General features: G+C 72.2%; 83 protein-coding genes and 2 pseudogenes (1 of these 85 cut by a window edge). 53 read left to right on the forward strand and 32 right to left on the reverse strand.

Annotated elements, in window-relative coordinates; all coding sequences use genetic code 11:
• The 3 genes from K7472_RS18735 to K7472_RS18745 form a co-directional block, all read left to right on the forward strand.
• A protein-coding gene (locus tag K7472_RS18735) for a TetR/AcrR family transcriptional regulator (RefSeq protein ID WP_222979526.1) crosses the window boundary here: on the forward strand, positions 1-292 show its 3' portion. 290 nt of this gene lie to the left of the window's left edge; 292 of the gene's 582 nt are visible here — the last part of the coding sequence; its start codon lies off the left edge, out of view; the stop codon is at positions 290-292.
• Positions 293-495: 203 nt separating this feature from the next.
• Positions 496-1,128, forward strand: coding sequence for a hypothetical protein (locus K7472_RS18740; RefSeq protein ID WP_252395874.1), 633 nt, complete (start codon positions 496-498; stop codon positions 1,126-1,128).
• A gap of 188 nt (positions 1,129-1,316) precedes the next feature.
• Positions 1,317-2,366: a PucR family transcriptional regulator gene (locus K7472_RS18745; protein WP_222979528.1), complete on the forward strand. Its 1,050-nt coding sequence runs from the start codon at positions 1,317-1,319 to the stop codon at positions 2,364-2,366.
• Here the strand turns inward: K7472_RS18745 and K7472_RS18750 are convergent.
• The 6 genes from K7472_RS18750 to K7472_RS18775 all read right to left on the reverse strand — a co-directional run bounded on the left by K7472_RS18750 (position 2,294) and on the right by K7472_RS18775 (position 15,261).
• Positions 2,294-7,105, reverse strand: a complete 4,812-nt coding sequence (locus K7472_RS18750) for a DNA repair ATPase (protein ID WP_222979530.1) — start codon at positions 7,103-7,105, stop codon at positions 2,294-2,296. The two genes, K7472_RS18745 and K7472_RS18750, sit on opposite strands and share 73 nt — an antisense overlap.
• 63 nt (positions 7,106-7,168) lie before the next feature.
• Positions 7,169-9,262: an SPFH domain-containing protein gene (locus K7472_RS18755; RefSeq protein WP_222979532.1), complete on the reverse strand. Its 2,094-nt coding sequence runs from the start codon at positions 9,260-9,262 to the stop codon at positions 7,169-7,171.
• A 184-nt stretch (positions 9,263-9,446) separates the two neighbouring features.
• The gene (locus K7472_RS18760; RefSeq protein ID WP_308013975.1) at positions 9,447-10,205 is read right to left on the reverse strand and encodes a hypothetical protein; all 759 of its coding nucleotides are present in this window, start codon (positions 10,203-10,205) and stop codon (positions 9,447-9,449) included.
• Positions 10,206-10,377: 172 nt separating this feature from the next.
• A complete protein-coding gene (locus tag K7472_RS18765) occupies positions 10,378-11,928 on the reverse strand; it encodes a sensor histidine kinase (protein WP_308013976.1) in 1,551 nt (516 codons plus the stop codon).
• Positions 11,925-12,689, reverse strand: a complete 765-nt coding sequence (locus K7472_RS18770) for a response regulator transcription factor (protein WP_252395845.1) — start codon at positions 12,687-12,689, stop codon at positions 11,925-11,927. Before K7472_RS18770 ends, K7472_RS18765 begins: the two co-directional genes overlap by 4 nt.
• A gap of 124 nt (positions 12,690-12,813) precedes the next feature.
• Positions 12,814-15,261: a glycosyltransferase family 39 protein gene (locus tag K7472_RS18775; RefSeq protein ID WP_308013977.1), complete on the reverse strand. Its 2,448-nt coding sequence runs from the start codon at positions 15,259-15,261 to the stop codon at positions 12,814-12,816.
• A 454-nt stretch (positions 15,262-15,715) separates the two neighbouring features.
• On the opposite strand from K7472_RS18775, the gene K7472_RS18780 reads away from it, so the two are divergent.
• Both K7472_RS18780 and K7472_RS18785 read left to right on the forward strand, forming a co-directional pair.
• Entirely contained in the window at positions 15,716-17,221 is a 1,506-nt protein-coding gene (locus K7472_RS18780; protein ID WP_222979538.1) for an ABC transporter permease, read from the forward strand.
• 37 nt (positions 17,222-17,258) lie between these two features.
• The gene (locus K7472_RS18785; RefSeq protein ID WP_222979540.1) at positions 17,259-17,945 is read left to right on the forward strand and encodes an ABC transporter ATP-binding protein; all 687 of its coding nucleotides are present in this window, start codon (positions 17,259-17,261) and stop codon (positions 17,943-17,945) included.
• A 160-nt stretch (positions 17,946-18,105) separates the two neighbouring features.
• Here the strand turns inward: K7472_RS18785 and K7472_RS18790 are convergent, their stop codons facing one another.
• Positions 18,106-19,365, reverse strand: coding sequence for an erythromycin esterase family protein (locus K7472_RS18790; protein ID WP_222979542.1), 1,260 nt, complete (start codon positions 19,363-19,365; stop codon positions 18,106-18,108).
• A 59-nt stretch (positions 19,366-19,424) separates the two neighbouring features.
• On the opposite strand from K7472_RS18790, the gene K7472_RS18795 reads away from it, so the two are divergent.
• The 9 genes from K7472_RS18795 (at position 19,425) to K7472_RS18835 (ending at position 28,281) form a co-directional block, all read left to right on the forward strand.
• A complete protein-coding gene (locus K7472_RS18795; RefSeq protein ID WP_222979544.1) occupies positions 19,425-20,135 on the forward strand; it encodes a TioE family transcriptional regulator in 711 nt (236 codons plus the stop codon).
• Between the two features lie 212 nt (positions 20,136-20,347).
• Positions 20,348-21,190 (forward strand): glycosyltransferase family 2 protein, encoded by an 843-nt coding sequence (locus K7472_RS18800; protein WP_222979546.1) that lies wholly within the window; start codon positions 20,348-20,350, stop codon positions 21,188-21,190.
• A gap of 146 nt (positions 21,191-21,336) precedes the next feature.
• Positions 21,337-22,392 carry an SRA domain-containing endonuclease gene (locus K7472_RS18805; protein WP_222979547.1) on the forward strand — a complete coding sequence of 352 codons (1,056 nt, stop codon included), beginning with the start codon at positions 21,337-21,339 and terminating at the stop codon, positions 22,390-22,392.
• Positions 22,393-22,623: 231 nt separating this feature from the next.
• A complete protein-coding gene (locus K7472_RS18810; RefSeq protein ID WP_308013978.1) occupies positions 22,624-23,439 on the forward strand; it encodes a COG4705 family protein in 816 nt (271 codons plus the stop codon).
• Positions 23,439-24,953, forward strand: a complete 1,515-nt coding sequence (locus K7472_RS18815; RefSeq protein WP_222979549.1) for a ferredoxin reductase family protein — start codon at positions 23,439-23,441, stop codon at positions 24,951-24,953. The genes K7472_RS18810 and K7472_RS18815 overlap by 1 nt, the downstream gene beginning before the upstream one ends.
• A gap of 53 nt (positions 24,954-25,006) precedes the next feature.
• Complete coding sequence (locus K7472_RS18820; RefSeq protein WP_222979563.1) at positions 25,007-25,510, forward strand: FMN-binding protein; 504 nt, start codon at positions 25,007-25,009, stop codon at positions 25,508-25,510.
• Positions 25,507-26,391, forward strand: coding sequence for an FAD:protein FMN transferase (locus tag K7472_RS18825; protein WP_222979565.1), 885 nt, complete (start codon positions 25,507-25,509; stop codon positions 26,389-26,391). Before K7472_RS18820 ends, K7472_RS18825 begins: the two co-directional genes overlap by 4 nt.
• Before the next feature lie 4 nt (positions 26,392-26,395).
• Entirely contained in the window at positions 26,396-27,064 is a 669-nt protein-coding gene (locus K7472_RS18830) for a response regulator transcription factor (protein ID WP_222979567.1), read from the forward strand.
• A complete protein-coding gene (locus K7472_RS18835) occupies positions 27,061-28,281 on the forward strand; it encodes a sensor histidine kinase (RefSeq protein ID WP_222979569.1) in 1,221 nt (406 codons plus the stop codon). The genes K7472_RS18830 and K7472_RS18835 overlap by 4 nt, the downstream gene beginning before the upstream one ends.
• Here K7472_RS18835 and K7472_RS18840 read toward each other — a convergent pair.
• Positions 28,238-28,810, reverse strand: a pseudogene (locus K7472_RS18840) (alpha-hydroxy-acid oxidizing protein); the annotation flags it as partial. The gene K7472_RS18835 and the pseudogene K7472_RS18840 overlap by 44 nt on opposite strands.
• A gap of 30 nt (positions 28,811-28,840) precedes the next feature.
• Between K7472_RS18840 and K7472_RS18845 the strand changes: the two are divergent.
• Positions 28,841-30,469: a recombinase family protein gene (locus K7472_RS18845; protein ID WP_222979571.1), complete on the forward strand. Its 1,629-nt coding sequence runs from the start codon at positions 28,841-28,843 to the stop codon at positions 30,467-30,469.
• Between the two features lie 163 nt (positions 30,470-30,632).
• Here K7472_RS18845 and K7472_RS18850 read toward each other — a convergent pair whose 3' ends face one another.
• From K7472_RS18850 to K7472_RS18870, 5 genes are all read right to left on the reverse strand, one after another.
• The gene (locus K7472_RS18850) at positions 30,633-32,033 is read right to left on the reverse strand and encodes a replication initiator (protein ID WP_222979573.1); all 1,401 of its coding nucleotides are present in this window, start codon (positions 32,031-32,033) and stop codon (positions 30,633-30,635) included.
• A gap of 222 nt (positions 32,034-32,255) precedes the next feature.
• Positions 32,256-32,468, reverse strand: coding sequence for a hypothetical protein (locus K7472_RS18855; protein ID WP_222979575.1), 213 nt, complete (start codon positions 32,466-32,468; stop codon positions 32,256-32,258).
• Between the two features lie 2 nt (positions 32,469-32,470).
• Entirely contained in the window at positions 32,471-33,817 is a 1,347-nt protein-coding gene (locus tag K7472_RS18860; protein WP_222979577.1) for an FtsK/SpoIIIE domain-containing protein, read from the reverse strand.
• Positions 33,802-34,029, reverse strand: a complete 228-nt coding sequence (locus K7472_RS18865) for a hypothetical protein (protein ID WP_222979579.1) — start codon at positions 34,027-34,029, stop codon at positions 33,802-33,804. Before K7472_RS18865 ends, K7472_RS18860 begins: the two co-directional genes overlap by 16 nt.
• Positions 34,026-34,403, reverse strand: coding sequence for a hypothetical protein (locus K7472_RS18870; RefSeq protein ID WP_222979581.1), 378 nt, complete (start codon positions 34,401-34,403; stop codon positions 34,026-34,028). The genes K7472_RS18865 and K7472_RS18870 overlap by 4 nt, the downstream gene beginning before the upstream one ends.
• A 165-nt stretch (positions 34,404-34,568) precedes the next feature.
• Between K7472_RS18870 and K7472_RS18875 the strand changes: the two genes are divergently transcribed.
• Complete coding sequence (locus K7472_RS18875) at positions 34,569-35,336, forward strand: GntR family transcriptional regulator (protein ID WP_222979583.1); 768 nt, start codon at positions 34,569-34,571, stop codon at positions 35,334-35,336.
• A 404-nt stretch (positions 35,337-35,740) separates the two neighbouring features.
• Here the strand turns inward: K7472_RS18875 and K7472_RS18880 are convergent, their stop codons facing one another.
• From K7472_RS18880 to K7472_RS33835, 5 genes are all read right to left on the reverse strand, one after another.
• Positions 35,741-35,995: a hypothetical protein gene (locus K7472_RS18880; protein WP_222979585.1), complete on the reverse strand. Its 255-nt coding sequence runs from the start codon at positions 35,993-35,995 to the stop codon at positions 35,741-35,743.
• Between the two features lie 248 nt (positions 35,996-36,243).
• Positions 36,244-36,621, reverse strand: coding sequence for an SH3 domain-containing protein (locus K7472_RS18885; RefSeq protein ID WP_222979587.1), 378 nt, complete (start codon positions 36,619-36,621; stop codon positions 36,244-36,246).
• A gap of 124 nt (positions 36,622-36,745) precedes the next feature.
• The gene (locus K7472_RS18890) at positions 36,746-37,186 is read right to left on the reverse strand and encodes a hypothetical protein (RefSeq protein WP_222979589.1); all 441 of its coding nucleotides are present in this window, start codon (positions 37,184-37,186) and stop codon (positions 36,746-36,748) included.
• A gap of 660 nt (positions 37,187-37,846) precedes the next feature.
• The gene (locus tag K7472_RS18895) at positions 37,847-38,632 is read right to left on the reverse strand and encodes a phosphotransferase (RefSeq protein WP_252395846.1); all 786 of its coding nucleotides are present in this window, start codon (positions 38,630-38,632) and stop codon (positions 37,847-37,849) included.
• Between the two features lie 481 nt (positions 38,633-39,113).
• Positions 39,114-39,389: a DUF7848 domain-containing protein gene (locus K7472_RS33835; protein ID WP_443729198.1), complete on the reverse strand. Its 276-nt coding sequence runs from the start codon at positions 39,387-39,389 to the stop codon at positions 39,114-39,116.
• Between the two features lie 599 nt (positions 39,390-39,988).
• Between K7472_RS33835 and K7472_RS18900 the strand changes: the two genes are divergently transcribed.
• Together K7472_RS18900 and K7472_RS18905 are read left to right on the forward strand one after the other, a co-directional pair.
• Positions 39,989-40,816 (forward strand): helix-turn-helix domain-containing protein, encoded by an 828-nt coding sequence (locus K7472_RS18900; protein ID WP_222979591.1) that lies wholly within the window; start codon positions 39,989-39,991, stop codon positions 40,814-40,816.
• Positions 40,813-41,034: a DUF397 domain-containing protein gene (locus K7472_RS18905; protein ID WP_222979593.1), complete on the forward strand. Its 222-nt coding sequence runs from the start codon at positions 40,813-40,815 to the stop codon at positions 41,032-41,034. Before K7472_RS18900 ends, K7472_RS18905 begins: the two co-directional genes overlap by 4 nt.
• An 86-nt stretch (positions 41,035-41,120) precedes the next feature.
• Here the strand turns inward: K7472_RS18905 and K7472_RS18910 are convergent.
• A pseudogene (locus K7472_RS18910) lies at positions 41,121-41,762 on the reverse strand (alpha-hydroxy-acid oxidizing protein); the annotation flags it as partial.
• 219 nt (positions 41,763-41,981) lie between these two features.
• Entirely contained in the window at positions 41,982-44,054 is a 2,073-nt protein-coding gene (locus tag K7472_RS32745) for a hypothetical protein (RefSeq protein WP_308013979.1), read from the reverse strand.
• Between the two features lie 465 nt (positions 44,055-44,519).
• Here K7472_RS32745 and K7472_RS18920 point away from each other — a divergent pair, with 465 nt between their 5' ends.
• Complete coding sequence (locus K7472_RS18920) at positions 44,520-46,337, forward strand: trypsin-like serine peptidase (protein ID WP_308013980.1); 1,818 nt, start codon at positions 44,520-44,522, stop codon at positions 46,335-46,337.
• 193 nt (positions 46,338-46,530) lie between these two features.
• Entirely contained in the window at positions 46,531-47,958 is a 1,428-nt protein-coding gene (locus K7472_RS18925; protein ID WP_222979595.1) for a hypothetical protein, read from the forward strand.
• 51 nt (positions 47,959-48,009) lie between these two features.
• On the opposite strand, the gene K7472_RS18930 is transcribed toward K7472_RS18925, so the two are convergent.
• Positions 48,010-49,215: an FAD-dependent monooxygenase gene (locus K7472_RS18930; RefSeq protein WP_222979597.1), complete on the reverse strand. Its 1,206-nt coding sequence runs from the start codon at positions 49,213-49,215 to the stop codon at positions 48,010-48,012.
• 139 nt (positions 49,216-49,354) lie between these two features.
• On the opposite strand from K7472_RS18930, the gene K7472_RS18935 reads away from it, so the two are divergent.
• Positions 49,355-50,041, forward strand: a complete 687-nt coding sequence (locus K7472_RS18935; RefSeq protein WP_308013981.1) for a TetR/AcrR family transcriptional regulator — start codon at positions 49,355-49,357, stop codon at positions 50,039-50,041.
• Positions 50,042-50,048: 7 nt separating this feature from the next.
• On the opposite strand, the gene K7472_RS18940 is transcribed toward K7472_RS18935, so the two are convergent.
• The 3 genes from K7472_RS18940 to K7472_RS18950 are packed head-to-tail and all read right to left on the reverse strand — an operon-like array spanning position 50,049 to position 51,684.
• Positions 50,049-51,236 (reverse strand): methyltransferase domain-containing protein, encoded by a 1,188-nt coding sequence (locus tag K7472_RS18940; protein WP_308013982.1) that lies wholly within the window; start codon positions 51,234-51,236, stop codon positions 50,049-50,051.
• The gene (locus tag K7472_RS18945; protein ID WP_222979601.1) at positions 51,233-51,370 is read right to left on the reverse strand and encodes a hypothetical protein; all 138 of its coding nucleotides are present in this window, start codon (positions 51,368-51,370) and stop codon (positions 51,233-51,235) included. Before K7472_RS18945 ends, K7472_RS18940 begins: the two co-directional genes overlap by 4 nt.
• Positions 51,367-51,684, reverse strand: a complete 318-nt coding sequence (locus K7472_RS18950; protein WP_222979603.1) for a hypothetical protein — start codon at positions 51,682-51,684, stop codon at positions 51,367-51,369. Before K7472_RS18950 ends, K7472_RS18945 begins: the two co-directional genes overlap by 4 nt.
• 147 nt (positions 51,685-51,831) lie before the next feature.
• On the opposite strand from K7472_RS18950, the gene K7472_RS18955 reads away from it, so the two are divergent.
• The 3 genes from K7472_RS18955 (at position 51,832) to K7472_RS18965 (ending at position 54,182) form a co-directional block, all read left to right on the forward strand.
• The gene (locus K7472_RS18955) at positions 51,832-52,554 is read left to right on the forward strand and encodes a GntR family transcriptional regulator (RefSeq protein WP_222979605.1); all 723 of its coding nucleotides are present in this window, start codon (positions 51,832-51,834) and stop codon (positions 52,552-52,554) included.
• Between the two features lie 168 nt (positions 52,555-52,722).
• Complete coding sequence (locus tag K7472_RS18960) at positions 52,723-52,974, forward strand: NfeD C-terminal domain-containing protein (RefSeq protein ID WP_222979607.1); 252 nt, start codon at positions 52,723-52,725, stop codon at positions 52,972-52,974.
• A gap of 11 nt (positions 52,975-52,985) precedes the next feature.
• On the forward strand, positions 52,986-54,182 hold the full coding sequence (locus K7472_RS18965; RefSeq protein WP_222979609.1) for an SPFH domain-containing protein: 1,197 nt from the start codon (positions 52,986-52,988) through the stop codon (positions 54,180-54,182).
• A gap of 268 nt (positions 54,183-54,450) precedes the next feature.
• On the opposite strand, the gene K7472_RS18970 is transcribed toward K7472_RS18965, so the two are convergent.
• Positions 54,451-55,590 carry a methyltransferase domain-containing protein gene (locus tag K7472_RS18970; RefSeq protein WP_308013983.1) on the reverse strand — a complete coding sequence of 380 codons (1,140 nt, stop codon included), beginning with the start codon at positions 55,588-55,590 and terminating at the stop codon, positions 54,451-54,453.
• A gap of 320 nt (positions 55,591-55,910) precedes the next feature.
• Here K7472_RS18970 and K7472_RS18975 point away from each other — a divergent pair, with 320 nt between their 5' ends.
• Both K7472_RS18975 and K7472_RS18980 read left to right on the forward strand, forming a co-directional pair.
• Positions 55,911-56,276 (forward strand): hypothetical protein, encoded by a 366-nt coding sequence (locus K7472_RS18975; protein WP_222979611.1) that lies wholly within the window; start codon positions 55,911-55,913, stop codon positions 56,274-56,276.
• 27 nt (positions 56,277-56,303) lie between these two features.
• Complete coding sequence (locus K7472_RS18980) at positions 56,304-56,834, forward strand: NUDIX hydrolase (protein WP_222979613.1); 531 nt, start codon at positions 56,304-56,306, stop codon at positions 56,832-56,834.
• 127 nt (positions 56,835-56,961) lie between these two features.
• On the opposite strand, the gene K7472_RS18985 is transcribed toward K7472_RS18980, so the two are convergent.
• The gene (locus tag K7472_RS18985; protein WP_222979615.1) at positions 56,962-57,567 is read right to left on the reverse strand and encodes a hypothetical protein; all 606 of its coding nucleotides are present in this window, start codon (positions 57,565-57,567) and stop codon (positions 56,962-56,964) included.
• 306 nt (positions 57,568-57,873) lie between these two features.
• On the opposite strand from K7472_RS18985, the gene K7472_RS18990 reads away from it, so the two are divergent.
• The 8 genes from K7472_RS18990 (at position 57,874) to K7472_RS19025 (ending at position 67,409) form a co-directional block, all read left to right on the forward strand.
• Positions 57,874-59,316 (forward strand): efflux RND transporter periplasmic adaptor subunit, encoded by a 1,443-nt coding sequence (locus K7472_RS18990; RefSeq protein WP_222979617.1) that lies wholly within the window; start codon positions 57,874-57,876, stop codon positions 59,314-59,316.
• Positions 59,313-60,197, forward strand: a complete 885-nt coding sequence (locus tag K7472_RS18995) for an ABC transporter ATP-binding protein (protein WP_252395847.1) — start codon at positions 59,313-59,315, stop codon at positions 60,195-60,197. Before K7472_RS18990 ends, K7472_RS18995 begins: the two co-directional genes overlap by 4 nt.
• Positions 60,194-61,405: an ABC transporter permease gene (locus tag K7472_RS19000; RefSeq protein ID WP_222979619.1), complete on the forward strand. Its 1,212-nt coding sequence runs from the start codon at positions 60,194-60,196 to the stop codon at positions 61,403-61,405. The genes K7472_RS18995 and K7472_RS19000 overlap by 4 nt, the downstream gene beginning before the upstream one ends.
• A 96-nt stretch (positions 61,406-61,501) precedes the next feature.
• Complete coding sequence (locus K7472_RS19005) at positions 61,502-62,341, forward strand: DUF5666 domain-containing protein (protein ID WP_222979621.1); 840 nt, start codon at positions 61,502-61,504, stop codon at positions 62,339-62,341.
• A 103-nt stretch (positions 62,342-62,444) separates the two neighbouring features.
• The gene (locus tag K7472_RS19010) at positions 62,445-63,185 is read left to right on the forward strand and encodes a response regulator transcription factor (RefSeq protein WP_222979623.1); all 741 of its coding nucleotides are present in this window, start codon (positions 62,445-62,447) and stop codon (positions 63,183-63,185) included.
• Positions 63,186-63,189: 4 nt separating this feature from the next.
• Entirely contained in the window at positions 63,190-64,833 is a 1,644-nt protein-coding gene (locus K7472_RS19015; protein WP_308013984.1) for a sensor histidine kinase, read from the forward strand.
• 266 nt (positions 64,834-65,099) lie between these two features.
• Positions 65,100-66,740, forward strand: a complete 1,641-nt coding sequence (locus K7472_RS19020) for a M6 family metallopeptidase (protein WP_222979625.1) — start codon at positions 65,100-65,102, stop codon at positions 66,738-66,740.
• 60 nt (positions 66,741-66,800) lie between these two features.
• The gene (locus K7472_RS19025) at positions 66,801-67,409 is read left to right on the forward strand and encodes an HhH-GPD-type base excision DNA repair protein (protein WP_222979633.1); all 609 of its coding nucleotides are present in this window, start codon (positions 66,801-66,803) and stop codon (positions 67,407-67,409) included.
• A gap of 25 nt (positions 67,410-67,434) precedes the next feature.
• Here K7472_RS19025 and K7472_RS19030 read toward each other — a convergent pair whose 3' ends face one another.
• Positions 67,435-69,735: a terpene synthase family protein gene (locus tag K7472_RS19030; RefSeq protein WP_222979704.1), complete on the reverse strand. Its 2,301-nt coding sequence runs from the start codon at positions 69,733-69,735 to the stop codon at positions 67,435-67,437.
• A 481-nt stretch (positions 69,736-70,216) separates the two neighbouring features.
• Here K7472_RS19030 and K7472_RS19035 point away from each other — a divergent pair, with 481 nt between their 5' ends.
• From K7472_RS19035 to K7472_RS19075, 9 genes are all read left to right on the forward strand, one after another.
• Complete coding sequence (locus K7472_RS19035; protein ID WP_222979635.1) at positions 70,217-72,532, forward strand: DNA polymerase III subunit gamma and tau; 2,316 nt, start codon at positions 70,217-70,219, stop codon at positions 72,530-72,532.
• Between the two features lie 242 nt (positions 72,533-72,774).
• On the forward strand, positions 72,775-73,119 hold the full coding sequence (locus K7472_RS19040) for a YbaB/EbfC family nucleoid-associated protein (RefSeq protein WP_222979638.1): 345 nt from the start codon (positions 72,775-72,777) through the stop codon (positions 73,117-73,119).
• Between the two features lie 149 nt (positions 73,120-73,268).
• A complete protein-coding gene (gene recR, locus K7472_RS19045; protein ID WP_222979640.1) occupies positions 73,269-73,868 on the forward strand; it encodes a recombination mediator RecR in 600 nt (199 codons plus the stop codon).
• Between the two features lie 262 nt (positions 73,869-74,130).
• A complete protein-coding gene (locus K7472_RS19050; RefSeq protein WP_109454788.1) occupies positions 74,131-74,748 on the forward strand; it encodes a DUF5063 domain-containing protein in 618 nt (205 codons plus the stop codon).
• A 254-nt stretch (positions 74,749-75,002) separates the two neighbouring features.
• Positions 75,003-76,274, forward strand: a complete 1,272-nt coding sequence (locus tag K7472_RS19055) for an aspartate kinase (protein ID WP_109454586.1) — start codon at positions 75,003-75,005, stop codon at positions 76,272-76,274.
• Positions 76,271-77,341 carry an aspartate-semialdehyde dehydrogenase gene (locus K7472_RS19060; protein WP_222979643.1) on the forward strand — a complete coding sequence of 357 codons (1,071 nt, stop codon included), beginning with the start codon at positions 76,271-76,273 and terminating at the stop codon, positions 77,339-77,341. The genes K7472_RS19055 and K7472_RS19060 overlap by 4 nt, the downstream gene beginning before the upstream one ends.
• A gap of 290 nt (positions 77,342-77,631) precedes the next feature.
• Complete coding sequence (locus K7472_RS19065; protein WP_252395850.1) at positions 77,632-78,297, forward strand: SigE family RNA polymerase sigma factor; 666 nt, start codon at positions 77,632-77,634, stop codon at positions 78,295-78,297.
• Positions 78,294-79,484 carry a hypothetical protein gene (locus K7472_RS19070; protein ID WP_222979644.1) on the forward strand — a complete coding sequence of 397 codons (1,191 nt, stop codon included), beginning with the start codon at positions 78,294-78,296 and terminating at the stop codon, positions 79,482-79,484. Before K7472_RS19065 ends, K7472_RS19070 begins: the two co-directional genes overlap by 4 nt.
• Positions 79,485-79,539: 55 nt before the next feature.
• Positions 79,540-80,415: an SURF1 family protein gene (locus K7472_RS19075; protein WP_222979646.1), complete on the forward strand. Its 876-nt coding sequence runs from the start codon at positions 79,540-79,542 to the stop codon at positions 80,413-80,415.
• Positions 80,416-80,431: 16 nt separating this feature from the next.
• Here the strand turns inward: K7472_RS19075 and K7472_RS19080 are convergent, their stop codons facing one another.
• Together K7472_RS19080 and K7472_RS19085 are read right to left on the reverse strand one after the other, a co-directional pair.
• Positions 80,432-82,285, reverse strand: a complete 1,854-nt coding sequence (locus K7472_RS19080; RefSeq protein WP_372457993.1) for a S9 family peptidase — start codon at positions 82,283-82,285, stop codon at positions 80,432-80,434.
• Between the two features lie 150 nt (positions 82,286-82,435).
• Complete coding sequence (locus K7472_RS19085) at positions 82,436-82,627, reverse strand: DUF1059 domain-containing protein (protein WP_222979648.1); 192 nt, start codon at positions 82,625-82,627, stop codon at positions 82,436-82,438.
• A 170-nt stretch (positions 82,628-82,797) separates the two neighbouring features.
• Between K7472_RS19085 and K7472_RS19090 the strand changes: the two genes are divergently transcribed.
• On the forward strand, positions 82,798-83,883 hold the full coding sequence (locus tag K7472_RS19090; RefSeq protein ID WP_222979650.1) for a class I SAM-dependent methyltransferase: 1,086 nt from the start codon (positions 82,798-82,800) through the stop codon (positions 83,881-83,883).
• A 110-nt stretch (positions 83,884-83,993) separates the two neighbouring features.
• Positions 83,994-84,755, forward strand: coding sequence for a helix-turn-helix transcriptional regulator (locus K7472_RS19095; RefSeq protein WP_222979652.1), 762 nt, complete (start codon positions 83,994-83,996; stop codon positions 84,753-84,755).
• A 53-nt stretch (positions 84,756-84,808) separates the two neighbouring features.
• On the opposite strand, the gene K7472_RS19100 is transcribed toward K7472_RS19095, so the two are convergent.
• Positions 84,809-86,662: an ABC transporter substrate-binding protein gene (locus K7472_RS19100; RefSeq protein WP_222979654.1), complete on the reverse strand. Its 1,854-nt coding sequence runs from the start codon at positions 86,660-86,662 to the stop codon at positions 84,809-84,811.
• Positions 86,663-86,923: 261 nt separating this feature from the next.
• On the opposite strand from K7472_RS19100, the gene K7472_RS19105 reads away from it, so the two are divergent.
• The 6 genes from K7472_RS19105 (at position 86,924) to K7472_RS19130 (ending at position 93,085) form a co-directional block, all read left to right on the forward strand.
• A complete protein-coding gene (locus tag K7472_RS19105; protein ID WP_222979655.1) occupies positions 86,924-87,364 on the forward strand; it encodes a hypothetical protein in 441 nt (146 codons plus the stop codon).
• 119 nt (positions 87,365-87,483) lie between these two features.
• Positions 87,484-88,269: a DUF5819 family protein gene (locus K7472_RS19110; protein WP_222979657.1), complete on the forward strand. Its 786-nt coding sequence runs from the start codon at positions 87,484-87,486 to the stop codon at positions 88,267-88,269.
• Positions 88,269-89,306, forward strand: a complete 1,038-nt coding sequence (locus K7472_RS19115) for an HTTM domain-containing protein (protein ID WP_222979659.1) — start codon at positions 88,269-88,271, stop codon at positions 89,304-89,306. Before K7472_RS19110 ends, K7472_RS19115 begins: the two co-directional genes overlap by 1 nt.
• Positions 89,299-89,679 (forward strand): thiol-disulfide oxidoreductase DCC family protein, encoded by a 381-nt coding sequence (locus tag K7472_RS19120; RefSeq protein ID WP_222979661.1) that lies wholly within the window; start codon positions 89,299-89,301, stop codon positions 89,677-89,679. The genes K7472_RS19115 and K7472_RS19120 overlap by 8 nt, the downstream gene beginning before the upstream one ends.
• Entirely contained in the window at positions 89,667-90,929 is a 1,263-nt protein-coding gene (locus K7472_RS32750; RefSeq protein ID WP_252395852.1) for a M23 family metallopeptidase, read from the forward strand. Before K7472_RS19120 ends, K7472_RS32750 begins: the two co-directional genes overlap by 13 nt.
• A gap of 128 nt (positions 90,930-91,057) precedes the next feature.
• Entirely contained in the window at positions 91,058-93,085 is a 2,028-nt protein-coding gene (locus tag K7472_RS19130; RefSeq protein WP_222979663.1) for a S53 family peptidase, read from the forward strand.
• 147 nt (positions 93,086-93,232) lie between these two features.
• Here the strand turns inward: K7472_RS19130 and K7472_RS19135 are convergent, their stop codons facing one another.
• A complete protein-coding gene (locus tag K7472_RS19135; RefSeq protein ID WP_222979664.1) occupies positions 93,233-94,132 on the reverse strand; it encodes a hypothetical protein in 900 nt (299 codons plus the stop codon).
• A gap of 174 nt (positions 94,133-94,306) precedes the next feature.
• Positions 94,307-94,861: a DUF1990 domain-containing protein gene (locus K7472_RS19140; RefSeq protein WP_222979666.1), complete on the reverse strand. Its 555-nt coding sequence runs from the start codon at positions 94,859-94,861 to the stop codon at positions 94,307-94,309.
• A 179-nt stretch (positions 94,862-95,040) separates the two neighbouring features.
• On the opposite strand from K7472_RS19140, the gene K7472_RS19145 reads away from it, so the two are divergent.
• Together K7472_RS19145 and K7472_RS19150 are read left to right on the forward strand one after the other, a co-directional pair.
• A complete protein-coding gene (locus K7472_RS19145; RefSeq protein WP_222979668.1) occupies positions 95,041-95,739 on the forward strand; it encodes an SDR family oxidoreductase in 699 nt (232 codons plus the stop codon).
• A gap of 210 nt (positions 95,740-95,949) precedes the next feature.
• Positions 95,950-96,711, forward strand: coding sequence for a metallophosphoesterase family protein (locus tag K7472_RS19150; RefSeq protein ID WP_222979670.1), 762 nt, complete (start codon positions 95,950-95,952; stop codon positions 96,709-96,711).
• Positions 96,712-97,246: the final 535 nt, after the last annotated feature.

A 97,246-nucleotide genomic window follows, 5' to 3' on the forward strand; every position in this document is an offset into this window, starting at 1 on the left:
CAACCGCGACCTCGGTCCGCTGCTGCGCGCGGCGATCGACGCGAACGAGGAGCTGCGCAATCGCGAGGCCCTGAAGAGCATCGGCATGGCCGCGGCGATCGCCGACGCGCTGAGGCGTCGCGGCGTCGCGGAGCCCACGGCCCGGGTGGCCGCGGAACTCGGCGTGCTCGCGTTCAAGCTCGGATACACCCGCTGGGCCGACCCCGCCCACGACGAGGACCCGGGCGAACTGGCGACCCACACCCGGGCGGCCTTCGAGGAGCTGCGCGGGGCGGTCGCGGGGCTGCAGTGACGGCGGCGGCAGCTCCCGGCGGCCGGGAAACCGTTTGATGGTGCCGGGTCGGGCGGGCACCATCCGCGCTCATGGCAGCGATCAGAACGGCGAGGGAGACGGCGGCGACGACGGCGAGGCGGCAGGCCCTGGTCCGTGCCGCCGCGGCGAAGCAGGCCCTGGTCCGGGCCGCCGCGCGGAACAACGCCGAGTGGTGCGCGGCGATGAGCCGATCGCACGGCGTGGCGGGCGAGTTCGGTGTGCAGGCCTGGGCCGCTCCGGTCCGTACGCCGCCGTACTACCCCGACGCGGTGACGCTGGTGCCCGGTGCCGACGCGGCCGCGCTGGTGGGCCGGATCGACACCGCCGCGCCCGGTGCCTGCGTCAAGGACAGCTTCGCCGACCTCGACCTGACGGAGGCGGGCTTCCGGGTGCTCTTCGACGCCCAGTGGATCCACCGCCCGGCGGGCGCGCCGACCACCTCACCGGAGCTCGCCTGGGACGTCGTGCGCGACCGTAAGACGCTGCGGGCCTGGGAGTCGGCGTGGGGTGAGGAGGGACTCTTCCGGGCCGAACTGCTGGACGAACAGGCCACGTTCGTGATCGCCGGGACCAACTCCGAGGGCAGGGTGGCCGTCGGTGCGGTGGCGAGCCGCAGCGACCACGTGGTCGGCGTCTCCAACCTCTTCGCGTCGGAGGACGGCGCCGACCGGGCCTGGCCGGTGGTACTGGAGGCGGCGCACCGGCTGTTCCCCGCGCTGCCCGTGGTCGGCTACGAGCAGGGCGAAGACCTGGAGGCGGCCCTGCGCCAGGGCTTCGAGGCGGTCGGCCCGTTGCGGGTCTGGGTGCATGGGTAGGCGCCGAAACGCCAGGGCTTCGCACGGTCGAACGCGCCGTCGGCCGCGCCTCCCGCCCGCACTACGATCACCGGTCAGGGACCGGCCGGGAGCGGATCACGAAGCCGAGGCAGCGCAGCCGAGCAGCGCAGCCGAGGCAGCGGAACGGGAGTCCGCCGGGTCGGCGTCTACGGGGGAGGAAGCGGGAGTTGACGAGCGTCGGGGTCGAGGGGGATGACGCCTGGGGGCGGGTGCTCGTGGAGGTGGGGCGGAGCGGGCGGCGGCTTCGGCGGGAAGAGCTCGACGCTCTGCGTGCGTACGGGGACCGGGCGGCCGAGAGCGGGCGCGGGCTCGCCGAGCTGGTGGACGAGCGGCTTGCCGCCGCCGGTGCGGTCTGGGCGGGGCAGACCGTGGACGCCTCGTCGATGACGGCACTGCGGGCGGCCGTCGCCGCGATCGCGGACGGGCACAGCCGGGCCTACCGGGAGCGGCTGCGGCGTGAGGAGGCGGGACGGCGGGAGTTCGTCGCGGACCTGCTCAGCAGCCGCAGCGACGTAGGAAGGCTGGCCGAGCACGCGGAGCGGTTCGGGATCAACCTGGCCTGCTCGCACGTCGTCGCGGTGGCCGCGGGCGACGGCTACGACCTGGACGACCCGCTGGTCCGGGCGCTGGAGCGGCAACTGCTCGGCCGCTTCGGCGAACAGGAGGTGCTGCTCGCCGTCAAGCACGGGCGGCTGGTGTGCGTCGTGCCGTCCGGGCCCGGCGAGGACGCGGCGGTCAAGGCGTTCGCCGAACTGACCCAGGGGCGCCGGGTCGTCGTCGGGCGGCCGCACAGCGGACCCGGTGGCGTCGTGCACTCCTACGAGGAGGCCCGGTCGGCGCTGGAGCAGGCCGATCAGCTCGGTGTCGAGGGGCAACTGCTGCACGCCGCCGACCTGTTGGTGCTGCCCGTGCTGCTGCGGGACCGCGACGCGCTGGAGGATCTGGTGCGCAGCGTGCTGGGCCCGTTGCGGAACGCCCGGGGCGGTGCCGGGCCCCTGCTGGAGACGCTGACCGCCTACGCGGACTCCCGTTACGTCTCGGCGGAGGCGGCGCGGCGGCTGGGGCTGAGCGTGCGGGCGCTGGCCTACCGCGTCGAACGCGTCGTCCGGCTCACCGGACTCGACCCGGACGACGCGTTGCAGCGCTACACGCTGGAGACGGCCGTGTTCGGCGCGAGGCTGCTGGGGTGGCTCGACCACGCGCCGCCTCCGGCGTAGGCGGCGCACAACGTCCGCCAGCGGTCGGCCTGTTCGGGGGTGGCGCGGTCGCGCAGGTGGGCGAGCTTGAGCAGGTTGGCCTCCGCCGCGCCGCCGAGGGTGCGCGCCTCGGCGAGGTAGTGCTCGTCCAGCAGGGCCTCGACCTCGGCGTCGCTCTGCACGGGGTCGATCCGGGCGGCGAACTGCGCCATCGTGCGGTACGAGCCCTGGAGCAGGAACGGCGGTTCGGCACGGGCGGACTCGTCCTGCGCGGCGGACGCGATGTAGGCGCTGTTCACGGCGAGGACCGTGCGCTGGACGCGGCGGAGCCGGGTGAGGGCGGCCAGTACGCGGTCCAAGTCGATTACCGGACAGCTGAGTTGATCGGCATGGGCTGTCGGGTCGCCGTCGGCCAGCGCGATCAGCAGGCGCAGGTCGGCCGGGTCGGTGCCGGCGAGAGGGGCGAGCACCGGGTTGGCCGCGAGCGTGTTCTCCAGGAACGACTGCGCGAACAGGCCCTGGTGGGTGGTGAAGACCTCGCCCAGGTTCCACACGTCGGCGCGGTTGGCGAGCATGTCGGGGATCGTGAAGCGCTGCCCGTTCGCGGTGTGCGGGTTGCCCGCGAGGCAGACGGCGAAGCGGCGTCCGCGCAGGTCGAAGCTGCGGGCGACGCCGTCGCTGACGGCTTCTACGCGGCGCTGGGCGTCACACAGCGGGATGAACTTCTCCAGCAGCTCCGCGCCGACGTGCTGGATGTCGTCCACGTGCAGCAGCACGTTGCTGCCCGCCTCCAGGGCGAACACGATCTTCTCGACCTCGCGCCGGGAGGCGGCGTCGGGGGCGCGGTCCGGGTCGAGGGAGGTGGTGCCGGTGCCCAGCGCGGGGCCGTCGACGCGGACCATGAGCAGGCCGAGGCGGTCGGCGACGTATTCCAGCAACGTGGTCTTGCCGTAGCCGGGCGGGGACAGGAGCAGCAGCAGGCCGCTGCGGTCGGTGGTCGCGGTCGTGTCGAGCGTGCCGAGTTGCCTGGCCAGGTTGTCGCCGATGAGCGGCAGGTAGACCTGGTCGATGAGCTGGTTGCGCACGAATCCGGCCAGCGGGCGCGGCCGGTGGTCGTCCAGCCGCAGCCGGGCCCGTTCCGCCGCCAGGGCGTCGGCGCGCCGCCGCTGGAAGGCACGGAAGGCCGGCGCCCGTTCCTCGCGGAACTCCCGTGCCTGGTACGGCAGTTGGTCGACGCGTACGGTCAACCGGCCGTCGCGGACGCGGGGGTGGGAGCCGAGGAGGCCGGTGACGGTCTCGCCGACCGGAGCGGTGATCTCGTAGCGGGGGAGCCCGGGCGCGCACAGGTGGGCCACGGCCTCCGCGAGGCCGTCGTCGGACGGGGTGCCGTCGTCATCGTCGGGCGCCTGGGCGCTCGTGTCGGCGTCCGCGTACGCGCTCAGCCAGGCCGTGGCGAGTTGGTGGCGGGCGGACAGGTCGGTGGCGAGTGCCTGGAGGTCGGCGGCGAGGCCGGGGGCGGCGTCGGTGCGCCGGAAGCCGTCCAGCAGGGTGCGGGCGGCCACGCCGGTGGCGAACCCTTCGTGTTCGTCGGCGAGTTCGGCGACCAGGTAGTCGCCGGTGCGGGGCACGGTGGGCAGGCCGACGGAGGCGATGAACTGCTCGACAGCGTCGGACAGTTCGGCCGCGAGGGCGGTCAGCTGCGTCGTCGCCCCTCCGGGCCCGAAGTGTGCGCGGGCCGACGTGAGGGAGCGGGCGCGGCGCTGCCATGCGGCACGCTGCGGGTCCGTGGCGCCGTGGGCCCAGAACAGCTGGGCGGCGCACCGCACTTCCGCGGGGTGTTCCAGCAGCCCGGCCCCGGCACGCAGCCGCAGCAGCGCGCCGAGGACGAGGGCGGCGTCGTGGTCGTGGACACCGCGTTCGTACCCCTCGTCGTACGCGCGCTCGGCCGCGCGGCGTACCTGGTCGAGCAGCGGGCCGCCAGTGAGGTCCGGGAGCAGGCCGCCGGAGACGTCGGCGAGCGGGCCGCCGTTGACGTCGGGGAGCAGCGTGGCGGCCAGGTACTCGGCGCGGTAGAGCGCCGGTGACTCGCTCACCAGCGGCTGGGTCCAGAACGCGGTGTCGGGAGGCAGTTCGGGCAGCCGGGCGGGACGGCGGTAACCGGTGCCGGTGACGAGGAACGCGAGGCCGTCGCCGTCGGGCCGGAGGGTCAGCTCGACCGGTTCGCGGCGGACGGCGAAGCGGTGGCGCCCCAGCCGGACGCTCGCACCGCCGTCGTCCGACAGGTCCGCGCGGTCGCGCAGGTCGCGCAGCGCGGTGCGCACGGCGCCGAGCAGTCCGTCGTCCAGCTCCTGGGCGCGCACCTGGTCGTCGAGGCCGCGCAGTTCGTCCGCCGCGGCCCGTACTCGTACCGCCATCGGGTCGGCGGCGCGGGCGGCGTGGATGTCGGCGGCAGTGGTGAGCCCGGCGAGCCTGCGGCGCAGGGCCTGGAGCGCGCCGTGGGCGGAGACGGCCAGGCGGTCGGCGCGGGCGGCGGCCTCGTCCAGCAGGGTCTGGCGGCGGGCGGCGAAGGCCTGCCGGATCTCCTCGCGGCGCAGGGCCAGATCGCCCGCGAGGTCCTGGGCCTCGGCGAACCGGGCCTCCAGCGCGTCCACGCGCAGCAGCAGCCGGGCGAGGTGGTCGTCGCAGGCGGCCGGGGTGCCGGCGGCGGACAGGGCCGCGGTGGTGGCCTGGGCGAGCAGTGCGGACTCGGCCGCGTGCGCGGCGTGGTGCTCGGCTTCCAGCAGGGCGCGGCGGCGGTTGGCCAGGATCGCGCGGGCGCGGTTGACGGCCGCCAGCACCTCGCCGATGGCCAGCAGGACGGCCGTTCCCGCGCCCGGGTCGGCGGCGACCGCGCCGGTGACCAGGTCGGTGACGGTGGTCAGCGCGTCGGCCTGCTCGGTGAGGCGTTCGCCGAGCCGCTCGGCCTCGGCGGCGGTGGGGACGTCCTGCGCCTCGTCGGCTGCGGTGCGTGCGGCGGCCAGCGGGGTGGCGAACGCGTCGGGGCCCGCGAAGAACGCGAAGGCGCGGTCGGTCGCCGCCGCCAGCTCGTCGGCCAGGTCCGCCTCGACCCGCTCCAGCGCGGCCAGGTCGAGCTGGGGCAGCTCCCGCAGTGTGACGACGCGGCCCTGGGCGCGGCGCAGTTCGGCGAGCAGCCGGGTCCACGCCTCGGCGGCGGCGGGCGGCTCGCCGTGCGAGCGGCGCACCAGCGCGGCGGCCTCCTCCCGGGCCTGCTCCAGCGCCTCGGCGGCGCGGGCGGCCCGGGCGTGGACCCGGTCCCGTTCCTCCGCCATCCGCTCGGCGGTCTCGCGCAGTGCGGCGAGCGGTTCGAGCAGGCCGGTGCCGTCGAGCCAGTAGTGGCGGTCGGCGGCCTTGGCGCAGGCGTCCAGGAGCAGTTCGGGGGCGGCCGCCGCCCGCTCGTCCTGGGCGGCGGCGGTCGCGGTGCGCACCACGTCCAGGCAGTCGGCGATCCCGCGTACCAGGTCGGCGTTGCCGATCCGGGCCAGCGGCCCGTCGCCGACCGGCTGGGCGGCGGCGTGGTCGGCGGACTGGAACGGGGTGCGCCACAGCTGGAGTTCGTGCGTGCGCACCGGATCGCGGTCCGGCTTGAGCAGCACGAGCGTGCCGTCGGGCAGCAGGGCGTGCGCCGCGCCGTGCAGCGCGGCGGCGGCCTCCCGGCGCACGGTGTTCCACGGCAGCAACAGGACCTGCGCGCGGCCCGGGCGGCGCAGGACGTAGAGCAGGTCCTCGCCGTTGGGCGAGGGGATCACCGCCTCGAAGCCCGGGGCGCCCCCCTCCGTCCGGAACGCGCGGTGGGTGCCGTCGGCCAGTTCGTAGCCGCCGGGGAACAGCAGGCCCTGGTCGGCCGGGAGCAGCCGGGCGCCGTGCGCGAGCGAGTCCTGTCGACGGACCGAACCGGTACGGGTGTTGACGACCAGATGGCGGTCGGCGGTCTCGTTGTACGGGCGCACCCGCAGGAGCAGCAGCGGCCCCGTCGGCGCGTACGCGACGACGGCGTCCGCCAGGCTCTGCAACGGCTCGTCGACCGGCTCCTCGAACAGCGTCCGGTCGCCGGGGACGGAACGCACCGTGAGGGCGCCGCCGGTGGTGGCGACGGTGACCGCGCCCTCGGCCCCCTCGACCCTGATCCGGCCGTGGTCGTGGTGCTCGCGGCCGGTCGGCGTCCACGGCAGCTCGTACACCGGCGGCTGCGGCAGGTCGCGTTCACCGTGGTTGCCCAGGTACTCGGCGCCGTCTTCCGTCAACTGCCAACTCAGGACGCGCTGGTCGCCCTCGTTGTCGCCGGTGCGGAAGACCGCGAGCAGCCTGCCGGGCGTCGTGCGCACCAGGTCGGCGAGGCGGGCGTCCCGGTAGTAGCGCAGCAGCTCCGCCAGGTCGCGATGGAACCGCTCGTCGTCCAGCAAGCCCGGTACCGAATCCCGTTCGAGCACCGTGCCGTCCGGGGTGTGCAACGAGAGCAGGCCCGCGTCGAGGTCCGGCGCGGTGGTGCCCAGCAGCAGGACGCCGGGCCGCACCGCGACGATCCCGCGGGCGGTGCCCTCTCCCGCGGTGCGCGGCCGGGCCGAACCGGTCAGCTCCAGCGCCGGGGAGCCGAACGCCTCCTGCCGCGCGGTGTTCAACTCCTGCGCCCACCGTGCCAGTTCGGCGGCGCGTTCGGCGAGCCGTGCCCGCAGGATCTGGTAGGTGCCGTCCTCGACGCCCATGACTGCTTCCCGTGTCCCCTTGTCCGGCCCGGTACGTGTCGTTGTCTCTTCGATGGCCGCGCGCTACTTGTCGGTGGTCGTGCCCGCGTCGGCCATGCCGTTCATGTTCACCGTGGCGCTGGAGCCGTTGACGAGCCGTGCCGGGTCCAGGGGCGCGGTGATGTCCAGCGCCGACGTGGCATCGGGCGCCGCGGCGCCCAGCAGCTTCATCAGCAGCGCCAGGTTCCACGGCCCGCCGGCCCCGAGGGACTTCAGCACCTCCGTGGCGTCGTCGCTGAAGCGCTTCTCACCGCTGAGCCAGTCCGCGCCCAGTGCCCTGACCGTCTCCGATCCCTGTACGGCACCGTCGATCGACTTGCCGAAGGACACCGCGCTCACCAGCCGTTCCAGGAACACGCTGTCGCCGCCGACGATGTCGATGTCCGCGCTCTCCAGACCCGTGGCGAGCACCGTCGCCTGCGCCTCGGCGACCTTGCCCTGCACCTCCAGCGCGGCGAGGCGCACCTCCTTGTCGGCGGCCAGCCGCAGCCGGAACTCCTCGTGGGAACGCGAGACCTCGTCCAGCGCGGCCATCGCCGCCGCCTTCTTCTCCAGTCCGGCGGCCTCGCCGAGCAGCTTCTCGCGGATGCCCGCGGCCTCCGCGTTCGCCTTGCCCTGGGCGACGGCCGCCTCGGCCAGGCCGACCTTCTCGATCGCCTCGGCCTTCTCCTTCAGGCCGGCCGCCTCGCCCTCCAGCCGGGCCCGCACCCCGGCGGCGTCGGCCAGCGCCTGCCGTTCCGCCACCTCGGCCCGCGCGAGCCCCGCCGCGCCCGCCATGGCGCGTTCACCCTCGGCGCGGCGCACGTTGGCCGCGGCCTCCAGCTCCGCGCTCTTCTGCCCGGCCTCGGCCAGCACCAACTGCTCCTTCGCCCGCAGGTGCGCGGCCTGCTCCGCGGCCTCGGCGGCCTTGATGTCCTTGACGTGCTGCTCCTGCGCCTGGGCCTCGGCGGCGATGACCACGCTCTGCCGGGTGCGTTCCGCCTCCTGCACCACGCGGACCCGCTTGATCTCCTCCTCCTGCTCGGCGACGGTGCGCTCCACGGCGATCCGCTCGCGCACCACGTCGGCCACGCCGCGCCGCTCGACCTCGATCTCCTTGTCCATCCCGGCCCTGGCGAGCTGGACCTCCCTCTCCCGGCCCACGACCTCCAGCAGCCGGTCCTTCTCGATCCGCTCGGTCTCGACCGCGAGCACCCGTTCCCGGTTCTTCTCCGCTACCGCGATCTCGCGCTGCTGGTTCTCCCGCTGCACGCCGAGCAGTTCCTCGGTCCGCAGCAGGGCGCCGTGCGCCTTGAGCCGCTCCTCCTCCTGCACCATCGCGGTGGCCGCCTCCTCCTGCGCCCGCAGCGTCTCGATGCCCTTGCGCTGCCGGATCTCCGCCTCCTCGCGCCGCCGCTCCAGTTCGAGCACGGCCTCGCGGGCGTCGACGTCCTGGCGGGTGATCTCCATCTGCTCGTTGCGCTGGAAGTCGTTGGTGCGGATGTGCTCCAGCGCGGTCAGTTCGGTGATCTTCCGGATGCCCTGGGCGTCCAGGATGTTGGACGGGTCCAGCTGCGACATCGGGGTCTGCTCCAGATGGTCGATCGCGGCGTCCTCCAGGTGGTAGCCGTTGAGGTCGGTGCCGATGGCGGCGACGATGCGGTCGCGGAACTCCTCGCGGTGCGTGTAGAGGTCGGCGAAGTCCAGCTGCTTGCCGACGGTCCGCAGCGCCTCGGCGAACTTCGCGCTGAACAGCGTCTGCAACGTCTCCTGGTGGCTCGCCCGGTCGGTGCCGATGGCCTGGGCGACCTTGATGACGTCCTCGACGGTCTTGTTGACGCGCACGAAGAAGGTGATCTGGATGTCGGCGCGGATGTTGTCCTTGCAGATCATGCCCTCCTGGCCGGTCCGGGAGATCTCGATGGTCTTCACCGAGATGTCCATGACCTCCGCGCGGTGCAGCATCGGCATGACGAGGGCGCCGGTGAAGGTCACCGTGGCGCCCTTGGGGCGCGAGATGATCAGGGCCTCGCCCTGCACCACCTTGCGGAACAACCGGCCGAAGAGCAGCAACGTGCCCAGACCGACGAGCAGAAGGACGGCGACGAGCACACCGGCACCGATGGTGACGACAGACATGGCTGTTCCCTTGGACTGACCTTGCCGTGGATGAACGGGAGTTGGCGCACGGAGGCGCGGGGTCGTGGCGTTGACGTGAGGGGGTCGACGGGGGCAGGGAGACGCGGCGTCGCGTCAGCCGCTTCGGGTCGACCGCTCTACGGCAGGCGGGACTTGGCCGGTCTACGGCGGAGTCGGCATGCGATCAGCAGCCCGTCGCCGGGGGAGCGGGCATGACCCGGAAGAACTCGCCCTCGGCGTCGTAGTCGTAGATGAGCGCGGACATCCCGGCCCGCAGGGCGTTCTCCGGTCCGGCCGCGTCGTCGGGTGCCAGGCGCACCTGCACCAGCGCCGCGGAGCCGTCGGCGGCGCGTACCTCCGCCTGCCCGAAGTCCGGCCCGACCCGCCCGGTGCGGATCACGCACCCCAGGCCCACGAAGTCCCGCCGGGAAGGCGGCGGAAGCGGCTCGGGCGTCATCCGGCGCAGCGGTGACGCGAGCAGGCGCGCCCCCAGCCATCCGCCGGCCAGGGCCATCGGCAGGACGAGCCCGCGGGCGTCCCCGCCCAGCCAGGTCTGCCCGGCCAGCGCGGTGAACCAGGCGAACGCCACGACGAGCGAGACCGCCACGGTCACGGGTATGCCGCCGAGGCCCAGCAGGCGGGCCCGTCCGGCGTGCGGACGCCCTACGGGGCCGTGCTGTACGGGATCGTGCCGTACAGGGTCGTGGCCGGGGCGGCCGGTGCGCTCCCCGCCGTGGTGGCCGTTGTGGTGGCCGCCGTGAGCGTGCCCGGAGCCGTGCCCTGCATGTCCTCCGTCGTGGCCACCGCCGTGGCCGCCCCCGTGCCCCCCGCCCTGGCCGCCCTGGCCGCCGTGGCCCCCGTGGCTTCCGTGCGGGTGCGCTCCCCCGAGGAGCACCAGCAACCAGTAGCCCACCACCACGACCAGGGCGAAGCTGAAGATCACGGTGGGATACCCCGTGACCGCCCCCACAAAGCCACGCACCGCGCTCGCCCGCCTCCGCTGTCCCCCCGCGGCCACGCTCCGTGAGCCGCAGGCGTCAGGGTGGCACCACGCCCGACGCCGCGCAGTGTCCGAACCCGGCAGTTTTGACGGGCCGTTGACGTCCTGGAACAGCTCACATCGCGGTGTTCGGATCCCCGGGAGCGGTCGGGAGGACCAGGCGGAAGACACAGCCGCGGCCGGGGCGGGTGTCGAGTTCCAGGCGGCCCCGGTGCGCCTGGGCGATGGACGCGGCGATCGCGAGGCCCAGGCCGCTGCCCCCGCGCGCCCGGGTGCGGGAGGGGTCGGCCCGGTAGAAGCGCTCGAAGACGTGCCCGGCCTGCTCGGGGCTCAGCCCCGGGCCCTCGTCGGCGACCTCGATGACGGCGACGGGGGTGCGCGCCGCCAGCGGCGGTGTCACGCTGCTGCGGCCGGGGCGGTCCGTGCCGCCCGCGTAGGCGCTCGCCCGGGTCGCGCCCACCCGTACGTGGACGCGGGTGCCGGGCGGGGTGTGGGCGTGGGCGTTGGACAGCAGCGCGGCCACGACCTGCCGCAGCCGGTGGTCGTCGCCCGTCGCCTCGACGACCTCCAACTCCCTTGCTCCGCCGGGGTCCGAGGGCGTCGGCAGCGGGCCGAGGTCGACGGGGTGGGAGGGCTGGTGCACGGCGGCCGTGCTGACCGCGTCGGCGGCGCCCGAGAGCAGGTCCACCGGTTCGCTGCGGTAGGACGGCTCGCGGTCGAGCGTGGCCAGCAGTTGCAGGTCGTTGACGATCAGGCTCATGCGTTCCGCGTTCTGGGCGACGAGCCGGTGCGCTTCGCGTTGTTCGGCCGCGGAACGGTGCTCGTGGCGCAGGGCCAGCTCCGCGTAGCCGTGGATCGCGGTGAGCGGGGTGCGCAGTTCGTGGCCCGCGTCGGCGACGAAACGGCGCAACCGCGCCTCGGACGCCTCCCGGTCCCGCAGCGCCTGCTGGAGCCGGTCGAGCATGCCGCCCAGGACCCGGCCGAGCCGCCCGATCTCGGTGCGCGGGTCGGTGTCGGCCGGCCTGAGTCCCGGCTCGCCCGCGGTGATCCGCCGGGCGGTGCGCTCCAGGCGGGTCAGGGGGAGCAGACCGATCCTTATCACCCAGGCCCCGACCGTGATCAGGCCGAGGGTGGTGACGGCGAGCACGGCGACGTCCAGCCACAGCAGTTTGGACGTGGCGCCCTCGACCGTGTCCAGCGGCAGGGCGACGACCGCGGTCATGCCGCCGGGCCCGGGTTGCGCCAGCACCCGCCAGTGCCCGGATCCGGTGGTCGCCGCGACGGAACGCGGCGCGCCCGTGCGCAGGCCGAGGGCGGCGCGGTCCGCGGCGAGGCCGGGCCCCGGCAGGCGGGAGGAGTAGCCGAGGTTGCGGGTCAGCAACCGCCCGGAGGCGTCGTAGAAGTAGACCCGGAAGTCGGAGGGGAGCACGGCGGCGGAGTCCCGGGGCGCGGCCGGCCCGCCGTGCGGGACCTGGCCCGCCTCCGCCTGGTGGAACGCGAACGCGGGCGGCCGGAATCCGGCGAGCTGCTGGTCGACGCGGCCGACCAGCCAGGAGCGCAGGACGGCGTAACCGACGGCCTGCGAGGCGAGCACCGCGAGCGCGGCGAGCACGGTGACACCGAGCAGCAGACGGGCGCGCAGGGACTTCGGGCCGGCCCTCCTCACGGGGCCTGGGCCTCGGTACGGCCACGGGGCAGGCGCAGGCAGTAGCCGACGCCGCGGACGGTGTGGATCAGCGGGGGATCGAAGCAGTCGATCTTCTTGCGCAGGTACTTCACGTACGTCTCGATGATGCGGGCGTCGCCCGCGAAGTCGTAGCCCCAGACGTGTTCGAGGATCTGGTCCTTGCTCACCACGCGGTTGGCGTTGGCCATCAGATAGCTGAGCAGGTTGAACTCGGTGGGCGACAGCTGGATGTACTGCCCGGCGCGGTGGATCTCGTGGGCGTCCCCGTCGAGCAGCAGATCGCCGAAGCGCAGGACGTTCGGCGCGGCCTGCGGGATCTCCTCGCCCGCGGTGCCGGTGCGGCGCAGGATCGCCTCGATCCGCAGCAGCACCTCCTCGATGCTGAACGGCTTGCTGACGTAGTCGTCACCGCCCGCGCTCAGCCCGGTGATGCGGTCGGACAGGTCGGTGCGGGCGGTGAGGAAGAGAACGGGGGTGTCGTCGCCCGCGGCCCGCAGCCGCCGCGTCACCTCGAACCCGTCCACGTCGGGCAGGAGCACGTCGAGCAGCACCAGGGAGGGCGCCAGCCGTTCGATCTCCAGCAACGCGGACTGCCCTGTGTCGGCGCTGCTCACCGCGTAGCCGGCCAGCCGCAGGGCCGATTCCAGCAGAGAGCGGATGCTGGGCTCGTCCTCCACGACCAGCAGCCGGTGCCGCGACCTGGCCGTGGCCTGCCCGGCCGTCATGCCGATGCCTTCCATCCACTTCCCTCAAGGGTGCGTGCGGTTCCATTCTCCCCGATCCCCCCGGGGGCGTGCCGTGCGTCGGGGACGCGCATGCCGACGGGGGCCGTGCCGGTGGACCCGGCACGGCCCCCGCGGGCGGTCACGAACCGGCGGTGCAGAGGTACAGCGAACCGGTGCCGGAGCCGCCGAACATGGCGGCCGGGCCGGAGGACCGCGCACTGCTGGTGCTGCCGCTGTCCTTCACGCCGTAGTCCTCGGCCGGGACCTTCGAGCAGTGGGCGGTGACCCACTTGCTGATCGCCTGCGACGACCCGCCGGAGCTGCCGCCCATGCCCATGCCCATCGCCGAGCCCGAGCCCTGGGAGAGGACGTAGCGCACCTTGCCCTCCTTCACCATCTGCTCGAACGCGGTGAGGGTGGGCTGCGGCACCGAGCCGGAGAACCCGCCGATCGGCAGCACCTTCTCGCCGGTGACCAGGATGTACGACTCGGCCTGACGCCATCCGATCGTGGCGAGCGGGTACTCGGCGCCGTCGCGGTGCTCGCTGACGTAGTTCCACAGCTTGCGCTCGTCGGAGGTGAGCGACGCCGTGGCGGTCATGCCGCCCATCCCGGCCGTCGCGCCCTTCGCGTCCTTGCCACCCTTGGCACCCTTCGCCACGGACGACCCGTGCGACGTCGACCCCTTGCCGCCGAAGGACGCGGGCATGCCGCCGCCCATGCCGCCCATGGACGAGGGCCCGGCACCGGCGTCGAACGCGCTGCCGTCGTAACGGGAGTCGAACGCCGACGCGGACCACGCGACCGTGCCGCCGAACGCGGCCGTCAGGCCGAGCAGCAGCCCGGTCACGCCCACCCGGGTGCGGTTGCGCCCGCTGAGCCTGCCCAGCACCAGCGCGACGGCACCGGCCACCGCGCCGACGAGCGTCAGCCACTTCAGCCACGGCAGGAAGCTGGACGCCGAGTCGGACCACAGGTAGAAGGTCCACCCCGCCTGGACGGCCACGGCCGCCGGCAGCACCCAGGCGCTCCTGCCGCCCGCGCGGTAGGCCCGCCACATCAGGACCGCGCCGGCGCCGCACAGCGCGGCGAGCGGCGGGGCGAGCGTGGCCATGTACGCGGTGTGCGGGATGCTCGACATCTTGCTGAAGACCAGGCCGACGACGACCAGCCAGGTGCCCCAGGTCACGAATCCGCCGCGCACGACGTCCGTACGCCCGGCCCGGCGCCTGCGCAGCAGCCCGAAGGCCAGCGCGATCGCCGCGAACGGCAGGGTCCAGCTGATCTCCGGCGCGAACCGGCCCTGGAACAGCTTCGTCCACGGGGAACCGCTCTGCCCCATGAAGCCGCCCTTGCCGCCGCCGGGCATCCCGGACCCGCCGCCGCGTGCGTGGGACCCGGTGCCGGAGGCCCCGAAGCCGCCGGGCATGCCGGAGCCGCCGGACGCCCCGGAGCCACCGGGCATGCCGGAGCCGCCGGGGGCCGAGCCGTTCGGAGCGGAACCGTTGGGGGCGGAGCCATTGGGCGCCGAGCCGTTGGGGGCGGAGCCGTTGGGCGCGGAGCCGTTGGGAGGCGTGAAGCCGCCCGACCCGCCGAAGCCGCCGGCCGCCGCGCCGCCCGCCGTGCCGGAGCCCGACCCGGGCTTGCTCCCGGACCCGCCGAAGGCCCCGCCCGGCATGCCGCCGGTGGCGCCCTTGCCCGCGCCGCTCTTGCCGCCCGGTGCGCCCTGGCCTCCGCCGCCCATGCTGGGCAGGGCACCGGAGAGGTGGATGCCGAAGCGTTCCAGGCCGTTGTAGCCGAAGACCATGGCGACGGCGCTGTTGTTGGTGCTGCCGTCCACGTACGGCCGGTCCTTGGCCGGTACGACGGTCATCATCGCCACCCAGGACAGCGACACCGCCGCGCACACGACCCCGGCGACCAGCAGGTGCCAGACGCGCTTGCGCAGGTGTCCCGGCGCCGTCAGCAGGTAGGCCAGCGCGAGCGCGGGAAGGATCATCCACGCCTGCATCATCTTCGCCTGGAAGCCCAGGCCCACCCAGACGCCGCTCATGACCAGCGAGCGCAGCCTGCCGCGCTCCACGGCGACCTGGAAGCGGTCGGCGGCCAGCACCAGGCACATGGTGAGGGCGCCGTCCTCCATCGCGTGGCCGAACATCGAGGCGCACACCGGCGTCAGGGTGAACAGAGCGGCGGCGATGATGCCCGCCTTCGGCCCCACCCAGCGCCGCACCATCCGGTACATCACCAGGACGCAGATCACGCCCTCGATGCACTGCGGGAGGGTGACCGACCACTGGTGGAAGCCGAAGATCCGGGCCGAGATCGCCTGGGGGACGAACGATCCGGCGATCTTGTCGGGGGTGATGGTGGCCCCGGGGTCCATCGCGCCGAACAGCAGCGCCTTCCAGCTGACCGACATGCTCTTCACGCTGTCGCTGTAGAACATCGCGTACCCGGAGGACGTGATGTTCCAGGCGTACAGCGCCGCCGCGAACGCGGCGGTCAGGAGCAGGCAGGGCCGGGCCCAGCCGGGCTGGTCCTCGGGGGAACGCCACACCTGCCATGGCCGGCGACCACCACCCACGCGGTCCGTCCCCCGGGACTGCGGGTGTGTTTCACCGGCCACAGCATGTGATTCCGCGATATCGGTGCTCGACGTCATGGTTTCCTTCGGGCGGAGGGGACGGTTTCGGCACGCCTCGCAGGCTTCCCGGAGCGAGCCGCGCGTTTCACCCTCGCCGTCCCGGCTGGGCGGGTACGGGGAGCGGGCTGGGAATTCGCTGTGAACCGGCACCCCGAAGGGCTGAATTCGGCCGACTTTCGAGCTGCTCTTGTCGCCGGTCGGCGACGGGTGGCCGTGCGCCGCACGGCAGACGGGTGAACGCGCCGATTCACCGCACCAGATGGGCGCTGACCACGTGGAACGCGGCCCGTTGTCCGTTCGTGACCGCATTCATAAGGAAGACATGGCTCCCGTTGACCCCTCTCTCATCGAAGGCTTAGGGACCGCTCAGCCACGATTCCTACCGTCTCGGTTCATGTTCTTCACCTACCTCAGGCGCGAATTGCGCCGCCGCCGGAAGGCGGCTCTGGTCGTCTCGATGGGCCTCGCTCTCGGTATCGGGCTCGTCCTCACGGTGACCTCCGTCTCCGCGGGGATGAAGAACGCCCAGTCCCAGGTGCTGCATTCGCTCTACGGCCTCGGCACGGACGTCACCGTGACCAAGCAGGCCGCGTCCGGGCAGGACGGCGGCGGCCAGAAGTTCGGGATCAAGCGGTCCGGCTCCGGCAGCCAGAGCAGCAGTTCGGACCGGCTCACCATCAGCGCGGGCACCACCACGCTCACCTCCTCCCAGCTCGCCACCATCGCCAAGCAGAACGGCGTCTCGACGGCGGTCGGTTCGCTGTCGCTCAACGACTTCAAGTTCAACGGCAGCTTCAAGCTGCAAGGCGGCACCTCGGGTTCCTCGGGCTCGGGTGTCTCCGGTGCCGGTGCCGGTGCCGGTGGCTTCGGCGGCGGCCAGCGTCCGGGCGGGGCGGGCGGCTCGGGCGGCACGCCGCCGTCCGGTGCGGCCAACTTCAGCCTCAACACCTTCACCATCGACGGCGTCGACACCAGCCACCTCTCGGTGGGCCCGATCAGCAGCCTGGCGATCACCAGCGGCAAGAACTTCACCAGCGCCCAGAGCGACTCGGCGGTCGCGGTCGCGGACTCCTCCTACGCCAAGTCGAAGAAGCTGAGCGTGGGCAGCACCGTCACCATCTCCGGCACCAAGTTCACGATCATCGGCATCGCCACCGCCTCCAGCGGATCGTCCACCGCCAACCTCTACATCCCGCTCACCAAGGCCCAGACGCTGGCCGGCCAGAAGGACAAGGTCACCACCGTCTACATCAAGGCCACCAGCTCGCAGAAGATCGCGGCGGTCAAGTCGGAGGTGCAGAAGGCGGTTTCCGGCACCACCGTGACCACCGCCTCCGACATGGCGTCCACCGTCTCCGGTTCGCTGTCCACCGCGGCCAACCTGGCGACCAACCTCGGCAAGTGGCTGTCGATCGTGGTCCTGGCCGCCGCCTTCCTGATCTCCTCGCTGCTGACCTCCTCCGCGGTCAACCGACGGGTGCGGGAGTTCGGCACCCTCAAGGCACTGGGCTGGCGCAGCAAGCGGGTCATCGGCCAGGTCATGGGTGAGGCCGTGGTCAACGGCCTGATCGGCGGCGCCCTCGGCATCGCCCTGGGCCTGGCGGGCGCGGAGGCCATCACCGCGTTCTCCCCGAGCCTGAGCGCCTCCCTCGGCGGTTCCTCCGGCAGCGGCGGCTCGGGCGGCTTCGGCGGCCCCGGCGGCGGTGGCGGTGGCGGTTTCGGCGGCCACGTCGCGCAGGCGGCCCACCAGGTCACCGTCCACCTGACCGCCCCGGTCACCCTGGCGTCCATCGGCCTGGCCGTGGCCCTCGCGGTCGCGGGCGGCCTCGTCGCCGGCGGCTTCGGCGGCTGGCGCGCCTCCCGGCTCCGCCCGGCGGACGCGCTGCGCCGCGTCGAGTAGTCCGTACCGAGACCGTCCTGACGAGGAGTCAACCACCATGTACCGCTTGAGCGGTGTGCAGAAGCACTACACCAAGGGCAAGAAGACCGTCCGCGCCCTCGACGGCGTCGACCTGGAGATCCCCGAGGGCAGCCGTCTGGTCATCCAGGGCCCCACCGGCGGCGGCAAGTCGACCCTGCTGCAGATGCTGGGCGGTCTCGACCGCCCGACGTCCGGCACGGTCGAGCTGGCCGGCCACGACCTGGGCCGGATCAGCGAGGCCAGACTGACCGGAGTGCGGGCCGAGTTGATCGGCTTCGTCTTCCAGAGCTTCAACCTGATCCCCACCCTGAGCGCGCAGGAGAACGTGGAGACGGCCCTGGCACCCCTGGGCGTCGGCAAGGCGGAGCGCGCCCGCCGCGCGGCGGCGGCGCTGGAGTCGGTCGGCCTCGGCGAGCGCAGCGGCCACTCCCCGGCCGAACTGTCCGGCGGCCAGCAGCAGCGAGTGGCGATCGCCCGTGCGCTGGTCAAGGAACCGAAGGTCCTCCTGGCCGACGAGCCCACCGGCAACCTCGACGAGGAGACCCGCGACGACATCATGCTGCTCCTGGACGACCTGCAACGGGAACACGGCCTGACCTTCGTCATGGTCACCCACGACACGGCCCTCGCCGCGAAGGCCCCCCGCCTCGCCACGATCCGGTCCGGCAAGGTCACCGTGAGGGAGTCGCAGCGCGCGTCGTAGACGTCCGGGCGCGCGGTTGATTCCTGCGGCCGGGGGGGAGCCTCGGCCCCGCGAAGGCCCCGACCCCGCGAAGGCCCCGGCCACTCGGTGGCCGGAGCCTTCGCACCGTGCGAGTTCAGCCGCCCCGCGGTACGGCCTCACCCCTGTGCGCGGTACGGCCTCACCCCCGTGGGACGTCCTTGACGAACACGAGGCCGTCGCAGCCGGGCAGGTGGGCCGGGTCGAAGGGCGCGTAGCCGAACCAGGGGGAGACGCGCGGCGCGGGCGGTGCGGTGGCGAGGGCGGTGGCCAGCCCTCGGGCGTCGACGACGCAGCGGTCCTCCGTGCGCGCGTACAGGAGGCCCTCGACGGTGTCCGGAGGCGGTGTGTCCACGCCGCGGTGCCGGATCGTGCCGAGTGCCGTGGGTACGAACGCGTAGTCCGCACCGAGCCGGGCGGCGGCCAGCGCACCGGCGCTCCACCACTCCACCGTCCCCTGCCACATCCGCATCGTGCTCTTCTCCCGTTGGAGGTGGGCGTTGTGGGCGTGGACCAGCACCGGGCCCCGGTCGGCCAGGGCGAGGAGGTTGCCGGCCATCATCAGGTCCCGCAGCGCGCACAGCCGTGTCATGCGCGCCGGTGAGGTGTCGGCCATGGCGTGGTGGTAGCGCAGCAGACCGGTCGCGGTGCGTCCGTACAGCCGCGCGTGGTCCCAGTCGTCCGGCGGGGGCGTCGCGCGCAGACGGGGTTCATGGGCGTCGAGCAAGGCCGTCAACTCGTCTGCGAGCAACCGTAGTTCGCAGGCTTCGGCCGACCGCCCCACGGACCGCGCCGGATCCGTCATCGCGTCGGGATCGGTCCACCCTTCGTCGGCGCCGGTCAGGGCGTCGAGCGTTGCCGCGGTGCAGGGCAGCAGGTCGGCGTCGACGTGGGCCGCGAGGTAGCCGTGGAGCGCGGTGAGGGCCTGCCGTGGGCTCGCGGCGCCGGTGATCTCCAACGGGCCGTCGAAACCGGCGAAACGGAGCCGTTCGGACGCGGGCCTCCCGTCGTTGAACTCGCGCATCCAGCAGACGAGTTCACGGTTGGCCGCGTGGGCGCCCCAGCCGTGGCTGAAGCCGTGTTCCATGACGTCGTCGAGGGCGCCGCCGCCCGCGACGTCGTGGAGGCCGCCCCCGCCGGTGACGTCGTCGAGGCCGTCGCCCGTGCCCGAGGCGACGTACTCGTCCACGGCCAGGCCCTTCACGCAGTCGGTCTCGATCGCGATGGTGCGGTAGCCCTCCTTCTCGACGAGTTCCCGGAAGAGTTCGTTGCGCAGCCGGAGCAGCGCGTCCTCGCCGTGGGTCGGCTCGCCCAGCGCGAGCAGCCGCGGACGGGCCGGAAGCAGTCCCACGACGGCGGCGGCCCCGGCGGTGTGAAGGGTGTCCTTGATGTCGTTCGCCATGCCCGTCAACGGTATCGTTGAACTTTCGGTGGAAACTTCCACACGACAGCGGCGGGCTCATGGAGCGAAAGTCTCAAAGGGGTGATCGGCTCAGGCCGGTCGACCTGGCCCGCGCGCACGGCCTGTCCACGCAAGCGGTCAGGAACTACGAGGAGGCCGGCATCCTCCCGGCCGCCGATCGCACACCCCACGGCTACCGCGTCTACACCCCGCTGCACGCGGCGGCGCTGCGGGCGTTCCTGGCCCTGGTGCCGGGCCACGGCCACCGGACGGCGGCGGCGGTCATGCGTGCGGTGAACGACGGCGAGGCCGACGAGGCGTTCCGTCTGATCGACGGGGTCCACGCGCAGCTGCTGGAGGACCGCGGGACCCTGCGGGCCGTGGAGGACGCGCTCCGCGATCTGGAGCCCGTGGCGCCGGGCCCCGGCCGCACGTTCATCGGACCGCTGGCGGCCAGGCTGGGAATCCGTCCCGCGACGCTGCGCAAGTGGGAACGCGCGGGCCTGCTCACCCCGCGCCGCGACCCCGCGACCGGGTACCGCGTCTACGACGAGTCCGACGTACGGGACGTGATGCTGGCCCACCAACTCAGGCGCGGCGGCTACCCGTTGGAGCGGATCGCGCCGCTGATCGCCCAGGTGCGTTCGGCCGGAGGCCTGGAACCGCTGGAGTCCACGCTGGAGGAGTGGCGGACACGGCTGTCCGCCCGGGGGCGGGCGATGCTGTCGGGGGCGGCGGAACTGGACGCGTATCTGCGCGAGTTGGAGTGAGGGCGCGGCTGGTGGGTCAAACGCGGCAGGGGCGCTTCGTGCGTGGTGGCCGCCTCGGGGGCTACAGGCCTGGCTGGGCGTTATTGCCGTGCGAGGTGGGCCCCTCGGGCTGGATGATCCAGGTGCCTCGCGTCGTCCGGTCTCTCACGGTTCCCTGAGCCGTGGGGGTTCCCATCGGGGCGGCGCCGCCGTACCAGCCATGAAAGGCCTTCATGAACGTCATATCGGTCGTGACGCCCGTACACGCCGACGCGGTGCGCTTCCTTCCCGAGGCCTACGCCTCCCTGCTCGCCCAGGAGTTGCCCGAGGGGTGGTCGTGGGAATGGTGTGTTCAGGAGGACGGGACGGGCGTCGGCGCGGCGGCCCAACTCCCCACCGGCGACGGGCGCGTACGGATGTCGGCCTCGCGGGCCGGTGGGCCGCACGTGGCGCGCACGATGGCGTTCGCCCGCTCGACCGGTGTGTACGTGAAGACCCTGGACGCGGACGACCGCCTGACCGCGGGAGTGCTGGCCCGTGACATCGCGGTGCTCCAGGAGCACCCGTCAGTGGGCTGGACCACGAGCCGCGTGGTCGACCTCCTGGAGGACGGCAGCACGGTCTCGTTCGAGGGGAGCGACCCGCATCCGGGGCGGCTGCGTCGTGGGAACGCGTTCCGCTTCTGGAAGGAGCACCAGCGCCCCCAGGTGCACCCGGCGACGCTGTGCGCCCGGCGCTCGCTGATGGCTTTGCTGGGAGGGTGGTTGGCCCTCCCGGCTTCCGGCGACACGGGCCTGCTGATGGGCCTGGACGCGCTGGCGGACGGGTGGTTCACCGGAGAGACGGGCCTGCTGTACCGCAAGCACGACGGCCAGATCACCGCGCACCCCGCTCACACGTCCGGGACGGAGTGGGAAGCGCGGATGTCGTTGATCAGGGAACGCGCGGAGGCCCTGCGGATGTGGACGAGCACGGACACCTTCGCACGATCCGGCACCACGGCCCTCAGACACCACGACCGCGTCCCCGCCCAGGATTCCCACCCCACGAGGCGGACGGCCTTGCGGGAGCGGTGAGGCAACGGCACCAACCGGCCGTTGGGTGCGCGCCTGTACGGCGGGTTGCTGGTGACAACAGGGCACCGGCGCTACTCAGGTTGCGCATATCCGACCGAATCGGTCCGTCCGGCCGCGTTGTCAGACCCGCAGGTTACATTTGGCAGATGCCGTCTCTTGACCTCACCCCCGGACTGATTACGACGCGCGAGAAGGTCGCGGAGGTCTATGGGGGTTCCGTGTTTAGCGGAGGAATCGTTCCCGCCAAGGCATCCAAGAAGGTGTTCGTTTACTCCGACCCGGCGGTCGGAGAGAAGCACGGATACACCTTCGACGGATGGGCGGAAAGCGATGAATTCGGCCTCCTCTACCTCTATACCGGTGCCGGCGGCACGGGAGATCAGCAGCTGAAGCGCGGCAACAAGGTGCTGCTCGATACGTTGGATGAGGCATGGCAGGCGGACGGTGGCCAGGTCCACCTCTTCGTCGCCAACGGCAAGGTGCCGGGCAAGGCTGAAGTGTCCCAGCGTTACGTCGGACAGGTGGTGCTCGACGCCGCCCAGCCGTATGAGGAACGGAAGGCGCCGGGCAGCGATGACGTGATGCGCTGGGTCTTCGTCTTCCGGCTACGTCCCGCCGAGGGCGCGACGCTGGCCCTGACCGAGGCCGACGAGGTGCCGCCTGCCACGCAGACCACGGTCTTGGACCTGCCCAAGGCGACGGGAGCACCGAAGCTTCCCAAGGCGCCCGCCGCCCCGAAGACGCCCAAGGTCGCGATCTCGACCGGTGCCAAGGACAAGCCCACAGAACAGCACGTGACGGCCCAGACGGTTTCCCACCACGCTGGCGGTCAGCGGGCAGTCATGCGCCGGGAAGGCCAGCTCGTCGCGGAGTTTGAGAAATGTCTGGAAGCAGCCGGCCACGAGTTCAAGAGCTTCCAGATCACCGTCAAGGGTGAGTCGGGGGCACTCGTACCCGACCTTTATGACGCCACCGAGAACGTACTCTACGAGGCGAAGGGTGCGGCCACGCGTTCCAACGTGCGCATGGCCATAGGGCAGTTGCTGGACTACCGGCGTCATATCAAGGTACCGCCCGGCTTGCGGCTGGCCGTGCTCCTGCCTACGCCGCCCACCGCGGATGTACGTGACTTGCTTGCGGCGCAGAACATCGCGATGGTGACGCAGACGGAGAGCGGCTTCGCCGGTTTCCCGGTCTCTTGATCACGGGCTGCGAACGCGTTTCGTCGATGGTGCACCCGCAACGCCTGTAGACCATCCCTGCGCCGGCCCCGCCCGCTCCCCCTGTGGCGTGCTCCTGTCGCGTTACGTCCGTGTTAGGCCTCCGGCGACAGACTTGCCGATCGTCGGGTGGTGCGGGCGTCGTGCTGCTCGGTGGCCGGGTCGAGTGGTGGGCGTTGTGGGAAAGGGCGGTGCGGGGCGGTGGGTGTTCGGGTGGTGGAGAAGGAGGCCCTGCGGGGCGTGGTGGCTTCCGGGGCGCTCAGCAAGGTGCCCGAGGTGACCGTCGCCTTCTGGGTGACCAAGGTGCTGACCACCGGCATGGGGGAGGCCACCTCCGACTTCCTCGCCCAGCACATGGACCCCGTGCTCGCGGTCGGCATCGGGGGCGTGGCGTTCGCCGTCGCGCTCGCCGTGCAGTTCCGCGTGCGGCGCTACATCGCGGCGGTGTACTGGACGGCCGTCGTCACGGTCAGCGTCTTCGGCACCATGGCCGCCGACACCCTGCACGTCGCCCTCGGCGTCCCGTACGCCGCCTCCACCTGCGGCTTCGCCCTCGTGCTCGCCGGTGTCCTGGCCCTGTGGCACACATGCGAACGCACGCTGTCCATCCACAGCGTGCGCACCCCGCGCCGGGAGGCGTTCTACTGGGCCACCGTCGTCACCACCTTCGCGCTCGGCACCGCCACCGGTGACCTGACCGCCACCACCCTGCACCTGGGCTACCTGCCCTCCGGCCTGCTGTTCGCCGTCGTCATCGCGGTGCCCGCGCTCGCGCACCGGCGGCTCGGGCTCAACCCGGTCGTCGCCTTCTGGTCCGCCTACGTCGTCACCCGTCCGCTGGGCGCCTCGTTCGCCGACTGGATGGCGGTCTCCCCCTCCCGCGGCGGGCTGGGCTGGGGCACCGGGCCGGTCAGCCTCACCTGGGCCGTGGCGATCGCCGCGTCCGTCGCCTACCTCGGCGTCTCCCGCGCCGACGTGGCGCAGCCCGACGTGGCGCAGCCCGAGGTGGCGCAGCCCGAGGTGGCGTGATGAGCGACAACCCGCTGGTCCTGTCCGCTCGCCCCGACTCCCGGTCCGCCCGGCACCGGGCCGGGCCGCCGCGCCCCGCCCGGCAGCGCCGCGAGCCGATGCCGCTCGTGCTGACGGCCCTGATCGTCGCGGGGGCGCTTCCGGTGGCGTTCGTGTGGTGGCAGAACACCATCCCCGGCTCGCTGGACTCCCCGGCGGCCGACCTGACCGCCGCCGGGCGGATCGCGGGGCTGCTCGCCGCCTACCTCCTGCTGGTCCTCGTCGCCCTGATGGCCCGTGTGCCGTTGCTGGAGAACCGGATCGGCTCGGACACCGTGGCCCGGCTGCACCGCGCGCTCGGCGAGTACACCGTCGCCCTGGCCTTCGCGCACGCCGCGCTGATCGTCTGCGGCTACGCCTGGCAGGGCCGCACCGACCCGCTGACCGAGACCTGGGCGGTCGTGACCGGGTACACCGACGTGTGGCTCGCCGCGGTCGCGCTCGGGCTGCTGGGCCTGATCGGGGTGGTCTCCGCCCGCGCGGTGCGGCGCCGCGTCGCCTACGAGTCCTGGTACCACGTCCACCTGCTCGCGTACGCGGCGACAGCGCTGGCGTTCTCGCACGAGTTCGCGGTCGGCACGGAGTTCTCCGCCTCCCCGCGCAACCGCCTGCTGTGGTCGGCCGCGCACGTCGTGGTGGGCGCCGCCGTCGTGGTCTTCCGCCTCGCGCTGCCGCTGTACCGCTCGCTGCGGCACGGCGTGCGGGTGGCCGCGGTGGTCGCCGAGGGGCCGGGCGTGGTCTCCGTCCACCTCACCGGGCGCGACCTGGACCGGCTGGGGGCGCGCGCCGGGCAGTTCCTGCGCTGGCGCTTCCTCGCCCGCGGCCAGTGGTGGCAGTCGCACCCCTACTCGCTGTCGGCCGCGCCCACCCCGGACGCCCTGCGGATCACCGTGAAGGCGCTGGGCGACGCGAGCGGGGCGCTGGCGCGGCTGCGGCCGGGCACGCGCGTGTGGTTCGAGGGGCCGTACGGGGCCTTCACCGCCCGGCGGGCGACCTTCACCGCGCGGGGGACCTTCACCGCCCGGCAGACCTTCACCGCGCGGTGGCGGCGCGGGACGGCCAGGCCGGTGCTGCTGCTGGCGGCCGGTGCGGGCGTCACACCGCTGCGCGCGCTGTACGAGACGCTGCCCGCGCGGGCGAGGGGCGGCCCCGGTCACCATGACGGCGGCGCCCACCACGACGGCGGCGTGCTGCTGGTCCAGCGTGCCTCCCGGGACGAGGACCTCGTGCTCCACGCCGAACTGCGCCGGATCGCGCAGGCCCGCGGGTTCGGCCTGCTCGCCGTCGTCGGCCCGCGCGGCGGTCCGTCCGGCGACCCGCTGCGTGCCGACCGCCTGCGCGCGATGGTCCCCGGGCTGGCCGAGCACGACGTCTACCTGTGCGGTCCGGCCGGCTGGACCGCGTTCGTACGAGCCGAACTGCGCCGGGCCGGCGTGCCCGCGCGCCGCATCCGCACCGAGGCGTTCGCGTTCTGACGCGCGACGACATCCGACGCCGACACCCGACGACCCCGAGGAGGGACGACACCATGCGTGCGACCACCGCCGCCCTCGCGCTGACCGGCTGCTCGGTCGCGCTGCTGATCGGGGTCAGGGCCGGGACGGGCGGCCTGCCCCGCTCCGCACTGACCGGCGCCGACCGCGCCGCCGGGACGCATCCGGGCGTCGCGAAGGGGACCGAGAAGGGCACCCCTGACGGCACCACGCCCGCCCCCGCCCCCGCGACCTCGACCAGGACCACGACGACCCCGGCCGCCGCCACCGGCACCTTCACCGGTGCCGCGGAAGACACCCCCTACGGCACCGTCCAGGTCGAGGCCGTCGTGCGCGGCGGCAAGCTCACCGACGTGACCGTGCTCCAGCAGACGCACGGCGGCCGCAGCGACCAGATCGACGCCTACGCGCTGCCGGTGCTCAGGTCGGAGGCGCTGGCCGCCGGGAGCGCCGACATCGACGTGGTCTCCGGCGCGACCTACACCTCCGGCGGATACGCCCGCTCCCTCCAGGCCGCCCTGGACGCGGCCCGCCGATGAGCCCCGCGGGCCGCCCCTCACCGGGCCCGCCGCGCAGCGCCGTCACCCACGTCATGGGCACCGTCGTCTCGCTCGCGGCGCCCGCCGCGGTCGGCGCGGAGGCGTTCCGGGCCGCCGCGCGCGAGGCGTTCGGCGAACTGCGGCGGATGGACGAGGTCTTCTCCCCGTACCGGCCGGACAGCCCGGTCAGCCGGATCAGGGACGGCCGCCTGCGCACCGCCGACCTGCCCGGACACCCGGAAGGGCCGCTGCTGACCGAGGTCCTGCGGCTGTGCGAGCGGCTGCACGCGGACAGCGGCGGCGCGTTCGACGCCTGGGCGGTCGGGGATCCGCCGGGCTTCGACCCGTGCGGCGCGGTCAAGGGCTGGGCCGCCGAACGCGCCGCCGACCTGCTCGCGCGACGCCTGCCCGCGTTCGCGCTCAACGCGGGCGGCGACGTGCGGGTGCGCGGCGGCTGGGGCGGCGGGCCGTGGCGGGTGGGCGTGACCGATCCGCACCGGCCCGGCGGCGTGCTGGCGGTGCTGCCGCTGAGCGACGCCGCGGTGGCCACCTCGGGCACGGCGGAACGCGGCCGCCACGTGTGGCACCCCGGCACCGGGCGCCCGGCCGCCGGGCTCGCGCAGGTCACCGTCGTCGGTCCCGACCTCGCGCTGGCCGACGGCTACGCCACCGCGGCCATGGCGAGGGCGGCCACCGCCGCCGACGTGGACGACGCGCACGCCTGGCTGGAGGCGCTGGCCCGGCGGGACGGCTACTGGTCGCTCACCGTGGACCCGGCCGGGCGGGTGCGCCGCCTCGACGGCCTCGACGGTCGTGACAGCCCCGGTACGTCTCGCGCCGCCGCCCCGGCTGCCGCCTCGTCCGGTCCTGACGGAGGATGACAGCATGCGCATTCTGGTCGTGGAGGACGAGGAACGCCTGGCCGCCCGGATCGCCGAGGGGCTGCGCGACCGGGGCATGGCCGTCGACGTCAGTCACGACGGCGCCGACGCCCTGCACAAGCTCGACGTCAGCGAGGGCTACCAGGTCCTCGTCCTCGACCGCGACCTGCCCGGGCTGTCCGGCGACGACGTGTGCCGGGCGCTGTCCGGGCGGGCCGACGCGCCGATGATCCTCATGCTGACCGCCCTGTCCGGCACCGACGACCGGGTCGACGGGCTGACGCTGGGCGCCGACGACTACCTGGGCAAGCCGTTCTCGTTCGCCGAGCTGGTGCTGCGCGTGCAGGCGCTCGGCCGCCGCGGCCGTTCCCACAGCGCGGTGCTGACCTGGGGGGACGGCGACATCACCATGGACACCCTGCGCCGCGTCGTGCTGCGCGCCGGCCGGCCGGTGGCGCTCACCGCGAAGGAGTTCACCGTGCTGCGGCTGCTGCTGGCGGCGGACGGCGCCGTGCTCAGCCAGGAACAACTGCTGGAGCGGGCGTGGGACGAGCACGCCGACCCGTTCACCAACACCGTCCGGGTCACCGTCAACCGGCTGCGCCGCAAGCTGGGCGCCCCCGATCCCATCGAGACGGTGGTCGGCGCCGGATACCGGATCGCGCGGCCATGACGTCCCCGCGGAGAGCCCGACCGCAATCCCCGCCGCCCGCGGGCCCGTCGGCGTATCTGCGCCGTCTCGCGGGCCGCGTCCGCAAGCCCGCGCTGACCATCAGGACCCGGCTCACCCTGATCTACGCGGGCCTGTTCACCCTCGGCGGCGGCGTGCTGGTGCTGGCGATGACGACCGCGTTCTACCACCTGCTGTTCAAGCCGCTGCCCGACAGCGAGATCCCCAGCCGCCTCGACCCGGACCACGACCACTTCGTGGGCCTCAGCGACCAGATCCGAGACGCCGCCGCCTCCCATCTGCTGCGGATCGCGCTGGTGTTGCTGCTGGTGGTGGTCGCGGTGTCGGCGCTGCTGGGCTGGTGGATCGCGGGAAGGATGCTGCGGCCGATCGCCGCGATCACCGCCGCCGCCCGCCGCGCCACCGGCACCACGCTGCACGAACGCCTCAACCTGCCCGGTCCGCCCGACGAGTTGAAGGAGCTGGGCGACACCTTCGACCGGATGCTGGAGCGGCTGGACGCCGCGTTCGCCGCGCAGCGCCGCTTCGTCGCCAACGCCAGCCACGAGCTGCGCACCCCGCTCGCGCTGACCCGGGCCGCCGTCGAGGTCACCCTCGCCAAGCCCGCCGTCACCGAGGAGCAGTGGCGCACGATGGCGCAGGACGTCAGCCAGTCCACCCACCACGCCCAGCGGCTCACCGACGCGCTGCTGGTCCTGGCCCGCTCCGAGCAGCGGATGACGGAGTACGAGGTGGACGACCTCGCCGACCTCGCCGCCGAGGCGCTGGACCAGGTCGCGGCCCGGCGGGCGGAACGCGGCCTGCGCCTGACCGCCGACCTGCCTCCGGCGCCGGTGCGCGGCAACGTGGCGCTGCTGGGCATCGCGGTCGGCAACATCGTGGAGAACGCGGTCAAGTACAACCGCGACGGCGGCCTGCTGAGCGTCACCACCCGCCGCACGGAGTCCGGTCAGGCGCAGCTGGTCGTGCGCAACGACGGCCCGGTGCTGGACGAGGGCACGGCCGACGAGTTGTTCGAGCCGTTCCACCGCGGCCGCCACACCCGTTCCGGCCGCGCGGACGGCACGGGCCTGGGCCTGTCCATCGTGCGGGCGGTCACCGAGGCGCACGGCGGCCGGGTCGCACTGCGGGCGCCGTCCACCGGCGGCCTCGTGGTCACCCTGTGCCTCCCGGCACCGGACGCAGCGCGTCCCTCCTGAGCGCGTCCGGCGTGGGATAGCCGTCGACCGCCATCAGCAGGTCGGCCTCGGCCAGGAACGAGCGCAGCACGTGCACCACCCCGTCGGTCCCGCCCAGCGCCAGCCCGTACGCGTAGGGCCTGCCGATGCCGACCGCGGTCGCGCCGAGGGCGAGCGCCTTGACGACGTCCGTGCCGGAACGCACCCCGGAGTCGAAGAGCACGGGCAGTCCGTCCGCCGCCTCGACCACGCCGGGCAGCGCGTCCAGCGCCGCGAGGCCGCCGTTGGCCTGACGGCCACCGTGGTTGGAGCAGTAGACGCCGTCCACGCCGAGGTCCTTCGCCCGCCGCACGTCCTCCGGATGGCACAACCCCTTGACGATCAGCGGCAGTCGGGTGAGCGAACGCAGCCAGGGCAGGTCGTCCCAGGTGAGCGGGTTGCCGAAGACCTGCGTCCAGCGCAGCACCGCCCCTTGCGGGTCCTCCTCCGGCGGCCGGGGCAGGCTCGCGCGGAAGACCGGGTCGGTGGTGTAGTTGACGAGACAATTCCCACAGTGCTTCAACGGAGTACGTTTCTATGTATGACCTACATCGAGGGCAAGAACCTGGTAGAGCGAGCGCGTTGGGGCCGACTGGAAGGAATGAGGATTGCCGCCCTCGTTCGGCTATCAACCGAAGAGGCGGATGGGCAACTTGATGACTCCCCAGAGGCCAAGCGTTTTTTAACTGGGCGAGACATCAAGAGCACCGCAGAGCAAACCATTGACGCTAAAACCTTTGTGGAAGAGCGCGGCGGGCGCCTTATCCACGTCTACGTTGAGCCCGATACGTCAGCATGGAAGCGTCGCAGGGTTCAGCTTCCGGATGGCAACTGGGGTTACCGGGTCGTGCGCCCAGTTTACAAGGGTGCACTAGATGACTTGAGGAAGGGGGTAATTGAAGAGATAGGAGAAGAGGTTGATGGGCTAGTTGTGTACGACATCGACAGGCTCACTCGGGATAACCGTGACCTAGAAGACGCCATTGATGTCGTGGTTCACTCCTTCCGGCCGATACTCGACATTACTGGCACGCTCGATCTCCTGACGGATAATGGTCGGGTTGTGGCGCGGATTGCCGTGGCGATTGCCAACAAGCAATCGGCGGATACTTCTCGTCGGGTGGCGCGAAAGCACCAGGCATTGCAGAGAAATGGAATTCCGGGTGGGGGTCCGAGGCCGTACGGATGGCAGGAAGATCGACGGACCAAGGACCCCGAAGAGTCTGCCCGAATGCGAGAAACGGCGCTAGATCTGATAGGGCGCCGTATCGGTAAGTACGGGGCAATAGCCCGATGGAATCAGGCCGGATATTTATCTGCCAACGGCAAGAAGTGGACCGAGAACTCATTCGTTCACGTAATGACAAGTCCTCGAATCGCAGGTCTGCGTGCCCGCGCCGTATACCGAACCAATCCGGTGACAGGAAAACAGAAGCGCGTCACTGAACCCGTATACGACGAGGATGGCAACTATGTTAAGGGTCAGCAGGAGGCCATTCTTACGGTTGCGGAGTGGAAGGAGCTATGTCCGATATTGATGTCAGCGCCCACAGAGATAGACCTTGACTACAACACGCGAAGGTACCTGGGCACGGGAACTCTGCGGTGCGGAAAGTGCAATGCCAAATTGCGGACGACTAAGGCGCCGAAGTCGAGGAATAAGTCGCCCGATTATTTCATATACCAGTGTGCCGCGAGCACTACAGGGCGCGGATGTGGTGGAGTAGCAATACCGGGGCCGGAGACGGACGAGCTGGTACGGAAGCTTGTCATTGCGAAGCACCTCCAAGAAAAGGCGGCACGCGCGGCTGAGCCGCTTCCGGAAAAGTGGCCTAAAGAGCAGGAGCTTAAGCGAGTCGAGGAAGACATGCAGGAGGCAGAAGCAGCGCGTTCCAGAGGAAAAATCAGCGCCAGCCTCTTTTATCGTATGCTGGCCAAATGTGAAGCGCGACAGTCACAGCTTATGCGCGAGCGCAACGCGTGGGAGCGCAAGAACCGGCCAATCCGCCCAGGGTTTGACATGGAAAAGGAATGGGACCGGCCGGATATCACTATGGAGGAGCGTCGGGCCTACCTTGGCCGTGCCTTTGCGGCCATCATCGTGCTTCCGGTAGGAAAGGGGGCGAGAGTTCCTGTGAGGAACCGGCTTGTTCCTGTATTCGCTGATTGACATGATGGTCACCCTTCATTCGGAAGGGTGACCATTTTCCTTCTGTGTCACGAAATTTAGCCTTAGAAGTGAATTCATGGTCTTCCATTTCGCGTCAGACCATGGGGGAGACTTGCGGACCATCTTCCTGGCCCACTCCCAATCTTGCCCTTCTCTCTCTTCGTCAGGGATCATAGGAATTCTCCGATAAATTCCTAGCCGCAGTAGCACTCTCGCGATTGTTTTGGCGTGACTCTCGTATCGATCTCGCGAACCATTGCTCTCCGAGGGTCAGCCCGGAACCGACGAAACGCCATTCCGCTGCGGTCACCTGGGCCTTGTCGCCTGCCAACGACCCCTTTCGGTGTTCCGCGCGTTCGGCGCGTAATGCACCGTAGGTGGTGGAGTAGGCGCGGCTTTTAGTGAGGATGTGGCCCCGGTAGCCGAGAGTGTGTATCCAGGCGCGAAGGCGAAGCCCGGCGAATTCGGGGAGGCCGCCGAGTCGCCAGCAAGCGCGCATGAGGGCGCGTACGTGGGGGGTGACGGCGGCGGCCGCTATCTGCCCGGGGGTGGTGATGCGGTGGTCCGCGCCGCCGCTCGCCCCGGCGCTCTTGCTGGTGTACTTGGCGATGTACGCGGCGACCGCATCGTCGGTGACTGCCCCGTCCTCGATGCCGGTCCGGATGGGGTGGGCGTCCATCTGCGGGCCGAAGCGGACGGTCCGGTCCCCCACGGCGGGCGAGTAGGGCAGGGGGACGCTGGCGGCCCGTGTGGCGTCTTCCACGGCCTGCGTGAGCACGTCGGTCGTGGCCCAGGCGGGCGGAGTGTCAGCGGGCCCCTGGGGGCCGTCGAGGCGCACCACCACGTGGTGGTGCACGGCGGCGCGGCGTTGGTACTCGGCGACCTTGGCGAACGACAGCCGGGCCGCCTCGGGGAAGCGGGAGACGGGGACGCCTGCGGCGCGGGCGAGGCCGCGTCGTACCCGGTCGCACCACCGGTTCCACAGGCGTCCGGCTGCGGCGTGCCAGAGGGCGTGTCCGGCGTAGTCGTAGCAGTCGGGGCACACGGGCTGGCCGCACGCGGGGTCGGTGGGTTCGTGCTCCAGGCCGCAGCCGAGGGGCCGCCCGTGGTCGCAGGTGCCGGAGCGGTAGGGGTGGCAGCCTCCGGCACGGTGGACCCGGCCGAAGGACGGGGCGGTCAGGGTGACGAACAGTCGGGGGTGCGTGGCGACCGCCGACGTGATGCCTTTGCCTCCGGCGAGTCCGGCCCGCACCAGGTGGTAGGTGTCCCCGGAGTGGAGGCGGGCGCAGGTCGGGCACACGGCCGTCCGCCGGTTGCCGCAGCGCACGGCCAGCCGTTCGCCGGGTTCGTCGCGGGTGCTGTACGCGTGGAGCACGGCGCCGGTCGCGCGGTCGAAGGTGACGCTTCGGCCCGCGAGGTAGATGGGGTGTGTGCAGCCGCCGACCGCTTCCATCTGCGTCAGCCAGCGCCGGAAGTCGGGGCGTTCGGCGACGCGCACCATGTCGGCGATCGTGAGGGGGGAGGGCAGCCCGGAGCGCCGCGCGGGGGCGGGCGTGCCGGGCATTGCGAACCTCCGAGGGTGGCGTGCTGGTGGGGGTGGGCTGGCGAAGGGGCCAAGTGCGGGGCGTTGTGCAGGCCGCTGCGCGGCCGGCACGGTGGCCGGGCTTCGAGCCGGGGCCGGGGTGTCGGCGAGGGGACGCTTGAGCCGCGGTGCCCCACGGTCGGCGCCCAGGTGCGGGCGGGATGGCCGAGGGGCACAGCGGCTCAAGCTCACGCCGTCAGGCGGTTACGGCAGGAACGCCTTCAAGATGCTGTTGGCGAGCCAGCCGACGCCCCAGCCAGCGGGGGTGAAGGCGATCTCGTAGAAGAACAACCCCACCACGGTGACGTGCCATGCGCGGAGTTCCTTGGAGCGCACGAGCATCCAGACGACGACGCCCAGGACGAGCTCCAGGACGTACAGGTTCCCCTGAGAGATCGTGGGGAAGTTCGGATGCATCCTTACGCACCTCCTTCCTTGTCCAGGTCGAGGGCGGGCGCCAGTACTGCCGTGACGCGCGGGAGTTCCTGCCGGAGCCCGGCGGTGTCGGTGGCGGTCTGCCGGGCCGCCTCGGTGGTGACGAGGGTGGAGCGGGCGCGCATCCACACGCCCCCGTCCGTGGTGATCGCCACCCCTTGTTCCTCGGTGGTGATGGACTGCGCGGCGTCGATCGCGTCGGGCGCCAGGTCGCCGAGGGCCATTTCCGCCGTCTGGGAATCGGCCGTGCGGTGGGCGACCCGTCCAGCGAGCTGGGCCCGCAGGGCGGTTGCGCCGGGGCCGAGTTCGGCACCGAAGCGCTGGCCGGACACGACGAGGTGCACGCCGAGGGCCGCACCGAGTTGGGCGATCCGCAGTAGGGCGGTTGCGCAGGCCGTCGCCTCTTCCTTGGACGCGCGGGACCCGTCCGTCAGGAACAGTTCTGCGATCTCGTCCACCAGGACCACGATGGGCACCGGCCGGTCGGCATCAGGTAGCTCCCACACGTCCCGCACGGCCGCCGCCCGGCAGACCGCCATCCGGTCGGCCAGCTCATCCACCAGGGCGCCGAGCACCGAGCGGGTCTCGGCCCGGGTGACCGCCAGCGCCGACAGCCGGGCCGCCCACGGGGCGAGTTCGAGACCGCCCTTGAGGTCCACGCCGACCAGGGCGACCGGCTGAGGCGCCAGCGCCAGCGCCAGGGCGTTGATCCAGTTGCTTTTGCCGGACCGGGTAGTGCCGACCACCAGCCAGTGAGGCACCATCAGAAGACTGACGATCCAGGGCCTTCCCTGCTCCAGGCGACCGACCGGCGCCGTCAGCACCGGGACCTCACGCCGCTTACCTGACGGGTCGTCACCGGCCAGGGGGTCCTGTGCGGTGACCGTCATCACCACCTCTCCCCGGGCAGGGGAGGTGACGCGCACGGAGTAGACCCGCCAGGCGTGCGCGAGCGCTTCCGCCGCTTGCAGGAAGGGCCGGGGTGTCTGGCCGGGGTGGAGGGCGACGCGCACCACCAGGCCGTCACGGGTGGGCCGGGGGACACCAAGTCGAGGTGGGGACTGCCGCAGGGCCGTCCCCGAGACCGCGACCCCGCCCAACACGCGCTGGTTCCCGCGACGGGAGATCGACAGCTGAGCGATCAGCGCCGTCTGACGCCACGTCACCCTCATGCGTACGGCAGTGACCGGGTAGCCGACCAGCAGCCACCGCCACGGCACCGTGCGCACGTCCAGGCCGCGCCGGGCGAGGCGGGGCGCCCACCGCTTGCGGGTGAGATAGGCAAGCCCCGCCAGGACCAGCAGCGCGACGGGTATCAGGTGCGCCACCATTCCTCACCTCCCCGGCCCGCCTGCATCCGGGCCAGCAGAAGCCGCGCGGTCGCCGACGCGTCCTCGGCGTGCCTGCCGACCAGGGCGAGCAGGTATTCCTGCTCACGGGTGTCCTCCATGACGGACAGCAGCGCTTCCGTCCCCCGCAGTACGGCGAGGGTCGAGAGCAGGTGGCCTATCAGCCCGTCGAACTCGTCCCGGTCCCTCCTCACGCGTCACCGCCCCCGCTCTTGCTGCGAGCCGCAGGCGAGGAGGAGCCTGCCGCCGTCCCGGCCGGGGTGATGGCCGCCGCCGACCACGACTCGCCCGACCGCCCGTCAATGGCCCAGTCGTTGTGCCACAGGTCCACCAGAGCCACCGGCATACCGGCGGTGATCCCCTGTGGCTCACCGGGCACCACCACATCGATCACGTCGGAGTCAGCCCTACGACCGTTGTTGACCGTCACCGCGACCGACGTCACCCACTGCGTCACGCCGTCTCGATCCTTGCGCGGCTGGCCCGCCTGATCAGTCCGCATACGCGGCGCGACCAGGCACAACGCCACTTCGAGCCGGGATGTGTCCACTGGCTTGAGCATGTTCACCGTCCTTGAGTCGGCAACTTGTAGTGTTAACGCGTTGTCATTACAAGTTAGTTCCCCGGTGAAGTTGTCCAGTTCCCCGGTGAAGTCGCCCTCTGGGGGTTGTAGTAACAACCGGTTAGTGTGTTCACCGCTGAAGTCGATACCAGTGATAGGGGACTCGCCTTGATGCTCGAACAGCCGTCAGACGCCCGGTATATGCAGCTAGCAAGGCTGCTGTCCGACCGCATCATGTCCGGAGAGTGGCCGCCCGGCACGCGCATCCCGACTGAGGCGGAGATGCTCAAGGAGTACGGGATCAGCAAGACCACGATCCGCGCCGCGTTGAACGAGCTGAGCCACCAGGGTCTTGTGCAGGGCGTCCAGGGGAGGGGGACCTTCGTTCGGGACTGGGCGGGCGCCCGCGAAGCCGCCACCGTGAGCCGTGCCGTCCACCGCAGGGGCAAGCACCTGGTTCTGACGGACGACCTGAGGCAGGTCGGTGAACCGGTCGTGAGCCGCGTCGGCATCAGCGGTGATGCTGCCGCCTACTTGGGCCGGGACCCAGAGCGAGGCGAGGGCGGCATGGCGGTAGACCGGACCCTGACAGATCCGGCCGGTGGGGTGCTGCTGCACCGGCTGACTCTGCCCGGCGATCTCGTCGAGACCGCACCGGCCGTTCTCGATTCCCCGGCCGCGCCAGTCGAGCAGATTTACGACATGCTTTCTGCCGCAGGGCTCTCCCTGGGCTGGACCGAGTACGTCACCGCTCGTCCGAGCCTGCCGTCCGAACTGTCGGCCCTGAGCATGCCCGAGCACGGCCCGATTCTGATCACGCACCGCGTCACCCACGCCGATGACCAGCCGCTCATCCATGAGCAGTTGTCCGCTTCGGCCGCCCGCACGCACCTCGCCTTCCCGATCACCGCCACCCGCGCCCCGGCCCGGCCGAAGTGACCGCTGCGTAGATTTTCTTCACTGGCTCAAGGGCGCGCGCCTGTCGGCGCGCGCCGTCGTGCGGACGCCCGCCCGGCTGCGGCGTTCCGTCGGTCCGGGCGGGCGTCCGCACGACGGCGCGCACACCAGGAGCCGACCCCGAGCACGACGAAGCCCCCGCCGCGCAGCGGGGGCTTCTGCGTTGATCAGGTCGAGGGCCGAGGCGATCTCACCGGCCCTTAGTGCACTCCCGGGCGTGAGCCCGAGCCGTGAAGGCACTCGGGCTGACACCCGTGATCAGCCGCCGGGCCCCGCACCCGTCGCAGCGCAGGAAGTCACCGCGCGCCGTCTGCTCCACCCAGACCCGGTGTCCCTTGCGAGTCTTCCAGTCGTCCATGTCATCCCCTCTCGGTTCGTGCACGTGGTCATGCAGCGTGGTCGGAGAGCCAGCCGGCCAGCGCATCGGCATCCGAGGCAGAGAGCTGCACGGCGCCGCAGCCGTCGTGGGAAACCCAGGCGACAGCTCGCACCCGGCCACGTAACGGTGCGGGCAGCGCGCGGTTCAGCGCCCGTGCACCAGCCACCGCTTCCGCCCACCCCGTCGCGTAACCGTGCTCCGCCGCCTTCTGGTCATCCACGATCAGCTCAGGCTCAGTACCGCACTCGTCCGGTCCACCCACGTCCGTCACGCTCCCGCGCCCCCTCTTGCCTGTCCTTCCTGACACGCCATCAGGCTCGCGGTCCGGATTGGTTCGGCCACGTTCTGGAATGGCGTCATAGCACTCTCTGTAACCGGCCAATGCGCTCCGGGTCCAGGGAGGCCATGAATCGTACGCTCATTCGCCCCGGCGCGCGCGGCCCCTCCCCCCGTGTCGAGATGGGGGAAGGGGCCGTCAAATCGCCGTCTGAGCAGCCGGTTAGCCCAGTTCTACATGCCGCACACGCCCCCAGTTGGCGTGCTGGGCTTGCAGTAGAGGTAGGCGTTCGACACCCACCCAGCCGAGCCCTCGTGCAGGCCGCCCCGACTCCGTACTGTCAGGTAAACACGACTCCAAGTTCCGGACGTGACCAGCACTTCCACCGGGTCGCCCCGGTACAGCAGCCCTTCCACCGGACCACTCGGCGAGCCGTAGTGGAGCCGCACCCCGTTGCCGCTGATCTCCGTGTCGTACACGTCGGACGCATGGGCACCTGGCCGAATTCCGACACCGGTTGAGGCGTCCGCAGTTCCCGTTCCGGCCGTGACGATCGCCGCCATGGCGAATATGCCAGTGGCCAAAGCCGTTACACGCTTGTGACCGATCATGACTTTCCTCCCGCGTGGCGGCACGGCGCCGGGGACTGTCCCAGCGCCGCGCCGCCCGCTTGTGGTGTCGTCATGTCCACCGGTTACCCGGTTAACATGACAAGTTGGCCGATCTGAAAGAGCGTCACTGCGACAGCGTGTGACCGGTCACCGGCCACTGCGAGTTGGCGGACAGGTAGTCCGAGTCCACCCACCCCTCAGCCCCTGCCGCCAGGCCGCCCGCGCTGGCGCCGGGAAGGGTGACCTCCTGCCACGTCACCCCGTCCTGAGTGATCAGCGAGCCGGGAACCGCCTGCACCGTGTCACCGGTCCACAGCAGCCCCTGTATGACGCCGTTCAGGTTCGGGCCGCCACGCAGCCGCAGGCCGTCCACCTCCACGGTCGAGAGCGAACCGACGTCCCCGTATGAGGCCGCATCCGCCAGCGGCCCGGCGACCGCCGCCGACCCCAGCCCGGGGGACTCGGAGTCCGCCGACGCGACCGAGACCCCCAGGACCGACGCCGCGACCGCAGCCGCCGTCACGAGCGCCACCCGCACCGGGTGACGAGCCGTCAGATTGCACATGGGCATACCTCTCCCCTTGGCCGACCAGCCCCCTTGCGGAACCGGTCCGGATGGCCAGCATGCAACTTCCCCGGTGAAGCGGTCAACACGTTGTTATGACAAGCAGGGAAGTTGCGGGGAAGTTGAAGGCCGGTCTCCCGACGCTGGCCCCGCGGCGCCCCCGCGCTCCCCCACAGCGCGGCAGGATGCCCCGAGGGCGCAGCGGCCCCAGCTCCCGCAGTCGGCGACCGCGCGTCGGCCGAGGCGGATCAGTACAGGTCAAGCGGCTTTCTGCACCTGTCGGCAGGCCGCTGGCGCGGCCGGCCTACGGACCCAGCGGGGACCGGTCACGGCACCGTGGCTGAGGGGGCGGCCCGTGCCCCACCTGGAAACGCGGGCGTACTCGCAGCCGCCCAAGCACCGCCACAGGCCGAGCCCGGAGCGCACCAACGGCCGTACGAGCACCCGTCAGAGACCGGCACAGTGGTTACTGCCGGTGGGGGTACGCCGCGCACACGCGCGCCAGCCCGATCGCCGCACCCGCCGCCGTGGCTGACTGTCCGTGGCTGAGGCCCGTTCGGTTCAGGGAGTGCTTTCTGCGGGAGACCCGGGGAATAGCAAAGCGCCCCGCTCGTGGCCGGTTGAAGCGGTCACGGACGGGGCGCGATTGAGCCGAAGATGTCAGGCGCGGCGGGGCGGATGACGAGGGGCCGGGAACGGCACCTGATGTGGGAAGCCGAGCAATGCGCGGAACCGCTTGTTACTCGACTCCGCGCCGCGTTCGCCCAAGGCTGCCGAGGTTTGGCGACAGACCGCATCCACGAAAGCCGCTACCGCCCTCGGGTTAGCCTGCTTCCAATGCTCCAGTGGAGCCAACCATTCAACAGCGCTTTGCGGCTCGTGGCCGCACTCCATGAGTCGTACCGCTGTATAGGCCGCGTCCACCCAGGCCGGGCCGCGCGCGGGCATTGCCCAGTCGACCACGTACGTCTTTCCGTCTCGCGAGGAGACCATGATGTTGTGCGGGTTGGTGTCGGTGTGCAGGAGAGATTCCCCATCCAGCAGCGCGGCGCCATCCGCCGACAGGTGTTCCCACATCCTTTCCGACAGCCGAGGAATGCGGATATCTGAGTCGGTCAGCCAAAAACTGTTACCGCTCAGATACCTCATTCTGTTCAGCGCCGAACGCACAGAATCCAGATCCCCAGAACCGGGGCTCAGGTCCGCGTGACTCCCCTCGATGAAGTCGAAGGCCAGGCAGTACCAGTCTTCCACGTCGAACCTGTAGAGGACCACCGGCCCAATACCGGCGACGACCTGATTGACGGCCTCTTCGTTCCGCAGGCCGTCAAGACCCACTCCATCAGACTTGCGGACCCCCTTCAGGAAAAGCGTTCCATTCTTTTCGGTGGTCACCTTAAAGGCTGCCGAACAATTGAGCCCGGTAGAAATCACCTCAGCGTGCATCACCTTCCCCGTGTGCCTCTCGACGGAATCACGCAGACACGCGGGCAGCTCACCCCAGGTAACTCGCGTGATCAACACATCCTCCCCTCCAGCGGTGGGAGGGGCCTGACCACTCAAGCCCCTCCCACCAGCAGCTAGCCGCTATCCTTGCAGCGTTGCCCCGCATTTCCGGCAACGCCACTTACCACTCCACCCCACCCAGTCGTGGTCACACCCTCTCAGAACCCACGGCTCCATGGCTATCCTTCCTGGAGATTCATCCTTCGAGTGATCCGCCCGACCGCCGTAGCGGCTCAATTCCTGAGGCAGATTTTGGCACCCCTCCCTGTATCGGGATCAATTCACGGCAGCACCGGAAAGGCCATCCGATACAGGGTGGGAGTCATCTAGAGTCGGTGAAGAAACCAGCCGATCAGCACCCCGGAAAATCCGAAAGTGGCAGCCAGAAAAGTAGTTCCTGCTAATCGCTCAACCCAGGCGATCATGCGCCGCTCTCCTCTCCGTCAACGTGGCGCACCGGCCGCACGATGGGGGCGAGTTTCCGCGACGTGACATTCACGTAATCCGCCTGCGACCGAGCGAACTCTGAATGTCCTGTCTCCCGCGAGTGGCCGAAGATCCACATGGCGAGATCTTCTTCACTGAAGCAAGCGTCAGACTCTTCATGACAGGCCGTGCAAGCAGCCTCCCAGGTTCGCGGCTTTGCCGAGTCCCGGCAAACTGCCCAGAATAGATCTCGGATTACTGCGCGGGTCACTCGGTGATTCCCTTCCGGCTACGCCCATTCGCCACAGCTACGCGGGCGCTCAAGACTTCCGATTGACTTATCTGCTCCACGTTCTCAAGGTCCGTCTTCCATTCGCGCCCACCGCCAAGAGGGCGCAGGAAGACCCACCCGCGATCGAGGGCCCGAAACTCCCCCACGCGGCCCGTTGCCACGTCTCGCACGGGCTCACCGACCGCAGGCGTCCAGCCGGTCACCGCTCCGCCTCCTCCACAAGTCGCCGCGCCTGAAGCGGGTCCAGACGGACCGTCACAACCGGGCGACCGTCCTTCGCTACCTCCGGCTCCACCGACACGTTGTTGTGTCCCCGCCGCGCGAGAGCGATCTTGAGCCGCGCCGCCTCCCGAGCAGCGACGAGACGACCGTCTATGCGCGGCCGACGGGGGGACGGCACGATGGGGGCGGGGGGCGTGCTCACGGGTGCACCTCGGTTCGAGAGGGGGTTACTGACTGTGCTTCAACCGTGACGGCAAGCGCGTACGATGAACAGGGGTAGGACCATTCCAAGGCCATGCGCCACATTCCAACGCCCCTGGAATATAGGGGCGTTGCCATGAATGGAGGAGGAACCGATGAACGAGGAGCCGGTAGAGCCGTCAGCCGCCCCGCCAAGCCCCGCTGCATACTTCGGCAGGGAGGCGCGCGCCCTCCGGACTGCTCTGGGCATGTCTCAAGGCGAGTTCGCCAGCGCGCTGCACTATCAACAGTCTGCGATCAGCAAGGTGGAGAGCGGTAGTCTCTTTGCCTCTTTGAAGTTCGCAGAAGCGTTAGACCGTGTAGCCGGGACACCGGGCGTGTATGTGCGCCTTCGCGAGAGGCTAGCCACCGAGGGACATCCCGACTGGTTCGTGCCGTACCTGGAGTTGGAGCGGCACGCAACGAGCATCCTGGACTTCTCAACAACCGTGATCATGGGGATACTTCAGACCCCGGAATACGCAACGGCGGTTTTCCAGGCCGGACACCCACGAGAGGGCACAGACCTCATCAAGGGGCGGGTGGAGCTACGACTAGCACGCCGCGAGGTCATGGATCGAGAAAATCCACCACTGTTGTGGGTGATTCTCGGTGAAGCGGTACTCAGAACGAAAGTGGGCGGGCCGGGTGTCATGGAGGACCAGCTAGACCACCTGCTAATGATGGCTGAATCGCCGAACGTCACCCTTCAGGTCTTGCCGTTCAAGGACGGTGCTCCAGCGGCGGCCGAGAGCTTCACCGTTCTGACCTTTGGGAAGCGAGCCCCGATCGGGTACGCCGATACTCCGATCGCTGGCCAGACCGTAGACGCTCCGGACACAGTGGCTAGCCTGATGGCTACGTACGATCAACTGCGCGCGACGGCCGCAAGTCCAGCCAAGTCGCTGGACATGATCAGAACCGCTAAGGAGTTCAAGCCATGAGTGTCCCGTTCGACCGCTCTGCCGCGCGCTGGGAGAGGTCCAGTTACAGCAACGCCAACGGCGGTCAGTGCGTCGAGTTCGCCCGAACCTTTGCAAGCGATGGCGTGATCCCTGTCCGGGACAGCAAGGACCCGCACGGGCCTGCCTTGACCTTCTCCCCGGCCGCGTGGAGCGCGTTCACGGACGCGGTGAAGCGTGGGGAGCTTCCCGCCGTATAGCCTCTCAGCCACACTACGGCCCCGGCTTGCGACCTTCCCTGCCGGGGCCGCAGCACGTCTCTGGTGACTTGTGAGGCCCCTGACCAGGCAAGACAGTACTTGCTTCTGTTGAAGCGTTGCCCGCGTAGCTGCGGGAAGTTGGCGGTCGCCAGGTCGCGCGGACGCCAGCCGGTGATCCAGGTGTCGAGGGTGACCACGATGCCGCGGAACCCGGCGCGTTCCGCCCGGTGCACCAGGCTCTCGGCCAGCGCCCGGTCGGTGGGCGTGTAGAGCTGGAAGAAGCCGGGGGTGTCCCCGAAGCGCGCCGCCACGTCCTCCAGCGGATCGGCGGACAGCGTCGAGGCGACCATCGGCACGCCGGTGCGGGCGGCGGCGTCGGCGGTCGCCAGGTCGCCGTGCCCGTCCTGCGCGCACAGCCCGATCACACCGATCGGCGCCATGAACACCGGCGACGGCAACCGCATGCCGAACAGCTCGACGGACAGGTCGCGTTGGGCCGCCCCGACGAACATCCGCGGCATCAGGCCCCAGCGGGTGAAGGCCGCCGCGTTGGCGCGCTGGGTGTGCTCGTCGCCCGCGCCGCCCGCCACGTACGACCACACCGAGGGCGGCAACGCGGCCCGCGCCCCGGCCTCCAGGCCCTCGAAGGTGAGCGGGTGGCGCGGCACGATCCCGGCCAGCCCGTTGAGGTAGATCTCGTCCTGGTAGCCGCCGTAGGGCTGGCCCATCTCCGGCCTCCGCTCGTCCGCCAACGATCTGGTGGCCGCCATGATGACGCACGGCCGCGCCGCCGGGCTCCCGGCCCTTCCGTGTCACGGCGTCACGGCGTGAAAACGCCCGCCCCGCCCGGCGGTTGAGGCCGGGCGGGGCGGGCTGGGGTGCTTCAGGGGCCTTCGGTCAGCCCCGGTCGGCCGGACCTTCAGTCCTTCGGACCTTCGGACCTTCGGTCAGACCTTGCCGGAGGTGCCGGTGGTCCACAGCTGGCCGCCCGCGGTGGCGCTGCCGCCCTTCTTGTAGACGACGAGGTTGCCGTCGTTCTGGGCGACCGCGTACGCACCGGAGTTGCCGTAGGTGCCGCTGGACCACAGCGCGCCGCCCTTGCCGGGGGCACCGGTGGACTTGTAGACGACGAAGTTGCCGTCGCTCTGCATGTACGCGTACGCGCCCGCGTTGCCGTTGGACTTGGCCGACCACAGCGCCACGCCGTCACTGTCGCGGTACAGCACCAGGTTGCCGTCCGCCTGCATGACCAGGCGGGTGGTGGTGCTCTGCGTCCACCAGCCGGCGGTCATCTTGGTGTTGGAGGCGATGGTCTGCGAGCGGCGCCAGGTGCCGCTCGACCACAGGGCGCTGCTGCCCTTGTAGACGACGAGGTTGCCGTCCGACTGGAGCGAGGCGTACGCGCCGCCGTGGCCGTAGGTGCCGCTGGACCACAGGGCGCCGCCGGTGGCCGGGCCGCCGCCCTTCTTGTAGACGACGAAGTTGCCGTCCATCTGCATGATCGCGTACGCGCCCGCGTTGCCGTTGGTGTGGCTGGACCACACCGCCGGGCCGTTGCCGCTGGCGCCGGTCTTCAGGTACGCGACGAGGTTGCCGTCGGTCTGCATGGTCAGCGTCATCGCGGCGTTGCTCAGGCTCTGGCCCGCCAGCAGCTCCTGGCCGGACGCCAGGGTGGTGCCGTTGCCCGCCGGGGCGGTGAAGGCGGCGGTGCCGTTCGGCGTGCCGAGGCCGGTCGGGCCGTCGTAGCCGGTGCCCGCGGTGCACAGGTAGCCGGGCGAGCAGGAGCCGTTGGAGCCGGTGGTGACGTCGTTGAGGGCCGCGGTGTCCGCGTACGGGTACGACGCCGGGACGGTGCCGGCCGCGGGGGCGCCCGCCAGCGCGTAGACCGAGGCGATGATCGGCGACGAGGCGCTGGTGCCGCCGTAGACGTCCCAGCCGGAGGCCTGGTAGCTGTCGTAGACGGCGACGCCGGTGGCCGGGTCGGCGACGGCGGAGACGTCCGAGATGGTGCGGTGCGAGCAGCCGGTGTCCTTCTGCCAGGACGGCTTGGCCTCGTCGGCCGAGCAGCCGGAGCCGGTGCCCTCGGCGGCGCTGGTCGACCACACCGACTCGCTCCAGCCCCGGGAGTTGGTGGCGTGGCTGAGCGCCGTGCCGCCCACGGAGGTGACGAACGGGGAGGCGGCCGGGTACTGCGCGCCGTACGCGTCGTCACCCGCGCTGGCGGTGATGGCCACGCCCGGGTGGTCGAAGTACGCCAGGTCGGACTTGACCTCGCTGGGGTCCTCGTAGCCGCCGTAGGAGTTGGAGACGTACTTGGCGCCCATGGTCACGGCGCGGTCGACCGCGGTGCCCAGGTCGTCCATCGACGGGGAGTTCGCCTCGACCAGCAGGATGCTGCACTGCGGGCAGGTGGCGCTGACCATGTCGAGGTCGAGGGAGATCTCACCGGCCCAGCCGGCGTCCGCGACCGGGTAGTCGGTGCCGCCGTTCTGGTCGACCTTGTGGAAGCAGCCGTTGGCGGTGGTGCACGCGGGCAGACCGTACTGCGCGCGGTACGCGGCGAGGTCGGCCTCGGCGTTGGGGTCGTCCTGGGCGTCCACGATCGCCACGGTCTGCCCCGCGCCGGCGCTGCCGGACGGCAGGTTGTAGGCGCTGCGCAGATCGGCGGGGCCGTAGCCGGACGGCGTGGCGTTGGGCGCGACGCTCATCCGCTGGACGACGTCGGTGCGCGCTTCGGCGAGGCAGGCCATCTCGCCCGGCTTCGTCGGCTGCGCGCACAGGTGCTTGACGGCCACGGCGGAGTGCGTGACCGGGGTGGAGTGCGTCGCGGCCGGGGCCGAGGCGCGGGTGGCCGCGGTGTGCGCGGTCGAGGCCGCCTTGTGCGCGGCGGGGGCCGTGGTGTGCGCGGCGGTGGCCGGGTTGTGCGCGGCCGGGGCGGCGGCGAGCGACGGGGTCGCTGCGAGCAGGCCGCCGGAGACGAGCGCGGCGGTGGACAGCGCGGCGGTCGCGACCGAGGCCACCCGCCGTCCGCGTCTGCCGCCGGGTCCCCCCGTGGGACTTTCGGTCGAGCGCAAGTAAGTGCCCTTCTGTTCTGAAAAGGACGGTTCTGAAAAGGACGGTGCGACTGTCTTCGACGAGGACGGCGCGGCGTGAGGCACCCCACCCGTGCGCGCGTGGTGCTCCACGACTACGCGGAGAACGTGTCCGGCGTGTGAAGAGAGTGTTCGAGCCTGGGCACTCTACTTCCTTGTGCGACAATCCGGCGATCACATTTGCCTGTTCCGTGGCTGTGCGATGTCGGTGTGATGCCGTTGTGCCGCTGATGTCCCGCCGGTCTCCGGCGGAGGGACCGCCTCCGCTGGTTGAACACCACGAGCGAGACAGGCGTATGTGACGGCGCGGGGCTGCCCGCGCGGATCGTTTCATCGCTTGGGGGGAACACTCTTTTGTCTTCGCGGTACTCGCGACGTTCGTCGCGTCCGGCGGTGCTGGCCGCCGTCTGTGCGGCGGTACTCGGGCTCACCGGGGCGCAGGCGTCCGCCGCGCCTGCGGCCCACCACACCTCCGGAGCCTCCGCTTCCGTCCACCACGCCCCCGCCGCCGACCCCGGGGCCAAGGCGCGCGCCGCCGCCTCGTACTGGACGGCGCAGCGGATGGCGAACGCCCGCCCGCTGGACGCGCGGACCGGCGGCATGCGGCCGATGACGCCGAAGGGCGCGGGCGTCCCGCAGGGGACGTTCTTCAAGGGCACGCCCCTGGTCGGCACGTTCTTCGGCTCCGACGGCCCCACCGGCACCGACTGGACCTGCACCGGCAGCGTCATCGACACCCCGGTGCGCGACGTCATCCTCACCGCCGCCCACTGCGGCCTGGGCATCCACGCCAACTACGTCTTCGTGCCGGACTTCGTGATGGGCGCGGCGCCCGACAAGCAGCCGTACGGCATCTTCCCCGTGCAGCAGGTCTACATCGACCCGCGCTACACCCCCGACCCGGGCTCGCACACCACCAAGGGCCCCACCTCCGACCTGGACACGGCGTTCGCGACGCTGGCGCCCAACCAGAACGGGCAGCAGGTTCAGGACGCGGTCGGCGGCGGGCTGACGTTCACCGAGCCCACCACGTACGACAACCCGCAGGTGACCGTCGTCGGCTACCCCGGCTACGGGCACAACCCGAACGGGTCGGCCATCAAGTGCACGGTGCCGACGACCCAGTTGCCCGGCTTCCGGCAGATGTCGATGACCTGCGGCGGCTACTACGGCGGTGTCTCCGGCAGCCCGTGGATCACCGACTACGCGGACGGCGCGACCTCCGGCCACGTCATCGGCGACCTCGGCGGCTACAACGGTGGCGGTAACGACAGCGACGTCGACTACATCAGCTACGGCACGTACTTCGGTTCCGACGCCGCCGCGCTGCTGGCCCGCGCGGTCGCGGGAACGCAGCAGCCGCCCACGCCGCTGCCCCCGTACACCGGTCTCCCGCCGAAGCTGCCCGGCGGCGCGGCGCTGTGGAAGCACGCCAAGCTGCTGGCGTCCGGCGACTTCACCGGCGACCACCACGGCGACCTGGTCGTGGTGTGGGACGACGGCGAGGTCACCCTCTACCCCGGCGACGGCAACGGCGGCTTCCTGCCGGAGAAGCAGCTCATGGCGCCCAACGCCACGTGGAAGCAGGCGGTCACCATCACGTCCGGCGACTTCGCGGGCAACGACCAGTACGACCTGATGGTGCGCTGGGCCGACGGTCACCTCGGCCTCTTCCCCGACGTCGGCTCGTCGGGCCTCGGCCACGAGACCGTGCTGGCGAAGCCGGGGCCGGTGTGGAAGAACGCCGCGCAGATCGCCGGTGGCCGGTTCCACGCGGGCAGTTACGTCACCGACCTGCTGGTGCGCTGGGCCAGCGGCGAGGTCGACGTCTACACCGGTGTCGGCGCCAACACCCTCGGAACCAGGCACCAGTTGCTCGCCGCCAACGCCACGTGGAGGTCCGCGACGTCGGTGACGGCCGGCCGCTTCGGCGCCGCGAACGCGGACTGGGACGTGACCGTGCGCTGGGTGGACGGCGAGGTCGACGTCTACCCGGCCACCTCGCAGTCCGGCCTGGGACCCCAACACCGCCTGCTCAACCCCAACGCCCGCTGGAAGTCCGCCGCGGCGACGACGGTCGGCGCGTACACGGCCGACACCTCCGCCGACGACATCCTCACCCGCTGGCCGGACGGCTCGGCCAGCCTCTTCCAGGACACCACTCCGGCCACCTTGGGCAGCGAGCAGTCACTGGTCCTGCCGGGAACGTGAACCCGCCCCCGGCGACCTCTCGTTTCAGGCAATGAATCGGGAAAGACCCGCGTCCGGTCCCGAAACCATGCAGACAAACGTATGTGTGAATCTTTAGTGTTCCCGGCGTACTTGCTGTGAAGGCGGCGCCGGCGGCCGGACTCCCGCCCGGACGCGCCCACACGCTCATTCGCACCTGGGGGGATCAACCCGTATGAGACCGAATCCGGCACGCCGTGCCGCCGCGCTCGGCGTGGCCGTGGCCGCCTCTGCGGCCTGCGCACTGACCGGCGTCACGCCCGCCGCTGCCGCGACCGCTCCGGCCGAGCCCGTGATCACCGTCCACACTCCGCTACCGGTGGCGGTGCCCACGACCTCCTCGGTGGCGTTCCAGCAGGCGGTGCAGCCGTCCCTCGACCTCACCACCACCGCGAGCAGCCTCAACGCCCAGGCGACGCTGACCATCGACGCGCGGAAGGTGGCGAAGATCGCCACCGTCACCTTCTCCGACAACTGCACGGTGCACGACTACGTGGCCAGCTGCTCGGAGATGTTCTTCGAGAGCGGCCTGACGCCCACGATGGGGCTGGGGACCGTCACGCAGATGAGTCTGGGCCCGCGCAAGGGCGTCAAGCCGGGCGCCTCCGCCACCTACACCGTCTCCGGTACGGCGGACACCGCGAAGATCACCGGTGCCACCGGGACGGTGCAGGCAGGCGGCGCGGCGTTCGACGAGACCCAGCCGGCGAACCACACCGGCCTCAAGGTCGGCAGCACGGTCAGCGAGCCCATCCGCTTCACCAACCTCGGCGACCGGCCGGCCACCGCCACCGAGGTGGGCCTCGTCCTCTCGCCGGGGCTGGAGTTCGCCCAGCGGTACTCCAACTGCCATTACTCGGCCGCCTCAGGGCAGGTGTTCGAGGCGGCGCTGTGCACCTTCCCCGGCACCTTCCGTGTCGGTGAGACCGCTGAGCTGGCCGACCAGGTCAAGCTGAAGGTGGAGAGCACCGCGTACTACACCTACCTGGACACCGTCGTCGCTCCGCAAGGCGACCCGTCGCAGAGCTGGCTGACCGGCGGCCGGACCTGGAAGCAGGGCACGGGCAAGGCGCTGGGCCTCAAGGTGATCACCGCGGGGCACACCACCTCGGCGCCGCCCTCCACCGTCCAGCTCGCGGAGGCCGGTTCGCACGGCGACTACCGCATCACCAGCCTCCAGGCGGTCAACACTGCCGACTTCGCGGTCACCGGCGCGAGCGCGAAGGCCGCGCAGGGATCCACGGTCAAGCTGTCGTTCAGCATGGTCGACCACGGTCCGGCCACGATCTACGACCGCAGCGGCGAGGGCTTCGGGGTCAAGGTGACGCCGCCGCCGGGAACGACGATCGTGGGATCGTCCGCCGCCTGCCAGCCGTACACCGAGGGCGACCCGACGGTCACCGCGCACGGACCGTACGAGTGCGGTACGGACTACCTGGTCCCGGCCGGGCACGTCTGGAACTTCTCCCTGACCCTCCGCGTCGACCAGGTCATCACCGGTGCCAAGGGTTCGGTGGCGATGGACTGGAGCCCGCAGGCCGGATGGCGCCCGCCGTTCGACCCGAACCCGAAGGATGACAGCGCGGTGCTGGCTCTCAACTGACCTGCCAGCAGCAGCGATTGAGGCCCGGCCTTGACCGCGGGGGGCCGGGCCTCATGCTGTTCCGTCGAGCCGTGCGGAGAAGGCCGTCGCCGATGGAACCGTGCCCACGTCGTACGTGTAGAGCCAGTCGGTCGCGCGGGCGTGGAAGTGGCGCAGGGCCAGCGGCATGACGAGGTCCTGGACGCGGCGGCGCAGCGGGCCGCCGGACTTCGCGTCGCGGTTGCCGCCTGCCGCCTTGGCCATCCGCAGCAGGCGCGGACGGCGCTCCCGGTCGTACGCGGCCAGCGCCTCGCGCGGGCTGTCCGCGCCGCCACGGGCCAGGGCCCGGGCCAGCACCACCGCGTCCTCGACCGCCATCCCGGCGCCCTGGCCCGCGCCGACGGGGTGCAGCGCGTCGCCGACCAGCACGACCCGGTCGCCGTACCGCACGGGGACGTCGGCGAGGGTGTGCATGGGCGTCGGGCGGTCCACCCGTACCGCGTCCCGCAGGATCGCCGACGCGCGGTCCTCGCCGGCGTACAACTCCCGCAACACTTCCGGTAGTCGGGACCGTGCGGCAGGCGGCTCCGGGGCGGCGACCTGGGCCGACCACCACACCGTGCCGTCCGGCGCGGGCACGTCGAGGAACGCGCCGCGGCGGCCGAACGTCATGGTGAAGACGCCCGGTTCGAGCCCGCCGGGGGCCGACCGCGCGGACCGGGCGCCGGAGATCCCGGAGACGGTGTACAGCCCGCAGTAGCGCGGCCTCGGTGCCCGGCCGTCCAGCGCGCCGCGGGTCACCGACCACAGGCCGTCCGCGCCGACCAGCAGGTCCGCCTCGTCGGTCGTCCCGTCCGCGAAACGAGCCCGCACGCGGTCCGCCTCCTGGTCCAGGCCGGTCAGCCTGCGGCCCGTCCCGATCCGGGCCCCGGCGTGCGACGCCCGCTCGCGCAGCGTCTCGACCAGCCTGCCGCGCATCACGGTGACGCTCGGCGACGGGTCGGACGCCCGCCTGCCGCGCGGGACCTGGCCCAGCACCTTGCCCGAGGCGGAACACAGGCGCAGGTCGGGCACCGGGAAGCCGGCCGCCCGCACGGCGTCGCCGCAGTCGAGGGCGTCCAGCGCGCGCAGGCCGTTGGAGGCCAGGCTGAGGAACGAGCCGACCTCCCCGGCCGCGTCGGCGTACGCCTCGTGGACGGTGACCTCCGCACCGATGCGGCGCAAGGCGATGGCGCAGGTGGTTCCGGCGATCCCGCCGCCGATGACGATCGCTCGCACGACACACTCCCCCGGTCGACACTCACTGAACAATGATTCACTGAACTCTCGTTCAGTTTTGCGGAGTGATAGGAAGACGTCAAGCGGGCGGGACGTCCGGCGGCGAGTGGGGAACGACCAGCGAGAAGGGGAGCGCCCGGTGGGAGTGCGCAAGGAGCGGGCGGCCGGGACCGAGGCGGCGCTCAAGGAGGCGGCGCGTCGGCTCTTCGTGGAGCGCGGCTTCCTCAACACGAAGATCACCGACATCACCCGCGCCGCGGGCCGCTCCACCGGTTCCTTCTACGAGCACTTCACCGGCAAGGACGACCTGCTCCAGGCGCTGATGCGGGACCTGGACGCGCAGGCCGACGAGGCGATCGGCGCCAACGAGCCGCGCCCGCAAGGACATCCGCGCGAGCACGACCTCTCCGACCGCGCCCAACTGCGGGCCCACGTGGCGGTCTTCTGGCAGGTCTACCGCGACCACCTGCCGGTCGTCGTGGCCCTCACGCAGTCCGCGCTGGCCGACCCGCCCGGTTCGGGCCGCGCCTGGCGCGAACTCGTCGAGGAGACCGGCGACTTGCGGGCCCACTTGGAGTACATGCGCGAGCGCGGCCACACCCTGCCGGGTGAACCGCGGCTGGTCGCCGCCGCGATGGGCGCGATGCTGTCGATGTTCGGCTACGCGGCGATGACGGCGGCGGGGGAGGGCGGGCCGGACGCCTCGGACGACGAGATCGTGGACACGTTGACCGCGCTGCTGCACGGGGGGCTGTCGTCCGGGGCGTTCCAGGCGTCCGAGGCGAGCCGTCCCTCCGGCGCGAGCCGTTCCTCCGGCGCGAGTTGAGCGCCGCCTACACCCGCCAGCGTTCCCCCTCCGCGGCGTCCAGCCAGGCCCACTCGCCCTCGCGGGTCACCGTCAGGCCGAAGCGGTCCGGATCCGGGCGGCCTGCCGCGTCCCACCACTGCCAGGCCGCCGCCACCTCGTCCCACAGCCTGCGCGGGCCCGACTGGTGGACGGTGGCCTCCTTCGCGCCGCCCCTGAACAGCACCGCCGCCCAGGAACGGTCGCCGTCCAGGCCGTACCACCACACGCTGTGGTCCCCGTCCCGTTCGTCCGCCGCCCACGCGCACCGCGGTACCCGCAGTCCCGCCGCGAACGCGAACGCCCCGAAGCGGTCGGCGAATCCGTCGTCCGCGGTGAGCGTCGTCGTGGTGGCCGTCGCGCCGCCGGGGAAGCCGTCCGGCAGGTACGCCGCGTGCGGCGGCCGCGTCGTGCGCTGGCTGCGCGCCTTCATGAACTCCACCGCCCGCCGGAAACGCCCGCTCGCGGAGCGGCCGTCGGGCGCGACGGTGAGCACGACGACCGTGTCGCGGTTGGCGTAGGCCGTCCCCCACGGTGCGACGACCAGCCCGCCGGGCGCGGTCTGCTCGATCCACGCGTACGGGATGCGGCGCATGCCGCAGGTCGCGATGGTGCGGTCGTAGGGGGCGGCGGCGGGGTGGCCCAACAGGCCGTCGGCGGTGAGGACTTGGGGGGTCAGGTCGAGGGAGCGCAGGGCGGTGCGGGCGCGGTCCGCCACGGCGGCGTCCACTTCTACGCTCGTCACGCCACGGCCGCCCAGGCGGTACGCCATCAGGCCCGCCGTCCAGCCCGTCCCTGTGCCGATCTCCAGCACCCGCATGCCGTCGGCCGGCGCGAGGTCGTCCAGCATCCGGAAGACGACGGAGGGCATGGACGACGACGAGGTGGCGACCCTTCCCGGCGCCGGTCCTTCGTGCGCGCCGTCGTCCCACTGCGTGGTGATCGGCACGTCGCGGTCGGCGTGGGCGTACCAGGCGTCCGGGTCGGCGCGCCGGTCCACCGTGGTGCTGGCGCCGGTCGCCATGTCGTACGGCCACATCACGTCGGGCAGGAACGCGGCCCGGTCGACCGCCTCGAAGGCGGGCACCCACTCCTGGCCCAGGGCGCCCGAGGCGCGCAGGGCGCGGCCCAGCTCCTGCCGGGTGGGCCGCGCTCGCGCCGTGTCGCGCAGGGTCACTTGCGGTGCTTCCCGTCCCCCTCGGGGCTGCCGCCGTCCGGGCTCGGCGGTTCCTGCGGGGGCTGCCAGGGCTGGCCGGGGAGGCTGTCGCCGCCGTCGCCGCCGTCCGCGTGCGGCCGGATCTCGATCCTCATGGCGTTCCCTCCTGGGGCTGGGACGGGTGGTCGTGGCTGTCGTCGTGATCGTCTTGGTCGTCGTGATCGTCTTCGTTGCCGGTGCGCGTGATCTCCGCCCACGCCACCGCCGTGTCCGTCGTGCGCGCGTGTCCGTAGCGGTCGGCGCGACGCAGGGCGTCGACCAGGGCGGTGTGCAGCGGCTCCGGGATCTCGTCGGGGACGTCGACCTCGACCCGGATGGCGTCCGGGGTCGAGGTGGTGCATGCCTCGGTGCCGGTCGCGGCCGCCAGCAGTGCGGCGACCTCGCGGGCGCGGGCTTCGGGTGAACGCACGCATGTCCCCAGGTGAGACGGTCGGTGATCACGCATCGTAATGCTGCTTAAGCAGCTTGTACCTGATGCAGTAGCTTTGTCAACGGAGCAAAGGCACCCAAGAGCGCACCAACCGGTAGACGGCACACGGCAGTCGGGAGACGGCGGATGGCACGCGAGGCCCCCTACCTCGAAGTCGCCGAGGCCCTGCGCGCCCGGGTCAGGGGCGGGGAGTGGGCCACCGGCGAACGCCTGCCGTCACGCGCCCGCCTCGCCGAGGAGTACGGCGTCGGACGGAACGTGACGCAGCGCGCGGTCGACCTGCTCATCGTCGAAGGCCTGCTGGAGGGCCGGGCGGGCTCCGGCACGTACGTGCGCGAACCGCGCGAGCGCCACCGGATGGTGCGGACCCGCGGCGAGGGCGGCCCGGGCCCCGGCGCGGCCTGGGAGGTGCACAGCGACGCGCGCGTCCCGGCCCCGGCGGACATCGCGCGCAGGCTCAAGGTCGCGGAGGGCGACCCGTGCGTACGGACGCGCTACGAGTTCGTCGCCGACCACCAGCCGGTGCACCTGTCGGTGAGCTGGGAGCCGATGGGGCTCACCGGCGCCACGCCCATCGTGCTGCCGGAACTCGGCCCGATGAAGGGCAAGGGCGTGGTGGCGCGGATGCGCAGCATCGGCGTGGAGATCGCCCGGGCGGTGGAGATCCCCCGCCCCGCGCGGGCCACCGCGACGGAGGCCGCGTTGCTCGGCATCACCCCCGGTGACCTGTTGCTGCACATCGAGCGCACGTACTACGCGACGGACGGCCGCCCGGTGGAGACGGCCGACATCACGGTGCCGGACCTGCGGCTGGAGATCGCGTACGAGATCGGTCTCGGGCACGGCTGAGGCGGCGTGCCGCACGGCGTCCGGCGCTGCCGTTCCGTACCTCGCCCCGGGGACCGTTCCGTACCGCGACGCAACGGCGCTCGACTCGTGACCCCGTCGCCATGGGCGGCGGACGCGCGTAGCGCTAAGGTCGAATCCAGGACCAGGAACGATGGGGGATGGCCGTCGATGGCGTCGGACGAGGCTGTGGTCGGTTGCGCGGGGGTGCTGCTCGTCGGCACCCGCGGGGCCGCCGGGCCCGGTGAGGTGCTGGTGCGGGTCCGGGGCGGATCGGAGGCGTTCCTCGCCTGGTCCGCGGAGCCGCTGCCCAAGGGAGCGAACGTCCTGGTGGTCGAGTCCCGGGGCACCCGCCAGGTCGACGTCATCGAATGGGCCGATCCGTTGGACGCGTTGGCCGGTGACACCGGCGACGCTGGTTGAGGAGACGAAGGATGTTCGGTTACCGCGTTCCCGCCCCTGACGAGGCGATGCTGATCTCGGGGGGCAGGCGGGGCCAGGGGGGTGCTCCGTTCCGGGTGGTGACGGGGCACGGCAAGTTCGTCCTCCCCGTGTTCCGCAAGGTCCGCTTCCTCACCCTCGCGATGTGCGAGGCGGAGGTCTCCGAGAAGTGCGTGACCAAGCAGGGCATCGCGCTGACGGTGAAGGCCGTGATCGCGTTCAAGGTCGGCAACGACAACGAGAGCATCGTCAACGCCGGTCAGCGCTTCCTGTCCGACCAGGACCAGATGTCGATCCTGACCGGCCGCATCTTCGCGGGTCACCTGCGCGCGATCATCGGCTCGATGACGGTCGAGGAGATCGTCACCGAACGGCAGAAGCTCGCCACCGAGGTGCTGGAGACGTCCAAGTCGGAGATGGCCAAGATCGGCCTGATCGTGGACTCGTTGCAGATCCAGTCCATCGACGACGGCGCCACCGGCTACATCGACGCGATGTCCGCCCCGCACAAGGCGGCCATCCAGCGGCAGGCGCAGATCGCGCAGGCGCAGGCCACCCAGCAGTCGGTGGAGGCGCAGCAGGAGGCGGCCCGCAACCAGGCCGAGTACGCCCGGCAGACCGCGATCGTGCAGGCGCAGTACAACGCCGAGGTCGACCGCGCGCAGGCGCAGGCCGCCCAGGCGGGACCGCTGGCGCAGGCGCACGCCCAGCAGGAGGTGCTGGCGGCGCAGACCGAACTGGCCGAGCGCGCGGCCCAGTTGCGGCAGCAGGAGCTGGTGGCCGAGGTGGTCAAGCCCGCGCAGGCGGAGGCCGAGCGCATCCGGGTGCTGGCGATGGCCGAGGCGGAGCGGATGAAGATCCAGGCGGAGGCCGCCGCCTCGCACGACCGCGTGGCGCTCGACCGCATGCTGATCGACCAGCTGCCGCAGATCGTCAAGGAGGCGTCGGCGGGCCTGGCCGGCGCGAACGTCAACGTCCTCAACGGCGCGGACGGCCTGGGCGAGATCGCGGCGGGCCTGGTCGGCCAGGGCCTGACGATCCTGGACTCCGTCCGCCGCAACCTCAGCGGCGCGGACGGCGCCTCGTCCTCCCCGGCCCCTGGCGCGCAACTCCAGCGCTACCTGGGCACGGCCAAGACCCGCCCGGAGGACGGCGGTTCCGACGACGACGGCCCGGTGAACATCCGCTGACGCGCTGACTCGACCCCGTCCGAAGGCCCCCGCCACGTCCGCGTGCGTGATGGGGGCCTTCGGCTTGGGCGAACGTGTGACGCCCGTCAGGCGCTCGACGCGGCGCCGATCGGCCGGGCGCCTGAGACGTCGGCCCCGTGATCGCGCTCCTCGTCGCCCCGGATGCCTTGCCCCGTGAATCGCTTGTCACGCCCTTGTCGGCGACAAGGGATTGTCAACTCTGGGTTGTTGCCGGAGACAAGGGTGTGACAAGTGATCGCCGGAGCGGTCAGACGGTCCAGGCGTCGGCGGCGTCCCCGAGCCAGGCCGACTGGCCGTCGGGGGTGACGGTGAGTCCGAAGTGATGCGGCTCCGGAGAGCCCTCCCGTTCCCACCAGTCGAGGACGCCCAGCACCTCGTCCCACAGACGACGCGACCCCGACTGCCGTACCAGCGGCGCGCCCTCCTCCGGAAACTCCGCCAGGGTCCAGGACGTCGAGTCCATGTCGAAGAGCCAGACGCGGTGCCCGTTGACGACTTGGGCGCAGCGTGGCATCCGCAGCCCGCACGCGAACCGCTGCGCGAGGCCTGCCAGTTCACCAAGCGTGGCGTCGGTCCCGCGGACGGCGGGAATCGACTCGTAGTGGTCCGGGACGTGGCCGGAGAACCGTTCCCAGTCGAGACGCTGGCCGCGCAGCGTCATGAACTCGACCGCCCGCAGGAACGGACCCGACGCCGTGCCGTCCTCGCTCACCGTCAGGCGGACCAGGGCCTCCTGGTTGCTGTAGTGGGTGCCCCAGGGAGCGAGGACGACCCCGCCGGGCCGGGTCTGCTCCACCCACGCGTACGGCACGCGCCGCACGCCCGCTGTGGCGATCACGCGGTCGAACGGGGCGCGGTCGCGGTGTCCCGCCGCACCGTCGCCGCAGATCACTTCCGGCCGCCATCCGGCCCTGCCCAGCGCGGTGCGCGCGGTGGCGGCCACCTGGGCGTCGACCTCGACGGTGACGACGTTCGCGTCGCCGAGACGGGCACACAGGAGCCCGGCGTTCCAGCCCGTCCCGGTGCCGATCTCCAGTACGCGCGCGCCGTCCACGACGTCGAGGTCCCGGAGCATGCTCAGCACCACGGAGGGCATGGACGCCGAACTGGTGGCGAGTTTCCCGGCCGCAGGCCCGGTGTGCCGGCCGTCGTCCCATTGCGTGACGATCGGAGCGTCGCGGTGGGCGGCACGAGTCCAGGCCGCCAAGTCGGCGCGTCGGTCGTGGAGTTCGGTTGCCTGCGTCTCTATGTCCCAGACCCACATCCGTTCGGGCAGGAACGCCGCACGCGGCACGGCGGCGAAGGGCACGGCCCAGTCCGACGTCATGTCACCGCGATCGAGGAGGTACCGCCCCAGCTGCTCGCCGGGGCGGTCGGTGTCGGTCACTTGCGGTGCTTCCCATCGCCCTGTGGGCTGCCACCGTCCGGCGACGGAGGCTGCGGAGTCCACGGTTGCCCGGGCAACTTGTCCTTCTCCTCGTCACCTAGCGCGACCGCGCTGCCGGTGTGCGTGTGGTTGATCGCTTCGATTCGCATTCTTTCCCCTTCGGTTTCGATCTGTCGGTGAGGTGGTTACGCGGTGATTGGCGCGCGGTTCAGCCGTGCACGCTGCACCAACGGGGTCCGCCCTGGGCTGGCCGGAGTGCGGCAGGGCCAACTGGAGCCGGGCATAACCTCGCTGAGTACACCGTGACGAGAGAGGCCGACATGTCGCAGAGCGAGGGTGCACGACTGTTCCGGGAGGCCTGGGTCGAGGGGGCGCGGCGGCACTTTCCCGGTGAGCCGAAGGCCGGCTACGTGACTCCGTGGGACGACACCCCGCAGTGGGAACGGGAGGCGGCGGGGGCCGTTTACGAGCAGGTGCGTCAGCTTGTCGAGACCAGTGACGCCAAGACAGATCGGCTGTCCCGCGAGCAGAAGAGCCGCTTCGTCGCCACCTGCTGGACCGCGCAGATGTTCAAGCACTTCGACGACCCGAAGCCGGGCTATGTGGCGGACTGGCCGGATCTTCCGCTGTGGCAGCGGGAGACCGACGCGGACATCTTCGAGACCATCGAGAAGTCGGTGCGCTGACGGTCCGAGGCGAGAGGCGGCAGCGCAGTGCAGTGGACGAATCTGGGTGAGCACACCGTGTACGAGAACCCGTGGCTGCGGGTGAATCTCGCTGATGTGGAACTGCCGGACGGCCGCCATCTGGACCACTACGTCATCCGGCAGCGGCCCGTGGCCCTGGCGACCGTCGTCAACGAGGCCGACGAGGTCCTCCTGTTGTGGCGGCATCGCTTCATCACTGATACGTGGAGCTACGAGCTGGCCGCCGGAGTGGTCGAGGACGGGGAGGAGCCGGCGGAGGCCGCTGCGCGGGAGATGCTGGAGGAGACGGGCTGGCGGCCGGGGCCGTTGCGGCAGCTGATGATGGTCGAGCCGCAGCACGGGCTGACCGACGCCCGCCACCACGTCTTCTGGGCCCAGGACGCCGAGTACGTCGGCGAGCCGGAGGACGCCTTCGAGTCCGAGCGTCGGGAGTGGGTGCCGCTCAAGGACGTGCCGGACCTGGTGGTTCGCGGCGTGATCCGTTCGGCCAACGCCGTCGCGGCTCTGCTGATGCTTCACCACATCCGGAGCGGCTGACGGCGGCACGCCTCGCTGCCGCCCCTCGCGAATCGCTTGTCACCCCCTTGTCAGTGACAACGAATTGTCAACCTGAGGTTGTTGTCGGAGACAAGGGGGTGACAACCAATCCGCGAGGGGCGGACGGTTACGCCGACGGGGTCGCGGCGGCTGTGGGGTTGTTGGAGGGCCGCTGGGGGAGCAGGGGCTTGCAGGTCTTGTAGGCCGCGGCCGTCTTCGGGTCCGAGGTGTTCAGGCCTCGCATGCCGCCGCCCATCGTGCCGGGGGAGGCGGACGGGAGGTTGACGCCGTGGTCCTTCAGGCACCCCGTGAAGGCCTTGAACGCCGTCGCGTAGGCGCTGTTGCCGTTGCCGCCCGCGCCGCCCCTGAACTGCGGACGCAGACTCGCGCACGCCTGCGCGGCCTTCTGCATCGCCGGGTTCGCCGACGCCCCGCCGCCGAACCCGAAACCGCCGCCCCCGCCGCCGTGGCGGAAGCCACCGCTCGGCCGCGCGCTCGGGCGGCCCGACGGGCGGGTGATCTTGACGCCGTGCTGCGACAGGCACTGCGTGTACGCGGCCATCTGCTGCCGCCCGCCCGCTGAGGACGAGGACGAGGATGATGACGCCGACGCGTTCGACGACGCGGAGGGGGACGAGGACGACGAGCACGCGGTCAGCAGCAGCGCGCCCGAGGCGATGACGGCTACGGACGCGGCGGCCCGCAGCGCCGTCGGGGTGGTCCGGGTCGTCATGGGCGCGGTCTCCTCGCGGGTTCGAGAACGGTTCGAGAACGGTACGGATGGCGTGACGCGCCCGCTTCCGGGTACGCACGCCATCACCGACGCACGACTGAACCGCACCGGCATGGAGGACCCCTGGGAACGACCCGGGAGTTTCCTGGGAGCGGCGCCCGGCTGGTGCCCATGCGTTGAGCATGATTGCGGACGGTTCGCACCGTTCTGTCGCCGCTGAAGCGACCCGTCGGCGGCCTCCCACTGTCAGCGAACTCCCAGATCGCTCCCAGGGGTTCACTGGAGCGGGCGGTCAGGATGCGCGGCATGAAGGTGCTCCCACGGCGGCGCAGGGCCGTCCTGATGAACTCGGTGCTCGGCGTGGTGCTCCTCGCTGCCGCCGCCGGTTCCTACGCGGCGGTGAACAGCGGCAGCGGCGGTTCCGCGCACACGAGCACGCGTACCGCGACCGTTGCCAAGGGGACGGTGCTGGCCACGGTCTCCGGCTCCGGATCGCTGACGTCGCCCACCGACGCGGGGGTCGACTTCACCACGGGCGGCACGCTCACCGAGGTCGACGTCAAGCCAGGCGACAAGGTCACCAAGGGCGAGACGCTCGCCAAGGTCGACCCGACCTCCGCGAACGAGACGCTCAGCGAGGACGAGGCCAACCTCACCGCGGCCCAGGCCAATCTGACCAAGGTCGAGGAGGGGGAGAGCAGCACCACCACCTCCGGCTCCGGGTCCGGCGGCTCCGGGTCCGGCGGCTCCGGGTCCGGTTCTGGCGGGTCCGGTGGATCGAACGGCGGCGGGGCCCGCGATTCCTCGTACATCACGAGCGGCACCACGACCGCCACCGCCACCGACGCCGCGTTGACCACCACCGTCGACCCCGCGCAGCTCGCGCAGGCCGAGGCGAGCGTGACCCAGGCGCAGGACGCGGTGGACGCCGCGCAGCGCGCCGTGGACGGCACCGTGCTCACCGCCCCGGTCGGCGGCACCGTCGCCTCGGTGGGCGGCAAGGTCGGCGACACGGTGTCGGGCTCCAGCAGCGGAAGCGGCGCGAGCGGGAGCGGGAGCGGCAGCGGCAGCACCGGAAGCAGCGGCTCGTCCTCCAGCTCCTCGTCCACCCCCTCCGGCTTCGTGGTCATCACCAACCCCACCGGCATGGAGGTCACCGCGGACTTCTCCGAGACCGACGCGCTCAAGGTCGAGCCCGGCCAGGCGGCCACCGTCAGCCTCAACGCGGAGTCCGGCACCACCCTCAACGCGAAGGTGGTGTCGGTCAGTTCGCTCCCGGTCAGCAGCGGCTCCGGCTCCAGCGGCGGCGGGGGTGGCGGCAGCAGCTCCGGCAGCGCCGTCCAGTACGCGGCCACCCTGGCCATCACCAGCTCCACCGCGAACCTGCGCACCGGCCTGAGCGCGACCATCCAGGTGGTCACCGGCGAGGCGTCCGGCGCCCTGTACGTGCCGACCGCCGCGGTCAGCGGCACCGGCACCGACCGGACCGTGACCGTCGTCAAGGCGGACGGCTCCACGCAGCGGGTCAACGTCACCGTAGGCGTCGAGGGCGACACCGACGACCAGATCACCAGCGGCCTGACGCAGGGCGAGAAGGTGCAGATCGCCTCGGTCGCCTCGACCGGCGGCAACGGCTTCCCCAGCGGCTCGTTCCCCGGTGGCCTGGGCGGCGGCAGCCGTGGCGGCTTCGGCGGTGGCACCGGGCGCGCCGGCGGCGGGTTCCGGTCCGGTGGCGGGGGCCGCGGATGATCGGGTCCCTGCGGCAGCGCCGCCGGGGCGCGGATGCGGACGCGAACGCGATGCCCGACCCCGACTCCCTTGGCGGGCAAGGCCCTTGGGGCCCTCCGCCGGTCATCGAGGTGCGCGCGCTGCGCAAGGTGTACGGGCACGGCGAGGCCGCCGTCCACGCGCTCAAGGGCCCGGACGACCCGGAGGGCGGCGAGCCGCTCGGTGTCGAACTGACCGTGGAGCAGGGCGACTTCGTCGCGGTGATGGGAAGTTCCGGCTCGGGCAAGTCGACGCTGATGAACATCCTCGGCTGCCTCGACGTGCCCACCCACGGCCGCTACCTGCTGGACGGCATCGACGTAGGCGGCCTGGACGAGCACCAGTTGTCGCTGGTGCGCAACCGTAAGATCGGCTTCGTCTTCCAGTCGTTCAACCTGATCCCGCGCACCCCCGCGCTCGACCAGGTCGAACTGCCGCTGGCGTACGCCGGGGTGAAGTCCGCGGAACGCAGGCGGCGGGCCGAGGCCGCGCTGACCCTGGTGGGCCTCGGCGACCGGATGGACCACCGGCCCAACGAGCTGTCCGGCGGCCAGCAGCAGCGTGTGGCGGTCGCCCGCGCGCTGGTCACCGCGCCCGCGATGCTGCTGGCCGACGAGCCGACCGGCAACCTCGACAGCCACAGCACCGAGGAGGTGCTGGCCATCATCGACCGGCTCAACGCGTCGGGGCGCACGGTCGTGCTGATCACCCACGAGGACGAGGTGGCCCGGCACGCCAAGCGGGTGCTGCGGCTGGTCGACGGCCGTGTCGTGGACGACGTACGGCAGGCGCCGGTGGACGGACCACCGCCCGCGCTGCGTGATCCCGCCGCCTTCGCGGCGGCCCCGGGAGGCGGGCGATGAATCCGTTGCAGACGCTGCGGTTCGCCGTGGCGGGCCTGGCGGCGAACAAGGTGCGGTCCGCGCTGACCATGCTCGGCGTGCTCATCGGTGTCGCCGCGGTCATCCTGCTGCTGGCGGTGGGCAACGGCTCGTCGCAGGCGGTCAAGGACTCCATCGAGAAGCTGGGCACGAACTCGCTGACCGTCACCTCGGGGAGTGGCTTCGGGAGCGAGTCCTCCGCGACCACCGTCAAGCCGCTGACCGTGGACGACGCCAAGGCGCTGGCCGACCCGAAGCAGGCGCCGGACGTGGAGTCGGTCGCGCCCGAGGTCACCACGTCGCAGACCGCGATCTACCAGGGCACCTCGCACACCGTCAGCCAGGTCGTCGGCACGTACCCGGCGTACTTCGAGGCGTCCAACAGCAAGGTCGCCAAGGGCGATTACTTCAGCGACGACGACGTGCTCAACTCCCGCAAGGTCGCGGTGATCGGCTCGACCACGGCCACCGACGTGTTCGGCACCGTGAACCCGGTCGGCAAGCAGATGGTGCTCGGTGGCACGCCGTTCACCGTGGTCGGCGTGCTTCAGACCAAGGGCGGCACCGGGTTCCAGGACCCGGACGACGTGGTGATCGCGCCGTTGCCGACCGTGCAGAACGCGTTCACCGGCTTCGGTTCGCTCAACCAGATCCTGGTCGAGGCGAAGTCGTCCTCCGCGACGACCGCCGCGCAGAACGAGATCACCACGGTGCTGATGGGCCAGCACGACATCACCGACCCGACCGCGCTGGACTTCCAGGTCAGCAACCAGGCGTCGCTGCTGACCACGCAGGCGTCCACCAACCAGACGTTCACCGTGCTGCTGGGCGCGGTCGCCGCGATCTCGCTGCTGGTCGGCGGCATCGGCATCACCAACATCATGCTGGTCACCGTCGCCGAACGGACCCGTGAGATCGGCATCCGCAAGGCGATCGGCGCGCCCAAGGGCGTCATCCTCGGGCAGTTCCTCGCCGAGTCGACGCTGCTGTCGCTGATCGGCGGCGGACTGGGCGTGGCCGTGGGCCTGCTCGGCTCCCGCTTCAAGATCGTGGGCATCACGCCGGTGGTCATCCCGGAGTCGGTGGTCGGCGCGTTCGCCATCGCCGTCGCGATCGGGCTGTTCTTCGGCAGCTACCCGGCCAAGCGGGCGGCGAGCCTGCGGCCGATCGAGGCGCTGCGACACGAGTAGCCCAGGCCGCCCGCCCCGACGCCGCCCGCCCCCGACCACCACCACTCCCCATCCCTTCCCCACGACTCGACTCCCGTACGGACAGGAGAACCGGACATGGCCCGACGCCGCACCGATCTCGTGAAGGCGGACGCCCACCACCCGGCGCCGTCCGACACCTTGCTCGACGAACCCAGGGACGAATCCAGAGACGAACGCGGGGGCGACCCCAGGGACGAACGCGGGGACGAGCCCACCGCCGTGCTCGCCACGATGGACGACGCGGGCGTGGTCGCCGCCGCCGTCGAGCCGGTCACCGACCCGGAGGCGGTCCTCGCCGAGCCGCCGGACGCCCGCGACATCTCCGCCGAACTGGCCGCGCCGCCGCGCCGCAAACTGCCGTGGCTGACGCTGGCGCTGTCCGGCGCGGTGGTCGCCGCGCTGGCGTTCGCGGGCGGCGCGCTGGTGGAGAAGAACAACCTCAACGGTTCCGGGCACGCGGGCGGCACGTTCGCCGCCGGAGCGCGCGGAGCGGCGGGCACCGGCACCGGGTCGGGCACAGGCGCCTCCGGTGCGGCGGGCCGCTTCGGCGGGAGCGGTGCCTCCGCGGGCGCGGGCCGAAGCGGCTCCGGCTCCGGCATGACCATGGGCACGGTGAAGCTGGTAGACGGCAGCACGATCTACGTGACCGACGCCCAGGGCGACATCGTGAAGGTCACCACCGGCAAGTCCACCCAGGTCACCGAGGCGAAGCCGGGCAAGGCGTCCGACCTCCAGCCCGGCCAGACGGTCACCGTGCGCGGCACGCAGGACTCCTCCGGCGACATCGCGGCGACGACGGTCACCGAGGGTGCGAGCACCGGCTTCGGCGGAGGCGGGTTCGGCGGCGGCGGTGGCGGCGGCTTCGGCGGTGGCGGCACGGGTGCCGGGGCCTCCGGTGGCGGCGGCAACGGCTGACGCGACGTCTCAGGGATTCCAAAGATTGCGGGCGTACCGTGCGCTCGCCCGTACCGACCGCGCGCGACCCACGCCCGCAACCTCCCCAGGGGCCGCAACGACCATGGACGCATCCGCACCCGAGGCCAGCCTGCTGGTCGTGGACGACGAGCCCAACATCAGGGAACTGCTCTCCGCCTCCCTGCGCTTCGCCGGCTTCAAGGTCGCCTCGGCCGCCTCGGGGAACGAGGCGCTGGCCGCGGTCGCCAAGGAGCGGCCCGACCTGGTCGTGCTGGACGTGATGCTGCCGGACATGGACGGCTTCGCGGTGGTGCGGCGGCTGCGCGAGGAGTCCGGCGCGTACGGCAGGAGCGCGGCGGCGGCCCGCGACCGGCTTCCGGTGATCTTCCTGACCGCCAAGGACGGTGTGGAGGACAAGGTCTCCGGGCTGACCGCGGGCGGCGACGACTACGTCACCAAGCCGTTCAGCCTGGAGGAACTGATCGCCCGCATCCGGGCCATCCTGCGCCGCACCGGCGGGCCGGAGGAGGACGGCACGCTGGTCGTCGGCGACCTGGAACTGGACCCGGTGGGCCACCAGGTGCTGCGCGGCGGGCGGCCGGTGTCGCTGTCGCCGACCGAGTTCAAGCTGCTGGAGTACCTGATGGCCAACGCGGGCCGGGTGATGTCCAAGCCGCAGATCCTCGACCACGTGTGGGCCTACGACTTCGGCGGCGACCTGAGCATCGTCGAGTCGTACATCTCCTACCTGCGCCGCAAGGTCGACTCCGGCGAGGGCGGCGCGCCCAAGCTCATCCACACCGTGCGCGGCATCGGCTACGTGCTGCGCAAGCCGCAGGGCTGACGTGGTGACGGCGTCGTCCGCGCGGGCGCCCCGGCCGGCGGGGGTGCTCGGGCCGCTGGGCCGCAGAACGGGCCGGCTGCTCGCGTCGCTGCGGCCGTCCGCGCTGTCGTTGCGCTCCCGGCTGGTGCTGCTGGCACTGGCGCTGGCCGCGCTGGGCCTGACGGTCAGCGACACGGTGGTGCTGGGGTCCGTGCAGGGCAAGCTGGTGCAACGCGTCGACCAGCAACTGGAGCGCTTCGGACGGCCGTTGGCGCGTCGGCTCACCGTCGAGGGCGTGCCGGAACCGAGGGTGCACGGCGACGGCGGACGTGCCTGGCTGCCCAGCCAGTACGTGGTCGCCTTCGCCGCGTCGAACGGCACCATCGCCGACCAACTGCGCGACCCGGTCGCCGCCGGGGACCCGCGCCCGCTGTGGCCCACGATGAACGCGGCGCAGCTCAAGGCCCACATGGACACGCCGTTCGACGTGCCGAGCGACCACGGCGGCGGCAGCTGGCGGGTGCTGATCCTGCCGGTGGACACAGGCCCGGTACCGGGCGGCGGCACGGGCGGCACGGTCGGCGACACGGGCGGGCCGGGCACCGTGGGGGCCGCCGCGGCGCAGGAGCCGACCGCGCTGCCCGCCGGGGTCGTCGTGGCGTCCTCGCTGGACGACGTGACGACGACGACCTCGCGGCTGCACACCGCGTTCCTGCTGATCGGCGCGGTCGTCGTGGCGCTGCTGGGGATCGCGGGCTGGTTCGCGGTACGGGCGGGGCTCGGGCCGCTGCGCAGGATCGAGGCGACGGCCGCCGAGATCGCCGCCGGGCGCCCGCTGTCGCACCGGATGCCCGAGGCCTCCCCGCGCACTGAGGCCGGACGCCTGTCCAGCGCCCTGAACGGGATGCTGGCGCAGATCGAGTCCGCGTTCGCCGCCCGCGCCGAGTCCGAGGACCGGATGCGGCGGTTCGTCGCCGACGCCAGCCACGAACTGCGCACGCCGCTCGCCGGGATCCGCGGCTTCGCCGAGCTGTACCGCATGGGCGCGCTCAGCGAGGAGGCCGACGTCAAGCGCACGATGGCCCGTATCGAGAGCGAGGCGGTGCGGATGGGCGGGCTGGTCGAGGACCTGCTGACGCTGGCCCGGATGGACGAGCAGCGCCCCCTGCAACTGGCCCCGATGGACCTGCGCACCCTGGCCGCCGACGCGTTGCACGACACGACCGCGCTGGACGCCACCCGCCCGGTCGCCCTGACCGGCCCCGGCGGCGACGGCACCCCGCCCGGCCCGGCCCTCGTGCTGGGCGACGAGGCACGGCTGCGGCAGGTGGTCGCCAACCTGGTCGGCAACGCCGTCGCGCACACCCCGAAGGGGACGCCGGTGCGGATCGGGGTGGGCACGGTGGACGGCCGCGGGGTGATCGAGGTGGCCGACGAGGGGCCGGGGCTGACGCCGCACCAGGCGGACCGGGTCTTCGAGCGCTTCTACCGGGTCGACGCCTCCCGCAGCCGGCAGGAGGGCGGCGGCGCGGGCCTGGGCCTCGCCATCGTCACCGCGCTGGTCACCGCCCACCAGGGCCGGGTGGACCTGGAGACCGCCCCGGGCAGCGGCGCGGTCTTCCGGGTGAGCCTCCCGCTCGCCGCGACGGACCCGGCGACGACGGCGTAACGCGGGACGTGGCACCGACGGCGTGGGGCGGGACGTGGCACCGACGGCGTAGGCGGGGCCCGGCCGACCGCGTCCGGCCCGGCTGCCCGGCCCGGGCCCCGGCGGCCGAACCTGTGGGTGGGCGGCGAAGCGTTGTCCCGTCGGCAGATTGTCATGTACGTTTCATCCGCTTGTCGACGCGGGGCAGCCCACCCCACGTTCTACGCGCGAAGAATGCGCTTCGCACCCGCACCGCCACCTACCACCCCACACGGAAGGTATGACGGATGCCAGGACCCATCAGACCCACGGCCCGCCCCGCCCGACCGGCCCGGCGCTCCCGGCGCGTCGTCGGCGCGCTGGCCGCCGTGGCCGTGGCCGCCGCCTGCGCGGCCGTGCAGCAGGCCGACGCGGCGACCCCGCGTACCAGCCTCGCGGCACAGGCGGCGTCGACCGCCCACCCGGACGGCACGGCCGCCAGGCCCGCCGCGTCCAGCGGCACGCGCCGCGTGCTGTTCGACGACACCAAGGCGGAGACGGCCGGCAACGCCGACTGGATCATCAGCACCAGCCAGCCGGACCCGACGGCCCAGAACCCCGATCCCACCAAGGAGACGGACTGGACCGGCGCGATCTCCGCCTGGGGCGTCGCCCTCCAGCAGACCGGCGACTACTCGCTCGACACCCTGCCGTCCGGCGACAGCATCACCTACGGCACCTCCGGCGCGCTGGACCTGAAGAACTTCGACGCCTTCGTCCTGCCCGAGCCCAACATCCTGCTCACCTCGGCGGAGAAGACCGCGCTGATGGAGTTCGTCCAGAACGGCGGCGGGCTCTTCCTGATCTCCGACCACAACGGCAGCGACCGCAACAACGACGGCGCCGACTCGCCGAAGATCATCAACGACCTGATGACCAACAACAGCGTCGACTCCTCCGACCCGTTCGGGTTCTCCGTCGACCTGCTCGACATCAGCTCCGACAGCCCCAAGGCGATCAGCGACCCCAGCGACCCGGTGCTCAACGGGCCGTTCGGCACGGTGACCGGCTCGTCCATCAACGACGGCACCACCTTCACCCTCAAGCCGTCCGACAACTCCTCGGTCAAGGGCCTGGTCTACCGCACCGGTTACAGCGGTGACACCGGCGCGTTCTTCGTCACCTCCACCTTCGGCTCCGGCCGGGTGGCGATCTGGGGCGACAGCTCGACCATCGACGACGGCACCGGCCAGTCCGGCAAGACGCTCTACAACGGGTGGAACACCGCCAGCAACGCCGACCTGGCCCTGAACGCCACCGCCTGGCTCTCCGGCGCGACCGGCGGCGGCGGGACGACGACCGGCGGCACCTCGACCGGCGGCACGACCACGGGCGGCACGACGGGCGGTTCCACGACCGGGGGAACGACCACGGGCGGGACCACGACGGGCGGGACCACGACCGGCGGCGGGGGCACGTGCTCCTCCGGTCAGCTGCTCGCCAACCCCGGCTTCGAGTCCGGCAACACGGGCTGGACGGCCACCAGCGGCGTCATCAGCACCAGCAGCAAGGAGCCCGCGCACTCCGGTTCCTACAAGGCTTGGCTCAACGGCTACGGCGACGCCAACACCGCCACCCTCGCGCAGACGGTCACCATCCCGTCCGGCTGCTCGGCGAGCCTGTCCTTCTGGCTGCACGTCGACACCGCGGAGACCACCTCCTCGACGGCGTACGACACCCTCAAGGCCCAGGTGCTGAGCAGCTCCGGCACGGTGCTGGGCACCCTCGCCACGTACTCCAACCTGAACGCGGCGAGCGGTTACACCCAGCGCACGTTCGACCTGAGCGGCTACGCGGGCCAGACGGTCACGGTGAAGTTCACCGGCACCGAGGACGCCCAGAAGCAGACCTCGTTCGTCATCGACGACACCGCGCTGAACGTCGGCTGACCGCCACGCCGACCACCGCAGCGGCTGCGGCGGGGCCCCGGCGAGGGGATCATCGGCGGTATGAACCACACGATCCACCTCGCCCAGGACCCCGCCGCGGACGCGCTGCTCGGCCGCAGCCCGCTGGCGGCGCTCACCGGCATGCTGCTGGACCAGCAGGTGCCGATGGAGTGGGCGTTCTCCGGCCCGTACACCATCGCCCGGCGGCTCGGCGACGACGACCTGGACGCGCACCGCATCGCCGCCGAGGACCCCGAGGCGTTCGCCGCCCTGCTCTCCGCCAAGCCCGCGGTGCACCGCTACCCGGGGTCGATGGCCAAGCGCGTGCAGCAGCTGTGCCAGTACCTCGTCGAGCACTACGACGGCGACGCGGCCGCCGTCTGGCGCGACGTCCCCTCCGGCAAGGACCTGCTCGCCAGGCTCAACGCCCTGCCCGGCTTCGGCAAGCAGAAGGCGCAGATCTTCCTGGCGTTGCTGGGCAAGCAGTACGGCGTGACCCCGCCCGGCTGGCGCGAGGCGGCCGGACCCTACGGCGAACAGGGCTCGCACCGCTCCGCCGCCGACATCACCGGCCCCGAGTCGCTCGCCAAGGTGCGCGCCTTCAAGCAGGAGGCCAAGCGCGCGGCCAAGGCGGCGAAGTCGGCGAAGCAGGCCGAGCAAACCGAGTAGGCCGAGTAGGCGCGGCGGGGCGGTCTCAGCCGCGTATGGCCGAAGCCGGGACGTCCCGTGGGGCCGACTCCGGCAGGAGACGTGAGGCGGATGCCGGGACGAGGTGTACGGCGGACGTGCCCAGGCCCTTCGGGACGCCCACCGGATCGGTCGGGGCGAGCAGCCCCAGCAGGTCCTCCTCGCGGTAACGCACGCACCCCCGGTGCCAGTTGAGGATGCCGGAGAGCCAGTTCTCCAGCTCGCGCACATAGCCGTCGAGGACCCCGCGCATCTGTGTGTCCAGCCCGAAGTCCTCGTACAGCACCGGCAGTTCGTGCCGGGCGACGTGCTGGAACTGCCGCATGCGCTCCTTCATCAGGTCGTCGACGATGGCGAGCGCGGTCGGGTAGTCGCAGTCGAAGAAGTCCTGCACGACCAGGACGCCGTTGTGCACCTCGCCCTCGAACTCGATCTCCTTCTGGTACGAGAAGACGTCGTTGAGCAGGCACGCGTAGTCGGCGGCGGCGTTCTCCAGCGACCGCATCGGGCCGCTGCGATAGACCTCGGGCGGCACCCGCCTGCCGTGTGCCAGCCGGCACAGGCTCATCGTCAGGTCCGAGCCGAACGTCTTGCGGCGCATCTCGATGTAGTCCACCGGGTCGGGGACGCGGCCCAGCGTCTGGTTGTGCAACTCCCACAGCCAGCTGTCGAGCATGTCCTCGACGGCCGTGCGGAACGCCTGCCGCGCGTCCGGCTCCATCGGGCCCGCGGTGCGCGACCACAGGTCGGCCAGTCCGCGTTCCAGCGCGTTCAGCGGGACCGGCGTCGCCGGGGAGTCCAGCGGCATGAACTCCCGCAGCCGGTCGGTGCAGACCTTGGCCCCGGCGAAGTCCCGGGTGCGGCCGAAGACCACCGGGTAGTAGTCGTCGCCGTAGGTGCCCCACGCCAACCAGTGCGAGGACAGGTCGAGTTCCTCCGGTGAGGCGTCCGGGTGGATGCCCGCGGCGCACAGCGGCAGGTCGATGTCGGCGCACCGGCGCGCGTCCCACACGTGCGAGTGCGGCACCCCGGGCTGCGGTCCCAGCATCCCCATCCGCTCGCACCACTCCACCGTGCGGCGCCGCGACGTCTCCAGGTGCGGGCTCAGGGTGAGCGGGAACGGCATGTCGAAGTCCGGCAGCAGCGACGGCCCGACGCGCTGGTGCGGCACGTGGCTGAACCGCCGCACCCGCGCGGCCTCGATCCGGCGCCCGGTGGTCAGCCCCAGGTCCGCCGCGCTCGTGCCCAACCCCACCGGCAGGAACGGGAAGCCGTTCCCCGGCAGCGGTGGGCCGCCGCCCGATCCGGCGGGCGTGGCCGACGACGCCGAGAACCCGGACGCTGCGGTGCCGTCGGTGCCGTTCATGTAGCGGCTGGAGCGCATGTGCCACTCGTGGCCGCCCGACTGCCAGTCCTGGAGCCCCTTGACGTAGGCCAGCACCGCGGCGCACTCCGCCGGGTCGAGGGCGAACTCGGCGAAGAGCGGGCCGAGTTCGGTCAGGGTGGTGTTCTCGAACTGGTGCAGCCGCGAGGTGAGCAGGTCGTTGACCGCCTCGGCGGACTCCTGCGTGGAGCAGCCGAGGAACTTCTCCAGCACCAGCACGCCGTTGCTCAACTCGCCCTCGTCCTCCACCTCGCGCTGGTAGGAGAACAGGTCGTTGCGCAGGTGGACCCCGTCGGAGAAGGTGTCGCGCAGCACCAGCAGCGGACGGGAGCGGGCCACCCGGGCGGGCACCTCGGCCGTCGCGTGCTCGATGAGGCCGGCCGACCAGGGCGCGCCGCCGACCTTGCGGCGCATCTCGATGTACTCGACCGGGTTGGCGATCCGGTCGGCGTTGATGTTGGACAGTTCCCACAGGGACTCGTTGAGCAGGTTCTCGGTGCTCTCGGCGAACCGGGCCCGCCAGTCCAGCGACATGTCGGGCACGGTGCGGGTCCACAGGTCGGCGAGGCCCGCCTCCACCGGGTTGGCCGGCTCCGGCATCCCGGCCGACAGGTCCATGGGCATGAAGGCGGGCAGCCGGTCGAGGTAGCGCTTGCCGCCCTCGCGGTCCTGGGGGCGCTTGAAGACCTCGAGGAAGTGGTCGTCGAAGAAGAAGACCCACACGTACCAGTCGGTGACCAGGGCGAGTTCGGCGGCCGAGCAGTCGGGATGGGTGTACGCGCACAGCAGCGCGTAGTCGTGCGCGTCGAGGTCGCGCTCCTCCCAGACGCCGGAGCCCTCCAGCATGCCCATGCCGCGCGCCCACTCCTTGGTGTGGCGGCGGGCCTCCTCCAGGTGCGGGTTCAGGCGGGCCGGGTACGGCATGTAGAACCTGGGGAGCTGGAACGGCTGCCCCTTCGGCGCCCGCCCCTCCTCCGCTACCGCTCGCGAGGCGTCCGGTGCCGACGGCCGCGGCACCGCCACCGATGGCTCGGGGAGCCTGTCGGTTCTGCGCAGCGCCGGGTGGTCCGCCGGATGCTCACCGGCCGACCGCCACGGCGCGGGCGGTTCCGACCGCTCCAGCTGCTCGGGCTGCTGCGTGTGCGGCGTGCGCTGTGTCGTACTCATCTCGGCCCCCCGGCCATGTCCGTTGCCCTGCCATCGTGTCGCTCCGGCCCCCCGGCCGCTCGCTTCACCCGCCAGCTACCCCTGGTCACGGATGCTTACTCCGTGTCGCCAATCGTCATACAAACAACCACTCGTTGGAGTGAGGACGTGATGTCCGGACCGCAGCGCGCGGCCGGGCGGGGCGAGTGGCCGCCTCGGGCGGCGCCGGTTGTCGGTGGGCCCCGATATCGTCGTAAGCGTGTCTCTCGCTCTGTACCGCCGCTACCGTCCCGAGTCCTTCGCCGAGGTCATCGGGCAGGAGCACGTCACCGACCCGTTGTCGCAGGCGCTGCGCAACAACCGGGTCAACCACGCGTACCTGTTCAGCGGTCCGCGCGGCTGCGGCAAGACGACCAGCGCGCGGATCCTCGCCCGGTGCCTGAACTGCGAGCAGGGGCCGACGCCGACGCCGTGCGGCGAGTGCCGTTCCTGCCGCGACCTGGCGCGCAACGGGCCGGGCTCGATCGACGTCATCGAGATCGACGCCGCGTCGCACGGCGGCGTGGACGACGCGCGCGACCTGCGGGAGAAGGCCTTCTTCGGGCCCGCCTCCAGCCGGTACAAGATCTACATCATCGACGAGGCCCACATGGTCACCTCGGCGGGCTTCAACGCCCTGCTGAAGGTGGTCGAGGAGCCCCCGGAGCACCTGAAGTTCATCTTCGCGACCACCGAGCCGGAGAAGGTCATCGGCACGATCCGGTCGCGCACCCACCACTACCCGTTCCGCCTGGTCCCGCCGGGCACGCTCCGCGACTACCTGGCCGAGGTCTGCGGCCGGGAGGACATCGCGGTCGAGAACGGCGTGTACCCGCTGGTGGTCCGGGCCGGCGCGGGCTCGGTCCGTGACTCGATGTCGGTGATGGACCAGCTGCTCGCGGGCGCGGGCGAGTCCGGCGTGACGTACGCGATGGCCACCGCGCTGCTCGGCTACACCGACGCCGCGCTGCTGGACGACGTGGTGGACGCCTTCGCGGCGGGCGACGGCGCGGCGGCCTTCGAGATCGTCGACCGCGTCATCGAGGGCGGCCACGACCCGCGCCGGTTCGTCGCCGACCTGCTGGAGAGGCTGCGCGACCTGGTCATCCTGGCCGCCGTCCCGGACGCGGGCGAGAAGGGGCTGATAGACGCACCGGCCGACGTGGTCGAGCGGATGGCGGCGCAGGCCTCGGTCTTCGGCGCCGCCGAGCTGAGCCGTGCGGCGGACCTGGTCAATACCGGGCTGACCGAGATGCGCGGAGCCACCTCCCCGCGCCTCCAGCTGGAGCTGATCTGCGCCCGCGTGCTGCTGCCCGCCGCCTACGACGACGAACGCGCCGTCGCCGCCCGGCTGGACCGGCTGGAGCGGCAGGCGCTCGCGGGGGGACTCGCGGCGCCCGCGGGTTATGCGCCCCAGCCGGACGGCGGCGTGCAGGTGACCGGTGCGGTGGACGGCTCCGCGGTGGCCCGGGCGGCGGTGCGGCCCGGGCAGGGCGGTCCGGGCCAGGCGCCCGCGCCCACCACGCCTCTGGCCCCCGCCCCGGCCCCGGCCCCTGCCGCGCCCGCGGCTCCGGCTCCGGTGCCCGACCCCCCGGCCGCGCCTTCTGCTCCGGCTCCGGCGTCCCCCGCCCAGGCGGCTCCGGCGACCGGTGACGCACCGGCCGCTCCCGCCGCCCGGGTCCCCGGGGCCTGGCCGACCGCCGCGCGGCCCGGGTCCGGGGGAGCCCCGCCCGCGCCGGGGGCCTGGCCCACCGCCGCCCCGCCGCAGTCGTCCCCGGCGGCCCCTGCTCCCGCGGCGCCCGCGCAGGCCCCCGCCCCCGCACCGGCCGCGCCTTCGCAGGCGCCCGCTCCGAGCGGTTCCGGTTCCGGTTCCGGTTCCAAGGCTGTCGCGGGCGATCCGTCCCGGGTGCGCCAGATGTGGCCCGACATCCTTGAGGCGGTCAAGAACCGCCGCCGCTTCACCTGGATCCTGCTGAGCCAGAACGCGCAGGTCGTCGGCTTCGACGGGACGACGCTCCAGCTCGGGTTCGCCAACCCGGGTGCCCGCGACAGCTTCGTCAGCGGCGGCAGCGAGGACGTCCTGCGTCAGGCGGTCAACGACCTGCTGCACGTCGAGTGGAAGATCGAGGCGCTGGTCGACCCGTCCGGTGGCGGGGGAGGGGGAGCGCAGGGCGGTTTCGGCCCGCCCGGGTCCTCCGGGCCGCAGGGCGGCGGCTTCCCCGGTCCGTCCCGTCCGTCCGCCGGAGCGCCGTCCGGCGCGGCCCCGTCCGCCCCCTTCGCGCCCCCGGCGCATTCTGGCCAGGGCGGTCCAGGCGGGCAGGCCCGTGGACCGCAGCAGCCGCAGCAGCCGTCGTCCGGGCCCGAGCCGTCGCGCGGCGCCGCGCCGTCCGCGCCGGAGCCGCCCCCGGTCGTCTCGGTCGAGGACGACATCCCGGAGGACGACGACCCCGACCTCGACGACACCGCGCTCACCGGCCACGACCTGATCGTCCGCGAGCTCGGCGCCACGGTGATCGAGGAGATCGTCAACGAGTGACCCCCGGGCCGGTCAACGTGATCAGCGGCCACGTAATCAGTCGGTAAGGGAAAGTTGGCGAAGGGATGACCCCGTCGCCATGACATCGGCGTACTCCTGGTAGTGGTGGTGAAAGGGTGGGCGCACGGCGCACGTTCCGCCGCGCTGGATCCTCCGCACGGCGTAGCGCGCTCCGCCGTTGGAGCACGTAGGCTCGCCCTACCGCATACGTTGGAACGTTGTCGTACGGCAGGAGCGAACCCGTGATCCCCGGTGGTGGTCAGCCCAACATGCAGCAGCTGCTCAAGCAGGCCCAGAAGATGCAGCAGGATCTCGCCGACGCCCAGGCCGAGCTGGCCGAGGCGAAGGTCGAGGGCACCTCGGGCGGCGGGCTGGTGAAGGCCACCGTCAGCGGGGCGGGCGAGCTGGTCGGCCTGGTGATCGCCCCCGACGCGGTCGACCCGGACGACACCGAGACGCTTGCCGACCTCGTCCTCGCCGCCGTGCGGGACGGCAACGCGGCGGCGCAGGCGCTCCAGCAGGAGAAGCTGGGCCCGCTGGCCCAGGGCATGGGCGGCGGGGGCGGCATCCCCGGCCTGCCGTTCTGACCCCGGGCCCGCGAGCCGAACCGCGGGACCGAAGCTCGTCGCGCTGAACCGCAGGAGCCCGTCGAGCCGAACCGCAGGACCGCTCGGCCGCAGAACCGCTGAACCGCAGAGCCGCAGAACCGAAGAAGGCACAGAGAGAAGGCGTTTTCGTGTACGAAGGCGTGGTCCAGGACCTCATCGACGAACTGGGCAGGCTGCCCGGCGTCGGGCCCAAGAGCGCGCAGCGGATCGCCTTCCACATCCTCCAGGCCGACCCGGCCGACGTCCGGCGGCTGGCGCACGCGCTGGCCGAGGTCAAGGAGAAGGTGCGGTTCTGCGGGATCTGCGGCAACGTGGCGCAGGACGAGCAGTGCCGGGTCTGCCAGGACCCGCGCCGCGACCCCGCGGTGATCTGCGTCGTCGAGGAGCCGAAGGACGTCGTGGCGGTGGAGCGGACCCGGGAGTTCCGGGGCCGCTACCACGTGCTGGGCGGGGCGATCAGCCCGATCGAGGGCGTCGGCCCGGACGATCTGCGGATACGGGAACTGCTGGCCAGGCTGGCCGACGGTACGGTCACCGAGCTGATCCTGGCCACGGACCCCAATCTGGAGGGAGAGGCCACCGCGACCTACCTCGCGCGCATGGTGAAGCCCATGGGCCTGAAGGTGACGCGGCTGGCCAGCGGGCTGCCCGTGGGGGGCGACCTGGAGTACGCCGACGAGGTCACGCTCGGGCGTGCCTTCGAAGGGAGACGACTGCTCGATGTCTGACACAGCGGCCCGCGGCAGCACCCCGGGCGAGCCCCGGCCGACGCCCGCGACGACTGCCGCGTCGGCGAACGCCAAGATGAACGACAAGATGAACGACAGGGCCAACGGCACGGCGAGCGCCGCACCGGGCGCCGCGCCGACCGCGGGGTCCGGCCGTCCGGCCGCCTCGCACGCGGCGCCCCGCGCGCCCCACGCGGGCCCGGGCGACGCGCCCGCGCCCCCGCGCGGACGCGGCGGATCCGGAGCTCCGGACGACTTCGCGGTGCAGATCGCCGACCAGATCGAGAGCTTCATCGTGGCGGTGCGGGAGGTCGCCAAGGGCGACGAGCCCGACAGCGCGGTGCCGTTCCTGCTGCTGGAGGTCTCCCAGCTGATGCTGGCGGGCGGGCGGCTCGGCGCGCACGAGGACATCGTCCCGGACGAGCGCTACGAGCCCGACGCGGGCCCGGAGCCGGACGCCGACCAGCTGCGGGAGAACCTCGCCCGGCTGCTGGAGCCGATCGACGTCTACTCCGAGGTCTTCGACCCGTACGTGCCGCGCAGCATGCCGGTGGCGTGCCGGATCTCCGACGACCTCGCGGACGTGGTGACCGACCTGTCGCACGGCCTCGCCCACTACCGGGAGGGCCGGGTCAGCGAGGCGCTGTGGTGGTGGCAGTTCTCCTACCTGTCCAACTGGGGGCCGACCGCCAGTGCCTCGCTGCGGGCGCTCCAGTCACTGGTGGCGCACGTACGGCTGGACTCGCCGCTGGACGAGCTGGACGGCCTGGACACCGACACCGATGCGTCGGCCGGTGACGAGACGCTGGCGGAGGAGGCGGGCCGGGTGATGGCCGCCGAGATCGCCGAACCGCTGGGCCTGCGTCGCCCCCGCGTATGACGGGACGCGGGTCGCCCACGCGTGTGACCTGTCTTACGTCTCCGTGTGCCGTCGCGAGGAACGGGCATGCTCCGCAGCTGAAGCGGCCGAGCGGTGCACGCCTGCGCCGGTGTGATCATGTGGTGAGCAGGAAGTCTCACGATGTGATACGCCCGGGGCGGATCGTGCCCGCTCGTTAGACTGAGCCGAACGCATTCCCCCCTCGCGGGGGTCTGGGGGGAATGCCCCAGAAAACACAGTTGCGAGGAGCGCACGTGGGCCTTGTCGTGCAGAAGTACGGCGGCTCATCCGTTGCGGATGCCGAGGGCATCAAGCGCGTCGCCAAGCGGATCGTCGATGCCAAGAAGAGCGGCCACCAGGTGGTCGTCGTGGTGTCGGCGATGGGTGACACGACGGACGAGTTGATCGATCTCGCCCAGCAGGTATCTCCGATCCCTGCCGGACGCGAGTTCGACATGCTGCTGACCGCCGGAGAGCGGATCTCCATGGCCCTGCTGGCGATGGCGATCAAAAACCTCGGTCACGAGGCGCAGTCCTTCACCGGAAGCCAGGCCGGTGTCATCACCGACTCGGTCCACAACAAGGCCCGGATCATCGACGTCACGCCGGGCCGCATCCGCACCGCGCTGGACGAGGGCAACATCGCCATCGTCGCCGGGTTCCAGGGTGTGTCCCACGACAAGAAGGACATCACCACGCTGGGCCGGGGCGGCTCGGACACCACGGCCGTGGCGCTGGCCGCCGCGCTCGACGCCGAGGTCTGTGAGATCTACACGGACGTCGACGGCGTCTTCACCGCCGACCCGCGGGTGGTGAAGAAGGCCCGCAAGATCGACTGGATCTCCTTCGAGGACATGCTGGAGCTGGCCTCGTCCGGATCCAAGGTGCTGCTGCACCGCTGCGTGGAATACGCGCGCCGATACAACATCCCGATCCACGTGCGCTCGTCCTTCTCCGGACTGCGCGGAACCTGGGTCAGCAACGAACCGCTAGGGGGCCACCCGATGGAGCAGGCGATCATCTCGGGGGTCGCGCACGACACGTCCGAGGCGAAGGTCACGGTCGTCGGCGTACCGGACAAGCCGGGCGAGGCCGCGACGATCTTCCGCGCGATCGCGGACGCGCAGATCAACATCGACATGGTCGTGCAGAACGTGTCGGCCGCCTCGACCGGTCTGACCGACATCTCGTTCACGCTGCCGAAGACCGACGGACGCAAGGCGGTGCAGGCGCTGGAGCGCACCCGCCCCCAGGTCGGCTTCGACTCGCTGCGCTACGACGACCAGATCGCCAAGATCTCGCTGGTCGGCGCCGGCATGAAGACCAACCCCGGCGTCACCGCCACGTTCTTCGAGGCGCTGTCCAACGCGGGCGTCAACATCGAGCTGATCTCCACCTCGGAGATCCGCATCTCGGTGGTCACCCGCGCCGACGACGTCAACGAGGCGGTCCGCGCCGTCCACACGGCCTTCGGTCTCGACACCGAGAGCGACGAGGCCGTGGTCTACGGAGGGACGGGCCGATGACCGCATCCGTCAAGGGCCCGAAGCCCACCCTGGCCGTCGTCGGTGCCACCGGCGCGGTCGGGACCGTGATGCTGGGCATCCTCTCCTCGCGCGAGGACGTCTGGGGCGAGATCCGGCTGATCGCCTCGCCCCGTTCCGCCGGGCGCAGGCTCGTCGTGCGCGGCGAGGAGGTCGAGGTCGTCGCGCTGAGCGAGGAGGCGTTCGAGGGCGTCGACGTCGCGATGTTCGACGTGCCGGACGAGGTCTCCGCGCAGTGGGCGCCGATCGCGGCGGCCAAGGGCGCGGTGGCGGTGGACAACTCCGGCGCGTTCCGCATGGACGACGACGTTCCGCTGGTGGTCCCGGAGGTCAACGCGCACGCGGCGCGGATGCGTCCGCGCGGCATCATCTCCAACCCCAACTGCACGACGCTGTCGATGATCGTGGCGCTGGGCGCGCTGCACGCCGAGTTCGGCCTGTCCGAACTGGTCGTCTCCTCCTACCAGGCGGCGTCCGGCGCGGGCCAGCCCGGCATCGACACCCTGCGCGAGCAGATCGCCAAGGTGGGCGGCACCTCCCTGGGCACCCAGCCCGGTGACGTGCGGCGCGCGGTCGGCGACTTCGGCCCGTTCCCGGCGCCGCTGGCGCTCAACGTGGTGCCGTGGGCGGGGTCGGTGAAGGACGAGGGCTGGTCCAGCGAGGAGCTGAAGGTCCGCAACGAGTCCCGCAAGATCCTGGGCCTGCCCGGCCTGCGGGTCAACGCGACCTGCGTGCGCGTCCCCGTCATCACCACGCACTCGCTCACCGTCCACGCGCGGTTCGAGAACGAGGTCTCGGTGGCCCGGGCGCACGAGATCCTGGGCAGCGCGCCGGGCGTCGTGGTCTGCGACAACCCGGCCGAGGGCGAGTTCCCCACCCCCGCCGACGCGGTGGGCACCGACCCGACCTGGGTCGGCCGGGTCCGCCGGTCGCTCGACGACCCGTACGCGCTGGAGCTGTTCCTGTGCGGCGACAACCTCCGCAAGGGGGCCGCGCTGAACACCGCGCAGATCGCCGAACTGGTCGCCGCCGAACTGGCCGGTGCCTGAACACCCGGCCGAACGGCCGGTCTTGTGAAGGACTTGTGACGAAGTCTATGGTCTGTACCGCTTGAAGCGGACCGCTCGGACGTTCGACAATGACGCTCCCCGCCTCGCTGCCACGGCAGTTGGGCGGGGAGCGTGTTTTTTCGTACCGGCGGCTTCGTATCGGCGGTAACGGGGGCGTATCGGGTAGTCGGCGCAGACCGGGGCAGTGGGGATGAGTTGGTTCGCATGCGGATCTCGTACAACCCTCGTGGGCGGGCGGGAGTCCAACAGTCGTGGCAGAGGCACTCGGCATGGCAACGCCCCTCACGGCGCCGCTGGGACGGGCGGGGACCGCTCCCGCGCGTGCGCGTGCGTCCCGCCCCTCGGGCGGCCTGCCGGTGATCGCCCCCTGGCCGGTCGCCCACGCGCCGTCGGACGCCCCGGTGAGTGCCACCGCGGCCGGCGCTGACGACGCGATGACCGCGGGCACCACGGTCGACCACCTCACCGAGACCTACCGCGCCCACTACCGCTCGCTGCTCGGCCTCGCCGCGCTGCTGCTGGACGACACCGCGTCCTGCGAGGACGTCGTCCAGGAGGCGTTCATCCGGGTGCACTCCGCGCGCAGCCGGGTCCGCGAGCCCGAGAAGACCCTCGCCTACCTGCGTCAGACGGTCGTCAACCTCTCCCGCTCCGCGCTGCGCCGCCGCATCCTGGGCCTGAAGCTGCTGTCCAAGCCGATGCCGGACATGGCCAGCGCCGAGGAGGGCGCCTACGAGCAGCTCGAACGCGACCAGCTCATCCGCTCGATGCGCGGCCTGCAACGGCGGCAGCGCGAGGTGCTGGTGCTGCGGTACTTCGCCGACATGACCGAGGCGCAGGTGGCCGAGACGCTGGGCATATCCATAGGCTCCGTCAAGGCGTACGGGTCCCGTGGCATCGCGGCCCTCCGTGTCGCCATGGAGACCCCGGCATGACCCGACACCCCTTCGGCCCGGAAGGCATGGCAGAAGACGACACCCCGCGCGACAGAACCCCGCGCGACAGAACCCCGCGCGACACAGGCCGCGACGAATCCGGCCTCCGCGACGACCGCGGTCACGACGACCCCGGCCACGGCGATCCCTTCGGCGCGCCTTTCGGCGAGGACGAGCTGCGCCGCCTGATGCGGAACGCCGTGGGCGACGTCGACCCCTGCCCCGAGGCGCTGGACAGGCTGCGGCGGGGTGTGCCCGCGCGGCGGGCGAGACGGCGGCAGGCCGTGGTGGGCGCCGCCGCGAGCGTGCTGCTGGTCGGCGCCGCCGTGCCCGCGCTGCTGCACGTCACCTCCGGCGGCGGCATGGACAACACGGGCGCCGCGCACGCCCCCGGTGCCCAGGGCGACAGCAGCAGCCCCGGGGGGGACGGCGGGGGTGCCCCGGACGCCGACGGGGGCCTGCTCGGCGCTCCCGCGACCGTCACCGCCGGGCCGACCGCGTCGCCCTCCGCCGCCGCCAGCAGCGCGCCGTCGCCCGGCGCCTCCGACAGCCCGTCCGGCGTGGCGATGCCCCCCGCCACGTTCGTCACCTCGCCGGCCTGCTCGCGCACCCAGCTCGGCGACGGCACCGCGCAGGCCGCCGCCCCCGACCAGCAGGGCCGTGTCTACGGCTCGTTCCGCGTCGTCAACGTCTCGCACACCAGCTGCACGGTGAGCGACGGCGGCGCCCTCTCGGTCACCGCCCAGGGCGCGGCCGACGCCTCCAGGATCCAGGTCGTCCAGCACACCGAGGGCGATCCGGCGACCGAGCTGCCCGACCCGGCGACCGAACCGGACTCCGTGGTCGTGCCGCCGGGCCAGGCCTACCAGGTCCGCTTCGCCTTCGTGCCCGCCCCCGGCGGCGGCACCTCGGGCTGCGCCACCGACCCGCCACCGTCCTCGGGCGGCACCGGCGGATCGGGCGGGGCGTCCGGCGGCTCGGGCGACGGCACCGGGACCGGCTCCGGCGCGACCCCCGGCGACGGCACCGGGAACGCGGGCGGCGGCGCGGCGCCCACCAGCACCCCGTCCGGCGAGGGCGTCGCGGTGACCGACGTGACCACCCAGGGCGGCCCCGCCCCCGCCGTCACCCTGCCCTCGGCCTGCGCCGGGACCGTCTACCGCACCGAGGCGCTGCCCGTCCCGTAGCCGGGAGCCGGGGGGCGGGTCCGTGCGGCCCGCCGCGCCCCCTTACCGTTGAGACGTGTACCGGTTCCTGCTGACCCCCCGCTGGCTCGGGATCACCCTCGTCTCGCTCCTCGCCATCCCCTTCTGCGTCTTCATGGGGACCTGGCAGCTGAGCCGGTTCGACGCGCGCGTCGCCCAGCACCGCACCGCCGAGCACGCGCCGCGCCCCGGCACCGCCCCCGCCGTCCCGCTGAGCCGGGCCCTGCCGACCGTGAAGACCCCGGTCGACCAGGCCACCTCGGGACGGAACGTCACCGTGACCGGGCACTACGACCCCGCCCACCAGTACCTCGTGCCGGACCGCTACGTGGACAACCGCGGCGGCTTCTACGTGCTCGGGCTGCTGCGCACCGGCGACGGCGCGCTGCCGGTGGTGCGCGGCTGGCTGCCCGGCGACGCCGACCACCCCGGGCACGTTCCGGCGCCGCCGCCCGGGCAGGTCACCGTCACCGGCACCCTCCAGGCGTCGGAGGCACCGGGCGACGACGGGGTGGACTCCGACGGCGGGCTGCCCGCCGGACAGCTCGGCATGATCAGCGCCGCCTCGCTGGTCAACCTGGTGCCGTACCCGGTCTACAACGGGTGGATCACGCTGGTCGACGCCGCGGCGCCGATGAAGCCGGTGCCGCCCGCCGCGCCGCCCAACACCGGCCTGGACATGCAGGCGTTCCAGAACCTCGGCTACACCGGCGAGTGGTTCGTCTTCGCCGGTTTCGTGGTCTTCATCTGGGTCCGGCTGGCCCGCCGCGAGGCGGAGGTCGCCCGGGACCGGGCACTGGGCCTGATCCCGGACGAGGAGGACGACGACACGGAGCCGGAGCCGGACGACGAGGCGAGCACGGGCGACGAGGTGGAGGCGGACGCCGCCGCCTCACACCCCGTCACGCCGTAACGGCCGTAGCAGCCGCTCAGGACTGCGGTGCCGAGCCCACGCCGCTCAGCGGGGGCCGTTCGCCGGAGTCCGGGCCGCCGCCCAGGTGCTTCTCGGCGAACGCCAGCTCCAGCCGCAGCTGCTTGATCCGCTCCTCGACGACGAGCGAGCCGTGCCCGGCGTCGTAGCGGTAGACCTCGTGGGCCTTGCCCAGCTCCGCCAGCCGCCCCACGTAGTTGTCGATCTGCCGTATCGGGCAGCGCGGGTCGTTGGTGCCGGCCGAGACGAACACCGGCGCCCGCACGGCCTCCACGTAGGTGATCGGCGACGACGCGGTGTAGCGCTCGGGCACCTCCTGCGGCGAGCCGCCGAACATCGTGCGGTCCAGCGCCTTCAGCGGCTCCATCTCGTCCTCGTAGCTGGCCAGGTAGTCCGCCACCGGCACCGCCGCGAGCCCCACCGACCACGACTGCGGCTGGGTGCCCAGCCCCAGCAGCGTCAGGTAGCCGCCCCACGAGCCGCCGGACAGCACCAGCCGCGACGGGTCGGCCAGCCCGCTGTCCACCGCCCAGGCGCGCACCGCCGCGATGTCCTCCAGCTCGATCAGGCCCACGCGGATCTTCAGCGCGTCCGTCCACTCCCGCCCGTAGCCGGTGGAACCGCGGTAGTTGACGCGTACGACCGCGTAGCCGTGGTCGACCCAGGCCGCCGGGGCCGCCGCGAAGGCGTCGCTGTCGTGCCAGGCGGGACCGCCGTGGATGTCGAAGACGGTCGGGAACGGGCCCTCGCCCTCGGGCCGCTGCACCAGCGCGTGCACCGGGCCGCCCGGGCCGTCCACCCAGACGTCCTCGACCGGCACCGACGCCGGGGCGGTGAAGCCCGGCGCCTCCAGCACGAGGTCGCCCCGGTCGGAGCGCACCTGCGGCGGCAGCGCGGCCGACGACCACAGGAACTCCACCGTGCCGTCCGGGCGGGCGGTGGCGCCGCCGATGGTGCCGGGGTCGGTGGGGATGCGGGTGAGCGCGCCGCTCGCCAGCTCGTGGCGCCACAGCTCGCTGCGGCCCCGGTAGGTGTGCTCGACCAGCAGCGCCGAGCCGTCCGGGTACCAGTCGGCGCTGATGTCGCCGGGCAGGTCGATCGCCAGTTCCGTCAGCCCGCCGCTCGCCACGTCCCACAGCGCGGGCTCCCAGCGGCCGCGCCGCTGGTGGCCGACGAGCAGCCGGGTGTCGCCCGCGACCGGGGCGAACCCCAGGCATTCCAGGCCGAGTTCGCGGGTGCCGCCCTCGGTGTCGTCCAGCTCGGCGACCGTACGGCCGTCGAGGCCCACCACGCGCAGCGCGCTGTGCATCGCGTCGCCGTGCTCGGTGTGCTCGATCACCAGCAGCGTGCCGTCCTCGCTGAGGTCGCCGACGCCCGCGGACTGCTCGTGGCGGTAGATCTCCACCGGCTCGGCGCCCGGCCGCAGCACGTGCACCGTGGTGCCCTCGTCGTCCGTCGAGCAGCCGACGACCGCGAGCCCGTCACGGCCCAGCGCGATCCCCGCCGGGTACGCGGCGGCCACCCCGGGCGCGGCCGGGACGTCCTCGCCGCCGTGGAACGGCTGGCGCATCCACACGCCGAACTCGTCGCCGTCGGTGTCGGAGAACCACCACACCCACGCGCCGTCCGGCGTCAGCGTGCCGTCGGTCGTGCCGTTCGGCCGGTCGGTCACCTGCCGTCGCGCGCCGGTCGCGCGGTCCCAGGCGTACAGCTCGAACGTCCCCGTGGCGTTGGAGACGAACAACGAACGGTCAGGGGCGTCCTGCGCCCACTCCGGGAGCCCCACCCGCGGTGCCCGGAACCGCTTCTCCCACTCCGGCATGCCGGCCAAGACATCACTCATACCGTCCATCAAACCCGATCCGCCGCCGGCGGGGCAGGCTGCGTCGGGTCACACGTGCCGGAGCGGACGGGCCGCGCCCGCCGGACAGGCCGAAGCGGCCGGGTCACACGTACTGGGTCACACGTACTGGGTCACACGTACTGGGTCACACGTGCCGGGTCACACGTGCTGGGGTGCCTCGTCCTTCAGCATCGAGCGGATGCCCTCGCGCAGCGCGGGGGTGTCCTGCTCGCTGTGGACGGACGCGGCGTGCTCCGCGGCGGCGCGCACCACCTCGTCCTCCTCGCCGGAGATGGCCAGCGAGCAGTCGACCTCGCTGGGATAGTCGCGGCAGTCGATCGTCTTGCGCATGAGGGACCTCCCGGGTCTGTTCCGTGCCCCCGGTTCCGTACCCCCAGTCTCGTCGCGCCGAGTCGCCCCGCGCTGTACGGGAAACCCCGTATGGCCGCGCGCCCCGCGCCCTGCTGGAGTGGGAACCGTTGGAGTGGGGGCGTAACCCGACCACCGGGAGGTGGACCGCCATGGCGACGCGGACCCCGGCGCCCGAGCGGCACGTGGACGAAGACAAGGTGATGGAGTTCCTGGAGCAGGTGGTCACCGACGGGGCCGCCGCGATGTCGGGGCTGTGCACGTCGATCGGCGACCGGCTCGGGCTCTACACCGCGATGGCCGGAGCGGGCCCGCTGACCTCGGCCCAACTCGCCGACCGCGCGGGCCTGATGGAGCGCTACGTACGCGAATGGCTGGCGGCGCAGGTGGCCGGCGAGTACGTCACGTACGACGCCGGGGACGACACCTACACGCTGCCGGACGAGCACGCCGCCGTGCTCGCCGACGCGAGCGTGCCCACCTACGCGGCCGGGTTCTTCACCATGCTTCAGGCGCTGTACGACACCGAGGACGCGCTGCTGGAGGCGTTCCGCAGCGGGGACGGGGTGGGCTGGGAGGCGCACGGCCCGGCGCTGTTCGCGGGCACCGCCAAGTTCTTCCGGCCCGGCTACACCGCGGCGCTGGTGCCCGAGTGGCTGCCCGCGCTGGAGGACGGCGGGCGCAGGCTGGCCGACGGCGGCAAGGTGGCCGACGTGGGGTGCGGGTTCGGCTACTCGACGATGCTGATGGCCCGCGAGTACCCCGCGTCCTCCTTCCACGGCTTCGACTTCCACCGGCCCTCGGTCGAGCGGGCCCGGGAGATCGCGGCGCGGGAGGGGCTGGCGGACCGGGTGGGCTTCGACGTGGCGACGGCGCAGGACTACCCCGGCGAGGACTACGACCTGGTCACCTTCTTCGACTGCCTGCACGACATGGGCGACCCGGGCGCGGCCCTGCGGCACGTCGGCGAGACGCTCGCGGACGACGGGAGCTGCATGATCGTCGAGCCCAACGTCTCGGACGACGTACGCGAGAACGGCCATCCCATCCGCCGGGCGATGGTCAACGCCTCCGTCGCCCTGTGCCTGCCCGCCGCCCTCGCCCAGCACGGGCCCAGCGCGATGGGCAATCACGCGGGCGAGGAGGCCCTGCGCGACCTGGCAGGACGCGCGGGCCTGACGCACTGGCGGCTGGCCGCGGAGTCCCCGGTCAACAAGGTCTACGAGGTGAGCAGGTAGTCCCTCCCCGGCTCCGCCGCCCCGCCCTGCTCCCGCGTCGCGCCCGCCCCTGCCCCGCTCCCGGCCCCGGGAGGCTTGACCGGTGAACAGGGCGGGCGGAGGCTTGAAGGGTGACCGCCGCGCCCGGGGAGGCCGGGCTGCGACGCATCCTCGCGGTCGTGGACCTCCTGATTGACGCCGTCGACGAGGAGACGCTCCTCCCGGCGCTGCTGCCGTCGCTGCTGCGCACCGTGCCGGGGGACAGCCTGGTGTGGTCGGTCCGGCCGTATCTCCCCGGGGAGCCGGTGGTGAGCCTGCCGCGAGACCTGCTGTCCCCGCGGGAACTGGCCGCGTTCGCCGCGCACCGCGCCCGCGACCCGCTGGTCGCGCACACCACGGTGGGCTCGGGCGTGCCGATGCGGCGCTCCGACCTCCAGACGCGGGCGGAGACCCGGCGGCTGGGCGCGTACGCGGAGGTGTACCGGCCGATCGGCGCCGAGTACCAGCTCGCGATGGCGTTCCCGGCGGGCCGCGGACCCCGCGGGCGGCGCAGCGTGTGCTGCGTGGTGAACCGCTCCGCGCGCGACTTCGACGACGCGGACCTGGCGGCGGCCGCCCTGCTGCGCAGCCGCCTCAGCCACGCGCTGACCCGCCTGTCGACGGAACCGGATCCGCCGACGGCCCCTCGCGGGGCGGGCGACGGGATCACCCCGCGCGAGGCGGCGGTGCTCGACCTGCTGGCGCGGGGGCTGACCGACCGGCAGATCAGTCACCGCCTGGGCGTCAGCCCCCGCACCGTCGACAAGCACCTGGAACACGCCTACCCGAAACTCGGGGCCCACGGCCGCGTCGAGGCGGCGACCCGCTGGCTGCACCGGCGGCCGCCGCCGTGACCCGGTGACGTGGAGAACCTCTGGCACCCCCGCGTGTCAGACGTGTCCCGTGCTCACGGCAGGCCCGGGGCGTCCGCGCACCACCTCGCCTCGTCCGGGGCCGAGTCGCCGCAGCTGCCCTCCAGGGTGGGCGGTCGGCCGTGCGCCACCGTCAGGATCGCCACCATCTTGCGGACCGGCACGTGGTCGGGGCCGATGGTGATGGGCGCGCTGGCCGCGCCGCCGATGCGCAGACCGCCCAGCGCCCGCGCCAGCCCGGCCCGGGTCGCCGACGGGCCCAGGTTCTCGATCGCGGTGAGCATGGTGAGCGTCGCGTCGTAGCCGAGCGCCGCGTGCCCGTCCAGCGACCGGCCCTCGTTGCCGTCGCACTCGAAGGGGAAGAGGGTGTCGAGCGTCGCGTAGAAGGTGTTGCCCGCGCCCTGTTCGCAGGTCTGCGGTGCGATGGCGAACGACGTGTAGTGGAAGGGCACCGAGCGGTACATGCCGCGCAGCCGGGGGTCGGCGACGTACCGCGTGATGTCGTCGTCGGTCAGGATGCGCGGCGGGGTGTCGCCGCAGGTCGAGTAGATGCCGTTGAGGAAGTCGCCGAAGTCCTCGGCGCGGCCCGCGTAGTAGACGGTGCCGGGGTAGCCGCACGCCGTCGCGCCCGCGCCGTCCGCCGAGGGCGGCCCGCCCGGACGGCTGAACGCGGGCCTGAACGCGGCCTGTTGAACGGCCACCCCCTTCGCCGCGAGGGCCGCGCGCAGGTCGGCGGTCAGGTTGCGGCTGTACAGGTCGTCCGGGTCGGCGGACGCGTAGATCCGCACCGAGCGCGCCCCGGCGCCGTCGCCCGCGGTGAGGAACGCGGTGTCGACCGCGGCCGCCCAGCGGTCCTGCGGCGCCACCTGGAAGTACATCGGCGAGGCCGAGGCGAACTGGTCGGCGGACAGCGCCGCGGCCATCATCGGCACGCCCTGGCGGCCGAACTCCCGGATGGTGCGCAGCGTCTGGGTGCGGCTCTGGTCCAGGCCGACCACACCGATCGCGGGCGGACCGGAGGCTCCGGTGCCCCGCGGCCACCGGGCCAGCAGGTCCGCCGCCTCCACGCCGTGCGCCATCCCGGCCGCGCCGTTGACGACCAGGACGTTCACCAGCGGTGCGCCAGGCGTCTCACGTTCCAGCGACAGCCGCTGCGCCGCGGCGATCCCCTCCAGCGTCTCCCGCTCGGCGACCAGGGTGGTGGGGAAGGAGTCCCGGGAGGTCAGCGCGCCCACGTAGGCGAGGGTGACGTAGGGGCGTTCGGGCTGCCGCAGGTGGTCGGCGGCGCCGGTGCGGTTCTGCTGGTCGATCACCTTGACGACGTCGGCGAGCGGCCGGGACGAGGGCGTGAACGCGGTCGTGCCGCCGCTGACCCCCCAGCACTCCCCGGTGGCGGTGTCCATGCGCAGGTCCTGGCCCTGGCATGAACCGGTGGTCGCGTCGGCGTTTGACGCGTGCCGGAAGGAGAAGAATCCCGGAACCGCGAGGATCGCCACGACCGTCACCGCGGTCAGGACGGCCATCCCCGTGAGCACGCCGCGCAGCAGCAGCCGGGGCGCCCGGTCCGACGCCCGGCTCGCGGCGGGCACTTCGGGTTCCGCGGCGGCTTCGTCGGGGGCGGTGGCGGCGGTGGCGTTCGGGTCCGTCGCCGTGGGCGTCCCGGGCGGTATCCCCCGTTCCAGCCGTCTTCGGGTGGCGACCCAGTCGGCCGGGTCCGCACCGCAGGCCCGGACGAACGCGGTGAGCAGGTCCTCGCGCGGCAACGTGCCGCGGTTGAGCGCGGTCGCGAGCGTGCTGGCCGGAAGTACGTCACCGTTGCGGGTGGCCGTCCTTTCCAACTGCCGGTACGACAGCGCCGATTGTTCCTTCAGTCTTCTGAGCTGCGCCATGAATTCCGCCGGCGTCGCGGTGCCGAGTGGATCGGCAGGTGGGGTCCCCGTATTCATCACTTCTCTTGTCTCCGCTGGTCAGACGGCGTACAGGGGTTGTTCTACTACCCCGTACGAGACATCCACAAGGCGTACGGGACACGGCTCGGACACGGTCGAACGCGTTCACTCTTGACCCCGCCGGTCCCCGGCTCGCTAGCTTCCTCGAGGGCGCCCGAACGTATGAACCAGCCAAATAACGGGAGGAAGAAGAACGTGGCGATGAACAGGACTGTTGCCGGTGTGCTGGTGGCGGCGATCGCCGCCGGTGCCGTCGGCGTGACGTCGGCCGGCTCCGCGTCCGCGTCGGCCCTGCCGACCCAGAAGGCCGCTGCCGCGCAGTCCCTCGCGGCCCCGACGGTGCTGTCCAAGGGCGCCCAGCCGGAGTTCCTGAGCGCCCTGGCGGACGACGCGGTGAAGGTCGCCGCGACCGTCAACGCGACCAAGGTCACCTACGAGGCGACCAAGAAGGTGGTCAGCACCAGCAAGAAGGTGGCGGCCAAGGCGTCGAAGTACGTCAAGAAGGCGGCCCCGGTCGCCGAGGACGCGGCCGAGGTCACCGCCGAGGAGTCGTCGTCCTCGTGCAGCGGCACCCCGGTGACCAGCCCCGCGTCGCAGCACGGCGTCATCGCCGGCGACGCGCAGTTCGACGCCCAGAACTGATCACCGGGCGCCGTGAGCCGCCCGGTTCACGGCGTCGTCGCCCGGCGCACCCGCGCCCGGCGGTGGAGACACCGCCGGGCGTTGTCCGGAGTGCGCGAAGGAGTCCGAGGGACACTCTCATGACCGACATACCCGGCCCGGACGGCTCCGGCGGCCCGGACGGCCCGCACGGCCCGCACGGCCCGTACGGCCCTCGCGGCGCGGACGGCAGTCCGGACAGCCCGCACGGTGCCGACGGTGGCCCGGCCGCCGTGCCGTGGCGGGTGCGCGTCTTCGTCGTCGCCGCCCTGCTGCCCGTGGCGCTGTTCACCGCCGCCTGCCTCATCTACAACGCGCCCGCCTCACCGGTCCAGGTCCGGCTGGCCCGGCCGGTGAACGACGTGATGGGCCCGTACTTCAGCCAGGACTGGCAGTTGTTCGCCCCCACCCCGGGCACCACCAACGACCTGCTCTACCTGGAGGTGACCATGCGCCGCGCGGGTTCGGCGACGGCCGTCCAGACCAAGCCGCTGGAGATCGAGGGCGCGATCGACCGCACCCCGCGCGAGCGGCGCTGGAACCCCACCAAACTCCCCGGCGTCGTCCTGGCGTTCCAGGAGAACGCCGCCGACTACGCCCGCCAGTCCGGCCAGATCGACGAGAACTACCCCGCCGACGAACGCGCGGCGCAGCACAAGGCGCTGCTGAAGCGGTTCACCCCGACCTTCGAGGAGTTGCAGCGCTTCCTGTCGGTGCGGGCCGCCTCGCTGTACCCGGGCGCGAAGATCCTCGCGGTGCGCGCCACGTTCAAGGAGCAGCCCATCGTGCCGTTCTCGCAGCGCTACGAGAGCCCCGCACCGAGTCAGCCGGTCTCCGGCGTCCTGCGGACCTCGTGGATGTCCTACGTGCCGGGGGTGGCGGACTGATGCGCGACCTGACACGCGGCCCGCGCCGGGCCGCCGCCGCGGGGCTCGACCGGGCGATCGCCCGCGTGGCGTGCCGCGAGCACCGGCTGATCGGCCTCGCGCTGCTGCGGATCGCCATCGGCGTCGGCACGGTGATGTACTGCCTGGCCGACTACGGTGACCGGCAGTTCTTCTGGGGCCCCCACTCCTACAACTCCCCGCAGCTTGCCGCCCAGGCCGTTCCCCATCTCGGCTTCTCGCTCTACTTCGTGAGCCACTCGCAGTGGTGGTTCGAGCTGCTCTTCCACGCCACCGTGCTGGTCGCCGCCGCCTTCGCGGTCTTCGGCGGCCGGGCGCTCACCGTCGCGACGGCCGTGCTGATGTGGTCGCTGTACTACCGCAACCAGGACGTCCTGGAGGGCGGCAACAACCTCGTCGAGATCCTCGTGATCTTCATGGCGTTCACCGTCTCCAACGCCTACTTCGCCCCCGGCGCCAAGCGCCGCAGGCAGCGGCTGCGCGAGACGGCGGGCACGCCCACGATCCGCACCGCCGCCCACAACCTGGGCACCTACCTGATCGTCTTCCAGACCGCGGTGCTCTACCTCACCGCCGGGTACTGGAAGGTCGCAGGCAAGGTGTGGCAGGACGGCGTGGCGATGTACTACATCAGCCGCGTGACCGGCTTCCAGATGTCCACCGCGTACGCGCACTGGATGAGCAACGCGACGCTGGGCACCGCGGTCTGCTACTTCACCGTCTTCGTCGAGCTGGCCTTCCCGTTCGCGATCGTCTCCACCCGGCCGTGGGTCCGCAAGACGGTCACCGTGTCCGTCGAGGCGATGCACCTGGGGATCATGGCGTTCATGGGCCTGGTCTGCTTCGGCCTGATGATGATCGGCGCCGACTGCGTCTGCCTGCGCGACGAGGACTACCGGGCGATGTGGCTGCGCGCCCGGCGGCTGGCGGACGCCGTGACCGGCCGTCTGCGCGCCGTCGACCTGCTGCCCTCGCCCGCGGTCGTCCGTCTCGCCGAACCGGAGGAACGACATGCCTGAGGCAACCGGCACCCCGGAACCCGTCGTCCTCTTCGACGGTGAGTGCGGCTTCTGCCGTGCCGCGACCGGCCGGCTGGCGCGACATCTGTCGCTGGGTGGCCGGTTGCTGCCCTGGCAGTCCGTCGACCTCGCCACCTACCGGCTGACCCGCGCCCAGGCGGAGCAGCGCCTGTGGTTCGTCACGGCCGAGCGCCGCACCGGCGGTGCGGCGGCGTTCGCGGAATGGTTCGCCACCGGCAATCGTGCGGCCCGCGCCGCCGGACGCCTGATCGCCCTGCCGGGCGTACGGAGTCTGGCGAGGGCCGTCTACGCGCTGGTGGCCCGCAACCGGCACCGCATACCGGGGCCTTGGGAGCACGCATGCGGGATCTGAACCGGCACGGCGCCACCGCCGCGTCACCGGCCGACGCGCTCCACCGCTTCCTGACCGCGGACCCCGGCGAGTGGGAGCGTCTCGCACCGCGCGTCGTGCGCAAGGTGGGACGCGAACGCCTGGAGGCGATCGTCACCGCCACCCGCGAACGCACCGGCGCGATCACCGCTGTCGAGGACGGGCCGGACGGCCTGGTGATCCGCGGCGAGAGCGGGCAGTTGCTGGCGTGGGCGGTGACCGGCGACGACGGCGTCCTGACCGGACTGCTCATCGACGGCGACCCCTACAGCCCGCCCGCGTTCCGCGTGCCGCCCGGCGCGCAGACGCTGCTGAGCCTGGCGATCTGGGCCGCGCTGCTGGCGTGGGGCCTCGGGATGTGCTGGACGGCGGGCTCGGGCTCGTCCTGGCTCACCGACCTGGCGGGAGTCGTCGCCGGGTACGTGGTGTTCGAGGGGTACGGAGAGCCCGCGACGATGCGGCGTCCGGTCCGCTGGACCTTGCGGGCGGGTGCGCCGGCGGCGCTGGCCTCCGGCTGGCGTGCGGCGCACACGCCCTTCGGCCACTCGCTGCCCAGCGCGGGCGTCGCGGCGGTCGTGTGCGCGGGCGTGATCTGGACGCTGGTCAGGCGGCGCAGGCACCGCTGGGGCACGCCGCTGTCGGCGCCGTTGCTCTTCCCGCTCAAGGGCGGCACGTGGTTCGTGGGGCAGGGCGGCGGCAAGGGCCTCAACCACCACTTCGCGATCTCGGAGCAGCGCGGGGCGCTCGACATCGTGGCGGTCGAACCGGCACACGGCAGCAGGCGTTCGGGTCGTCCCGGCAACGGGCGTGCTGGCAACGGGCTTGCTGGCAACGGGGATTCGGGTGGCGGGCGTTCGGGCAGCGGCCTGGAGTCGTACGTCGTCTACGGCGCGAAGCTGTACGCGCCGTGCGACGGCACCGTGGTCTCCGCCGCCGACGGACTGCCCGACCAGGAGCCGGGCCGCATCCGCTTCGGGCCGCTGTACGGCAACCACGTCTTCATCGACACCGGCCACGAGATCGTCAAGATGGCCCACCTGCGGCCCGGCAGCGTGGCGGTCTCCACCGGTCAGACGGTGCGGGCGGGCCAACTCGTCGGCGAGGTCGGCAACTCGGGCAACACCACCGAGCCCCACCTGCACCTGCACGCGGAACGCGACGGTGTCGGGCTGGACCTGTCGTTCGAGGACGTCGGCGGCTTCTTCCACCGCGGCCGCCTGATCCGCCACTGACCGCACGCTTCACTCGCTGACTCCGCAACGCCCCACGCACGCACGCGCGGGCGGGCCGCGGCACGCCCGAAACCGCGACGTGCCGCCACCCGCCGCGCGTTCCCCCTCCTCACGACAGGCGATCCACCGTGACACCACGACACACCGCGTTCGCGGCGGTGGCCGTGGCCGCGGCCGCCGCCGCGCTGCTCGCCCCCGTGGCGGCCGCGGCGCCGGCCACGTCCCCGGCCACGTCCCTGGCCCCGGCCACGTCCCCGGCCCCGACAGCCGCCGCGCCCACGCCCGCGCACCGCGCCCCCCTCACCGGCTCCCGGCCCGCGTTCGCCGACGCGGCCGACGACCTCGGCGCGGTCCCGTCCGAGCAGACGATGACCGCCCGGCTCTACCTCGGCTCCCGCGACCCCGCCCAACTGGCAGGTTTCCTGCGGTCGGTGACCGATCCGGCGAGCCGTTCCTACCGGCACTTCCTCACCCCCGCCGCGTACCAGCGCCGCTTCGCCCTGACCGCAGCGCAGCGTGGCGCGGTCGTCCACTGGCTCACCGGCAGCGGCCTGCGGGTGACCGCCTCCACGCCGCACTACCTCCAGGCCAGCGGCACGGAAGCGGCCTTGGCCAAGGCGCTCGGCACCGGATTCCACCGCTACGCCACCGCCTGGGGCCCGCTCCAGGCGCCGACGAAGGACGCCAGCGTCCCGGCGGCGGTGGCGGGCGACGTGATCGGTCTCGACGGCCCCACGGCCCCGGCGGCGGCGAGCCCGGCCTCCGTCCGCACGACCGCCCCCCTGCCCGCCTCCGCGGCGACCGCCGGTCGGAGCGCGGACGCCGCCGTCTGCTCCCCGTACTTCGGGCAGCGGCCCGCCTCCGGTCAGCCGCCCGCGTACGGCAGGACCGTGTCGTACGCCACCTGCCCGTACACGCCACGGCAGTTGAGGCGCGCCTACGGTGCCGCGCCGGCCGGTGCGACGGGACGGGGACGGACGATCGCGATCGTCGGCGCGTACGGCTCGGCGACGATGCCGGGGGACGCCGACACGTACGCGACCGACACGGGGGACCGGCCGTTCCGCCCCGGCCAGTACCGGCAGCGGGTCGACCGCGCGCACTGGAACACCGGCACCAAGGCCTGCGCGGCGCCCGGCACGTGGGCCGGTGAGCAGGCGCTCGACATCGAGATGGCGCACGCCTACGCGCCCGACGCCGACGTGCTCTACGTGGGCGCGAACTCCTGCCTCGACGGCGACCTGATGGACGCCGAGGCCTCCGTCGTCGACGCGCACTCCGCCGACGTGATCTCCAACTCCTGGGCCGAGATAACCCATTCGAACCCGGAACACCTCACGCCCGGCCTGGTCGACGCGTGGAACATGCTGTTCGAGCAGGCCGCGGCCGAGGGCATCGGCGTGTACTTCGCGGCGGGCGACTGCGGCGACTCCTCACCGGCCGCCGCGGCCCACGGCCTCAACTGCGACCCGGCGACGACGCAGGCACAGGCCGACTTCCCCAGCGGCTCGCCCTGGGTCACCTCGGTCGGCGCGACGACGCTGGCCACGACCCGCAGCGGCGACTACGCCTGGGAGACGAGCATGGGCGACGTGCTGTCGATCCGCCCCGGCGGCACGGGGGCGTGGGCGCCGATCCCGGGGGTGTTCGCCTTCGGAGGCGGCGGAGGGCGGGCGGACGCGGCCGAGCCCTGGTACCAGAAGCGTGCCGTGCCCACGGCCCTGTCCACCGTGCGCGGCGCCGCCCACCGGGTCACCCCGGACGTCTCGCTGGAGGGCGACGGCGCGCTGCCGGTGCTCGTCGGTTACACGGCGGGCGGCACGTTCCAACTCGTGGGCTACGGCGGCACGTCCGCCGCGGCCCCCGGCTTCGCCGCGATCCAGACGGACGCCGAACAGGAGGCGGGCCACGCCTTCGGCTTCGCCAACCCGCTGCTGTACGCGCTGTCCACCGCGGGCGTCTACCACGACGTCACCGCCACCCCGACCCCGACCGCCGTCGTCCGCGACATGGGCCCGGAAGCGGGCACCCTCCGCTACCTCCTCTACACCCTGGCCGAGGACAAGGGCCTGAAGGCGGCGAAGGGCTACGACGAGGCCACGGGGCTGGGCTCCCCGAACGCGGCGTATCTGCGGTGGTTCGGAAAGCACCACTGAGCGGTGGTATTCGGCGCCTGGGGCGGCGGTCAGGCGCCGCCGCCGTCCCAGGAACCGCCGAGGTCCAGCAGCCGTTCCCGGTACTCGATGTCGGGCCGGGCGGCTCAGGGCGCCCGTGCGCGCACCGCCGTCCGCCAACGGCAGGGCTCACGCTCTCGTCAGAGCCTCCGGCCGGTGGCCCGCGAGGGCCGCGCGGACGAGGGCGCGGCCTCGGCAGGCTCTGCTGGCGCGTTCGAAGGCGTCGGTGCGCGGGGTGTCGTGGCCCGCGCAGGTGCGGCAGATGCCTGGGGCAGGCACCGGGCGTGCGCAGGCGGTGCACTCGTACGGGTGACGTGGGCGCCCAACCGCCTCGCGCGCGGGCGGAAGTTTTCGCACCAGGCGGTCGCGGAGCAGCGCGACCGCGCTGTGCACGTGTTCCGGCAGTCCGCCGAGCAGCGCGCCCGCCAAGTCGCGCTGGCCGTAACCCGGTTCGACCCACGCGGTCACCAAGGGCACGAGGCTCGCGGTCTCGGCGACACCAAGACGTAAGCGCGGCTCCGGACCGATCACGCGGTGCAGCAGGGCTGCCGCCGCGCTCGTCCCGGTGGTGGGCGCCGTCGTCCGCCCTCCCGCCCCGGCGACGCGGCCGCCGACCTCGGGGCGACGACGCGCCGGGAGGGTGGGTGCTTCCTTCCGGTTCTTTACGGGAAGGAAGTCGGCGCCACCGGAAGCCGGGCGACCGGAGCCCGGAAACCTGGCACTCGGAGCCGACGCCCCGCGCGGGGTGTCGTAGACGTGCGCCTCGCTGACGAACGTCCCGTCCGGACGACGGACGCGCTCGACGCGGTAGTAGCCGTGGGCGGTCAGCTCGCGCAGGGCCTTGGCGACCGAACAGCGGCCCTGCGGGCTGGTGTCGGCCATGTGGCGGCCGTCCTCGCGCCAGCCGTCGGGGCGCGAGAGGAGGTCGGCGAGCAGACCCCGGAAGGTGTACGAAAGTCGCCGGTCCTGCAACACCGTGTTCGGCAGAACGGTGAAGCCGCGCGTATGGCGGCTACGATGGATGTGCATGGGGAGGTTGGCTCCTGGTGCCGGACCCCGGAGCGTTGGCGCGCTGCCGGGGTCATCTCTATGGAGTTCGTCGGTCACAGAACGTATCACGCGAAGCAGACGTGATCGTCCGTCTCGGCAAGGCCACCCGTAAGGCTCAACTGCCCAGCGCGGCAACGCGATCCGGCAGCCCCGTCACCCTGCCGCCCGCGCCACCACCCGCAAGTACCGTTCGATCGCCAGGTGTTGGAGCGCAGCCGCCACCGGTCGGCCCAGCCGCGCGTACCAGGCCGACAGCCGTGAGAACGCGGTGACCTCGAACCACACGTCGCCGTCCGCGTCCATGCTCACCACGAAGGACTCCTCGCCGCACTCCGGGTGCCCGGGCAGCGTGCCGTACGCGAAACCGACGCGGTCGGGCTCCTCGACGGTCCACACCACCCGGCACGGGATCACCAGCCGTGCCGTCCGCAGCCCGGGCAGACCGATCCGCAGCAGCACGGTCGTCCCGGCCGCGACCCGGGCGGGCGGCGGGTAGACCGCGAACCCCGAGCCCAACTGGGTGCCCCACCCGAGCACGTACGCCCCGGCGCGCTCCAGCACCGCGGCCCCGTGACCGAGGTGGACGCGACGGCGGATCCAGGAGTAGCCCGACGGCAGCGTGGCCGCCCGGGTGGCGCCGACCTCCGGGTAGGTGGGCACGGCGGCGCAGGCGGCGAGGTAGCGGCGGCGCAGGGCGTTCGGCGGCATCCGCCATTTGTACGGCGACGGACGGGCCACCGCCAGCGCGGATCGCCGTGGGCCGGTCCGGCCGGAAGCCGCTTGCGCTGCTCCGCGGTGTAGTACGTTCCTGGCTGTCGGCCGTGGACGACGGTCGGTCACATGGCGCATCGCCCATCGCCGTACCGCCGTCAACGAGGAGGCCGTCCGTGGAACCCGTCGCTTTGGTCACGGGCGGTTCGAGCGGAATCGGCGCGGCCACCGCCCGCGCTCTGCTCGGCCAAGGTTGGCGCGTCGCGGTCACCGGCCGCGATGCCGACCGGCTGGCCTCGTTCGCCGACTCCACTGAGGCGAAGGGCCAGTTGCTGACGATCCGCGGCGACACCAGCGACGAGGGCGATGTCGCCGCCGCGGTGCGTCAGGTCACGGAGTCCTGCGGGCGATTGGACATGGTGATCGCCAACGCCGGGTTCTCGCTGCCGGGAACCCTGGAGGAGCACGAGCCCGAGGCCATGCGCGCCATGGTCCTCACCAACGTCCTCGGTCCGGCCCTGCTGGTGCGCGAGGCACTGCCGCACCTGAGGGAGTCCAAGGGCCGCATCGTGATCGTCGGTTCGGTGGCCGGCGTCAGGAACACCCCCGGCAACCTGTACTCCGTCACCAAGTGGGCCGCGCACGCGCTGGCCGAGAACGTCCGCCTCCTGGCGACCAAGGACGGCGTTCGCGTCACCGTCGTCGCCCCGGGAGTGGTGGACACCCCGTTCTGGGACGAGCGCGGCGGCAGCCCCGAGTCGGCCCCGGTACTGACCGCGGAGCAGGTCGCCGAGACCATCCTGTTCGCCGTCAACCAGCCCGAAGGCGTAGCCGTCAACCACCTCGTCGTCCGCCCCACCGGCCAGGTCAACTGATCGCGTCCGACGGCCGGGCGGTTTGCCGGTACGCCCGCCTGGCCGACGCCTGTCGGCCATGCGAACCGTCGTGATCGGGATCCGCGGTTGACGGGGGGAGAGAGGCGGACGAAGTGCCCCCGGAATCAACCCCGTTGAAGCAGGCCCCTTGAACTACGCGTCAGGCGGAACAGCCCCGCGCTCAACGGGCCTCACCCCACAGTGGTGCCCATGCTGAACCGAGTGGCCGTACTGTCCGACATCCACGGGGTCCTGCCCGCTGTGGAAGCCGTGCTCGCCGAACCCGAGGTGAGCGCTGCCGACCGCATCGTGCTCACCGGCGACATCGCCGCCGGCCCACAGCCAACCCAGGTCCTCGACCTGCTGACCAGCCTCGGCGATCGCATCGTCTGGATCGGCGGCAACGCCGACCGCGAACTCCTCGAATACCGCCGCGGCCATCGCGACTCGATCCCCGACCCGATTGCTCCATGGGCCGCCGAACAGCTGCGCGAAGACCACCTCGACCTTCTCGGCCGGCTGCCTCGCTCACTCTCTTTGCCGGTGAGCGGCCTGGGACGGGTGCTGTTCTGCCATGCCACCCCTCGGGACGATGAAGAAGTCGTCCTGGTGGACTCACACCTCGACCGCTGGCGAGAAGTCCTCAGCGGACTCGATGGCGACGTCCGCACGGTGGTCTGCGGACACACCCACATGCCGTTCGTCCGCCTCGCTCACGGCCGACTCGTGATCAACCCGGGCAGCATCGGCATGCCCTACGGACGGGCGGGAGCCCACTGGGCGCTGCTCGGCCCCGGCGTCGACCTGCGATCGACCGGCTTCGACACGGAAGCTGCCCTCACCCAGATCACTCAGGGTTCGTCCTACCCCGAAATCGCCGAGTGGGCCGACTACTTCCTGCGTGCACGGGCAACTGACGCCGACGCGCTGGAGGCCTTCGGCCCACGGGGCGGGCGCAGCGATGCGCGGTGACACCGTGGCATCGTGGATCCACCGTGGGGGCGGTCCGGCCCGGTCTCCCCGGTCGGCTACGAGTCGCGGACATCCGAGCCGCACAGGTCCGGGGCCGCTTGACCGCCGCTCTTCCCTCGGTACTGCCGCACTGCGGCTCTTCCCGCGGCGCCGGGGACCGCTCCCGGGAGAAGCCGACCAAGATCCGCACCCGGATTCCTCCCGAGCGGTCTCCAGAAACCCCTCAGGGGCCCGATTCGCGATGCGGATCAGACCCCTGAGCTGGTGTTTCACTGGTCGGGGTGGCGGGATTTGAACCCACGGCCTCTTCGTCCCGAATTCTCGGAGGGGCGGTCGGTGAGGTCATCTGCGCAGTTCAGAGGCAGTGCAAGGTGCGTTAACGGGCACTGTCTGACAGCTTAGAAATCGTTTCAGAATGATCGCGCGAGCCACCGCAGGCAGATGATCGAGCAGGCAAGTTCGAGCAGCCCCTGGTGAAGGTCCGCCCGCCTCGGTCCAGTCTCGCAGCCTGCGCCAGGCCGTCACCCCGGAGCAA

Origin of the sequence: Streptantibioticus parmotrematis (genome assembly GCF_019890615.1) — a bacterium.
Classification (GTDB): Bacteria; Actinomycetota; Actinomycetes; order Streptomycetales; family Streptomycetaceae; genus Streptantibioticus_D; species Streptantibioticus_D parmotrematis.

Excerpts from the sequence above, each read along its gene's own strand:
- K7472_RS18740 (WP_252395874.1), top strand. The coding sequence starts at position 496 with ATGAGCCGATCGCACGGCGTGGCGGGCGAGTTCGGTGTGCAGGCCTGG.
- K7472_RS18750 (WP_222979530.1), bottom strand. The coding sequence starts at position 7,105 with ATGGGCGTCGAGGACGGCACCTACCAGATCCTGCGGGCACGGCTCGCC.
- K7472_RS18755 (WP_222979532.1), bottom strand. The coding sequence starts at position 9,262 with ATGTCTGTCGTCACCATCGGTGCCGGTGTGCTCGTCGCCGTCCTTCTG.
- K7472_RS18770 (WP_252395845.1), bottom strand. The coding sequence starts at position 12,689 with ATGGAAGGCATCGGCATGACGGCCGGGCAGGCCACGGCCAGGTCGCGG.
- K7472_RS18780 (WP_222979538.1), top strand. The coding sequence starts at position 15,716 with ATGTTCTTCACCTACCTCAGGCGCGAATTGCGCCGCCGCCGGAAGGCG.
- K7472_RS18785 (WP_222979540.1), top strand. The coding sequence starts at position 17,259 with ATGTACCGCTTGAGCGGTGTGCAGAAGCACTACACCAAGGGCAAGAAG.
- K7472_RS18790 (WP_222979542.1), bottom strand. The coding sequence starts at position 19,365 with ATGGCGAACGACATCAAGGACACCCTTCACACCGCCGGGGCCGCCGCC.
- K7472_RS18795 (WP_222979544.1), top strand. The coding sequence starts at position 19,425 with ATGGAGCGAAAGTCTCAAAGGGGTGATCGGCTCAGGCCGGTCGACCTG.
- K7472_RS18800 (WP_222979546.1), top strand. The coding sequence starts at position 20,348 with ATGAACGTCATATCGGTCGTGACGCCCGTACACGCCGACGCGGTGCGC.
- K7472_RS18805 (WP_222979547.1), top strand. The coding sequence starts at position 21,337 with ATGCCGTCTCTTGACCTCACCCCCGGACTGATTACGACGCGCGAGAAG.
- K7472_RS18815 (WP_222979549.1), top strand. The coding sequence starts at position 23,439 with ATGAGCGACAACCCGCTGGTCCTGTCCGCTCGCCCCGACTCCCGGTCC.
- K7472_RS18820 (WP_222979563.1), top strand. The coding sequence starts at position 25,007 with ATGCGTGCGACCACCGCCGCCCTCGCGCTGACCGGCTGCTCGGTCGCG.
- K7472_RS18825 (WP_222979565.1), top strand. The coding sequence starts at position 25,507 with ATGAGCCCCGCGGGCCGCCCCTCACCGGGCCCGCCGCGCAGCGCCGTC.
- K7472_RS18830 (WP_222979567.1), top strand. The coding sequence starts at position 26,396 with ATGCGCATTCTGGTCGTGGAGGACGAGGAACGCCTGGCCGCCCGGATC.
- K7472_RS18835 (WP_222979569.1), top strand. The coding sequence starts at position 27,061 with ATGACGTCCCCGCGGAGAGCCCGACCGCAATCCCCGCCGCCCGCGGGC.
- K7472_RS18845 (WP_222979571.1), top strand. The coding sequence starts at position 28,841 with ATGACCTACATCGAGGGCAAGAACCTGGTAGAGCGAGCGCGTTGGGGC.
- K7472_RS18850 (WP_222979573.1), bottom strand. The coding sequence starts at position 32,033 with ATGCCCGGCACGCCCGCCCCCGCGCGGCGCTCCGGGCTGCCCTCCCCC.
- K7472_RS18855 (WP_222979575.1), bottom strand. The coding sequence starts at position 32,468 with ATGCATCCGAACTTCCCCACGATCTCTCAGGGGAACCTGTACGTCCTG.
- K7472_RS18860 (WP_222979577.1), bottom strand. The coding sequence starts at position 33,817 with ATGGTGGCGCACCTGATACCCGTCGCGCTGCTGGTCCTGGCGGGGCTT.
- K7472_RS18875 (WP_222979583.1), top strand. The coding sequence starts at position 34,569 with ATGCTCGAACAGCCGTCAGACGCCCGGTATATGCAGCTAGCAAGGCTG.
- K7472_RS18885 (WP_222979587.1), bottom strand. The coding sequence starts at position 36,621 with ATGATCGGTCACAAGCGTGTAACGGCTTTGGCCACTGGCATATTCGCC.
- K7472_RS18890 (WP_222979589.1), bottom strand. The coding sequence starts at position 37,186 with ATGTGCAATCTGACGGCTCGTCACCCGGTGCGGGTGGCGCTCGTGACG.
- K7472_RS18895 (WP_252395846.1), bottom strand. The coding sequence starts at position 38,632 with ATGCACGCTGAGGTGATTTCTACCGGGCTCAATTGTTCGGCAGCCTTT.
- K7472_RS18900 (WP_222979591.1), top strand. The coding sequence starts at position 39,989 with ATGAACGAGGAGCCGGTAGAGCCGTCAGCCGCCCCGCCAAGCCCCGCT.
- K7472_RS18905 (WP_222979593.1), top strand. The coding sequence starts at position 40,813 with ATGAGTGTCCCGTTCGACCGCTCTGCCGCGCGCTGGGAGAGGTCCAGT.
- K7472_RS18925 (WP_222979595.1), top strand. The coding sequence starts at position 46,531 with ATGAGACCGAATCCGGCACGCCGTGCCGCCGCGCTCGGCGTGGCCGTG.
- K7472_RS18945 (WP_222979601.1), bottom strand. The coding sequence starts at position 51,370 with ATGAGGATCGAGATCCGGCCGCACGCGGACGGCGGCGACGGCGGCGAC.
- K7472_RS18955 (WP_222979605.1), top strand. The coding sequence starts at position 51,832 with ATGGCACGCGAGGCCCCCTACCTCGAAGTCGCCGAGGCCCTGCGCGCC.
- K7472_RS18960 (WP_222979607.1), top strand. The coding sequence starts at position 52,723 with ATGGCGTCGGACGAGGCTGTGGTCGGTTGCGCGGGGGTGCTGCTCGTC.
- K7472_RS18965 (WP_222979609.1), top strand. The coding sequence starts at position 52,986 with ATGTTCGGTTACCGCGTTCCCGCCCCTGACGAGGCGATGCTGATCTCG.
- K7472_RS18975 (WP_222979611.1), top strand. The coding sequence starts at position 55,911 with ATGTCGCAGAGCGAGGGTGCACGACTGTTCCGGGAGGCCTGGGTCGAG.
- K7472_RS18985 (WP_222979615.1), bottom strand. The coding sequence starts at position 57,567 with ATGACGACCCGGACCACCCCGACGGCGCTGCGGGCCGCCGCGTCCGTA.
- K7472_RS18990 (WP_222979617.1), top strand. The coding sequence starts at position 57,874 with ATGAAGGTGCTCCCACGGCGGCGCAGGGCCGTCCTGATGAACTCGGTG.
- K7472_RS18995 (WP_252395847.1), top strand. The coding sequence starts at position 59,313 with ATGATCGGGTCCCTGCGGCAGCGCCGCCGGGGCGCGGATGCGGACGCG.
- K7472_RS19000 (WP_222979619.1), top strand. The coding sequence starts at position 60,194 with ATGAATCCGTTGCAGACGCTGCGGTTCGCCGTGGCGGGCCTGGCGGCG.
- K7472_RS19005 (WP_222979621.1), top strand. The coding sequence starts at position 61,502 with ATGGCCCGACGCCGCACCGATCTCGTGAAGGCGGACGCCCACCACCCG.
- K7472_RS19010 (WP_222979623.1), top strand. The coding sequence starts at position 62,445 with ATGGACGCATCCGCACCCGAGGCCAGCCTGCTGGTCGTGGACGACGAG.
- K7472_RS19020 (WP_222979625.1), top strand. The coding sequence starts at position 65,100 with ATGCCAGGACCCATCAGACCCACGGCCCGCCCCGCCCGACCGGCCCGG.
- K7472_RS19025 (WP_222979633.1), top strand. The coding sequence starts at position 66,801 with ATGAACCACACGATCCACCTCGCCCAGGACCCCGCCGCGGACGCGCTG.
- K7472_RS19030 (WP_222979704.1), bottom strand. The coding sequence starts at position 69,735 with ATGCCGTACCCGGCCCGCCTGAACCCGCACCTGGAGGAGGCCCGCCGC.
- K7472_RS19060 (WP_222979643.1), top strand. The coding sequence starts at position 76,271 with ATGACCGCATCCGTCAAGGGCCCGAAGCCCACCCTGGCCGTCGTCGGT.
- K7472_RS19065 (WP_252395850.1), top strand. The coding sequence starts at position 77,632 with ATGGCAACGCCCCTCACGGCGCCGCTGGGACGGGCGGGGACCGCTCCC.
- K7472_RS19070 (WP_222979644.1), top strand. The coding sequence starts at position 78,294 with ATGACCCGACACCCCTTCGGCCCGGAAGGCATGGCAGAAGACGACACC.
- K7472_RS19080 (WP_372457993.1), bottom strand. The coding sequence starts at position 82,285 with ATGGACGGTATGAGTGATGTCTTGGCCGGCATGCCGGAGTGGGAGAAG.
- K7472_RS19085 (WP_222979648.1), bottom strand. The coding sequence starts at position 82,627 with ATGCGCAAGACGATCGACTGCCGCGACTATCCCAGCGAGGTCGACTGC.
- K7472_RS19090 (WP_222979650.1), top strand. The coding sequence starts at position 82,798 with ATGGCGACGCGGACCCCGGCGCCCGAGCGGCACGTGGACGAAGACAAG.
- K7472_RS19100 (WP_222979654.1), bottom strand. The coding sequence starts at position 86,662 with ATGGCGCAGCTCAGAAGACTGAAGGAACAATCGGCGCTGTCGTACCGG.
- K7472_RS19105 (WP_222979655.1), top strand. The coding sequence starts at position 86,924 with ATGAACAGGACTGTTGCCGGTGTGCTGGTGGCGGCGATCGCCGCCGGT.
- K7472_RS19110 (WP_222979657.1), top strand. The coding sequence starts at position 87,484 with ATGACCGACATACCCGGCCCGGACGGCTCCGGCGGCCCGGACGGCCCG.
- K7472_RS19115 (WP_222979659.1), top strand. The coding sequence starts at position 88,269 with ATGCGCGACCTGACACGCGGCCCGCGCCGGGCCGCCGCCGCGGGGCTC.
- K7472_RS19120 (WP_222979661.1), top strand. The coding sequence starts at position 89,299 with ATGCCTGAGGCAACCGGCACCCCGGAACCCGTCGTCCTCTTCGACGGT.
- K7472_RS32750 (WP_252395852.1), top strand. The coding sequence starts at position 89,667 with ATGCGGGATCTGAACCGGCACGGCGCCACCGCCGCGTCACCGGCCGAC.
- K7472_RS19135 (WP_222979664.1), bottom strand. The coding sequence starts at position 94,132 with ATGCACATCCATCGTAGCCGCCATACGCGCGGCTTCACCGTTCTGCCG.
- K7472_RS19140 (WP_222979666.1), bottom strand. The coding sequence starts at position 94,861 with ATGCCGCCGAACGCCCTGCGCCGCCGCTACCTCGCCGCCTGCGCCGCC.
- K7472_RS19150 (WP_222979670.1), top strand. The coding sequence starts at position 95,950 with ATGCTGAACCGAGTGGCCGTACTGTCCGACATCCACGGGGTCCTGCCC.